The sequence below is a fragment of the Bradyrhizobium sp. AUGA SZCCT0283 genome (genome assembly GCF_018130385.1).
Lineage (GTDB): Bacteria > Pseudomonadota > Alphaproteobacteria > Rhizobiales > Xanthobacteraceae > Bradyrhizobium.
On sequence record NZ_JAFCLU010000005.1, the window covers coordinates 55098 to 168191 of the forward strand.

110 protein-coding genes and 1 pseudogene (1 of these 111 cut by a window edge) are annotated in these 113094 nt (G+C 63.5%); 57 read left to right on the forward strand and 54 right to left on the reverse strand.

Translation table 11 applies throughout. The features are described 5' to 3' along the window. Positions 1–104 precede the first annotated feature (104 nt). Both rpsR and rpsF read right to left on the reverse strand, forming a co-directional pair. Entirely contained in the window at positions 105–344 is a 240-nt protein-coding gene (gene rpsR / locus JQ624_RS09305) for a 30S ribosomal protein S18 (protein ID WP_002711478.1), read from the reverse strand. A 5-nt stretch (positions 345–349) separates the two neighbouring features. Beyond that, complete coding sequence (gene rpsF, locus JQ624_RS09310; RefSeq protein WP_212418577.1) at positions 350–823, reverse strand: 30S ribosomal protein S6; 474 nt, start codon at positions 821–823, stop codon at positions 350–352. Positions 824–1167: 344 nt separating this feature from the next. Here rpsF and JQ624_RS09315 point away from each other — a divergent pair, with 344 nt between their 5' ends. The 9 genes from JQ624_RS09315 to gmk all read left to right on the forward strand — a co-directional run bounded on the left by JQ624_RS09315 (position 1168) and on the right by gmk (position 9717). Then, complete coding sequence (locus JQ624_RS09315) at positions 1168–1887, forward strand: TetR/AcrR family transcriptional regulator C-terminal domain-containing protein (protein ID WP_212418578.1); 720 nt, start codon at positions 1168–1170, stop codon at positions 1885–1887. Then, positions 1884–2909 (forward strand): fatty acid desaturase family protein, encoded by a 1026-nt coding sequence (locus tag JQ624_RS09320; RefSeq protein WP_212418579.1) that lies wholly within the window; start codon positions 1884–1886, stop codon positions 2907–2909. Before JQ624_RS09315 ends, JQ624_RS09320 begins: the two co-directional genes overlap by 4 nt. A gap of 105 nt (positions 2910–3014) precedes the next feature. Further along, positions 3015–3968 (forward strand): ACP S-malonyltransferase, encoded by a 954-nt coding sequence (fabD, locus tag JQ624_RS09325; RefSeq protein WP_212418580.1) that lies wholly within the window; start codon positions 3015–3017, stop codon positions 3966–3968. A 21-nt stretch (positions 3969–3989) separates the two neighbouring features. After that, positions 3990–4727 (forward strand): 3-oxoacyl-[acyl-carrier-protein] reductase, encoded by a 738-nt coding sequence (gene fabG / locus JQ624_RS09330; RefSeq protein WP_212418581.1) that lies wholly within the window; start codon positions 3990–3992, stop codon positions 4725–4727. Between the two features lie 305 nt (positions 4728–5032). Next, positions 5033–5272 (forward strand): acyl carrier protein, encoded by a 240-nt coding sequence (locus JQ624_RS09335; protein WP_008969609.1) that lies wholly within the window; start codon positions 5033–5035, stop codon positions 5270–5272. 97 nt (positions 5273–5369) lie between these two features. Further along, positions 5370–6635, forward strand: a complete 1266-nt coding sequence (gene fabF / locus JQ624_RS09340; protein WP_212418582.1) for a beta-ketoacyl-ACP synthase II — start codon at positions 5370–5372, stop codon at positions 6633–6635. Positions 6636–6761: 126 nt separating this feature from the next. Then, positions 6762–8045, forward strand: coding sequence for an endolytic transglycosylase MltG (gene mltG, locus JQ624_RS09345; protein ID WP_212418583.1), 1284 nt, complete (start codon positions 6762–6764; stop codon positions 8043–8045). Between the two features lie 127 nt (positions 8046–8172). Then, positions 8173–9060, forward strand: coding sequence for a YicC/YloC family endoribonuclease (locus JQ624_RS09350; RefSeq protein ID WP_212418584.1), 888 nt, complete (start codon positions 8173–8175; stop codon positions 9058–9060). A gap of 3 nt (positions 9061–9063) precedes the next feature. Further along, positions 9064–9717 carry a guanylate kinase gene (gene gmk / locus JQ624_RS09355; protein WP_212418585.1) on the forward strand — a complete coding sequence of 218 codons (654 nt, stop codon included), beginning with the start codon at positions 9064–9066 and terminating at the stop codon, positions 9715–9717. Between the two features lie 18 nt (positions 9718–9735). Here the strand turns inward: gmk and JQ624_RS09360 are convergent, their stop codons facing one another. The 3 genes from JQ624_RS09360 to JQ624_RS09370 form a co-directional block, all read right to left on the reverse strand. Continuing rightward, on the reverse strand, positions 9736–10875 hold the full coding sequence (locus JQ624_RS09360) for a hypothetical protein (protein ID WP_212418586.1): 1140 nt from the start codon (positions 10873–10875) through the stop codon (positions 9736–9738). 1178 nt (positions 10876–12053) lie between these two features. Continuing rightward, positions 12054–12896: a nucleoside phosphorylase gene (locus JQ624_RS09365; protein WP_212418587.1), complete on the reverse strand. Its 843-nt coding sequence runs from the start codon at positions 12894–12896 to the stop codon at positions 12054–12056. A gap of 18 nt (positions 12897–12914) precedes the next feature. Then, positions 12915–13583, reverse strand: coding sequence for a metalloregulator ArsR/SmtB family transcription factor (locus tag JQ624_RS09370; protein ID WP_212418588.1), 669 nt, complete (start codon positions 13581–13583; stop codon positions 12915–12917). Positions 13584–13658: 75 nt separating this feature from the next. Here JQ624_RS09370 and JQ624_RS09375 point away from each other — a divergent pair, with 75 nt between their 5' ends. Genes JQ624_RS09375 through JQ624_RS09395 form a run of 5 tightly spaced genes read left to right on the forward strand, consistent with a single transcriptional unit; the run spans position 13659 to position 17627 of the window. Continuing rightward, on the forward strand, positions 13659–14399 hold the full coding sequence (locus JQ624_RS09375) for an MBL fold metallo-hydrolase (RefSeq protein ID WP_212418589.1): 741 nt from the start codon (positions 13659–13661) through the stop codon (positions 14397–14399). Positions 14400–14402: 3 nt separating this feature from the next. Further along, positions 14403–15695 (forward strand): MFS transporter, encoded by a 1293-nt coding sequence (locus JQ624_RS09380; protein WP_212418590.1) that lies wholly within the window; start codon positions 14403–14405, stop codon positions 15693–15695. 31 nt (positions 15696–15726) lie between these two features. Continuing rightward, entirely contained in the window at positions 15727–16080 is a 354-nt protein-coding gene (locus JQ624_RS09385) for an SHOCT domain-containing protein (protein ID WP_212418591.1), read from the forward strand. Between the two features lie 49 nt (positions 16081–16129). Continuing rightward, positions 16130–16483 carry a DsrE/DsrF/TusD sulfur relay family protein gene (locus tag JQ624_RS09390; RefSeq protein WP_212418592.1) on the forward strand — a complete coding sequence of 118 codons (354 nt, stop codon included), beginning with the start codon at positions 16130–16132 and terminating at the stop codon, positions 16481–16483. A 19-nt stretch (positions 16484–16502) separates the two neighbouring features. Next, on the forward strand, positions 16503–17627 hold the full coding sequence (locus JQ624_RS09395; RefSeq protein ID WP_212418593.1) for a cysteine desulfurase family protein: 1125 nt from the start codon (positions 16503–16505) through the stop codon (positions 17625–17627). On the opposite strand, the gene JQ624_RS09400 is transcribed toward JQ624_RS09395, so the two are convergent. Further along, complete coding sequence (locus tag JQ624_RS09400; RefSeq protein WP_212418594.1) at positions 17588–18280, reverse strand: class I SAM-dependent methyltransferase; 693 nt, start codon at positions 18278–18280, stop codon at positions 17588–17590. The two genes, JQ624_RS09395 and JQ624_RS09400, sit on opposite strands and share 40 nt — an antisense overlap. 220 nt (positions 18281–18500) lie before the next feature. Between JQ624_RS09400 and JQ624_RS39295 the strand changes: the two genes are divergently transcribed. The 3 genes from JQ624_RS39295 to JQ624_RS09410 all read left to right on the forward strand — a co-directional run bounded on the left by JQ624_RS39295 (position 18501) and on the right by JQ624_RS09410 (position 21799). Beyond that, positions 18501–18623 (forward strand): hypothetical protein, encoded by a 123-nt coding sequence (locus tag JQ624_RS39295; protein ID WP_283816907.1) that lies wholly within the window; start codon positions 18501–18503, stop codon positions 18621–18623. Positions 18624–19778: 1155 nt separating this feature from the next. Then, the gene (locus JQ624_RS09405) at positions 19779–20246 is read left to right on the forward strand and encodes a hypothetical protein (RefSeq protein ID WP_212418595.1); all 468 of its coding nucleotides are present in this window, start codon (positions 19779–19781) and stop codon (positions 20244–20246) included. Positions 20247–20605: 359 nt separating this feature from the next. Beyond that, on the forward strand, positions 20606–21799 hold the full coding sequence (locus JQ624_RS09410) for a M20/M25/M40 family metallo-hydrolase (RefSeq protein WP_212418596.1): 1194 nt from the start codon (positions 20606–20608) through the stop codon (positions 21797–21799). Positions 21800–21927: 128 nt separating this feature from the next. On the opposite strand, the gene JQ624_RS09415 is transcribed toward JQ624_RS09410, so the two are convergent. From JQ624_RS09415 to lptF, 7 genes are all read right to left on the reverse strand, one after another. Continuing rightward, the gene (locus JQ624_RS09415; protein ID WP_212418597.1) at positions 21928–22986 is read right to left on the reverse strand and encodes an alcohol dehydrogenase; all 1059 of its coding nucleotides are present in this window, start codon (positions 22984–22986) and stop codon (positions 21928–21930) included. Between the two features lie 29 nt (positions 22987–23015). Next, positions 23016–23882 carry a 16S rRNA (adenine(1518)-N(6)/adenine(1519)-N(6))-dimethyltransferase RsmA gene (gene rsmA / locus JQ624_RS09420; protein ID WP_212418598.1) on the reverse strand — a complete coding sequence of 289 codons (867 nt, stop codon included), beginning with the start codon at positions 23880–23882 and terminating at the stop codon, positions 23016–23018. After that, positions 23879–24913: a 4-hydroxythreonine-4-phosphate dehydrogenase PdxA gene (gene pdxA, locus JQ624_RS09425; RefSeq protein ID WP_212418599.1), complete on the reverse strand. Its 1035-nt coding sequence runs from the start codon at positions 24911–24913 to the stop codon at positions 23879–23881. Before pdxA ends, rsmA begins: the two co-directional genes overlap by 4 nt. Before the next feature lie 13 nt (positions 24914–24926). Then, entirely contained in the window at positions 24927–25880 is a 954-nt protein-coding gene (locus JQ624_RS09430) for a SurA N-terminal domain-containing protein (protein WP_212418787.1), read from the reverse strand. A gap of 72 nt (positions 25881–25952) precedes the next feature. Then, positions 25953–28349: an LPS-assembly protein LptD gene (locus JQ624_RS09435; RefSeq protein WP_249129649.1), complete on the reverse strand. Its 2397-nt coding sequence runs from the start codon at positions 28347–28349 to the stop codon at positions 25953–25955. A 98-nt stretch (positions 28350–28447) separates the two neighbouring features. Then, on the reverse strand, positions 28448–29545 hold the full coding sequence (gene lptG, locus JQ624_RS09440) for an LPS export ABC transporter permease LptG (RefSeq protein WP_212418600.1): 1098 nt from the start codon (positions 29543–29545) through the stop codon (positions 28448–28450). Next, complete coding sequence (gene lptF / locus JQ624_RS09445; protein WP_212418601.1) at positions 29542–30711, reverse strand: LPS export ABC transporter permease LptF; 1170 nt, start codon at positions 30709–30711, stop codon at positions 29542–29544. The genes lptG and lptF overlap by 4 nt, the downstream gene beginning before the upstream one ends. Positions 30712–31060: 349 nt before the next feature. Between lptF and JQ624_RS09450 the strand changes: the two genes are divergently transcribed. The 3 genes from JQ624_RS09450 to JQ624_RS09460 all read left to right on the forward strand — a co-directional run bounded on the left by JQ624_RS09450 (position 31061) and on the right by JQ624_RS09460 (position 33736). After that, positions 31061–32563: a leucyl aminopeptidase gene (locus JQ624_RS09450; RefSeq protein WP_212418602.1), complete on the forward strand. Its 1503-nt coding sequence runs from the start codon at positions 31061–31063 to the stop codon at positions 32561–32563. A 15-nt stretch (positions 32564–32578) separates the two neighbouring features. Then, a complete protein-coding gene (locus JQ624_RS09455) occupies positions 32579–33031 on the forward strand; it encodes a DNA polymerase III subunit chi (protein WP_212418603.1) in 453 nt (150 codons plus the stop codon). 168 nt (positions 33032–33199) lie between these two features. Further along, on the forward strand, positions 33200–33736 hold the full coding sequence (locus JQ624_RS09460; RefSeq protein WP_312014401.1) for a hypothetical protein: 537 nt from the start codon (positions 33200–33202) through the stop codon (positions 33734–33736). 122 nt (positions 33737–33858) lie between these two features. Here JQ624_RS09460 and JQ624_RS09465 read toward each other — a convergent pair whose 3' ends face one another. The 3 genes from JQ624_RS09465 to JQ624_RS09475 all read right to left on the reverse strand — a co-directional run bounded on the left by JQ624_RS09465 (position 33859) and on the right by JQ624_RS09475 (position 36446). Further along, on the reverse strand, positions 33859–35733 hold the full coding sequence (locus JQ624_RS09465) for an ABC-F family ATP-binding cassette domain-containing protein (protein WP_212418604.1): 1875 nt from the start codon (positions 35731–35733) through the stop codon (positions 33859–33861). Positions 35734–35805: 72 nt separating this feature from the next. Further along, on the reverse strand, positions 35806–35979 hold the full coding sequence (locus tag JQ624_RS09470; protein ID WP_212418605.1) for a hypothetical protein: 174 nt from the start codon (positions 35977–35979) through the stop codon (positions 35806–35808). Positions 35980–36188: 209 nt separating this feature from the next. Further along, complete coding sequence (locus JQ624_RS09475) at positions 36189–36446, reverse strand: sulfur globule protein precursor (RefSeq protein WP_212418606.1); 258 nt, start codon at positions 36444–36446, stop codon at positions 36189–36191. Between the two features lie 323 nt (positions 36447–36769). Between JQ624_RS09475 and ndk the strand changes: the two genes are divergently transcribed. From ndk to JQ624_RS09520, 9 genes are all read left to right on the forward strand, one after another. After that, positions 36770–37192: a nucleoside-diphosphate kinase gene (gene ndk / locus JQ624_RS09480; RefSeq protein ID WP_108519317.1), complete on the forward strand. Its 423-nt coding sequence runs from the start codon at positions 36770–36772 to the stop codon at positions 37190–37192. Positions 37193–37254: 62 nt separating this feature from the next. Continuing rightward, the gene (locus JQ624_RS09485) at positions 37255–38091 is read left to right on the forward strand and encodes a TerC family protein (protein WP_212418607.1); all 837 of its coding nucleotides are present in this window, start codon (positions 37255–37257) and stop codon (positions 38089–38091) included. Between the two features lie 319 nt (positions 38092–38410). Beyond that, the gene (locus JQ624_RS09490; RefSeq protein ID WP_212418608.1) at positions 38411–38641 is read left to right on the forward strand and encodes a DUF6894 family protein; all 231 of its coding nucleotides are present in this window, start codon (positions 38411–38413) and stop codon (positions 38639–38641) included. A 128-nt stretch (positions 38642–38769) separates the two neighbouring features. After that, positions 38770–39741 carry a Crp/Fnr family transcriptional regulator gene (locus JQ624_RS09495; protein ID WP_212418609.1) on the forward strand — a complete coding sequence of 324 codons (972 nt, stop codon included), beginning with the start codon at positions 38770–38772 and terminating at the stop codon, positions 39739–39741. A gap of 246 nt (positions 39742–39987) precedes the next feature. After that, on the forward strand, positions 39988–40203 hold the full coding sequence (locus JQ624_RS09500; RefSeq protein WP_212418790.1) for a hypothetical protein: 216 nt from the start codon (positions 39988–39990) through the stop codon (positions 40201–40203). A 75-nt stretch (positions 40204–40278) separates the two neighbouring features. Next, positions 40279–42627 (forward strand): xanthine dehydrogenase family protein molybdopterin-binding subunit, encoded by a 2349-nt coding sequence (locus JQ624_RS09505; protein WP_212418610.1) that lies wholly within the window; start codon positions 40279–40281, stop codon positions 42625–42627. Positions 42628–42864: 237 nt separating this feature from the next. After that, entirely contained in the window at positions 42865–43179 is a 315-nt protein-coding gene (locus JQ624_RS09510; protein ID WP_212418611.1) for a helix-turn-helix transcriptional regulator, read from the forward strand. Positions 43180–43181: 2 nt separating this feature from the next. Further along, entirely contained in the window at positions 43182–43646 is a 465-nt protein-coding gene (locus JQ624_RS09515; protein WP_212418612.1) for an SRPBCC family protein, read from the forward strand. Between the two features lie 42 nt (positions 43647–43688). After that, positions 43689–44105, forward strand: coding sequence for a GFA family protein (locus JQ624_RS09520; protein ID WP_212418791.1), 417 nt, complete (start codon positions 43689–43691; stop codon positions 44103–44105). 36 nt (positions 44106–44141) lie between these two features. On the opposite strand, the gene JQ624_RS09525 is transcribed toward JQ624_RS09520, so the two are convergent. After that, complete coding sequence (locus JQ624_RS09525) at positions 44142–45098, reverse strand: LysR family transcriptional regulator (protein ID WP_212418613.1); 957 nt, start codon at positions 45096–45098, stop codon at positions 44142–44144. 123 nt (positions 45099–45221) lie between these two features. Here JQ624_RS09525 and JQ624_RS09530 point away from each other — a divergent pair, with 123 nt between their 5' ends. From JQ624_RS09530 to JQ624_RS09540, 3 genes are all read left to right on the forward strand, one after another. Further along, positions 45222–46178: a hydroxymethylglutaryl-CoA lyase gene (locus tag JQ624_RS09530; protein ID WP_212418614.1), complete on the forward strand. Its 957-nt coding sequence runs from the start codon at positions 45222–45224 to the stop codon at positions 46176–46178. After that, complete coding sequence (locus JQ624_RS09535) at positions 46175–47392, forward strand: CaiB/BaiF CoA-transferase family protein (RefSeq protein WP_212418615.1); 1218 nt, start codon at positions 46175–46177, stop codon at positions 47390–47392. The genes JQ624_RS09530 and JQ624_RS09535 overlap by 4 nt, the downstream gene beginning before the upstream one ends. 79 nt (positions 47393–47471) lie before the next feature. Further along, complete coding sequence (locus tag JQ624_RS09540; RefSeq protein WP_212418616.1) at positions 47472–48467, forward strand: tripartite tricarboxylate transporter substrate binding protein; 996 nt, start codon at positions 47472–47474, stop codon at positions 48465–48467. Between the two features lie 22 nt (positions 48468–48489). Here JQ624_RS09540 and JQ624_RS09545 read toward each other — a convergent pair whose 3' ends face one another. The 5 genes from JQ624_RS09545 to JQ624_RS09565 are packed head-to-tail and all read right to left on the reverse strand — an operon-like array spanning position 48490 to position 50445. Beyond that, the gene (locus JQ624_RS09545; protein WP_212418617.1) at positions 48490–48936 is read right to left on the reverse strand and encodes a DUF1801 domain-containing protein; all 447 of its coding nucleotides are present in this window, start codon (positions 48934–48936) and stop codon (positions 48490–48492) included. 17 nt (positions 48937–48953) lie between these two features. Next, a complete protein-coding gene (locus tag JQ624_RS09550; protein ID WP_212418618.1) occupies positions 48954–49418 on the reverse strand; it encodes a DUF1801 domain-containing protein in 465 nt (154 codons plus the stop codon). Positions 49419–49422: 4 nt separating this feature from the next. After that, complete coding sequence (locus tag JQ624_RS09555) at positions 49423–49650, reverse strand: hypothetical protein (protein WP_212418619.1); 228 nt, start codon at positions 49648–49650, stop codon at positions 49423–49425. Positions 49651–49693: 43 nt separating this feature from the next. Further along, positions 49694–50125, reverse strand: a complete 432-nt coding sequence (locus JQ624_RS09560; protein WP_212418620.1) for an SRPBCC domain-containing protein — start codon at positions 50123–50125, stop codon at positions 49694–49696. Continuing rightward, a complete protein-coding gene (locus JQ624_RS09565; protein WP_212418621.1) occupies positions 50122–50445 on the reverse strand; it encodes a helix-turn-helix transcriptional regulator in 324 nt (107 codons plus the stop codon). Before JQ624_RS09565 ends, JQ624_RS09560 begins: the two co-directional genes overlap by 4 nt. Before the next feature lie 327 nt (positions 50446–50772). Here JQ624_RS09565 and JQ624_RS09570 point away from each other — a divergent pair, with 327 nt between their 5' ends. Continuing rightward, positions 50773–51408 carry a trans-aconitate 2-methyltransferase gene (locus tag JQ624_RS09570; protein WP_212418622.1) on the forward strand — a complete coding sequence of 212 codons (636 nt, stop codon included), beginning with the start codon at positions 50773–50775 and terminating at the stop codon, positions 51406–51408. Positions 51409–51432: 24 nt separating this feature from the next. On the opposite strand, the gene JQ624_RS09575 is transcribed toward JQ624_RS09570, so the two are convergent. Together JQ624_RS09575 and JQ624_RS09580 are read right to left on the reverse strand one after the other, a co-directional pair. Next, positions 51433–51837, reverse strand: coding sequence for a four-helix bundle copper-binding protein (locus tag JQ624_RS09575; protein ID WP_212418623.1), 405 nt, complete (start codon positions 51835–51837; stop codon positions 51433–51435). Between the two features lie 211 nt (positions 51838–52048). Further along, positions 52049–52285: a hypothetical protein gene (locus JQ624_RS09580; RefSeq protein WP_212418624.1), complete on the reverse strand. Its 237-nt coding sequence runs from the start codon at positions 52283–52285 to the stop codon at positions 52049–52051. Here JQ624_RS09580 and JQ624_RS09585 point away from each other — a divergent pair. The 7 genes and pseudogenes from JQ624_RS09585 to JQ624_RS09615 all read left to right on the forward strand — a co-directional run bounded on the left by JQ624_RS09585 (position 52284) and on the right by JQ624_RS09615 (position 60334). Then, on the forward strand, positions 52284–52439 hold the full coding sequence (locus tag JQ624_RS09585) for a hypothetical protein (RefSeq protein ID WP_212418625.1): 156 nt from the start codon (positions 52284–52286) through the stop codon (positions 52437–52439). The two genes, JQ624_RS09580 and JQ624_RS09585, sit on opposite strands and share 2 nt — an antisense overlap. A gap of 76 nt (positions 52440–52515) precedes the next feature. Next, entirely contained in the window at positions 52516–53748 is a 1233-nt protein-coding gene (locus JQ624_RS09590) for an efflux RND transporter periplasmic adaptor subunit (protein WP_212418626.1), read from the forward strand. Continuing rightward, on the forward strand, positions 53745–56936 hold the full coding sequence (locus JQ624_RS09595; protein WP_212418627.1) for an efflux RND transporter permease subunit: 3192 nt from the start codon (positions 53745–53747) through the stop codon (positions 56934–56936). Before JQ624_RS09590 ends, JQ624_RS09595 begins: the two co-directional genes overlap by 4 nt. 105 nt (positions 56937–57041) lie before the next feature. Beyond that, positions 57042–57653 carry a class I SAM-dependent methyltransferase gene (locus JQ624_RS09600; RefSeq protein WP_212418628.1) on the forward strand — a complete coding sequence of 204 codons (612 nt, stop codon included), beginning with the start codon at positions 57042–57044 and terminating at the stop codon, positions 57651–57653. A 24-nt stretch (positions 57654–57677) separates the two neighbouring features. Continuing rightward, positions 57678–57851: pseudogene (locus JQ624_RS09605) on the forward strand (efflux RND transporter permease subunit); the annotation flags it as partial. Positions 57852–58038: 187 nt separating this feature from the next. After that, a complete protein-coding gene (locus JQ624_RS09610; RefSeq protein ID WP_283816908.1) occupies positions 58039–59361 on the forward strand; it encodes an NAD(P)/FAD-dependent oxidoreductase in 1323 nt (440 codons plus the stop codon). Positions 59362–59380: 19 nt separating this feature from the next. Beyond that, on the forward strand, positions 59381–60334 hold the full coding sequence (locus JQ624_RS09615; RefSeq protein ID WP_212418631.1) for an alpha/beta fold hydrolase: 954 nt from the start codon (positions 59381–59383) through the stop codon (positions 60332–60334). Between the two features lie 277 nt (positions 60335–60611). On the opposite strand, the gene JQ624_RS09620 is transcribed toward JQ624_RS09615, so the two are convergent. The 4 genes from JQ624_RS09620 to JQ624_RS09635 all read right to left on the reverse strand — a co-directional run bounded on the left by JQ624_RS09620 (position 60612) and on the right by JQ624_RS09635 (position 64955). Next, entirely contained in the window at positions 60612–61703 is a 1092-nt protein-coding gene (locus JQ624_RS09620; RefSeq protein WP_212418632.1) for an ABC transporter ATP-binding protein, read from the reverse strand. A gap of 76 nt (positions 61704–61779) precedes the next feature. Then, on the reverse strand, positions 61780–62631 hold the full coding sequence (locus JQ624_RS09625; RefSeq protein WP_212418633.1) for a carbohydrate ABC transporter permease: 852 nt from the start codon (positions 62629–62631) through the stop codon (positions 61780–61782). A 3-nt stretch (positions 62632–62634) separates the two neighbouring features. After that, entirely contained in the window at positions 62635–63570 is a 936-nt protein-coding gene (locus tag JQ624_RS09630) for a carbohydrate ABC transporter permease (protein WP_212418634.1), read from the reverse strand. Positions 63571–63638: 68 nt separating this feature from the next. After that, entirely contained in the window at positions 63639–64955 is a 1317-nt protein-coding gene (locus tag JQ624_RS09635; protein WP_212418635.1) for an ABC transporter substrate-binding protein, read from the reverse strand. Between the two features lie 890 nt (positions 64956–65845). On the opposite strand from JQ624_RS09635, the gene JQ624_RS09640 reads away from it, so the two are divergent. Together JQ624_RS09640 and JQ624_RS09645 are read left to right on the forward strand one after the other, a co-directional pair. Continuing rightward, positions 65846–66916 (forward strand): medium chain dehydrogenase/reductase family protein, encoded by a 1071-nt coding sequence (locus JQ624_RS09640; RefSeq protein ID WP_212418636.1) that lies wholly within the window; start codon positions 65846–65848, stop codon positions 66914–66916. Positions 66917–66982: 66 nt separating this feature from the next. Beyond that, entirely contained in the window at positions 66983–68173 is a 1191-nt protein-coding gene (locus JQ624_RS09645; RefSeq protein WP_212418637.1) for a serine hydrolase domain-containing protein, read from the forward strand. Between the two features lie 75 nt (positions 68174–68248). Here the strand turns inward: JQ624_RS09645 and ppx are convergent, their stop codons facing one another. The 4 genes from ppx to JQ624_RS09665 all read right to left on the reverse strand — a co-directional run bounded on the left by ppx (position 68249) and on the right by JQ624_RS09665 (position 73469). Then, the gene (ppx, locus tag JQ624_RS09650; RefSeq protein ID WP_212418638.1) at positions 68249–69751 is read right to left on the reverse strand and encodes an exopolyphosphatase; all 1503 of its coding nucleotides are present in this window, start codon (positions 69749–69751) and stop codon (positions 68249–68251) included. A 12-nt stretch (positions 69752–69763) separates the two neighbouring features. Then, positions 69764–71962, reverse strand: a complete 2199-nt coding sequence (locus JQ624_RS09655; RefSeq protein ID WP_212418639.1) for an RNA degradosome polyphosphate kinase — start codon at positions 71960–71962, stop codon at positions 69764–69766. Between the two features lie 149 nt (positions 71963–72111). Continuing rightward, a complete protein-coding gene (locus tag JQ624_RS09660) occupies positions 72112–72789 on the reverse strand; it encodes a chromosomal replication initiator DnaA (protein WP_212418640.1) in 678 nt (225 codons plus the stop codon). Positions 72790–72926: 137 nt separating this feature from the next. Next, complete coding sequence (locus tag JQ624_RS09665; RefSeq protein ID WP_212418641.1) at positions 72927–73469, reverse strand: CDP-alcohol phosphatidyltransferase family protein; 543 nt, start codon at positions 73467–73469, stop codon at positions 72927–72929. A gap of 149 nt (positions 73470–73618) precedes the next feature. Between JQ624_RS09665 and purM the strand changes: the two genes are divergently transcribed. The 4 genes from purM to JQ624_RS09685 all read left to right on the forward strand — a co-directional run bounded on the left by purM (position 73619) and on the right by JQ624_RS09685 (position 77529). Further along, a complete protein-coding gene (gene purM, locus JQ624_RS09670) occupies positions 73619–74704 on the forward strand; it encodes a phosphoribosylformylglycinamidine cyclo-ligase (protein ID WP_212418642.1) in 1086 nt (361 codons plus the stop codon). Beyond that, complete coding sequence (gene purN / locus JQ624_RS09675) at positions 74701–75354, forward strand: phosphoribosylglycinamide formyltransferase (RefSeq protein WP_212418643.1); 654 nt, start codon at positions 74701–74703, stop codon at positions 75352–75354. Before purM ends, purN begins: the two co-directional genes overlap by 4 nt. 64 nt (positions 75355–75418) lie before the next feature. After that, positions 75419–76150 (forward strand): glutathione S-transferase family protein, encoded by a 732-nt coding sequence (locus tag JQ624_RS09680; RefSeq protein WP_212418644.1) that lies wholly within the window; start codon positions 75419–75421, stop codon positions 76148–76150. A 239-nt stretch (positions 76151–76389) separates the two neighbouring features. After that, positions 76390–77529 carry an autotransporter outer membrane beta-barrel domain-containing protein gene (locus tag JQ624_RS09685; RefSeq protein WP_212418645.1) on the forward strand — a complete coding sequence of 380 codons (1140 nt, stop codon included), beginning with the start codon at positions 76390–76392 and terminating at the stop codon, positions 77527–77529. Between the two features lie 168 nt (positions 77530–77697). On the opposite strand, the gene rnd is transcribed toward JQ624_RS09685, so the two are convergent. The 4 genes from rnd to JQ624_RS09705 all read right to left on the reverse strand — a co-directional run bounded on the left by rnd (position 77698) and on the right by JQ624_RS09705 (position 81679). Then, a complete protein-coding gene (gene rnd, locus JQ624_RS09690; protein WP_212418646.1) occupies positions 77698–78846 on the reverse strand; it encodes a ribonuclease D in 1149 nt (382 codons plus the stop codon). 170 nt (positions 78847–79016) lie between these two features. Next, on the reverse strand, positions 79017–79442 hold the full coding sequence (locus JQ624_RS09695) for a hypothetical protein (RefSeq protein ID WP_212418647.1): 426 nt from the start codon (positions 79440–79442) through the stop codon (positions 79017–79019). Between the two features lie 9 nt (positions 79443–79451). Further along, positions 79452–79706: a type II toxin-antitoxin system prevent-host-death family antitoxin gene (locus JQ624_RS09700; protein WP_212418648.1), complete on the reverse strand. Its 255-nt coding sequence runs from the start codon at positions 79704–79706 to the stop codon at positions 79452–79454. Positions 79707–80206: 500 nt separating this feature from the next. After that, positions 80207–81679 (reverse strand): YdiU family protein, encoded by a 1473-nt coding sequence (locus JQ624_RS09705; RefSeq protein WP_212418649.1) that lies wholly within the window; start codon positions 81677–81679, stop codon positions 80207–80209. Positions 81680–81870: 191 nt separating this feature from the next. On the opposite strand from JQ624_RS09705, the gene aspS reads away from it, so the two are divergent. Next, complete coding sequence (aspS, locus tag JQ624_RS09710; RefSeq protein WP_212418650.1) at positions 81871–83646, forward strand: aspartate--tRNA ligase; 1776 nt, start codon at positions 81871–81873, stop codon at positions 83644–83646. Positions 83647–83659: 13 nt separating this feature from the next. Here aspS and JQ624_RS09715 read toward each other — a convergent pair whose 3' ends face one another. After that, entirely contained in the window at positions 83660–85636 is a 1977-nt protein-coding gene (locus JQ624_RS09715) for a hypothetical protein (RefSeq protein WP_212418651.1), read from the reverse strand. A 259-nt stretch (positions 85637–85895) separates the two neighbouring features. Here JQ624_RS09715 and JQ624_RS09720 point away from each other — a divergent pair, with 259 nt between their 5' ends. Then, entirely contained in the window at positions 85896–88205 is a 2310-nt protein-coding gene (locus JQ624_RS09720) for an NADP-dependent malic enzyme (protein ID WP_212418652.1), read from the forward strand. A 259-nt stretch (positions 88206–88464) separates the two neighbouring features. After that, positions 88465–88917, forward strand: coding sequence for a DoxX family protein (locus JQ624_RS09725; RefSeq protein WP_212418653.1), 453 nt, complete (start codon positions 88465–88467; stop codon positions 88915–88917). Between the two features lie 4 nt (positions 88918–88921). Here the strand turns inward: JQ624_RS09725 and JQ624_RS09730 are convergent, their stop codons facing one another. From JQ624_RS09730 to JQ624_RS09770, 9 genes are all read right to left on the reverse strand, one after another. Continuing rightward, positions 88922–90340 (reverse strand): TRAP transporter large permease subunit, encoded by a 1419-nt coding sequence (locus JQ624_RS09730; protein WP_212418654.1) that lies wholly within the window; start codon positions 90338–90340, stop codon positions 88922–88924. After that, positions 90337–90930 (reverse strand): TRAP transporter small permease subunit, encoded by a 594-nt coding sequence (locus tag JQ624_RS09735; RefSeq protein ID WP_212418655.1) that lies wholly within the window; start codon positions 90928–90930, stop codon positions 90337–90339. Before JQ624_RS09735 ends, JQ624_RS09730 begins: the two co-directional genes overlap by 4 nt. Positions 90931–91012: 82 nt before the next feature. Continuing rightward, positions 91013–92089, reverse strand: a complete 1077-nt coding sequence (locus JQ624_RS09740) for a TRAP transporter substrate-binding protein (protein ID WP_212418656.1) — start codon at positions 92087–92089, stop codon at positions 91013–91015. 174 nt (positions 92090–92263) lie between these two features. Beyond that, complete coding sequence (locus JQ624_RS09745) at positions 92264–92773, reverse strand: dihydrofolate reductase (RefSeq protein ID WP_212418792.1); 510 nt, start codon at positions 92771–92773, stop codon at positions 92264–92266. 62 nt (positions 92774–92835) lie between these two features. Next, positions 92836–93783: a polysaccharide deacetylase family protein gene (locus JQ624_RS09750; RefSeq protein WP_212418657.1), complete on the reverse strand. Its 948-nt coding sequence runs from the start codon at positions 93781–93783 to the stop codon at positions 92836–92838. 165 nt (positions 93784–93948) lie between these two features. Next, positions 93949–94521: a glutathione peroxidase gene (locus tag JQ624_RS09755; protein ID WP_212418658.1), complete on the reverse strand. Its 573-nt coding sequence runs from the start codon at positions 94519–94521 to the stop codon at positions 93949–93951. 99 nt (positions 94522–94620) lie between these two features. Next, on the reverse strand, positions 94621–97905 hold the full coding sequence (locus tag JQ624_RS39300; protein WP_212418659.1) for an autotransporter domain-containing protein: 3285 nt from the start codon (positions 97903–97905) through the stop codon (positions 94621–94623). Between the two features lie 239 nt (positions 97906–98144). Continuing rightward, positions 98145–99098, reverse strand: coding sequence for an AraC family transcriptional regulator (locus tag JQ624_RS09765; protein ID WP_212418660.1), 954 nt, complete (start codon positions 99096–99098; stop codon positions 98145–98147). Between the two features lie 92 nt (positions 99099–99190). Beyond that, complete coding sequence (locus tag JQ624_RS09770; RefSeq protein ID WP_249129622.1) at positions 99191–100957, reverse strand: L,D-transpeptidase; 1767 nt, start codon at positions 100955–100957, stop codon at positions 99191–99193. Between the two features lie 326 nt (positions 100958–101283). Between JQ624_RS09770 and JQ624_RS09775 the strand changes: the two genes are divergently transcribed. Further along, positions 101284–101832 (forward strand): CreA family protein, encoded by a 549-nt coding sequence (locus JQ624_RS09775; protein WP_212418662.1) that lies wholly within the window; start codon positions 101284–101286, stop codon positions 101830–101832. A gap of 57 nt (positions 101833–101889) precedes the next feature. On the opposite strand, the gene JQ624_RS09780 is transcribed toward JQ624_RS09775, so the two are convergent. Next, positions 101890–102135: a hypothetical protein gene (locus JQ624_RS09780; RefSeq protein WP_312014402.1), complete on the reverse strand. Its 246-nt coding sequence runs from the start codon at positions 102133–102135 to the stop codon at positions 101890–101892. A 382-nt stretch (positions 102136–102517) separates the two neighbouring features. Here JQ624_RS09780 and JQ624_RS09785 point away from each other — a divergent pair, with 382 nt between their 5' ends. From JQ624_RS09785 to JQ624_RS09800, 4 genes are all read left to right on the forward strand, one after another. Continuing rightward, positions 102518–102679, forward strand: a complete 162-nt coding sequence (locus tag JQ624_RS09785; protein WP_212418663.1) for a hypothetical protein — start codon at positions 102518–102520, stop codon at positions 102677–102679. Between the two features lie 44 nt (positions 102680–102723). Continuing rightward, positions 102724–103128: a hypothetical protein gene (locus JQ624_RS09790; protein ID WP_212418664.1), complete on the forward strand. Its 405-nt coding sequence runs from the start codon at positions 102724–102726 to the stop codon at positions 103126–103128. Between the two features lie 85 nt (positions 103129–103213). Further along, entirely contained in the window at positions 103214–104452 is a 1239-nt protein-coding gene (locus tag JQ624_RS09795) for a serine hydrolase (protein WP_212418665.1), read from the forward strand. Positions 104453–104492: 40 nt separating this feature from the next. Beyond that, positions 104493–104933: an ester cyclase gene (locus tag JQ624_RS09800; RefSeq protein WP_212418666.1), complete on the forward strand. Its 441-nt coding sequence runs from the start codon at positions 104493–104495 to the stop codon at positions 104931–104933. Between the two features lie 112 nt (positions 104934–105045). On the opposite strand, the gene JQ624_RS09805 is transcribed toward JQ624_RS09800, so the two are convergent. The 3 genes from JQ624_RS09805 to JQ624_RS09815 all read right to left on the reverse strand — a co-directional run bounded on the left by JQ624_RS09805 (position 105046) and on the right by JQ624_RS09815 (position 107059). Then, positions 105046–105297 carry a DUF6719 family protein gene (locus JQ624_RS09805; protein WP_249129628.1) on the reverse strand — a complete coding sequence of 84 codons (252 nt, stop codon included), beginning with the start codon at positions 105295–105297 and terminating at the stop codon, positions 105046–105048. A 17-nt stretch (positions 105298–105314) separates the two neighbouring features. Beyond that, the gene (locus tag JQ624_RS09810) at positions 105315–105467 is read right to left on the reverse strand and encodes a hypothetical protein (protein ID WP_212418668.1); all 153 of its coding nucleotides are present in this window, start codon (positions 105465–105467) and stop codon (positions 105315–105317) included. Positions 105468–105553: 86 nt separating this feature from the next. Next, the gene (locus JQ624_RS09815) at positions 105554–107059 is read right to left on the reverse strand and encodes a PLP-dependent aminotransferase family protein (RefSeq protein ID WP_212418669.1); all 1506 of its coding nucleotides are present in this window, start codon (positions 107057–107059) and stop codon (positions 105554–105556) included. A 79-nt stretch (positions 107060–107138) separates the two neighbouring features. On the opposite strand from JQ624_RS09815, the gene JQ624_RS09820 reads away from it, so the two are divergent. Both JQ624_RS09820 and JQ624_RS09825 read left to right on the forward strand, forming a co-directional pair. Further along, on the forward strand, positions 107139–107861 hold the full coding sequence (locus tag JQ624_RS09820; protein WP_212418794.1) for a pyridoxamine 5'-phosphate oxidase family protein: 723 nt from the start codon (positions 107139–107141) through the stop codon (positions 107859–107861). Between the two features lie 54 nt (positions 107862–107915). Continuing rightward, the gene (locus JQ624_RS09825; RefSeq protein ID WP_212418670.1) at positions 107916–109193 is read left to right on the forward strand and encodes an ArgE/DapE family deacylase; all 1278 of its coding nucleotides are present in this window, start codon (positions 107916–107918) and stop codon (positions 109191–109193) included. A 104-nt stretch (positions 109194–109297) separates the two neighbouring features. Here the strand turns inward: JQ624_RS09825 and JQ624_RS09830 are convergent, their stop codons facing one another. Then, complete coding sequence (locus tag JQ624_RS09830; protein WP_212418671.1) at positions 109298–110095, reverse strand: cobalamin-binding protein; 798 nt, start codon at positions 110093–110095, stop codon at positions 109298–109300. A 124-nt stretch (positions 110096–110219) separates the two neighbouring features. Here JQ624_RS09830 and JQ624_RS09835 point away from each other — a divergent pair, with 124 nt between their 5' ends. Next, positions 110220–110618 (forward strand): PaaI family thioesterase, encoded by a 399-nt coding sequence (locus tag JQ624_RS09835; RefSeq protein WP_212418672.1) that lies wholly within the window; start codon positions 110220–110222, stop codon positions 110616–110618. A gap of 2 nt (positions 110619–110620) precedes the next feature. Here JQ624_RS09835 and JQ624_RS09840 read toward each other — a convergent pair whose 3' ends face one another. From JQ624_RS09840 to JQ624_RS09850, 3 genes are all read right to left on the reverse strand, one after another. After that, positions 110621–111670, reverse strand: coding sequence for a phenylacetaldoxime dehydratase family protein (locus tag JQ624_RS09840; RefSeq protein WP_212418673.1), 1050 nt, complete (start codon positions 111668–111670; stop codon positions 110621–110623). A gap of 26 nt (positions 111671–111696) precedes the next feature. Continuing rightward, positions 111697–112710 (reverse strand): carbon-nitrogen hydrolase family protein, encoded by a 1014-nt coding sequence (locus JQ624_RS09845; protein ID WP_212418674.1) that lies wholly within the window; start codon positions 112708–112710, stop codon positions 111697–111699. A gap of 165 nt (positions 112711–112875) precedes the next feature. Then, on the reverse strand, positions 112876–113094 hold the 3' portion of the coding sequence (locus JQ624_RS09850) for a helix-turn-helix domain-containing protein (protein ID WP_312014403.1). 735 nt of this gene lie beyond the right edge of the window; 219 of the gene's 954 nt are visible here — the last part of the coding sequence; its start codon lies off the right edge, out of view — the gene reads right to left on this strand; the stop codon is at positions 112876–112878.

Genomic DNA, 113094 nt, shown 5'->3' on the forward strand with positions numbered 1-113094 from the left:
CGAGCGGTTAGAGGTCGTCTCGACCCCAACCATCGGCGACCGGACGACCCGGAAGCCTTATGAATAGTCAGGTCCGCGGCGCGAACGCCGCGGACCAAAGTGTCTTAGCGAATGACGTAGGGCAGCAGGCCGAGGAAGCGCGAGCGCTTGATGGCGCGCGCGAGCTCACGCTGCTTCTTGGCGGACACGGCGGTGATGCGGCTCGGCACGATCTTGCCGCGCTCGGAGACGTAACGCATCAACAGCTTGGAATCCTTGTAGTCGATCTTCGGCGCATTCGGCCCCGTGAACGGGCAGGTCTTGCGGCGACGGAAAAACGGACGGCGTGCACCAGCTTCAGCCATGATTCTTACTCCTCTTCCGTCGCTTCAACAGCGTCTTCGCGTGGACGGCGCGGACCACGGTCGCCGCGGAAGCCGCCGCCTTCACGATCGCCACGGAAGCCGCCCTCGCGGTCGCCGCGGAAGCCGCCGCCGCGATCGTCGCGCTCGCGGTCACGATCGGCCTTGCGCATCATTGCCGAGGGACCTTCCTCGTGCTCTTCGACGCGGACGGTGAGGTAGCGGATGACGTCTTCAGAGATCCGCTCCTGCCGCTCGATCTCGGTGACCGCGGAGGAGGGCGCATCGATGTTCATCAACACGAAATGCGCTTTGCGATTCTTGTTCATGCGGTAGGTGAGCGAACGCACGCCCCAGTTCTCGGTCTTGGTGACCTTGCCGCCGAGCCCTTCGACGATGCCCGTCATCTGGGTGGTCAGCTCTTCGACCTGCTGGGTGCTCGCATCCTGGCGCGCGAGAAAAACATGCTCGTAAAGAGGCATGGGTGTCCTTTCCTAGTGTTGGCGCGGTTCCCGGCGGCAAGCCCTTCGAGGCCTTCGGAAAGGACTCGGGGATAAGCTCAGAAGGCGGAAGCACGGGACGACGGGCCGACTGGCCCTGCCACATCAACATCGCCAAAAAAAGGTGAGATTGCTGAGACCGTCCGTTCAGCTCCCGGCCGGGATCCACGGATGGCGCGGTTTATAAGGATTTTCAGCGCGCTGGCAAGGCTTCTTGCGGGGGCTTGAAGGGGGCTTTGGCCTCCCCACCGGAGGCCACCAGCCGGGACCTGATCGGTTGACATATTTGTTTGTATATCATACAAACAAAACTACGAGAGGGAAAAATGGCTCCCAAGTCCGTCCAGACAGCTCCCAAAGCGCCAGCCGGCGACCCCAAGCACGCCGCCCGTGCGACCCGTTCGGCCGGGCGCCAGATGCGCTCGCGCCTGCTCGATGGTGCCAGCCGGCTGTTCAAGGAGCGTGGACTCGCCGGAACCTCGATTTCGGACATTGCGGCCGCCGCGGACGCCTTTCCGAGCCAGATCACCTATTACTTCCGCACCAAGGAAGCGTTGTTCGTCGAAGCTGCCTGCCGTGACGTGCTGTACGTGGCGCGTGCGGCCGAGCACGCCGCCTTGCAGGCCCATACGCCGCGGGACTACACTCGCGCATTGGTCGAGACCGTCACGGCGACGGATTCGGTCGCCTTCTTTACCGAAGCGCTCACGCTCACCCGCCGCCGCCCGGATCTCGCGCCGCTGGTGGAGCGCACCATCGAGCGGCTACACGGCGAGGGGATGCGCGCCTATGCCGGCCAGATCGAACGACACGGCTGGAAGACCCTACGCGATCCGGACGCCAGTTCGCGCCGGTTCTGGGCGCTCGCGATCGGCGTGATGGTCGAGGGCCATGCCATGGGTCGTTCGGCGGAAGAAATGTGCAGCGAGATGCTGCGCGTGCTGGGCGACCAGGCGACGACAAGGACCAGCGGCGACAATACGCGGCTACGTCTCGTCGGCGATGCATCCGATTCAGATTCACCCGACGGGGAGGGATCGTCATGACCGCGCTTCGCATGCGTGCCCGCGACTTCCTGAACGAGGATCAATTGATCGCCGTGCGCCAGCGTGTGACGTGGAAAGGTATAGCCCTCATCGCGCATGCGTGGGCGCTGATATTGGGATCGATCGCGCTGGTGGCGTGGTGGCCCAACCCGCTGACCTTTCTGCTGGCGGTGGGCATCATCGGCTCGCGCCAGCTCGGGCTCGCGATTTTGATGCATGACGGCGCACATGGTTGTCTGTCGGCGGACGAGAAGGTCAATCTGGCGCTCAGCCAGTGGTTCTGCGCCTATCCGATCTTCGCCGAGACCCGCGCCTATCGCCGCTATCATCTGCAGCATCACGCACGCACGCAGCAGGAAGACGATCCGGATCTGATTCTTTCAGCGCCGTTTCCAATCACCGGAATGAGCTATCGCCGCAAGTTCGTGCGCGATATCACGGGCCAGACCGGCTACCAGCAGCGCAAGGCGCAGTTTCTGAATGCGCTCGGGCCAAAGGAATGGCCGCTCGCGCAGCGCGCCGCGCATTTCTGGGAAAAACTTGGTCCGCAGTGTGCCGTCAATGCCGTGCTGTTTGCAGGTCTTGCGGCTGCCGGCGTGTGGTGGGCCTATCCGCTGCTATGGCTGTTGCCGCTGCTCACCTGGCAGATGGTCATCACGCGCATTCGCAACATCGCCGAACATGCGGTAGTTCCGGACTCGGCCGATCCGTTGCGCAATACCCGCACCACGCACGCGAACTTCCTGGAGCGGCTGTTCGTCGCGCCGTACTACGTCAACTATCACCTTGAGCATCATCTGTTATTCTACGTGCCCTGTTACAACCTGCCGCGTGTCCACCGCATTCTCAGCGAAAGTCGGTACGCGGACCGGATGGAGGTGCAGCCCAATTACGCCGCCGTGCTGCGCCTGGCGACCGCCAAGCCGGATCACGAGGATCGCCCGGGTAAACTGGTAAGCAGCGTGCGTCGGGCGCGAGCCGGCGCCGAGGTCGGCCGAGATCAGACATCAGGCGGCTTCTAGAGGCCCATCAGAGGTTCAAGCCGGGGCGGCTGCGATTCCGCACCGCGGCTTGACATCCCGGCCTCGGTCAGTGTCTTACGGCCCCATTCGAATGAGGGAGCGCCGATGACGGCTGCATTTACGTTTCCGGGGCAGGGTTCCCAGGCGGTCGGCATGGGCAAAGCCCTGGCGGAAGCCTTTCCGGCCGCGCGGGCGGTATTCGACGAGGTCGATTCGGCGCTCGGCGAGAAGCTGACCGCCATCATCTGGGACGGCCCGGCCGAAACCCTCCAGCTCACCGAAAATGCCCAGCCGGCCCTGATGGCGGTCTCGATCGCCACGCTGCGCGTGCTGGAGACCGAGGCGGGCTTTTCCGTCGGGCGGGATGCGGCCTTCGTCGCCGGCCATTCGCTCGGCGAATACTCCGCACTGGCCGCGGCCGGCAGCCTCAGCGTCAGCGATACCGCGCGCCTGCTGCGGACCCGCGGCCTTGCGATGCAAAAGGCGGTGCCGGTCGGCGCCGGGGCCATGGCGGCACTGCTTGGGCTTGATTATGAGGCCGCGATGGCCGTCGCCGACGAAGCCGCGCAGGGGCAGGTCTGCCAGGCCGCCAACGACAATGGCGGGGGACAGGTGGTCGTGTCCGGCGACAAGGCCGCCGTCGAGCGCGCGCTCGAAATCGCCAAGGCCAAGGGCGCCAAGCGCGCGATGCTGCTGCCGGTGTCCGCACCGTTCCATTGCAAGCTGATGCAGCCCGCGGCCGATGCGATGGCGGAGGCGCTGGCCGGTGTGACGATCAAGGCGCCTGCCTCGCCGGTGGTGTCAAACGTGCTGGCTGCGCCGATCACCGATCCCGACGAGATTCGCCGCCGCCTGATCGAGCAGGTCACCGGCACGGTGCGCTGGCGCGAGTCGGTGGCTTACATGGCAGCGCATGGCGTCACGCGGTTCTTTGAAATCGGCGCCGGCAAGGTGCTGAGCGGGCTGGTCAAGCGCATCGCCGACGGCGCGGTCGGCGTGTCGATCGGGGGACCCAACGATATTGCGGCGGCCAAGGACGCTTTGGCGGCTTCGGCCTAAAGCTCCCGGAAGGAGACATTGATGTTCGATTTGACGGGCAGGACGGCGCTGGTGACTGGCGCGACCGGCGGCATTGGCGGGGCGATCGCGCAGGCGTTGCATGGGCAGGGCGCGACGGTGGCGATTTCCGGAACGCGCCGCGAGGTGCTGGATTCGTTTGCCGCCAAGCTTGGCGAGCGCGTCCATGTGCTGCCGTGCAATCTCTCCGACAGCGCAGAAGTCGAGGCGCTGGTGCCGGCGGCCGAAGCCGCCATGGGCCAGGTCGACATCCTGATCGCCAATGCCGGCATCACGCGCGACAACCTTTTCGTGCAGTTGCGTGACGAGGATTGGGACGACGTCATCAAGGTCAATCTGACCGCAACCTTCCGTCTCGCCCGCGCCGCGACCAAACTGATGATGCGCAAGCGCTTCGGCCGGATCATTGCGATCACCTCGATCGTCGGTGTGACCGGCAACCCCGGCCAGGCCAACTACACCGCGTCGAAGGCCGGAATCATCGGCCTGATCAAGACGCTGGGTGCGGAATACGCCAAGCGCAACGTGACCGCCAATTGCATCGCGCCGGGGTTCATCAAGACGCCGATGACGGACGCGCTCAACGACAAGCAGCGCGAGACCATCCTGGCCAAGGTTCCTGCGGCGCGGCTGGGGACGCCCGAGGACATCGCCGCGGCGGCTGTTTATCTCGCCTCGAACGAGGCGGCCTACGTCACCGGCCAGACGATTCACGTCAACGGCGGAATGGCCATGTTTTGAGCCAGTTATCGCCCCGATCGGTGCGGCCAAGGGCTCGTTTCCCGGGGCGGGTGAGGCTTGTAGTCAAGGCTTGGGAAGTATGATAACCGAACCCCCGACGGATGGGCAAACAAGGCCATTGCAGGAATTTGAAACCCTGTATATTGGCGTGGCGACGCCTGCCGTTCGCCGGGGCTTTGTCGGCTACCACCGGGCCGAATCAAGACTATGCGCGATAGCGAAGGAAGTTTAACGACCACGATAGCTCGTAGCGTCTCTATAGCGTCTTGGGGTCGGGTCCAATGGAACAAGCACGAGGTTGAACGATGAGTGAGATTGGCGAGCGGGTTAAGAAGATTGTGGTCGAACACCTCGGTGTTGAACCCGATAAGGTTGTCGACAACGCAAGTTTCATTGACGACCTCGGCGCCGACAGTCTCGACACCGTCGAGCTTGTGATGGCATTTGAAGAAGAGTTCGGTTGCGAAATCCCCGATGACGCCGCCGAGACGATTTTGACCGTCGGCGACGCTACGAAGTTTCTCGAGAAGAACGCGAAAAGCTGACGTCCCGGACGGGTAGAGACAGAGCCGGACGGGCCGTCGTTGAACGGTCCCCCGGTTTCTTGTTTTTGGGCCGGCATTTCGGGCTGGAGTTCTTGATATGAGGCGGGTCGTCGTCACGGGGCTGGGCATGGTTACGCCGCTCGGCTGCGGCGTTGACACAACGTGGACGCGTATCCTCAACGGCCAGAGCGGCGCCAGGAAGATCGATACATTCGAAGTCGCCGATCTTGCGAGCCGGATCGCTTGCGTGATTCCGCGCGGTGACGGCAGCGACGGCACTTTCAATCCCGACCAGTGGATGGAGCCAAAGGACCAGCGCAAGGTCGACGACTTCATCATCTTTGCGATGGCCGCGGCGCGCCAGGCGCTGGACGACGCCAACTGGCATCCCTCCACCGAAGAAGACAAATGCGCGACCGGTACCCTGATCGGCTCGGGGATCGGCGGCCTGTCCGGCATCGCCGATACGGCGCTGCTGCTCAAGGAACGCGGGCCGCGGAAAGTATCGCCGTTCTTCATCCCGGGGCGCCTGATCAACCTCGCTTCCGGCTATGTCTCGATCGAGCACGGCCTCAAGGGCCCCAACCATTCGGTGGTGACCGCCTGTTCGACCGGCGCGCATGCGATCGGCGATGGTGCCCGGCTCATTGCGCTCGGCGACGCCGACGTGATGGTCGCGGGTGGAACGGAATCGCCGATCTGCCGGCTGGCAATGGCGGGCTTTTGCGCCGCGCGCGCGCTTTCGACCGCCTACAACGAGGAACCGCAAAGAGCCTCGCGACCCTACGACAAGGACCGCGATGGATTCGTCATGGGCGAAGGTGCCGGCATCGTGGTGCTCGAGGAATATCAGCACGCGAAAAAGCGCGGTGCCAAGATCTATGCGGAAGTGGTGGGCTATGGCCTGTCGGGCGATGCCTATCACATCACCTCGCCAGCGCCGGATGGTGATGGCGGCTTCCGCAGCATGAGCGCGGCGATCAAGCGCGCCGGCATTGCGGTATCCGATATCGACTACATCAACGCCCACGGGACCTCGACGCAGATCGGCGACGAGATCGAACTCGGTGCGGTGGAACGGCTACTCGGCAACGCCGCCTCCAAGGTGTCGATGTCATCGACGAAATCGTCGACCGGGCACCTGCTCGGTGCCGCCGGTGCGATCGAAGCCATTTTCAGTATCCTTGCGATTCGCGACAATGTCGCTCCGCCCACTATCAATCTGGAAAATCCGTCGGTGGAAACGGCAATCGATCTGGTGCCGCAAACGGCGCGCAAGCGCGAGATTAACGTCGCGCTGTCGAATTCCTTCGGTTTCGGGGGGACCAACGCCTCCGTGATCGTGCAGCGCGTGCTCGACTAGCAAGTGTTTAGAACTACTCCACCGTTTTGCCGCATTCGGCGATGACTTCTACATACGGGCGTATGCTATCGGCTAGGCAGGGGATTGCCGGGCCGCGATTGAACCGACAGGATTCAGGTTGCATCGATGAGTGAGAGGCCGCCCATTTCACCACGGAGCCCGCGCGCTGCGTTGGAGCCCGAGCAGGTGCCGCCGCCGCCGAAGCGGTCGGAGCGCGCCCGCAATCCTTTCGTGGTGGTCGGCAATGCCATCATCACTATCCTGATCATTCTGATGATCGGGGCGGGAACGGTGTACTATTACGGCAGGCAAATGCTGGAGACCCCGGGCCCGCTGCAGGAAGACAAGATCGTCAACATTCCCGCGCGTGCCGGCAAGCGCGACATCGCCGACGCGCTGCTGCGTGAGGGCGTGATCAACGTCAATCCCTGGGTATTCATCGGCGGTGTGTTTGCGCTCAAGGCGAGTTCCGACCTGAAGCCCGGCGAATATTCCTTCCAAAAGAAATCCAGCCTGCGCGATGTCATCGCCACCATCGTCGAGGGCAAGGTGGTGCAGCACGCTGTTACTATTCCCGAAGGCCTGACGTCCGAACAGATCGTGGCGCGGCTTACCGACAACGACATCTTCTCGGGCTCAGTGCGGGAAATGCCGCGCGAAGGCACGCTGCTGCCGGAAACCTACAAATTCCCGCGTGGCACCACGCGCGAGCAGGTGATCCAGCGCATGCAGCAGACCCAGAAGCGGGTGCTCGCGGAGATCTGGGAGCGCCGCAATCCGGATGTTCTGGTCAAGTCGCCGGAGCAACTCATCACGCTGGCCTCGATCATCGAGAAGGAAACCGGCCGGGCCGATGAGCGCAGCCGCGTGGCCGCCGTGTTCACCAATCGCCTGCGGCAGAGGATCAAGCTGCAGTCCGATCCGACCATCATCTACGGTCTGGTCGGCGGCAAGGGAACGCTGGGACGGCCGATCAAGCGCTCCGAGATCACGCAGCCTTCGCCCTACAACACCTATGTCATCGAAGGTCTGCCGCCCGGGCCGATCGCCAATCCGGGCCGCGCCTCGCTCGAAGCAGCGGCCAACCCGGCGCGTACGCGCGACCTGTTCTTCGTGGCCGATGGGACCGGCGGGCACGCCTTTACCGAGACCTACGACCAGCACCAGAAGAACGTCGCCAAGCTGCGGGCGCTCGAAAAGCAGATTCAGAACGATACCGTCGAACCGTCCGAGGATGCGCCGCCGCCGACGGCGGCCGGAGCACCGGCCGATACCAATCCAACCGCGACCACGCCGCGACCGGCGGCGCCGGCGAAAAAGCCACCCGCCCGTCCTGCGGCACCTGCGGCGGCGCCGGCCCGCCAGGGCGCCGCGCAGTCGACCGCGACGCCGCCGGTGGTTCAGCGCTGACGTCCGGCCGGTTGAATAGGCGTTCCGTCCACAGCCGGAACGTAATTCCACTTTGGCGGAAATCGGCTTAAGGTCCCGCCGTTCCTTTCGAGTCTCGAAATCCCTGTCTTTCGGAGAGTGTTACGCGATGGCGCTATCGAGCATGACCGGTTTTGCCCGGAGCCACGGCGCCAGCGGCCCCTATACGTTCGAATGGGAACTGAAGTCCGTCAACGCCAAGGGTTTTGACCTGCGCTTGCGCCTGCCGCCCGGCTGGGACGAGCTGGAGGCCTTTGCCAAGAAACGCGCCGGCGAGGTGCTGTCGCGGGGGACAGTGTACGCCAACCTCAACGTCAAGCGCGCCAACGCGGTCTCGGCCATACGCATCAATGAAGACGTGCTCGCCTCGATCGTGAAGGTCGCGGGCGTGCTCGCCGGCAAGATCGACGCGGTGGCGCCGAGCATCGACGGGCTGCTCGGCATCAAGGGCGTCATCGAGGTCGTCGAACCCGAAAGCGACGACGCGGAAGACAAGGCGGCGAGGGATGCGGCTGCCGCCGCCTTCGAACAGGCGCTCGCCCAGTTGATCGAGATGCGCCGCCGCGAAGGCGTGACGCTCGGGCAAATTCTGATCCAGCGCATGGATGAAATCGAGAGACTGGCGAAGAGGGCCGAGGCCGCGCCCGGCCGCAAGCCCGAGGCGATCAGGGCGCGCCTGGCCGAGCAGGTGGCGGCCCTGCTGGAGACTTCCGAACGCTTCGATCCCGACAGGCTCAATCAGGAAGCGATCATGATCGCGACCAAGGCCGACATCCGCGAAGAGCTCGACCGCATCGCCTCGCACGTCGCGCAGGCCCGCGAGATGATCGGCAAGGGCGGACCGGTCGGGCGGCGGCTCGACTTCCTTGCCCAGGAATTCAACCGCGAGGTCAACACCTGCTGCTCCAAATCGAATGATCTGGAATTGACCCAGACCGGGCTCGAGATGAAGAACGTGGTCGAGCAATTCCGCGAGCAGGTCCAGAACCTGGAGTAACCGATGACGGCTGGAGGTTTCGACGGGGTTGAACGGCGAGGGCTGATGTTCGTGCTGTCGTCGCCTTCCGGCGCGGGCAAGACCACGCTGTCGCGCATGCTGCTTGAGCGCGAGCCGGGCCTGAAGATGTCAGTTTCGGCGACGACACGCTCGATGCGACCGGGCGAGGTCGAGGGCCGCGACTATTTCTTCGTCGACAAGCCAAAATTCGAGACGATGGTGGAGCAGGGCGAACTGCTCGAATGGGCGACTGTATTCGACAATCTCTACGGTACGCCGCGGGCGCCGGTCGAAGCAGCATTGTCCGCGGGACAGGATGTTTTGTTCGACATCGATTGGCAGGGCACCCAGCAGCTGCATCAGAAGGCAAGCGTCGATGTGGTCCGGGTCTTCATCCTGCCGCCATCGGCCGCCGATCTCGAGAAACGGCTGCACACGCGGGCGCAGGATTCCGACGAGGTGATTCGCGGGCGCATGAGCCGCGCCACCCATGAACTCAGTCACTGGGCAGAATACGACTATATCGTCGTCAACCACAACGTCGATGACGCGTTCGCCGAAGTGCAGTCGATCCTCAAGGCCGAGCGGCTCAAGCGCGAGCGCCGCACCGGCCTCACCGAGTTCGTTCGCAAGCTGCAGCGCCAGCTGGAAAAATAGCCGCCGCGTCCGGTTCGGTCAGGTCTGCGCGCTGCGGGCGAGCCGGGCCAGCATTTCCGTAACCTGCAGCTCCCGCTCCCGATCCTGGGGCACGCGATCCTGGGGGACGTGTCGCCGTTCCTGGGGCGGACGTGGCCGCTCTTGGGGCACGCGCGTCCGCTCTTGAGGCACGCGCGTCCGCTCTTGGGGTACGCGCGTCGTCCGCTCCTGCGGCACACGTGTCCGGTCCTGGGGCACGCGCGGATTGTGCACGCCGCCGGTGCGCCGCAGCCCGGCGTCCTCGTCGTGGAACATCGGTTGCGGCGAACGCCGCTTTGTCTTTGCGGAATCCCACATCGCGCGCCGCTTGCGGCGCATCGCGCGGCGCGCCCGCATGCGGCCGATCCTGACGATCGCGCTTACCGTGAGACCGGCCAGCGCGAGCGCGGCGGCCATCACCAGAAGCAACTTCTGCAGCGATGCGGTCGGCTTTGCCGTCGCCGCATCCGCTGGGGCGGGCGCAACCTGATCTGCCGCGGGCTGCTGCACTTCCTCGGCCGGTGCCGGCTGGCCTGCGGGCGGGTTGGCGGCGGCGACCTGGAGATCGGCTGGATTGGTTAGAGCGCGCGTGGTGGGAGCGTCATTCCATCGCATCGACGACAGCGGCGCTGGCGCCAGCACGTTCGGCATCGCTGCGCGCGGGTTGTTCTGCACGGCCGGTGCGGGGATCGCCGCAGCCGTTCGCTCGACTTTGGCGGGCGAATTTGGCTCGGCGCGGGGTTGCTGGGAGATCCATTCGGCACGCGCGTCGGCGATCGACTTGCGTGTGATGGTTCGTTGTTGTGGCGGCGACGGCTCTTCTGCTGTCGAGGCTGGCGCCGGGGCCGAAGCTGGCGGCGCGGCGCGCGCGAACTTGTCGTCGGCCGTGTCGCTCTCCTCCCGGAGATACCAGCATTGACGTTTGGTGACGCGGTCGATGCGATAGTACCAATGGTTGCCCGAGGGAGTCGCGCCCTTCGGCGCGGACAGGCAACTGTCCGCGGCGGCCTGGGGCGCTTGCGTCGGGGCTTCCACTGCTGTTGTTACCTGGGCCCGGAGATCCGTCATGGTGGCCAGGTTGGCTCCTGCCACAACCCCGGCCAGGAGCGCCGGGGCGAATTTCACGGAACGGTTCGACATGCACATCCCCGGCAACGCAACGCAACACGACTCTTGACGCCCCCCAATCTGGTCAGAGACTTGGGTGGCAATGAGCCGCAATTCCGGAAGGGATGGGGTATAATTGGGGCCAGTGCGCTGCCTCACATGAGGCGGCCTAAGCCTCTCGAAAAACCGGTGTTTTTCCCACTGTTTGGAGGCGGTCCAGCGTCCGGAGCAGCCGTCCGATCGCACGAATGAACCAGAGCCGCTGCGGCCCCGAGAAACGGCCGGAACCGGCTCAAACCCAAGACGGATCCGCCCCTCGTCGTGGCGCCGTTTGGGCTGGCCTGGCCGGAGCTCAACTCGCCCGAATTCTTGCGCGCAGCGCTTCGCGGGCCGGATAGCGATTTTTCGTCGTTCCCGATGCTGCCCGCCGGCGCTGCCAGATTTGCGCAGGGTAATGCCGGTGCTCCGATACGCGTAAGTGTTTTCGATAGATGCGGCCGGCGGCTGGATACGACAGTGCGATCTCGCGGCGCGGGGTGCGCCCGAAGTGATGCGATCTGCGATGCCCTCATGAAACAGAGGGCGCAGGGAAAGCCGGGTGCCCATCACACCCGCAGTCGTGCGCAAGAATGCACACGGCGGACCGCAGGTGCGCCGGAACACCCGGCCTTCCCTGCGCAGTGGTTTATCGGCTTATGCCGCGCTCTCCCCGGAGCCGAATTCCTCTGGCCTCCGTCGCTGACGGATTGGCGATTGATCGAAGGCCCGGTCGGGCCCGACAATCTCCATCAGCTTGACACCAGCAACGGGTGCCAGGACCACACGGTTTTGCCGTCCGCAGCTTCCTCGAGCCATACGCCTCGACCGGCCCGCATGCTGCCGGAAGAAGTTTCGACTGAAGCGTTTAAGCGCCGTTCGTCTGCGCGAGTAGCGCCCGCTCACGGAAGACCCGCCCTGCGAACGCACCCCGCGCCTGACGCTGCCGCGTCCACCGCAACCCGTCCCAACGTTCGTGACGATGGCCAACGCCCCTCTCTCGGGACAGGATAGCGGGAGTTGTAGGTTTGATTTGGGTGGCGCGTTAAGCGAAAAATTTTGAGCGGGTGCGAAATATGTTTCTTGCCAGGAGGGGCAAATCAGTGATTGGGGCCGTTGGAGAAAATCGCGAGAATTGGAAACGGCTATTAAGTGCCACCGTAATTTTTCAGTAGTCAACCAAAGTCCCGTCTTCGACGTGACGCAGACCACGCTCGGGTTGCAGCTGCAACGACCGCGAGCGTGGCCGTGGTTCCGTCTGCCTCACCCTTCTCGAAGTCTCCTTCAGTCTGAGCCATCGCATTTGTCACATGCGCAAAACAGATGACTGATCGGCGAGCCGCATTCGCGAAGGCATAGAGGGCCGCAGCCTCCATCTCGACGGCAAGCGCACCCAAGTCCCGCGCTGACGCAATTGCGGCTTCGGTCTCGCGATATGGCGCGTCGGTCGTCCAGGTCGGGCCACGGTGAACCGAGATGCCCGTGAGTCCGAGGAGCTCCCGTTCAGCGTCAGTGAGCAGCACTGAATCCGGTGCCTCAGCGAATGTTGCTGGCGGCAGATAGTGATGGCTCGTTCCCTCGTCGCGCACGGCGCGGTCAATCAGGATGAAGTATGGCGTCGGACCGATCGGAGTGATTTGTCCGGCTGAGGTGACGCTGACGATCAGCCGACAGCCCGACGCAAAGAGCTGTTCAGCCACGAGGACAGCGAACGGGGCGCCGACCGCGCAGCCCACGATACCGACTTCTCCGACGTCGTCGAGATCGAAGGCAAGGAGTTCCGTGTGGTAGCACGCCCATCCTTCGTGAGTGCGCCCGTTTCCTTTCCTCTTGATGTGGCGTACGACGTCGCCGTCCGGATCGAGCACGCAGATTTCGGGTACGGCGACGAGAGGCAATCCCTTCTGGCGGCGCGCTTCCCGCAGCAAAGCTTCCGGCCGAAATACGGAGGGGGCTTTGTGGTCCTTGCTGACGACTAACGGCCAAGCGATGTCCGCACGATCAGTTTTCTCGTCCATCGCGATTATCCGCTTATCTCAAGCGACGGCTTCGAATGGCAGGCCGGCGGCCTTCCATTCGGGGTATCCGTCCTCCAGCCGGCGGACGCGATAGCCTCGCGCCCTGAGCGCTGCGACGGCCTCGAACGAAAGCACGCAATAGGGCCCACGGCAGTAGGCGATCACCTCACGGCTTTTCGGAAGTTCACCCAAGCGACGTTCCAGTTCGGCGAGCGGGATGTTGAGAGCCCCCGGGAGATGACCAAGTGCGAACTCGTCTTCGGGACGAACATCGAGCACCGTGACGAGATCGTCGCGCAGTCTAGTGACCAGATCGTCTCGCGACACTGGTTCGAGCGCGTCGCGCGCCTGAAAGTAATCGGTCACGACGCGGCCGATCTCGGCAATATTGCGTTCGCCGACGCGACCCAGGGCTTTGATCAGCGCGACCACTTCGGTATCGCCGGCCAAGCGATAGAGAACGTGTTTGCCACGGCGCTCGGTCTCGACGAGGCGTGCCCGCCTGAGGATCTGCAGGTGGCGGGAAGTGTTGGCAAACGTCAGATGCGCACGGGCGGATAGCTCCTCGACGCTGCGCACGCCTTGCGCCAGGTGCTCCAAGAGTTCCAGCCGGTGCGCATGCCCAAGGGCCTGAGCCACCTCGGCCAGGTTCCGGTAGATCGCCTGTTTCGGTCCGGTGCTTGACACGACAATTCCTCAGTATATCATTCAGCAGATCGATTGAATGTTATTGTACCTGCTCTCGAACAGGAGTGCAAGCCCATGATTCTCCGTCAATTCTTGCATAATGATCCGGTCGGCATCTCCTATCTCTTTGGCTGCGGTGGCAAGGCTGCGGGCGCGGTGGTCGATCCCGTCGGCGATATCCATCCCTATCTGCAGGCTGCCGACAACGCCGGCATGCGAATTCACTTCGTCATCGACACGCATGTCCATGCCGACCATCTCTCGGCGGGCCGGGCGCTGGCTGACGCGGCAGGGGCCGCGTACGTGCTCTCGGCGGAGACAGGCGTATCGTTTCCTTTCAAGGGAGTGCGGGATGGGGAAGTCCTTCCGCTCGGCAACGTCTCGGCGACGGTGCTGCACACGCCGGGGCACACGCCCGAGCACATCTGCATTCTCGTGACAGACCGGACGCGAGCCGACGAACCTTGGTTCGTCTTCACCGGCCATACCCTTATGGTCGGCGATCTCGGCCGCACTGAACTCGCCGTCAGCGCCGAAGAGGGTGCAACGCAACTGTTCCGCAGCGTGGACAGATTGAAGAAGCTTCCAGATTACGTCGAGGTGCTGCCGGGGGCATATGCGGGCTCCGTCTGCGGTCGCAGGCTGAGCGGTAAGCCATGGTCCACAATCGGCTTCGAGAAGCGACACAACCAGGCGTTCATGATCGAGGACGAAGCTGAATTTGTGCGCTTCATGGTCGCCGAGATTCCGCCTGCGCCGCCGGAAGCTGCGAAGATCAGGGCCGTGAATTCAGGCGTCACGGCCGTCGCGGCCTGACCCATGAGCGAAGCGGTATCCCCTCTAGAGTCCGCCAACCCGGTCAGGCTGGGGCTCAAGGAAAATTGGCCGCAGTTCGCGTTGCTCGTCCTGATCAATGCCTTCGTCGGCGGCATGGTCGGAATTGAGCGAACCGTCGTGCCGCTGATCGGTGCCGAAGAGTTCAAGATAGGCTCGACGACTGTTGTCGTATCCTTCATCATCAGCTTCGGCGTAGTGAAGGCGTTCGCCAACCTGATCTCCGGCCAACTTGCCGACGCCTGGGGACGCAAGCGTGTCCTCGTCCTCGGGTGGCTCGTCGGCCTGCCAGTGCCGTTCATGATCATGTGGGCACCAAGCTGGAACTGGATCATCGCGGCGAACGCCCTTCTCGGCATCAACCAGGGCCTTGCCTGGTCGATGACCGTGATCATGAAGATCGACCTCGTGGGGCCGAAGTCGCGCGGGCTTGCAGTCGGGCTCAACGAGTTCGCCGGCTATCTCGCCGTGGGCGTCACGGCATTCCTCACTGGTTATCTCGCCTCTCGATACGGTCTTCGACCGGCTCCGATCTATCTCGGTGTTGCCTACGCGATTCTCGGCGCCGCGCTCTCGATCCTGCTGGTGCACGACACGCGCGATCACGTCCGGTTGGAGACCGCGGGGCATGCACGACAAGCAGCTCCGATCGGTTTCCGGGAGATCTTCCTTCTCACCTCATTCAAGGATCGGAATCTGTTCGCCGCTTCGCAGGCCGGCCTCGTCAATAACCTCAATGACGGAATGAGCTGGGGGATCTTCCCGCTGTTCTTCGCGTCGTTTGGCCTTGCAGTCGAACGCATCGGCCTGCTGAAGGCAGTCTATCCGGCGACCTGGGGCATCTTGCAGATCGCAACAGGTCCCCTGTCCGATCGGTGGGGCCGCAAGGGCCTGATCGTGGCCGGCATGTGGGTGCAGGCCGCCGGCCTGTTCCTGACCGGGGCAACAAGTCATTTCGAGTGGTGGCTCGTCGGCAGCCTACTCCTCGGTGTTGGCACGGCTATGGTTTACCCGAGCCTGATCGCCGCCGTCTCCGATGCATCGCATCCGAGCTGGCGCGCACGCTCGCTCAGCGTCTACCGCTTCTGGCGGGATCTCGGTTATGCGATCGGAGCACTGTCGGCCGGCATCATCGCAGACAGATTCGGGCTTTCAGCCGCGATCAGTTCGATCGCCGCTTTGACGTTTATTTCTGGCGTCGTCGTAGCGGTCTTCATGCGCGAACGGGCGGCGGGTTCCGTTGACCTCGCGCAAAACGCGAACCGACCGGCGGAGTAGAGTTAGGCTTCTTTGATGATGGAGCAAGCCCATGCAGAAAGTCTTGGTCCAAATGGTCGCTGCTCTCTCCCTTCTACCCGGCGCAGTATGGGCGCAGGCACCCTCGGACGCAGAGCGGTACGGTTGGGGTCCGCACATGATGGGGTGGGGCGGAGGATGGTACGCCACGATCTTCGGTCCGTTGCTCATGATCCTCTTTCTCGCGGTCTTGGTTGCCGTTGTCGTCATCCTCGTTCGCTGGCTGGGTGGGCCTTGGCAAGGGGCAATGCCGCCGCACCAATTCCCGCCCGTTCGCACACCGCTCGATATTCTCAAGGAGCGTTTTGCGCGCGGCGAAATCGACAAGGCGGAATTCGAGGACCGGCGGCGCGTTCTCGGCGAGTAGCTCGGCTCGCCGGCCCCAAGCGCTCGCTTAGTTGGAAAGGGGAACGGCCATGCAAGTCCTGCTAATACTGAACGACCCGCCCTACGGCACCGAGCGGTGCTACAACGGCCTGCGCCTCGCCCTCGCTCTCGCCAAGGGCAATCCTGCGATCATGGTGACGGTGTTTTTGATGGCCGACGCGGTAGTAGCCGCGAAGTCGGGTCAGAAGACTCCGGATGGCTACTACAATGTAGAACGCATGCTGAAGGGCGTCCTCGCGGGAAAAGGACAAATCCTGCTTTGCGGCACCTGCATGGATGCCCGCGGCCTCGCTGATGCCGAGGTTTTGAGTGGCGTGAGACGTAGCAGTATGGCCGAACTCGCGACGATCACCGTCTCAGCCGAGAAGGTGTTGGTGTTCTGAACTGCCCCGAGGAACTGGCATGCCGCCGATTTATCTCGACTATAACGCGAGCACGCCTATCGATCCGGCGGTGGCAGCAGCAATGCGGGCGTTCCTGGAGGTGGCCTTCGGCAATCCGTCCAGCGGCCATTGGGCCAGCACCCCGGCGAAAGCGGCTCTGGAGAAAGCCCGTGGACAAGTTGCCTCGCTGCTAGGCTCCGCGCCGGAGGAAATCGTGTTCACCAGCGGCGGAAGTGAAGCGAACAACTTGGCTATTAAGGGCACGTTCTTCGCGCTGAAGCACAAAGGGACGCCGCACATCATCACCACTGAGGTCGAGCATCCCGCTGTTCTTGCCCCCTGCGAGTTCCTCAAGCAGCTGGGCGGGTTTGTCACTTACCTTCCGGTGGACCGGACAGGCCGCGTCGATCCAGAAGACGTGCGCCGCGCTGTGACCCCGCAGACTATCCTGATCAGCGTCATGCACGCCAACAACGAGGTCGGCACCATCCAGCCGATCAACGAAATCGGCACGATCGCGCGGGAGCATGGAATCCGCTTTCATACGGACGCAGCGCAGTCGGTTGGAAAGATCCCAACCAAAGTCGACGAGCTCCGCGTCGATCTGCTCACGATTGCTGGCCACAAGCTCTACGCTCCGAAAGGTGTTGGTGCGCTCTATGTGAGAGGCGGTGTCGAGCTGGAGCCATTAATTCACGGCGCCGGCCATGAGCTGGGCCGGCGCGCCGGAACCGAGAGCGCACTGCTCGCTGCCGGGCTCGGCACGGCTTGCGCGCTGGCCGCAGACCTTGCACCGATGGAGCGTGTCCGGGCTCTGCGTGATCGCTTCTGGGAGGCGCTGCAAGAACGATTCGGCGATCGCGTCGTGCTCAATGGCCACGTCACACAGCGGTTGCCCAACACGCTCAACGTGTCGTTCGTCGGCAAGGTCGGCGCGGATATACTGGGGCAATTGAACGGTATTGCAGCATCGACGGGTTCGGCGTGCCATTCGGGGCGGATCGAACTCTCGCCCGTTCTTGCCGCCATGAGCATACCCGAGAGAATTGGAATGGGGGCGATCCGTTTCAGTTTGGGAAGGGGCACCACGGCGGACGAGATCGATCAAGTGATCGCACGACTCGCCAGGATCGCATCGGCCTGATCGGTTGTGTGCGATACTTCGGATGCCGTCCGAGGCGGTCGTTTCTCTGCCAACAGGAGGACAGGCTCGTTCGCGTAGTCGGCACCAGCATGGACGTCCAGCGCCGCGCGTTCCAGCGCTGCCGTCACGTCGGCGAGCGCGGGAAAGCGGTAGATCTCCGGCGGGAATGATGCAACGGCCGCCAAGTCGGCTTTGGTCCGGAACAACAATCCCAAACGGCCACCCGGCTTTAGCACGCGGGCGATCTCGCGCAGGGACACGTCGAGATCTTTCCAGAAATAAAGCACGTGAACGCACACAATCTTGTCGAAGGCGTCATCGGGGAAGGGCAGCGATTCCACGGTCGCACGGACCACCTCGACGCGAGCGGCCTCGATGAGCGCTCTGTTGCGCTGTATTGCGATCTCGACCATCAACTCAGAGGGATCCACGCCAACGACGTGTCCCGTCGCAGCACGGGCGGCCAGTTCGGTCAGGCTGTGCCCGTGTCCGCATCCGAGGTCGAGGATTTGATCGCTTCGATCGATGCCGAGCGCATCCATCGCCCGCAGATTCTGGCTCCGGGTTTCACGAGCCATGATGAAGGCAATTATCCGGCCCACCAATCCCCGCGCATTTCGGGCGTGTTCGGCGATAAAGCGGGGGCGGCGCATGTTCAGCCTTCTGATGACATCAATATCTGGCCTGCAGTGTGCCTTATGGCCAAGCGGCTGGCTCGCCGAAAATGAAGGGCGGCTGGCCGTTTCCGAAAATGTAGCGGCAAATCAGTGCGTTGGTCGGCTTTCGGGAATTACGGAATTACGGTGACAGTGCTGGCACCGTAATTCCGAGGTCGCTGCACACGATTTGCTGATGCCCTATGGAGACGTAGTGATGGCTTTGTCCATCGTGTTGCGGATCAAGCGCACGCTGGATGGTGTCGAGATCGACACGATCATCTCGGATGTTGAGGCGCGTAAGGCGTCTGCGCTGGAGCGTCAGCGCCGGGCCGACTGACGCAAGCGCGAGCTGGCCGCGAGCCGTTTTCGCGCGAAATGTGATTACCTCGATGACACGGTTGCCACATCCAGCCCTGGTCAGGTACCGTAATTATCGACGCTTGTGATCGGAAGGCGCGGCGGAAGTACCCGGCCTGATGATCTCGAATGACCCCGACGTGCAATATCGTCGGGGTCATTCACCGTAGTTTTTCGGAATAGTGTTCATGGCGAACGATCTTACCCGGCACGGCGAGGCGCAAGGCTTTATGAAGATAGCCTATGCCGATTTCGCGCGACCAATGGGCCCCTGATCGCTCTGGAGCCCTGTTATTGCGGCTGGTTTACACGGCCGGCGACCGCTGTTCGCAATCTGGCGCGCGACTTCGCGCATCATCGTATCCAGCGCGTAGACAACAAAAGAAATAGCGCCCGATTACCCCGGTACTTGGCCGCTGGTCGGGTGCTCTCAAACCCGCCCATAATCGTGGCCCCGTAGCGGTCACAGATCCGCCATTCCCACTTGATCGAGCTTCGCTTGGTAATCAACACTTCCAACACGGCTGCGCCCCGCCATCCCAGTTGCGTACCATCAAGATACCAATGGGCTTTGAGGGTGTCGGTTCGCTTTTAGACTCTCAGATGTAGTTTGATGAAAGTGAGTGTTTAAAACAGTGTTTGAAATGCAGCGTCTAGCGATGTCTTAGTTTGGCAGGTTTAGTTCAGGCGGTGAGCTGGCTCAGTTGATCTGCGCGATGTTGTGATGGTGTATCTACTGTGATGCGGATCAAGCGCACGCAAAGCCGCAGGCGTTGGCTGCATAACGGCCAAGGCAGAGATTGTCGCCCGCACAGATCGCGTGATGACAGTAGAGGCCGATCTGGTTGATGCGCAGGGGGTGACGGTTGCCAAGGCGACAGCGGAGCTGCGCGTTGTCGAGAGGAAGTAGGAGCTATCGGCCTCGGTTCGCTTTCGCTACTCCGTCCTTGCTGCAGCGATAGTTGATCGACCTTTCCAATCAATATCATTGGTCAGCGCTGTCATGTTGCAGTAGCGAAGCTGGATGCAACGCCTATCGACGCACTCGGCTGACGCCGGTACGATGCGCTTGAATTGAAGCGGCGGGAACTCTTTCGGACTGCAGCAAGAAACGAGAACTCACGAGGGGGCGGCAATGGTGCGGGTGCGGCATGCGGTGCTGGCGGCGGCGATGATGGCGGCGATGGGCAAGCCCGTCGCGGCGGAAGTGCTCGACGCCACCTATCGCGGCACGATGGTGTGCGACAAGCTGCCGTTTACCAGCCAGCAGACGCGCGAGGCCATCGAGGTCACGATTTCCGGTGGGGCCGTGCGCTACAATCACGTGGTGCGGTTGCGCAACGCCGCCGTCGAAGCCACGGCCGAGCAGGGCACGGGCGTGATCGACGGCCAGAAAATCAATCTTCAGGGCACCTGGAAAACCGGCAGCCGACAGTACGAGGCGAAATACAGCGGCAGCTTCGTGCGGCGCAGCGCCACGCTCAAGGGCACGCAGACCTGGACCGACGACGGCAAGACCGCAATCCGTGCCTGCGCGGGCGCGATCAAGCGGCCGTTCAAGCCATTCCTGCCGCGCGACAAGAAGTCGGCGGCTGCGCGGTGAGCTCGTAGGGCGGATTGGAGCCGAAGGCATAGTCCGCCGCCTGGTTGCAACAAACTATGTGCAATACGACACCGATGCCGGCGACAACTTCATGAGCGCGCGCCTTGGTCGAAACGGCGGATTACGCTATCGCCAATCCGTCCGCGCTCAATAGACACATCGCGCCTTCGCGAGCATCACAGGCAAGTCAAGTGCACTGTCACCGTAATTTCATGGAGGCCAGACGAGTTCTGGCCGGCGAACGTCAAGGGACCTGGTCTGCGCTTGGCCCCAAATTGCCCTCAGCGGGGCTTTGAGGAGCCTTGCGAAACAAGGCGCCGCGAAGGATGCTACAAGCTGCGCTCATCAAGGGACCCGTCATGCCTGTCGACGTCAAATCCGCCACTGACCGCCTCATGCGCTTCCTCGCCGTCGAGGGCGTGACCGGAAAGGAGGCAGCGATAGGGCGCGAACTCATCGCGGCGCTGGAAGAAAGCGGCGTGCCGGCGGATGCGATCCGCCTCGACGACGCCAACACGCGCATTCCTGTGCCGACGGAGACCGGCAACCTCATTGTCGATCTGCCCGGCCGCGGCGCGATGCACAACCAGCCGCGGATCATGTTCATGACGCACATGGACACCGTGCCGCTGTGCGCCGGAGCGAAGCCGAAGCTAACGGGGCGCAAGATCGTCAATGAGGCGAAGACCGCGCTCGGCGGCGACAACCGCGCCGGCTGCGGCGTTCTCGTCACGCTGGCGGCCGAGCTTGCGAAGCAGAAGCTTGATCATCCGCCGATCACGCTTCTGTTCTGCGTGCGGGAGGAGAGCGGGCTATGGGGTGCGCGCCACGTCAAGACGGCTGACCTCGGCTCTCCGGTCATGGCCTTCAACTACGACGGCGGCTCTGCCTCCAATGTCACCATCGGCGCCGTCGGCGCGGATCGCTGGCAGGTCGAGATTTTCGGCCGCGCCTCGCATGCCGGCGTCGCACCGGAGCGCGGCATCAGTTCGACCATGATCCTCGCGCTCGCGCTCGCCGACGTGAAGGCCGGTGGCTGGTTCGGCAAGGTGGTGAAAGGCAAACGGCAGGGCACGAGCAATGTCGGCCCCGTCACCGGCGGCGACGGCCGGCCGGCCGGAGACGCCACCAACGTCGTCACCGACTATGTGCACGTGCGCGGCGAAAGCCGCAGCCACGACAGCAAGTTCTTCAAGGAGATCACCAAGGCCTACAAGGCGGCATTCGAAAAGGCCGCCAAGCGCGTGAAAAACAGCGATGGCAAGTCGGGCCGCGTCAAGTTCAAGGCCGAGACCGACTATTATCCGTTCCGCATGAAGGAGAGCCTGCCCGTGGTCAAGCGCGCGGTCGCGGCTGTGTCCGGCATCGGCGGAGCGCCGAACATCCGCACCGCAAATGGTGGGTTAGATGCAAACTGGATGGTCCGCCACGGTGTTCCGACCGTGACCTTCGGCGCAGGGCAGAACGAGCCGCACACGATCGACGAGTGGATCAATCTCGACGAGTACGACCGGGCGTGTGCGCTCGCGGTACAGCTCGCAACGATGCGATGAGCCTCAGGACGGCAAAATCACGCTGCACCAGTCTCATTTCATCTTGCCCTGCACACATCCATGATCATGCGCGCCGACAAGTCAAAGGCGCGGCACGATTGTCATTGCAACGATGCGAGCGCGCTGCCTCAGTTCTTGAGCACGATCCGCCCGACGACCTTTCCGGCGCGCAATTCGTCGATCCATTTCTGGACGTCGGCCATCGGCTCTTCCTTCATCGGCGTCGGCTTGATCTTGCCGGCGCGGGCGAGCGCCATCAATTCCTTGGCTTCGGCCAGCGTGCCAACCATAAAACCTTCGATGGTCATGCGCTTGTAGACCCACTGCACCATCGGCAGGCTGAAATTGCCGCCCATCAGGCCGGAGACCACGATCTTGCCGCCGCGCGCCACCACGGAGACCGCAAAGGCCATGGATTTCTCGTTGCCGGCAAAATCAACGACGCCGTCGAAGCCGCCCTCGGTCTCCTTGAGGATGCGCCGGACGATCTCGGGCTCGGCCGGATCGTAGGCGACCGCCGCGCCGTTCTGCAGCGCGGTCTCGCGCGCGGCGGGGCTGAGATCGGCGACCGTAACGTTCTGCGTGAACATCGCCTGCGCGAACGAAAGCCCCATCATGCCGACGCCGCCGAGCCCGATCAGCAGCAAATTGCGCTGCCGCGGACGGTCGACCAGCCGCTTCAGCGCGCCATAGGCGGTCACGCCCGAGCACATCAGCGTCGCCGCCTGGTTGACCGGCAGCGGATCGTAGTCCAGCAGATATTTGGCGTCGGGCACCAGTACGTGGGTGGCAAAGCCGCCATCGATGGACACGCCGAGGAAGCGCTGCTTGACGCAGAGGTTCTCGTCGCCATTGGCGCAGTCGCGGCACTGGCCGCAGCCGATCCAGGGGAATACCGCCTGCTTCTTTCCGATCAGCTCCTTCGAAGCATCGGGACCCACTTCCTCGACAACGCCCGCGATCTCGTGGCCGAGCGTGAACGGCAGCGTCATGCCGCGCGTGGTGTCGAGCTTCTTGCCGCCGCCGAGATCGGCATAGCCGTCCTGGATGTGCAGGTCGGAATGGCACAGCCCGCAGCGTTCGATACGGACGAGGACTTCACGGCCTTGCGGCTTCGGCGTGTCGACAATGGTTTCGCACAACGGCGCATCGAACTTGACCAGCGACTGGCGACGCATCAGCGCCATGGCAATATCTCCCTTGAGCAGACGTTTCTTCAGAGCGGTTGGGTTTTTGTGTTTCGTATATCGGTCAATTCGCGGGCCATGGCAACAAAGCCGGAAACCGGAATGGTCTCCGCCCGCCGGGTGGCGTCGACTCCGGCGGCCTCGGCCAGCCGCGCCGGATCGACCGACAGCGATTTGAGACTTTGCCGCAGCATTTTGCGGCGCTGGCCGAAGGCTGCGGCGGCCACCTGTTCGAGGGCGCGGCGGTCGCACGGCGCAGGCGCGCTGCGCGGCACCAGCCGCACCACCGAGGAGGTCACCTTGGGCTGCGGCACGAAAGCGGCCGGGGAAATGTCGAACAGGATCTTGGTCTCGGCGCGCCAGTTGGCGAGCACCGCGAGCCGGCCATAGGCCTCGTCATTCTCGTTCGCGACGATGCGCTCGGCGACCTCGCGCTGAAACATCAGCACCATCATGTCGTACCAGGGCGGCCACGGCTCGATCGAGAGCCAGTCCACCAAAAGCGCGGTCGCGATATTGTAGGGCAGGTTGGCGACGATTTTTGCCCGTTCGCCGCCCAGCATCGGGCGGGGATCGAAGCGCTGCGCGTCGGCGTGCACGATCTCGAGCCGGCCGGGATAGCGCTTCGCGATATAATCGAGCGGGGCCAGCGCGCGCTCGTCGCGTTCGACCGCGATGACGCGTTTTGCGCCCAAGGCCAGCAGCGCGCGCGTCAGGCCGCCGGGGCCGGGGCCGACCTCGATGATGGTGGCGCCTTCGAGGGGGCCTGCGGCCCGCGCGATCCGCGCGGTGAGGTTAAGGTCGAGCAGGAAGTTCTGGCCGAGGGATTTTCGTGCAGACAGCGAGTGCTCGCGAATGACGTCGCGCAGGGGCGGCAGATCGTCGATCGCGCTCATGAAGGTTTGGTCGTCGCCATCCGCGCGGCGAGCCGCAAGGCCGCGGCGAGGCTCGACGGGTTGGCCTTGCCGGTGCCGGCGATGTCGAAGGCCGTGCCGTGGTCCGGCGAGGTGCGGATGAACGGCAGTCCGAGGGTGACGTTGACGGCGTCCTCGAACGCAATGGTCTTGATCGGGATCAGCGCCTGGTCGTGATACATGCAGATGGCGCAGTCATAGGTCTTGCGGGCCGCTGCGTGAAACATGGTATCCGCCGGCAGGGGGCCCCTGGCGTCGATGCCGTCCTTGCGCAGCGTTTCGACGGCTGGTGCTACGATGTCGATGTCTTCGCTGCCGAGCGAGCCGTCCTCGCCGGCATGCGGGTTGAGGCCCGATATCGCAAGCCGCGGCCGGGCAAGGCCGAAATGCGCCCGGAGATCCGCGACCGCAATCCGGGCGGTCGTCACGATCAGCTCGCTCGTGAGCTGGGCCAGCGCCTCGCGCAGCGAAAGGTGGATGGTGACGGGAACGACGGCGAGCGCCGGCGACCACAGCATCATCACCGGCTGCGGCGGGCGGCCGCCATCGGCGGCAAGCTCGGCGAGAAATTCGGTGTGGCCGGGATGGCGGAATCCGGCGCGGTACAGCACGCTCTTGGCGATCGGGTTGGTGACGACGGCGTCGGCTCGTCCGCGCCTGACATGGTCGACGGCGTGGCGAATGGAGGCGAGGGCGGCGGTCGCGCTGGTATCGTCGGGGTGTCCGGGGCGCGCGGTGGCGATTTCGCCCGTCGCCACCACGGGCAAGGCTTTCGCAAATGCCGTGCCGGCTTCCTCAGGCACCGCATCGGCGAGTTCGACCTGCAATCCCAGGATTTTCGCTCGCTCGGCGAAGAACGTGCGATCGCCGAGCAGATAGAACGGCGGAAGATCCAGCTCTTTGCGGCGCAGCCAGGCCGCGAGGGCGATATCGGGGCCGATGCCCGCGGGCTCGCCCGATGTCAGCGCGAGAGCCCTGGTCTTCAGAACCTCGGTCTTCAGAACCTTGGCCATCAGAATCTGGCCATCAGCGACATTCGATCATCGCGGCTTTGCGGAGGTCGGCCAGATAGGCTTTCTGTTTCGCCTCGTATTTCTGCGCGAACATCTTTTCCCGGATTTCCCGCTTCTTCGGCGTGTCGATCTTGGTCGGTTTCCGGTCGCACAATGCCACCATCTCCACGCCCTGTTTGGTGATCTCGGGCGGGGTCAGGTGACCGACCGGCGTCTTGTCCAGGAGTTCACGAAGCGGGCCGGGGATGTCGGCCGAGGTCTTGGTGACCGTCGCGCGGATCGCGGCATTCTGCATCGACTTGAAGTAGGAGTTGGCCTGCTCGCAGGTCTGGACGCGCTCGCGCAAGGATTCCGCTTCCTTGCGCCGCAGCTCGATCGCCGCAGACGCCGAACCGCGCGGCACGATCAGCACGATCGGCTGCAGGCTGTATTCGAACGCCTCGGTCTGGGTCGGTTCGCCGCTTTCCTGGGCGGCGGCGGCCACGTCCTTCTCACCGACTTGCAGGCTCTCCTTGTACCGGCCGCGTACCAGACTGCCCCAGACCATCTCGGCCTTGAGGCGGGCCTTCAGCGTTTCCGGCCGGATACCCTGCCCCTCAAGGGATTTGGTGAGCTGCTCGGGCGACAGCCGCATCCGCTGGCTCATTCCCGCATAGGCCTGATCGATATCGCTGGTGGTAGGATCGACGCCGTATCTCTTGGCTTCCCTGATCTTCAACTTTTCGCTGGTCAACTCGTCGATGATTTCCTGCCGGGGCATCTGCTTGCGCATGGTCAGGAAGTTGAGCTTGGTACGCTGCTCGATATCGAGACTGGTGATGGGTTCGCCGTTGACCATACAGGCAACCGACTGCGCCGGCAGCGGTGCAACGCCGCCGGCCAGCACGGCAAGCGCGACGGCGCAGCCGGCGGCAAGGGACCAAACATTGGACCTAGGCCGGCGAGAAAGGAGCTTGATGGTGGTCATGGCCATGTCAGACGTATCAACCAATTCGTACCGCGTTGCGCTGGGTGCTCTCCGGCACGGTCGGGCATCACGCTACTGAACGCCGTTGCTGCCGGCCGTCGAGGATGAATTCGCGATGGTCCGCAGGCCGATCTGCAGCATGAACGCGTGGCTGAGCACCGGCGGCGTCGTCCCGGCGGAGTAGCTGTAGGACGTGACGTAATTGGCCGCCAGCACGAAGCAGTCATCCACATAGCCGGCGCCAACGATGTACTGGTTCAGCTTGTTGGCTTCAAGATCCCACCGCGCCGAGCCCGACACGACCCAGTTAGACGCCACCTTGATCGACGCGCTGCCGAGCAGGCCTTCGCGCCGGGTCAGATAGCCGAGCTCCGGCTGCGCGGCATAATTGCCGTAAATCATGCTCACCGACCAGCGGTCGAACGCGGCGCGTCCTTCGGCTTCGAAGCGGTTGATGTTCTGCGTCGCCTCGTCCATGCGCGTGCGCACGCTGAACGTATAGGTCCGGTTCGGCGAATAATTGATGCGGGCGACGTAGTCGGACCGGGGGTTCTGCAGGCCGGAATTGAGCGCGGTATTGGTCGCGTCCGCCACCGCGAACGAGTTCAGGCCGAACAACTGGTAGGATTGTCCGAACAGCACGTTGACGCTGCCGCCGCGGTCGAACTGCGTGGTCGCCTGGACGCCGACATTGGCGCGGCCGCCGCCTTCGACGCGGTCGTAGCCCGAGAACTTGTCGACCGCGAACAGGTTGCTGGCGTCGAACACCATGCTCTGGGCGTCTTCGTTGGGCAGCCTGCCGGCGTAGGTCTCGTTGGGACGAGCGATGATCTGCGCAATCGGCTCGATCGTGGTGGTGCCCCAGGGCTGAACGTTGATGAAGGGGTAGCGATATTCGAGGCCGACCGTCGGCATCAGGCGGACCGCCTGGGTGTCGCCCACGGGAAGGAAGTTCGAAACGCCGGGCTGGTTCGAGATCGAGGCGTCGATGGCGTCGGCGCGCATAATCGCAAACGGCGTCCAGATCTGACCCATGGGATCGGTGTACGAGCGCCGCCACTGCGCTTCCGCCGTCAGCCGCGTATAGGTGCCGGGCATGCCGCGCAACAGGCACTGCGAGGGCAGCCGGGCCAGCGGGTCGGCCGATGCGGTCAGGCACAGGCCATTGGTGTTTGCCAGCGTCGTAATCGGGTCGAACGCCGCGGTCGTACGCGACAGGCTGGTGAAATTCGTCTTGTAGCTGACCTCACCGCCGAGGATCGGGTGGTTGAAGACGTTGGAATAGTCGATGACCGGATGAATCACCGGCACCTTGTCCTGGCTGCCGGAGAAGGACAGGTAATAGATCGTGCGCGCGTCAAAGAAGCTGCGGTTGCCGACGCCGGTCAGATAAAGCTGCGAGATGGCTTCCGTCGGAAGGCTCAGGAACGAGCCCAGCGGGTCCTTGTACTGGGCCAGCCGGTAGTCCGAGAAGAAGTAGTAGTCCGACAGCAGAACGCCGTCCCAGCCCCAAACCCATTTGTCGTTGATCGCGAACTGGCCCTTGGTGTCGAGGCCGCCGCGGAACTGGCGGTCGCCGGGTTGACCGGCATAGGCGCCCTGGTCGAGCTGATCGATGCCGTAGGCGCGGATCTGGTAGGAACCGTTGATCAGGCGCTGGCGGAATTCGCCCTGGAACAGCACGCCCTGCCGGGTGGTGAAGCGCGGATTGAAGGTCGCGTCATAATCCGGCGCGATCGCCCAGTAGAACGGGGTTTCCACGCCGTAGCCGTAGCCGGTGACCGTCGTGTAGGACGGCATCAGGAAGCCGGTCTTGCGCTTGACGGTCGGATCGGGCGTCGAAAAATACGGCAGATAGGCCATCGGCACGCCGAAGAACTCGAGCTGCGCGTTTTCGAAGTACAGCATCTTGTCGGTCTGGTCGTGGATGATGCGCGCACCCTTGACCTGCCACAGCGGCGGCTTCTTCGGATTATCCTTGCAGGGCGCGCAGGCGGTATACACGCCGTTTTCGAACACGGTGTAATTGCCGGCGGAGCGGTCGGCGCGCGTCGCCGCCATCCGCGTGGCGTCCGCGGTATCGACGCGCAGCGAATCGACGAACCCGTCACGGTAGTCGTCGCTCAGATCCATGATGTTGGCGTAGGTGACTTTGCCTTCCGCGTCGGTCAGGCGGATGTTGCCTTCCGCGTGCAGCCGCTTGGTCTTCTGGTCGTAGATGACCTTGTCGGCCTCCACGCTGGTGCCGTTGTAGAACATCTGCACGTTGCCGACCGCCGACACGCGCTGGTTGTTGTAGTCGTAATCCACCTCGACCGCTTGCACGAGCATCTTGCCGTCGTTGTTGGCAGGCCGTGGCGGCGGCTTGGGCGGCCGCGGATTGTAGGTGAAGCTTTGCGCCGAGGCCGGCACCGTCAGGGCAAGCTCGATCGAGCCCGCGAAAACGAATCCGGCGAGCAGCGCAAACATAGGGACGCCAAAGGCGGCCATGCGTGCTCGATAGCGGCGCACATCGGTGCGCCGCCTGAACGCAGGCAACCTCAACTGGCGGGCGGCGACAACGGCCACTACCCGTCCTCCTGGTACAACAAGGCCAAAAAGCCGGTGAGGCCACCCACACAGACGGGCAACCACGCCGCAGCGATCGGATGCATCAACTCAGCCTTGCTCAAATCCTCAGTAACTTTCGATAAAACGTAGAGCAGAAAGCCCGCGCCCACGCCACTCAAAACCATCTTCTGCACGCCGCCCATCCGGAAGAAACGAAGGCTGACGGAAGCTGCCAACATCACCATTGCAGCCAGCAAAAACGGCTGTGCGATGAGCTTATGGTACTGCAGACGGTAGCCTGCAGTCGCAAAACCCGAGCTTTCGGACGAGCGGATATAGCCGGGCAGTTGCCAAAAAGACACGGTTTCAGGGGTGGAGAAACTGTTGCGAACCTGGGCCGGGGTCAGGGTGGTCGAGAGGTAATAGTTGTCCTGATCAACCGGAGGTTTATCAAGGGAGTACCTGCGTACCGATTTGAAGGCCCAGCGGCCTTCCTCGAGGGCGGCTTCACGGGCTTCGATTCGCTCCTTGAACTGGAGATCGGTGTCGAACCGGAACACGGTCAGCCCCGTCAGCCGGACACCCTGCTGCTCGCTACGCGCCGCATTGATGATCGACTGGCCGTCGCTGTTGATCTGGTTGAGCCAGAAGCCGGAGGCATCCTGGATGCCGCCGCCGGGGGCCGAGCCGAACAGTTCGGCCTCCATCCGCTTGGAGAGTTCGCGCAGGTTCGCCGACATCGGGTTGTAGGCAACCGTTGCCACGATGCCGAGGATGATCGAACTTGCCAGCGCAGGCGAGATGAACTGCCAGGCGGATACGCCGGCCGCACGTGCGACCACCAGTTCGAGCCGCCGCGACAGCGCGAGGTAGCAGGTCATCGCGCCGATCAGGACGCAGAACGGCATCAGCTTTTCGAGCAATTGCGGCACCCGGTAAAGCGACGTCTGGGCCACCGTGATCGCGGATACCGACACCAGCCCGGAAGTCTTGCGGACCATTTCGATGTAGTCGACCAGCACGAGCAGCACGAAAATGCTCGCAAACACGCCCACCGCCGCGACCAGGAAGCGGCCGGCGAAGTATCGCCCGAGCGTGTTGGTGATCATGCTCATGCTGTGGCGGGCCGTCCAAAGAGCCGTGCCAGCCGCGCGTTCGACCTGTTGATGGCCTCCATCAGCGCAGCCGGCGGCTCCACCACGACGCCGCCGATGATCATCCACAGCCCGATGCCGATCGCGCCGAACAGCATCAAATACTGGACGAGAGCCATGCCCGGCGTCTTCACCGTCATCACCGAGCAGGCGAATCCCGCCATGCGCAGGCCAAACACCGCCAGGATCGATCCGCCGATCGAAAAATTGCGGCTCTGGCGCGTGGTGCGCGGCGTACCGAGGAAGGCAAAGGTCAGGACTGCGAACGCGAAGGGATAGACCGGCGCCAGGAAGCGGTCATGCAACTCGGCGCGAAACTGCCCGGACAGTTGCTTGTAAATCGGGTCGTCCTCCGAGGGCGAAACCAGCTCCCAGAGATAGCGTTCGCGAATTCCCAGTGCGACGTCGCGGCCGCGATTGGAGAATTTCGACATGTCGAAGGCATAGCGGGCGAAAGCCACCAGCGCCGGATCGCGCTTTCCCGCCTCGAAACGTTCGAGGTTGCCGTCCTCCAGCACCAAATAGGAGCCGTTCTCGTTCTTCAGTACCGTGCCATGGTCGGCGATGATGGTGACGCGCTCCTTGGGATCGCGGCGGTCGTCGACGAAGATGCCGGCGAGAACGCCGCCCGGCTGCCGTTCCCGGATGCGAATCGTCAGGTTCTGATCGAGCTGGGCGAAACGTCCGGGCTGCAGGATGTTGGTCAGCACGTCGGCCGTGATCTCGGCGTCCCATTGCTTGATCCGGCGCAGGCCGTCAGGAGCGAGAAAGGCAGCGATGAAGATGACCAGGGTCGCCACCACACAAGTGGCGAAGAAAAATGGACGGAACAGCCGGTATGGGGAAAAGCCGGCGGCATTCATCACGATGATTTCGGAATCGGTGGCGAGCTTGTTCAGCGTATGCGAGATCGCAATCATCAGCGCGATCGGCGCGATGACCAGCACCAGCGCCGGAATCACCAGGCTAGTGATGCCGAGAAAGGTGATGATGGTCTGGCCCTGGCTCGTCATCAGGTCGATGCCGCGCAACGCCTGCGTAATCCAGATCACGCCGGTGAGGCTGACCAGGACCAGCGCAAACGACGCGAGCGTTGTGCGGAAAATGTACCTGTCGATCGACCCCATCGTTACCGCACGATCCCACCTTGCGCGCCCGAAAAGCGGCTTCCGACCACCCCCTGTTTGAGGGGTCCCCTTTGGTCGGGCCGCCAACTACCAGCCGTCTACATTCTCACTACCATCCCTTTGATCCGTCAACAAAATGGCCGGGCCATGGCGTCCCCTGGATATGGTTGATAATTCACTTCATGTGGCCTTCCGGCCACTGCGGCGCTTGGCAGTGCGGGGGCTTGCGGGCCATAGTGCCGAAAACATCAGGTCCTGAGCGATTTGGGCCGTTACCGAAGAGAAACATTCCATCGTACGGGCCGATTCCGGACCCGCAAGACAGCCCTGAATTCTGGAGGATCTACCTATGTCCGACGCCGTCAAGGTCGGCTTTGTCGCTTTTTCCGCCGCAGCCCGTGGCGTTCTCGTGGTGTTTTGCGATGACACATTGAAGTTCGGCGACGCGACGCGGAGGGCGCTGGGGAAGGCGGCCGATACCGTCAAGCGGGCGGCGGCCGCGAACCAGTTCAAGGGCAAGAGCGGATCGACGCTCGATATCCCGGCGCCGGATGGAATCAAGGCGGAGCGCCTGATCGTGGTCGGTGTCGGCAAGGCGGCCGATATCAAGGAGAAGGATTTTCTCAAGTTCGGCGGGGTGACGGCGGGCAAGTTCAACGCCGCCAGTGAATCGGTCACCGTGATCGCCGAACTGCCCGAGGCGGCGATGCAGGGCGAAGCCGCCGCAGCCATCGCGTCGGGTATCCGGCTGCGCGCGTACAAGTTCGACCGCTACAAGACCAAGAAGAAAGACGACGAGAACGGCGCGCTTCGCGCCGACGTTTCGATCGCCGTCGGAGATGTTGCCGCCGCGCGAAAGGCCTTCGCGTCGGCATCCCATGTCGTGGACGGCGTGGTGATCGCGCGCGAACTCGTCAACGAGCCGCCGAACGTGCTGTACCCGGTCGAATTCGCGCGCCGCGCGAGCCAGCTCAAGAAGCTCGGCGTCGAGGTCGAGGTGCTCGACGTCAAGGCGATGACGAAGCTCGGCATGGGCGCCTTGCTCGGTGTCGCACAGGGCTCGACGCAGCCCGGCCGCACCGTGATCATGCGCTGGAACGGCGGCAAGAAGGGCGATCAGCCGGTTGCTTTCGTCGGCAAGGGCGTTTGTTTCGATACCGGCGGCATTTCCATCAAGGGCGCCGCCAGCATGGAAGACATGAAGGGCGACATGGGTGGCGCGGCCTGCGTGGTCGGGCTGATGCATGCGCTGGCTGCACGCAAGGCAAAGGTCAACGCGGTCGGCGCCATCGGCCTGGTCGAGAACATGCCTGATGGCAACGCCCAGCGCCCCGGCGATATCGTCACCTCGATGTCGGGCCAGACCATCGAAATCATCAACACCGACGCCGAAGGCCGGCTCGTGCTGGCCGATGTGCTCTGGTACGTGGCCAAGAAGTTCAAGCCCAAATTCATGGTCGATCTTGCAACGCTCACCGGCGCGATCATGGTTGCGCTCGGAACCGAATATGCCGGAATGTTCTCCAACAACGACGAACTGGCTGAACGGCTGAACAAGATCGGAACCGAAACCGGCGAACGCGTCTGGCGCATGCCGCTTGGTCCCGAATACGACAAGCAGATCGATTCGCAGTTTGCCGACATGAAAAATACCGGCGGACGCCATGGCGGTTCGATCACCGCCGCGCAGTTCCTGCAGCGTTTCGTCGACAACACGCCGTGGGCGCATCTCGACGTCGCGGGAACTGCGATGGGCGCGCCGAAAACCGACATCAACCACAGTTGGGGTTCGGGTTACGGCGTTCGCCTTTTGGACCGGCTGGTCGCGGAATATTACGAAGCCACGAAGTAATCTGGTCAAAGCCGGATGACGGAAATCCTGTTCTATCATTTGCAGGGCATGTCGCTCGAAAGCGTATTGCCGCCGCTCCTGGAAAAATCGATCGAGCGCGGCTGGCGCGTGGTCGTGCAATCGACTTCTCCGGAGCGCACCGAGGCGCTCGATGCGCATTTGTGGACCTACAGTGACGATTCGTTCCTGCCGCACGCCACGTGGCGCGCCGGCGATGCGCAGGACCAGCCCATCATTCTCTCGATCGAGGAGGGCAACCCGAACCGGGCCAATGTCAGGTTCCTGATCGACAACGCGGCGTTGCCGGTCGATTGCGACAGCTACGAGCGGGTGGTGCTGGTCTTCAACGGCGACGATGACGACGCGCTGACCGCGGCGCGCGGCATTTGGGCCGATTGCAAGGCGCGGGGGTTCGAACTGACTTATTGGCAGGCCGATGAGCGGGGCCGGTGGCAGCGGCGGCAATAGCGGCCTGGAAATTAGATCCTTGGAAATTGGCGATCCTTCAAGTTAGCGATCCCCGGGAATTAATGATAATCTGCGGTTTCTGCGCCGGAGCTTGCGGGCAGCCATGGTCGTGCCGCAAAGTGATGGTCGGACAAATGGTTACAGTTGAGGGCGGAGCCTGGGTCTAGCGTGCGACGCGGAACAATCGATCGAAAACCACTGCTGACGTTGTTGCTGCTCGGGCCCGTGCTTGCGGGCTGCTCGGGTGCGTCCGACCTTTTGTCGAAGGATGCGGACTGGTTTTCACGCACCGGACGCGTGTTCATCCGAAACGTGTCGATCGAAACGCCTCCGCTCAGCCCGGAGAAGGCTGTGACGCCGGATGAACTCGTCGCTGCGGACGGCGGCTGTCCCGGAATGGCGACGCCGGGCGCAGGTGCAAACGCGCTGGCGGACGGTGCTGCAGGCAGTCCGCCTCCCTCGACGACCGGGACGGTGGCGCTCGGTCACACCGAATGCGATGTCGTGCGCGGCATCGGTGCGCCCGACAATGTCAGCTTCTCCAGCAACCCGCGCGGCGATCGCGTGGCGGTCGTCAGCTATTCGCGTGGCCAGCGGGCCGGCATCTACACCTTCACCGCGGGACGCCTGACGTCGATCGAGCGTGCACCGGAGGCGGCGGCGCCGGCAAGGGGCGCAAAGCCGAAGAAAAAGCCGGCAGCGTAGTACGCTGGCATCGCGCGGTTTCATAGCGTTTTCGAGCGAAAGTCTGCCCAGTACCGGTTCGCGTCAAGAAAACGCGTCAAAACAGGAAGCTAGAGTCGGTTCTGAATCAATCAGATAGGGCTCTAATCCGCCGCTTCGTGAAATTCCGAACTGGCGTCCAGCCAATCTTCCTCGGCCCGCCGCAGCGCGCTTTCGGCGCCGGCGCGTGCCTTGCTGAGCTGGGCGGCCTGCTTGGGATCGCGCGTGAACAGATCCGGCAAGGCAAGCGCGGTGTCGATCTTGGCGATGATGCCGTTGATACGCTCGATTTCGGCCTCAGCCTCGGCGATCCGCTGCTTCAGCGGCGTTCGCCTTTCGCTTTTGCCGCGCTCGGGCTTTAAGCTCTCCTTGACACGCTCGCTGCCGCGCTCGCGCGAACCGCTGCGTGAGTCGCCGATCGACAACACCATTCGCCTGTAATCGTCGAGATCGCCGTCGTAAGTCGTCACCATCTGATTGGCGACGACCCACAATTGATCGGCGCAGGCTTCGATCAAATAGCGGTCGTGCGAGACCATGATGACGGCGCCGGGAAAATCGTTGATCGCTTCGGCCAGCGCCGCACGGCTGTCGATGTCCAGATGGTTAGTCGGCTCGTCGAGGATGATCATGTTCGGGCCGAAGAATGTGGCGAGCCCGAGCAACAGCCGCGCCTTCTCGCCGCCCGACAGGCTCTTGACCAGGGTATCGCCGGCCTTTCCGGAAAACCCGATCGCGCCGGTGCGGCCGCGCACCTTGGTTTCCGGCGCATCAGGCATCAACCTGCGGACGTGATCGTAGGGCGAGCCGTCGAGATTGAGCTCGTCGACCTGATGCTGCGCGAAATAGCCGACCGAGAGTTTCTCCGCCCGGGTGACCCGGCCGGAGAAAGGCTGCAGCTTGTTGGCCAACAGCTTGACCAACGTCGACTTGCCGTTGCCGTTGGAACCGAGCAGCGCGATGCGGTCGTCGGTGTCGATGCGCAGCGTGACGCGGTTGAGCACCGGCTTTTTCGGATCGTAGCCGACCGAGACGTCGTCGACGGCGATGATCGGTGGCGACAGCATTTTCTCCGGCGTCGGGAACGTGATTTCACGCACATCCTGGGTCACCAGCGCGGTGACCGGCTTCATCCGTTCCAGCATTTTCACGCGGGACTGCGCCTGGCGGGCCTTGGAAGCCTTGGCCTTGAAGCGGTCGACGAAGGCCTGCAGCCGCTTGCGCTCGTCGGCCTGGCGCTTGGCGTGCTTGGCGTCCAGCATTTCGCGCGTGGCGCGCTGTTCCTCGAACGAGGAATAGGTACCCTTGTAGACCGTCAGCTTGCCGCGATCGAGATGCAGGATCTGGTCGACCGAGGTGTCGAGCAGGTCACGGTCGTGGCTGATCACGATCACGGTGCGCGGATAATTGGCCAGATGGTCTTCCAGCCACAGCGTGCCTTCGAGGTCGAGATAGTTGGTCGGCTCGTCCAGCAGCAACAGATCGGGCGCCGAGAACAGCGTCGCCGCCAGCGCTACCCGCATGCGCCAGCCGCCGGAGAATTCCGAGCACGGCCGGGCCTGGTCGGCGGTGGAAAATCCGAGACCACTCAAAATCGCCGCCGCGCGGGCCGGCGCGGAGTGGGCGTCGATGTCGACCAGCCGCATCTGGATCTCGGCGATCCGGTGCGGATCCTCGGCGGTTTCGGCTTCACGGAGCAGCGCGTCGCGTTCCAGATCGGCCTTCAGCACGACGTTGATGAGGCTTTCCGGGCCGTCGGGCGCTTCCTGCGCGAGACTGCCGATGCGCCAGCGCGGCGGCAGGGTGATGCTGCCGGATTCGATCGGCAGGTCGCCGCGGATCGCGTGAAACAGCGTCGATTTGCCGACGCCGTTGCGGCCGACGAAGCCGACGCGCGCGCCCGGCACGATCTGCACCGTGCTGTCGTCGATCAAAAGCCGCCCGGCGATGCGGACCGAAATATCCGTCATGGAAAGCATGCGGGGTTGTCACCGGAGCGGCTGGCAAACGCAACCCATTTATTATCGGCAAAATCGGCGATCCGGCGGCCCTCAGTGCAGTTCGTCGTCGCGGCGGCGCAGTTCGTCGACGAGCTCGCGCAAACGCGGTGACAGCTCAGTATCGGGGCGCAGGCTTTGCTGCAGCCGTTCGCCGATGGCGTCGCAGATCGACAAGCATGTCTTGTGGTCGATCTGTTCGAAATCGTTGTTGATTCGGACATCCATGGGCAGTCTCTAAGAGTTCCACCTCGCAGCGCTCGCAAGGCTTGAGTGACATCGATGGGTCAAGTCCCGGCGGCGAAATTGGTTTCCGTGCATGGCCACATGCATTCGCCTCCAAGTAGCTGAATCTCGTTCGGCAATCGGGTTCCACGGCACAAAAAAAGCCCCGGCGCGGCGGCCGGGGCGTCAGTCAGGGGGAAGCTCGAATCAGCTCAATAACAGCGGTTCACCAGCCGCCAGCGCGGACCCCAGGGGGTCGGAACCAGGCGCCGCGCGTAGCAGCCGCCATATCCGCCGCCGTAATAGGCCGGGCCGCCGATGAAGACGCGGGGGCCACCCCAGCCGTGGTGATGATGATGCCAGCCGCCATGGTGCCAGCCGCCGCCCCAGGCCGAGGCCGATGTCGGCGCCAGCGCGGCAGCCCCCAGCGAAGCCGCGGCCACTGCAACGAGCGAGAGTTTGCGTAACATGATCGTCTCCTCAAAGTTTCGGCGCCAGTTGGCACCATCAGTGAGATCGGGTCCCTGACGCCCGGGGCCAGCGGAGGCGCGTGCCCTGCGTTCGATCGTCGTTAAGTCTACGGCCGCGAAGCTGAATGCAGGCGGCACGGCGGCTTCAGACAGGGTTCACCTGCGTGAAATTGCTGTAATCTTCGCCCCCCTCGGGCGCGTCCGCCGCACGAAAACACGCCAAAAAGGGGTGGCAGGCGCGTCACACGGTCGCTTGCCGTCGTGAGGTGGCGCCGATATAAGCCCCGCAACTCTCCAACCAGCGCTTTGCAAGGACGTAAACAATGGCGATTGAACGCACTTTCTCGATCATCAAACCGGACGCGACCGAGCGCAATCTGACCGGCGCCGTCAACGCGCTGATCGAGAAGGCTGGCTTACGGATCGTGGCCCAGAAGCGCATTCGCATGACCCGCGAACAGGCTGAAACCTTCTACGCCGTGCACAAGGCGCGTCCGTTCTTCGGTGAACTGGTCGACTTCATGACCTCGGGTCCGGTCGTGGTGCAGGTGCTGGAAGGCGAGGGCGCCGTACTGAAATATCGCGACGTGATGGGCGCGACCGATCCGTCGAAGGCGGCGGACGGCACGATCCGCAAGGTCCATGCGAAGTCGATCGGCGAGAACTCGGTGCACGGTTCGGATGCACCGGAGACCGCCGCGATCGAAATCGCGCAGTTCTTTTCGGGCAACGAAATCGTCGGCTGATTGATTGGACAGCGGCCAGCAATAGCCGCGCGCAACGGCTGACAAGGCCGGAGGGAAACGCTGTGAACTGGCTGTGGCAAATCTTGGATCCCGCGTCGATCTCGGCGTTCTTCACCCAGTTCCAGACCGAGATTCAGCAACCGGCCTTCTGGGTTGCGCTCGGCAAGATCATGTGGATCAACATCCTGCTATCGGGTGACAACGCGCTTGTCATCGCGATGGCGTGCCGCGGGCTGCCGCCGCGCCAGCGGTTCTGGGGCATGGTCCTTGGCGCTGGCGTCGCCGTTTTTCTGCGCATCATCTTCACCGGCATCGTCGTGACGTTGATGGCGCTGCCGTACCTCAAGCTCGTCGGCGGATTGGCGCTGCTCGTGATCGCGGCAAAGCTCTTGGTGCCCGAACCCGAGGACGAGAGCGACACGGAAGCGGCTGCGCATCTATGGGCGGCCGTGCAGATCGTGGCGATCGCCGACATCGTCATGAGCCTCGACAACGTCATCGCGGTCGCCGCGGCGGCCAACGGCAGCATTCCGCTGCTCGTGCTCGGCCTCGCCATCAGCGTTCCCCTGATCGTCGCCGGTGCCGCGCTGATCATGGCGTTGCTGACGCGCCTTCCGGCGCTGGTGTGGGCCGGCGCCGGCTTGCTCGGCTGGATCGCCGGCGAGGTGATGGCGACGGACCCCGCGGTACAACCGGCGTTGCATGCGTTCTTCAATGGTCCGGTCGGTGCAGGCCTCGATGGACTCCTCAAATCGCTCGGCATGGCGCCGCAGTTCGCCAATGGCGGGCATGGCGGCGAGGTGATTCTTGGAATCATCGGCATCATCATTGTGCTCGTCGCGGGGTCGATCTGGCGCAAGCGCAAGCTGCAGGGCGCCGAGCACTCCGCCACTGCATAGCAATCAACGCCCGGCCTGGCGGCGAGGACAGTCGTCCGCGATCGCGGGGCGCCGACGGCCCCCGAGACTTGCATGATCGGCTTGCCTGATCGTTCCGCCGTGAAATGCCAGACCCAGGCGTCTGGTGTGCCGGGATCATGCTCGACCATATCGAGGTCGTGCTCCCGCACAGGAACATTTAGCAAGGTCCTGACTTCCTTATTCTGGACGCAGTCGACCCCGGAGAATTGTCATGACGGTGAACAAGCCGGTCGGCGACAAGAAGTTCAAGGGCGTATGTGCCGAGAAGACGAGGGCCGCCACGCGGTAAGGAATCCCCATGCCGCGTTACTTTTTCAATGTCTATCACGACAGGGCTGAGCTGGACGAGGAAGTCGAAGAACTACCCGACATGCAAGCCGCGTGGCGGGAAGCAACGATGACTGCGGGGCAAATCATTCAGGACCTCGACGGCAAGCTGCGCCCCGGCAAAGACTGGCGGCTGGAGGTCACCGACGAATTTGCAAATCCGCTCTACGTCATTCATGTGAGCACCGACCGAGCCAAATGAACCTTGGCCGGTCGGGCCGTGAGATGGAAGAGCTATTTGGGGCCCTGCAAACCGGGTGACGTCAACCAGCGGTCGATGACGGCCGCGGACTCGGTTGAGACCGCCGTCTTTAACAGACGATCGCGTTCATGCCCGGGCGGCAGGCCGGCGGCCTTTTCGCGGGCGCCACGTGCAATTTGCTTGAGCCGTTCTTGAAGCGGCTGCGGCGGGCGGCTGCGATTGCGCCTTTTCTTCATGGCAGATCTCCTTGTTGGCCCCGATCCTTTCACGTTGCAGCGGAAGCCTCCTTAACCTTTGTTGGGAACCGGCATCGGTCGTCGCCGTTTCGTTCAGGTCACGGAAGTCGATCAATTGGAGGAGACGCGGGCTTGGAGCGGGAGTTGGTTTTGTCGGCCCTGTTGCGGCGGCTCAATACCGTCTCAGGGCTGGATGACGCGGACATCGCTGCAATCCGCGCGCTCCCGATCATTGTTCGCCGGTGGGAGGCCGGACGGGCGATTGTATCTGACGGCGGTTACCCGACGGAATGCTGTCTTGTTATCGAAGGGTTTTGCGTCCGCGCCAAAACGACCTTCAGCGGCCAGCGGCAAATTCTCTCGATCCATATTGCCGGGGAAATTCCCGACCTCCAGAGCCTGCATCTGCGCCGGATGGACCACGATCTCATCGCGGTGGCCGCTTCCACGCTCGGCTTTATCAGTCACGCTTCGTTGCGAAGCCTGACGCGGGCAAATCCGAATGTTGCCGAAGTGCTTTGGCGCGAGACGCTGATCGATGCCGCGATATTTCGGGAGTGGATCGTCAATGTCGGTCAGCGGCCGGCAGCGAGCCGGCTTGCCCACACCGTTGCTGAACTTCGCAGACGCCTTGCCATCACGGGCCGCGCGGCGGGCGACACGTTCGAAATGCCGCTGACACAGGAGCAAATCGGCGAGGCGCTGGGCATCACGCCGGTGCATGCGAACCGTATCATCAGGCAACTGCGCGACGACAGGATCGTCGATATCAGCAGGGGGCGCGTGGCTGTGCTCGACGAGGCGAAACTCGCGGAATTGGCGCAGTTCGACGACCGTTATCTTCACCAGAATCCATCCCTCTAAGGCGCATGCCGGAGGATGGCGCTGCGGCTTTGAGGCCTGACGGCGCAAGGCACCCGTGAGGTGAGTTTCGTATCGGGTACCGGACCTATGAACGGCAATTTTGTTCGCCTTCCTGGAACGATTTCATTTCGGGAAAATTATGCAATCTGTGTCCTGGAGATAGACACATCAAACTCCAAGCGGCTGCCGATTGCATTTCCGCTACCAAGGTGGTGCTGGCAGCCGCTCCTTTTGATCGCAACCGCCATGAAGGATTTTTCCAATGCGTCTTTCCCGCCCGAGGTGATCTCGGTGATGGAGGAGGCGCTCGATGCCGCGGTGGCGTCGCTTCCCGAGCCGGTCCATTCCAGTCACGTTCAAGCCCTTGCCGAAGCGATCCTGCGCGCGGCCCATAACGGAGAGCGCGACCCGATCGCCCTGCAAAGACTTGCATTGCTGGAATTGCGACTGGTTCAGCGCTAATCGTTGCGCGACTGGCCGGCGTGCCGACAAGGCCGCCGATTGCTTTTACCGCCGCGGGGTTCCATACAACTTCACATGACCGAACCGTTATTGGGGCGCAGCATCGACCGCCTTGAAGACGTGCGCTTCGTGCGGGGACGCGGGCGCTACGTCGCCGATCTCGTGGCGCCAAACTCGCTTCATGGCGTCGTCGTTCGCTCGCCGCATGCGCATGCGCGCATCGCAGCGATCAGCGTCGATGCGGCGCGCCAGATGCCCGGCGTTGCGGCCGTGCTCACGGGACTGGAATTGGCCGCCGACAATATCGGACCGCTGCCGTGCGCGGTAACCAGCATCCCGATGACCACGCCGCTCGTGGTGCCGCCCTGTCACGCACTGGCGCGCGACATCGTTCGCTATGTCGGCGAGCCGGTCGCCTTCGTGGTTGCGGAAAGCACCGAGGCCGCGCGCGATGGCGCCGAGGCCATCGTTGTCGACTATGCGCCGCTGCCGCCAATCGTCTCGATCGCGGATGCCGTTGTGCCGGACGCCCCGTCGATCTGGCCGGAGGCGCGGGGCAATATCGCGTTCCGGTTCAACCGGGGCGAGAGCGGCCCGGTCGAAGCTGTGATCCGTGACGCCGCCCATGTCGTGGAATGCGAGCTGGTGAACAACCGCGTCGTCGCCGCGCCGCTGGAGACGCGCGGTGCGCTGGGGGAGTTCGATGCCGCGAGCGGCCGTCTGCACCTGACCGCCTCGGCCGCCGGCGCGCACGCGATCCGCGACCTGCTCGCCGACGGTGTCTTACGTATCGGCAGGGAAAAACTTCGCGTCAGCATTCCCGACGTCGGCGGCGGCTTCGGGATGAAGAACGTGCTCTATCCGGAATGGGTGCTGGTGCTGTGGGCGGCGCGCCGCCTCGGCCGCCCGGTCATGTGGATCGGGGACCGCGGCGAGGATTTTACAGGCTCCGCCCATGGCCGCGACAGCCTCATCCGGGCCCGCCTTGCGCTCGACCGCGATGGCCGTTTCCTCGCGCTCGACACCAAAGTCCTCGCCAATCTGGGCGCCTATGTCTCGACGGTGGCGCCGGCCGTACCGACCATGGCGATGGCGAGCGCGATGGGCGGCGTCTACGACATTCCGCTGATCGCCTTCCAGACCAGCGGCGTGTTCACCAACACGACGCCGGTCGACGCCTATCGCGGCGCCGGCAAGCCCGAGGCGAATTATCTGATCGAGCGCTGCATCGATATCGCAGCCCACCAGCTCGGCATGGATGCGCTGAAGCTGCGGCGCAAGAACATCTTTCGCCGGTTTCCACATTCAAGCGCGATGGGACTTACGGTCGAGCAGGGCAGCTTTGGCCACGCGATCGATCACGCGGTCAAGGCCGCGGCAGGATTCGATGCCCGCCGGCGAAGCTCGCGCAAGCGGGGCAGGCTGCGCGGTCTGGGCTACGCCTGCTTTCTCGAAACATCGCGCGGCCAGCCCAATGAAGTGGCGGAAGTGCGCGTCGGTGACGACGGCCGGATCGATTTGATGGTCGGCACGCATTCCAACGGCCAGGGCCACGAGACCACCTTCGCCCAGATCGCGGCCGATGCGTTTGGCCTGCCGCTCGAGCGCTTCCGGTTTCGGCAGGGCGATACGGATGATCTCGACTCCGGCGGCGGGCATGGCGGGGCGCGCTCGATGCATCAGGGCGGCACCGCGCTGCTGATGGCGGCCGAAGGCGTGATCGAGAATGCGCGGCGGCTTGCCGCTCGCCTGCTGCAGGCCGGCGTGGATGCGGTTCACTACGAAGCCGGCCTATTGCGCGTGGCCGCGACCGGGCAGGAGGTCAGCCTCGAGGAGGTGGCGCGCGCCTCCTACCAGACGCCCGGCGACGATGTCGCGCCCGGCCTTGCGCACAAGGCGACGCATTTGTGCGACCGCTACACTTTCCCCAACGGCTGCCATATCGCCGAAGTCGAGATCGACCCCGAGACCGGTGAGGTCAGGCTCGACCGCTACGTGATCTTCGATGACTATGGCCGCCTGCTCGATCCGCGCCTGACGCTGGGACAAGTCCATGGCGGCGTGGCGCAGGGTATCGGCCAGGCGTTGTTCGAGCACGCGCTGTTCGATCCGGAGACCGGGCAGATCCTTTCGGGCTCGCTGATGGATTATGCGCTGCCGCGCGCGGACGATCTTCCCGCGTTCGAGGGCAGCCTGACGGGCGACTTTCCAAGCCGCGCCAACCGGCTCGGCGTGAAGGGAAGCGGGCAGGCCGGCGCCATCGCCGCACCCGCCACCATCATGAACGCCGTGATGAACGCGCTGACGCCGCTCGGCGTGCGGCATCTCGACATGCCCGCTACGCCCTCCCGCATCTGGCATGCGATCCAGGCGGCTGACGCGCGGTCGCGTCAACGCACCGACACGACGTCCGCCGATCAATAGTCCCAATGACGGGACCACAGCCAGCCAGGCTTGGAATCCATCCAAAGCCAGCCGATGATGGTTGTTGCGATGGCGCTCATGAAGGCGCGGACACAACAGCCGGTCGCGACCCGTCGCCAATCCTGATCCTCCGCCCTGATCCGCAAGCTGACGAATGGCCTGATGGCGGACCTGGTTGTTGCCGCTTGACATGCAGGTATTTACCTGCATATTGTGTTCTCGATACGAGCGAGAACGATGCAGGCCGACAAGGTTTTCAAAGCGCTGGGCGACCCGACACGTAGAAAGCTGCTTGACCTTCTTTGTGAAAAGAACGGGCAGACGCTCGGCCAGCTTTGCGAAAACCTCGACATGGCCCGGCAATCCGCCACGCAGCACCTCGAAATCCTGGAGGCGGCCAATCTGGTGAGCGCGGTCAAGCGCGGCCGGGAAAAGCTGCATTTCATCAACCCCGTGCCGCTTCACGAGGTCTACGAACGGTGGGTGCGGAAATTCGAACGACAGCGGCTCAGCCTGCTGCACGATCTGAAGAAAGAGCTCGAAGGAGAATAACAATGACCAAAGAGACGACCAGCTTTGTCTACGTGACCTATATTCGCTCGACGCCGGACAAGGTGTTCGCGGCGATTACGAAACCGGAGATCGCAAGACGTTACTGGGGCCACGAGAACGTCTCTGACTGGAATCCCGGATCGAAATGGGAGCACGTCCGCGCCAATGATGAACGGACCGTGCAACTCGTCGGCAAGGTCATTGAGGTCTCGCCGCCGACCCGTCTCGTCATCACCTGGGCGAATGCTTCGCAGGCCGCCGATCCTTCCGCCTATAGCCGGGTGACGTTCGAGATCGAGGAATACGAGGACATGGTCCGGCTGACCGTCACCCATGACGAACTCGAAGCCGGCAGCGGGATGGCGAACGGCATCAAGAAGGGGTGGCCGGTCGTCCTCGCCAGCCTGAAATCCCTGCTGGAAACCGGCCAGGGCCTCGACGTTTTCGCCAAGCCGAAATCGGCTTGATCCCTTGCCATATCAGTCCAGAGCCGGAGAATGACCATGACCATGACCAAGTCCTATGCCGGCGGATGTGCCTGCGGCGCGATCCGCTATGAGACGAGCAGCACACCCATCGTCGAGAGCCACTGCCAATGCCGCGATTGCCAACAACGAAGCGGCACGGGGCATGGATCCTATCTGGTCTTCCCCCGGCGAGCCGATGTGAGCATTACGGGTGAAGCGAAAGACTGGCGGGTCGCGGGCGACAGCGGGAACGAAAAGGTCCACGCCTTCTGCCCGACCTGCGGAACGCCGGTCTACCTGACATTCGTCGCCATGCCGGAACTGATAGCGGTTCACGCGACCAGCCTTGACGATCCAGGCCAGTTCAATCCGCAACTTGTCACGTACGGCATCCGCGGCCATGCCTGGGACGCGATGGATTCCTCGCTGCAGACATTCGAGCGAATGCCGCCTGGTTAAGTGTTGCCGGGAGATTCCAGCGCCTCTGATCGGGGCCTAGGTGTGGTCGCGCTTGCTCCTGCGGCTGTTTCCCTTCGCCGGCCAGCGCCCTTCGTCGACGGCGGCGCGGACGATCTCGGTCATCGTCTTGCGCACTTCGATGAACGCCTTGGTCTGCGGCCGGTCCGCGAGCGCAATTAGTGCAAGCGAGCGCGTCAGCGGCGGATCGATGATGCGGCGCGCGTGATATTTCTCCGCCGCCAGGTCGGCGAGGACGGTGGCGCGCGAGAGGATCGCGCATCCCAGTCCCGCCTCGAGCGCCATTCGCAATGCCGACAATGAATCGACTTCGAGCGTCTCGCTCGGCGTGATCTGATTGCGCAGAACCTGGGTCTGGATGATGGCGCGCGAGGCCGGGATCGGCGTCAGTCCAACCACGCTTCGTTGCGGAATGGCGGAGAAGGCGATCGGACCGGATGACCGGCCGATCAGGCTCGGATGCCCGACGAGATAGAGCTGTTCGTCGTGCAGCGACTCGACGTCGAGGCGGGCATCCCTCGGCGGATTATAGGCGAGCGCGAGATCGACTGTCCCTGAGAAGACGCGCTCGACCAGCGCCGGCGACAGCGCCTCGACGACCGTCAGATGGACGCCCGGGGAGTTCTTGCGCACCGCCTTCATGACATCGAGCGCAACCATCGAGAGCGCGGTATGGCTGAGGCCAATGCAGACGGGACCGGTCGCGGCCTCGTTATAGGTCCGCACGTCCTCCTCGGCCTTGCCGAGCGCCGAAAGCACGGCGCTGGCATGCTCGTAGAGCCGCCGGCCGGCCGCGGTCAGCGCGATGCCGCGTGGCCTTCGTTCGAGCAGCTTGACGCCCAGATCGGTTTCGAGGGCGGCGACGTGGTGGCTCAACGCCGACTGCGCGACGTTGAGGGTCTCGGCCGCCCGCGACAGCACGCCGGCGTCGGCGATGGCGATGAAATACCGGAGCTGCCGCAATCCGAGCGCCACTGAATTCGCTCCTGATATCTAATTATCAGAACAGAATGATCTTCATATTATATTTGTCAGATGTCTACGCCCGCGGCAAGCTGGGTTCACAACCAATAAAACCATCCGGAGGAGCGCCGGCATATGGACCTGCCGAGCAGCGTCGTCATCAGCGAGGAGGGGCCCCGCGAAGGCTTTCAGATCGAACCGGATCCGATCGCAACCGCGGACAAGATCGCGCTGATCGACGCGCTCTCCGCCTGCGGCCTCCGCCGCATCCAGATCGCCTCGTTTGTCAATCCCAAGCACGTTCCGGGCTGGGCCGATGCCGAGGCCGTCGTGCAAGGATTCGCTGCGCGTGAAGGCGTCGAATACTCCGCGGTGTGGTTCAATGAGGCCGGGATGCAGCGCGCGCTCGCATTCAAGAGTAAACTCACCCTTGCCGGATTCATTTCACTGAGCGCGTCCGAACCGTTCGCGATCAAAAACCTCAATCGCGACCGGGCCGGACAGATCGACGCGATGCGCCAATATGTGCGGGTGCATCGGGAAGCCGGCGTGCCGATTGCCAAGATCATCGTCATGGCCGCCTTTGGCTGCAATTTTGCCGGAGATATCTCGCCCGCAAAAGTTGTCGAGACGGTTGCGGATGCGCGCACCATCGCGCGCGAAGCCGGTGTCGAGGTGCAGGACGTCACGCTCGCAGACTCCATGGGCTGGGCCACGCCCAGGCGCGTCGCGGACGCCATCGGCACTGTTCGGGATCGCTTCGACGATGTGCGGATCGCCCTTCATCTCCACGACACGCGCGGGCAAGGCATCGCCTGCGCCTATGAGGGCCTGCGGCTCGGCGTCACGGCTTTCGATGCGGCGGTAGCCGGGCTCGGCGGCTGTCCGTTTGCCGGCCAGCCGGGGGCGCCGGGCAACATCGCCACCGAAGAACTCGCGCTGCTGTGCGAGGAGATGGGTATCTCGACCGGCCTGAACATCGAGGCGCTGATCGAGGCCGGGCGGCTGGCCGAGCGGATCGTCAGGCACCGGCTGCCGAGCGCCGCACTGCGATCGGGAACGCTCGCCGCATTCAGGAGACGGGCTGCATGACGACTTCCTCCAGGCCGCTCGCGGGGCTGAAGGTGCTCGATTTCGGTCACACCATCATGGGGCCGTGCGCCGGCGTCGTCTTTGCCGATCTCGGCGCCGACGTGGTGAAGATCGAGCCGGCCGACGGCGATCCGACGCGGCGGTTGCCGGGCTTTGCCGCCGGCTTCTTCGCGACCTACAACCGCAACAAGCGCTCGATCGCGATCGACCTGAAACGGCCCGAGGGACAGGCGATCGTGCATCGGCTCGTCAGGGATGCCGATGTCGTGCTGGAGAATTTCGGCCCGGGAACGATCGAACGGCTGAAATGCGGTTGGGAGGATTTGCGCAAGATCAACCCGCGCCTCGTCTATCTCTCGATGAAAGGTTTCCTGAAGGGACCGTACGAGAACCGCGGCGCGCTCGACGAGGTGGTGCAGATGCAATCCGGCCTCGCCTACATGACCGGGCCGCCGGGCCGGCCGTTGCGTGCCGGTGCACCTGTCATCGACATTCTCGGCAGCGTGTTCGGCGTGGTGGCAGCACTGGCCGCGCTTCGCGAGCGCGACGCCACCGGCATCGGGCAGAAGGTCGCCAGTTCCCTTTTCGAAAGCGCGACGTTCATGCTCGGCGCGATCGTCGTCGGCAGCGCCGTGACCGGCGCACCGTTGCCGCCGATGCCGGCCCGCAAGAACGCCTGGGGCGTGTACGACGTTTTCACCGCGTCCGATGGCGGCCAGGTCTTCATCGGCTGCACGTCGGATGGACACTGGCAACGCTTCTGCGAGACCTTCGGATTCGACGACTGGCGCGACGATCCACGGCTTGCGGGCAATTCCAATCGTTGCGAGGCGCGCGAGTGGATGCTGCCCGAACTGGAGCGGCGGATCACGAAATTGCCGCTTAATGAAATCCTCGAAAAGTGCGAGGCGGCACGGGTGGCCTATTCGCGGGTTGGACGACCTGACGAATTGTCGATCGATCCGCATCTGCTCGCCCATGGCGGCCTGCTTGCGACAGCCGTTTCCGGACTAGGCGGCGGACCGTTGGTCGGCATCCCCGCGCTTCCGGTGGAGTTCGGCGACGGCCGCGAACGCGCTGGCCTCGACCGCCAGCCGCCGAAGATCGGCGAGCACGCTGACGAAATTCTGCGGGCGGCCGGGTATTCGGAGCATGAAATTATCGAACTGCGCGCGGCGGGCGTACTGGGCGAGGCCGCGAGCCTGCCCGCATAGAAGCGAACTAGAAGAAGCGGACAAGACGAGCGGTCCAACCGCCTCGCGCAACGCAACATGGACAGGGAGGAGGCGGAGTATGATTTCCGGCAAACTGGTTCGAGCGAAAGCTCGCATCCTCGGTATGGCGACCGTGGCTCTTGCGCTGAGCGCGATCGTATTGCCTGCAAAGGCGCAACCATTTCCGTCGCGATCGATTACGATCCTGGTGGGCTATTCCGCGGGAGGGCAGGCCGACGCCCTGGCCCGGATCGTGGGCAAGCAACTTGGTGAGAACCTCAAAGTATCCGTCGTCATCGAGAACAAGACAGGGGCCAATGGCATGATCGCGGCCCAGGCGGCCGCGCGCGCCGAGCCTGACGGATACACCATCCTCATGGTGACGGATGCGATGGTCACCATCGATCCGCACCTCGCCACCAGCAACCACTTCGACCTTTCGAAGGCGATGGAGCCGGTCATCAGCGTCGCATGGGCGCCGCTGCTGCTTGCCGCGGCCAACAATGTGCCGGCGAATTCGGTCGCCGAGCTGGTCGCGCTGGGCAAGCAAAAGACGCAGAATTTGAGTTTCGGCAGCTCGGGCAGTTCGACGCCGCACCGCCTCGCCGGCGAGATGCTGCAGAAGTACGGTGACTTCACCATGACCCACATTCCCTACAAGGGAACGGCGGCCTCGGTGAACGATCTCTTGGGCGGGCAGATACCGCTGCTGTTCGGCGCACCGACAGCGGTGGAGCCGCTGGCGACGGCGGGCAAGATCAAGGTGCTCGGCGTCACATCGGAAAAGCGTTTCCCGTTGCTGCCCAACGTGCCGGCCATCAGCGAAACCTTTCCGGAGTTCAAGATCATCAGCTATATCGGGTTCATGCTCCCAAGGAACACGCCCAGGCCGGTGATCGCTGCCGTGAACAAGGAGATGAACCAGATACTTGCAACGGATTCGATGCGCGCCTGGCTGGACAAGCAGGGCATGGTCGCCGTCGGCGGTACGCCTGATGATTTCAAACGCCAGATCGAGGTCGACTATCAGGCGCGCGGTGAACTCGTCCGAGCTCTCGGCATTACCGGCGAGTGAGCGAGGGAGCGCCGTCGTCTCTTCAAGCGCCCTTTGGTTTCTTCCGGGCCGCGCGCGCCGAAACGTTCAGCGCCGCGGCCTCGCGAATGAGCGCCTTCAACGCCTTTTCATCGATCCTGTCGCCCTGATGGAAATCGATGGCGCGCCTGGTGTTGCCTTCGAGGCTTGAGTTGAAGAGGTCTGTTGGGTCGTCCAGCGCGGCGCCCCTGGCGAAGGTCATCTTCACGACGGCCTTGTAGGTCTCGCCGGTGCAGATGATGCCGTTGTGCTCCCACACCGGAACGCCCCGCCACTTCCACTCCTCGACCACGTCGGGGACGGCCTGCTTGATGATGCTCCTGATACGCGCAAGCATATCGCCGCGCCAATCGCCCAGCTCCTTGATTCTCGCATCGATATGCTGAGAGGGAGAGGCTCCTGCTTTTGCTTCGTTCGCGCCGCTCTTCTTCATACTTGTCGCTTTTTTCATGACTGTTATCGCTCCGCTCACAGTCGTTCGCCGGGCACTTGGCTGGCTTGCTTCACCCAGGCGGCGAACTGCGCTTCGTCGAGCTGGTGATCCTCGGGGATGTCGAGGTAGCGCACTTCCTTCTGTTTGGATTCGCCCGGAGGAAGAGGGCGCAGTGATGTGCCGCGGAAGAAGGCCACTTTGACGTACTTCGTGAAGCAGTGAAAGCTGAGGAACCAGCCTTGGTCTCCTTGGCCCCCGACGCCATAGAAGGGCGAGTTCCATTTGACGGCCTTGCGCACGCCGGGAACGGTACGCACGATGAGGGCGTCGAGGTGGCGTCCGACGTCGCGTTTCCAGCCCGGCATGGCCGCGATGTAGGCCTGCACGGGAGCGTCGCCGTCCCCCTTCGCGATCTGAGGATTGCCGCCTGAGAGGAGGGCAGGCTTTGCGGCGGCCTTCCTTGCTACCTTCGCCGACTTCGCGGACGTCTTGCCGGCCATGGTGTCACACCTGTCCGCTGATGCCTCGCGCGCCGCGCAACTTGGCGGCATACGGCAGCACGAACATGTACAGACCCGTGAACAGGAGCAAAAACAGCGGGAGCAGCGGCGAGTAGACGATCAAGGTCGGAGGTTCCCCCAATCCCATGGCGACGAAGTTGGCGATGACGGTCGCCGTAAAGACGATCGACAGCCAGCGGTGGATTTGCCGAACCCAGTTATTCCAATTCAATGAGACCTCCTTTGAAACGAACCAAAGCGCGACGCGGCAGATTTCAATCCGCCCGCGCCAAAACCTCCTCCAGCTTCGCGAAGAACTGCTGCCATCCGACCTTGGCGCCGCCAAAGGCCTGCTTCTGATCCGGCCGGAAGCCCGACTGCTCCATGCGCAGCAAGGTCCCCGTGCGCGTTGGCGTGAGCGTAAACGTCACCACGCTCTGCAGATTGAAGGCCGCATCCTCGTGCCTGAAATTCCAAGTATAGGACAGCGCCTTGTTCGGTTCGAGGGCGAGCACCTCGCAGTCCAGCACGCCGCCCCAGTCGCCGCGAAGATTGAAATGATGACCCACGACTGGCTTGAAGTCGTTCTTCATCAACCATTCCTCGATCAAATGCGGTTGCGTGAGCGCGCGCCAGAGTTTTTCCGGCGGATGCGGCATCTCACGTTCGACGACGACGGTGCGTGTTTCAGTCGCTGTATTGGTCATTGGTCCATCCGTTTGAGCAGATCTTCGAGATCGTCGAATTTCCTCTGCCAGAACCCTGCCATCTCGCTCGTCCAGTCGATCAGCGGGGCCAGGGCGCCGAGCTGCGCGCTGTAATGCGTCTGTCGGCCTTCGTGGCGGTCGCGCACCAGCCCGGCCTGCTTGAGAATGCCGAGATGTTTTGAGACGGCCGGTTGCGAGACCCCGGCCCGCGCCGTCAGGGCTCCCACCGTCTGCTCTCCTTCGCGGCACAGGCGCTCGAAGATTGCCCGACGGGTCGGATCGGCGAGTGTTCTGAACAGCACATCGTGGGCGTTCGGCATCTAAGATCGATAACCTATGGGTTATTGATTGACGCATAACCGCAGAGGTATGGATTAGTCAAGCGGGAAAATGTCGAGCGGCATGATGATCCTTCTCACAGGAACGGTCGGACCAACGGGCCCGTATGGTGTGGCGTGACCTTGGCCACGACGTGGCGATGGGTTCGGAGACCACGGCCGCAGTTATACTCCGCTGGTTATGCATTATCGCCTGGCCCTGCCGCCGTCTCGCGAACCAGAGCTGGGAGCGAACGCCGATGGTAAGGTCGTTGGCTCGTTGTCGAAGACGGGCGGCATAACCATCTATGGGCAGGGAGGTGAGGTCTTATGGAAGATGCCAGCCGTCAGGCCCATTGGGAGAACGTCTACACGACGAAGGGCGAGAACGAGGTCAGCTGGTTTCAGCAAAGTCCGGCGCCGTCGCTCGAATTGATCGTGCAGGCCGGCGCCACCCACGCGTCGGCGATCATCGACATTGGCGGCGGCGCTTCGCGGCTGGTCGACCATCTCGTCGAGCAGGGATTTGAGGATGTTACCGTGCTCGATCTGTCAGGCGTGGCGCTGGCTGCCGCCAAAAGCCGCCTTGAGAGCCGCCTTGGCGCCCGCGCCGAGCGCGTTAGCTGGATTGTCGCGGACGCCACGACATGGGAGCCGGTCAGGCCCTACGATATCTGGCACGACCGGGCGGCGTTCCACTTTCTCACCGACGAGAAAGACCGCGCCGCCTATATTGAGCGCCTCGGGCGGGGCCTCAAAATCGGGGGGCACGCCATCATCGCCACCTTCGCGCTCGACGGCCCCGAAAAGTGCGGCGGCCTGCCGGTCGCCGGCTATGACAGCGCGAGCCTCGGACGGACGCTCGGCGCCACGTTCAAGCTGGTCCACACGCAGCGGCACGAACACGCGACCCCGTGGGACTCCCGACAGATCTTCCAGTTCAGCGTATTCAGGCGCGAGAGCTGACTCTGATCCGCAGGCCACCGCGCGTTATTGCGCCATACCGCGGGACACCTCCTGACAGGCCTCCATGCAGCGGCGACAGCTTTCCGCACAGATGCGGCAATGTTCATGCATGGCGGCGTGCTTCTGGCATTCCTCCGCGCAAAGCCGGCAGGCGGCGGCGCATACGCTGAGCATGCGGCGCATCACTTCGTCATCGAAACCTGTCCGGCGGGTCATGATGCGGCCGGTGATGTTGCAGATGTCGGCGCAATCCAGATCCAGTCGGATACATTGGGTCAGCTCCTGCACCATGCGCTCCGACAGGCAGGCGTCGGCGCAGGAGGTGCAGGTCTGGGCGCAGGAATAACATTCCTCGATACAGCGGATCAGGGCGTCGTTGATCTGGCCCTGGACGGCCGGGTGGGTGCCAATCATTTCGCGGGCGTGCATGGCGGGCTCCTTGCTTGAGGGCCGGCCGCAAACGCGGCGGCCGCTCTTTTAAGCCGCGGCGATCGAAAATGTTCTGGTCCTCGGCAATAATGAATGCCGGCATCCTGAAGCAGACCCGCTTGATCCAACGCAATGCGGTATACTCCAACTGGATTATGTTAACGAAACCCGCGCTTTCGTGATGGAACCTGGCTTCCCATGATGGGCCGGATTATGCGAAAATTGTTCCCATGAAGCGCTCGATCCACCTTTGCCGGCTGCTGGCGGTCTTTTTGATCGCAGGCCTCGTATTTGCACCGCTCGCGGCGCGGGCGAACGCGAGTTCTGTGGCATCGATGTCGATGGCCTCCATGACCGACGACGCAGCGTCCATGTCCGACGACATGCCGTGCTGTCCGGACAAATCGCCGGTGGATTGCGCCGATTGCCCGGTGATGGCGATCTGCATGGTCAAGACGTTGCAGGCACAGCCTTCGGCAAGCGTTGCCGAAATTCAGCCGGTCACGCTCCGCATGCTGCTTCCCGTGAGCGACCCGGAAGCGGAAAGCCTTGGTCTTCTGCCGCCGCCAAAACCTCCCCGATTGCTGGTCCGTCCGGCCTGACGCCGGACGTCTCGCGGCGCGCCCAGCGCGCCTCCGTGCCGCTTCCGCGGCCGACCAGCACGTAGAGGATATCAAGATGAAGATGCCATTTTGGCGCGCCGTTGCCGGTGCGATCGCGGGCGTTGCCATGGCCGGCTTCGCCGCGCTTGCCGACGGCAACCATCAGCATGCGGCGACCGGCGCCGCGACCGCGCCGGCCGATCGCAAGGTCAAGTACTACCGTAATCCGATGGGACTGTCGGACGTTTCGGCTACCCCCAAGAAGGACTCGATGGGGATGGATTACATCCCCGTCTATGAGGGCGAGGACAGCGACGAGGGGACGGTCAAGGTCTCGCCGGGCCGGATCCAGCGCTCCGGCGTCAAGTCGGAGCCGGCCGCGATGCGCGTGATCCGCACGACCGTCCGCGCCCCCGGCACCATTCAGCTCGACGAGCGCCGCGTCTCCGTGATCGCGATGCGCTCCGAAAGCTATGTCCAGAAGGTCGCCGACGTCACCACCGGCGCGCATGTCGTCAAGGGACAGCCGCTGATGGAAATCTACAGTCCGGCGATTTCGTCGGCGGCGGCCGAATACATCTCGACGCTCAATTCCAAGGTCACCGGTGGCGACGGGCCCTATGGCAAGGGCTCGCGCCAGAGGCTGATGAATCTCGACCTGCCGGAAGCGGCCATCGCCGCCATGGAAAAGGGCCGCAACGTCCCGATCGGGATCGAATGGACGTCGCCGCGCGACGGCATCGTTCTCGAACGCAACGTGACCGAAGGCATGCGCGCCCAGCCCGGCGAGACCCTGTTCCGGATCGCCGATCACTCGGTGGTGTGGGCGATCATCGACGTCGCCGAGCGCGATCTGGGGGCGATGGCCGCGGGCCAGCGCGCCGTGGTCCGCGCGAGAAGTTTTCCCGGGCGGGAATTTTCGGGAAGAATCAACGTGATCTATCCGCAGATTACCAAGGAGACGCGAACGGCGCGGATGCGCGTCGAATTGCTCAATCCGGAACTGCTGTTGATCCACGACATGTATGTCGATGCCGAGATCGAGACCGGCAGCGCGGAATCCGTGCTCGCCATTCCCGAAAGCGCGGTGCTGGACAGCGGCAGCCGGCAGGCCGTGCTGGTGGACAAGGGAGAAGGGCGGTTCGAGCCGCGCGAAGTCAAGCTCGGCCATCGCGGCGAGGGCTATGTTGAGGTCCGCGAGGGCCTCGCCGAGGACGATCCGGTGGTGACATCAGCCAATTTCCTGATCGATGCCGAAAGCAATCTGAACGCGGCGCTGAAGGGCTTTGCCGAGGGAGCCCAGCCATGATCGCCCGCCTCATCGCGTGGTCGGCGCGCAATCTGCTGCTGGTGTTCTTCGGCACGACCTTCGCCGCCGCCGCAGGCCTCTATGCGCTTGCGCACCTGCCGCTCGACGCCATTCCGGACCTCTCGGATACGCAGGTGATCGTCTATACGGAGTATCCGGGGCAGGCGCCGCAGGTGATGGAGGACCAGGTCACCTATCCCCTGACCACGGCCATGCTCACGGTACCCCGCTCGAAGGTCGTGCGCGGCTTCTCGTTCTTCGGCGTGTCGTTCGTGTATGTCATCTTCGAGGACGGCACCGACATCTACTGGGCGCGTTCCCGGGTGCTGGAATTCCTCAACAGCGCGGCCTCGCGGCTGCCCGCCGGCGTGACGCCGACGATCGGTCCCGATGCCACCGGCGTCGGCTGGGTCTACCAATACGCCGTGATGTCCAAGGAACTGAATCTCGCTGACACCCGCGCGATCCAGGACTGGAATCTGAAATTCGCGCTGGCCAAGGCGGAGGGCGTCGCCGAGGTCGCCAGCGTCGGCGGGTTCGTGCGGCAATACAACGTCGTGCTCGATCCGCAGCGCATGCGCGATCTCGGCATCACCATGGCGAAGATGCGCGACGCGATCCGCGCCAGCAACACCGACGTCGGCGGCCGCACCGTCGAACTGTCCGAGTTCGAATACGTCATCCGCGGCAGGGGCTATCTGAGGGGAATCAACGACCTCGGCAATGTCGTGCTCAAGGCCAGTAACGGCACGCCGGTGCTGCTCAGGGACATCGCGCGCGTCGAACTGGGGCCGGACGAGCGCCGCGGCATTACCGAGCTCAACGGCGAGGGCGAGGTGGCCAGCGGCATCGTGCTGCAGCGTTTTGGTGTCAATGCGCTGGACGTGATTCAAAACGTCAAGAAACGCTTTGCGGAAATCGCTTCCAGCCTGCCGAAATCGGTCGAGATCGTGCCGGTCTATGACCGCTCCAACCTGATCAATGCGGCCATCGACACGCTCAAGAACACGTTGCTGGAGGAGTGCATCATCGTTGCATTGGTGTGCATCGTGTTCCTGCTGCACGTCCGCAGCGCGCTGGTTGCGATCCTGATGCTGCCGGTCGGCGTCCTGATGGCATTCGGCGCGATGAAGCTGTTGGGGCTCGGCTCCAACATCATGAGTCTCGGCGGCATCGCGATCGCGATCGGCGCGATGGTGGATGCGGCGATCGTCATGATCGAGAATGCCCACAAGCATCTCGAACGGGCCAAACCCGGGCAATCCCGCGTGGCGATACTGATCGAGGCGGCAGCCCAGGTCGGCCCGGCGCTGTTCTTCAGCCTGTTGATCATCACGGTATCGTTCATGCCGATCTTCACGCTGGAGGCGCAGGAGGGCCGCCTGTTCAGCCCGCTCGCCTTCACCAAGACGTTTGCGATGGCGGCGGCAGCGGTGCTTTCTGTCACGCTGGTGCCGGCGCTGATGTTGGTGTTCGTGCGCGGCAAGATCATTCCGGAGCACAGGAACCCGATCAACCGTTTCCTGATCTGGATCTACCGACCGGTCATCAAGGCGGTGATGCGCGGCAAAATAGTCGTGATCCTGATCGCGCTCGCCGTTCTGGCGGTGACGGTGTGGCCGGCCCGGCAACTCGGCACCGAGTTCATGCCCAATCTGCACGAGGGTACGCTGCTCTACATGCCGACCACGCTGCCCGGACTTTCCGTCACCAAGGCAGCCGAATTGCTGCAGATGCAGGACCGGATCATCCGGAGCTTTCCCGAAGTGGCCTCGGTGTACGGCAAGGCCGGCCGCGCGGCAACCGCGACCGATCCGGCGCCGACCGAGATGTTCGAGACCATCATCAATCTCAAACCGAAGGCCGAATGGCGGGCAGGGCTGACGCTCGAGGGCCTGACGGCCGAAATGGACAAGGCGCTGCAATTTCCGGGCGTCTCCAACGCCTGGACCCAGCCGATCAAGGCGCGCATCGACATGCTCTCGACGGGCATCCGCACCCCGATCGGCGTCAAGGTGATCGGTACTGATCTGGTCGAGATCGACCGCCTGGCCAAACAGGTCGAGCAGGTGCTGCGGACGGTGCCGGGGACGTCATCGGCCTATGCCGAGCGCGGCATCGGCGGCTACTATCTCGACATCGTGCCCGACCGCGCGGCACTGGCGCGCTACGGCATCATGATCCAGGACGTGCAGGACGTCATCGCGACCGCGCTCGGCGGGCAGACCGTGACGACCACGGTCGAAGGCCGCCAGCGTTTCAGTGTCAACATGCGCTATCCCCGCGACCTGCGCAGCGACCCCGCGTCGATCGCGCGCGAGGTTCTGGTGTCGATGCCCGCGGGCGGCGCGGTGCCGCTGGGCGAGGTGGCCAAGGTCGCGCCGGCGCGCGGGCCGACTTCGATCCGGACCGAGAACGGCCAGCTCGCGGTCTACGTCTATGTCGATATCAGGGACCGCGACATCGGCGGTTATGTGGCCGATGCCAAGCAGGCGGTGAACGCCAGCATCCAGTTTCCGCCGGGCGCCTACCTGATGTGGAGCGGCCAGTATGAGTATCTGGAGCGGGCGGCGGCGCGGCTCAAGATCGTGGTGCCGGTGACGCTCGCGATCATCCTCCTCTTGCTCTATCTCAACTTCCGCTCGCTGACGGAAACGCTGATCGTGATGCTGTCGCTGCCGTTCGCGCTGGTCGGCGGCCTCTGGCTGATGTGGTGGCTCGGCTTCAACCTGTCGGTCGCCGTCGTGGTCGGCTTCATCGCGCTGGCCGGCGTCGCCGCCGAGACCGGCGTGGTGATGCTGATCTACCTCAACCAGGCGCTGGACGAGCGGCGGGCGCGCAAGGCGGCCGAAGGCGGCGCGCTGACGCGCAACGACCTCTACGACGCCATCATGGAAGGCGCGGTCGAACGCGTGCGTCCGAAGATGATGACGGTGGTCGCCATCATGGCCGGACTGCTGCCGATCATGTGGAGCACCGGCACCGGCTCGGAGATCATGCAGCGCATCGCGGTGCCGATGATCGGCGGCATGATCTCCTCGACGCTGCTGACGCTGATCGTGATTCCGGCCGTATTTGGCATTGTCAGGGGATTTGGGCTGCCCGCCGATCCCGAACAAGGCAGGCCCGCCGCGGCGGTGGCGAAGCACCCGAAGCAAGACCAGCGCATGACGGCGCCGGTTGAATGAGATGAATCGTGCTCTACGTAACGATCGTCGGCGCGATTGAGCTACGTGAGCTTCGTCCGTCGGTCACTCCGAAAGTGACAAAATCCGGGCTGAAGGAAACGGACCATGGGCTTCTACAACGACGTCATCTTGCCGAAGGTTTGCGATCTCGCGATGCGGAACAAGCAGCTTCGGCCGTATCGCGAGCGGGTGATCGGCACGGCCGAAGGCCGCGTGCTCGAGATCGGGATCGGTTCGGGCCGGAACCTGCCCTTCTATCGGCCACAAGTAACGGAATTGCTGGCGCTGGAGCCGGCTCCGAAACTCCTGACCATGGCCCGTGAGGCTCTGCGCCCGGGCATGCAGGTCAACTTCATTGAGGCGTCAGCAGAAGCCATTCCCCTCGACGATCGCAGCGTGGATACGGTCGTGACGACCTGGACCTTGTGCAGCATTCCAGATGCCGCGATGGCGCTCACCGAAATGCGTCGCGTGCTTCGGCCGAGCGGCAAGCTCTTGTTCGTCGAGCATGGCATGGCGCCGGACAGGAATGTGCGGCGCTGGCAGGACTGGCTGACGCCGGCCTGGAAGCGCATCAGTGGCGGCTGTCATCTCAATCGCCCGATCGGCGCGATGATCGAAAGTGCCGGCTTCAGGATTGATCGGATGGAAACCGGCTATATGCCTGGACCCAAGGCGATGACGTTCATGTATGAGGGCAGCGCTCGACCGGGCTAGCGAATCGGTGGCGATAGAGCACCCGGCTCGGAGATCATGCAGCGCATCGCGGTGCCGATGATCGGCGGCATGATTTCATCGACGCTGCTGACGCTGATCGTTATTCCGGCGATCTATACGCTGCTGAAGAGAGCAGAGCTTGGAAAGGTGTCTGTGGCGAAAGCGGAGCCCGGACAAGCAGGAGCCAGTGTAATCTAGGCGCTGTTTGCAACCTGGTTGAGCTGACCGCCTGGAGGTAGGTTCCCACCACAACTTGTGATGCCTTTCACCATCGCCCCAAAAAAAATCAGATAGGCTTGGTTTACCCGAAGCCACTTGCGTGGGGCGTACGTGTCCGTTGATCCATTTTAGATCCCATTTGACATCTCCCTCCCAGGAGGAACACATGCCAGATCTTGCAAGAAGTCATGCCGTGGTTATTGGCGCCGGCATGGCCGGCCTGACGGCCGCTCAGGCGATCTCAGGGCATTTCGGGAAAGTCACGATCATCGAGCGCGACGTGCTTCCTGCCGAGGCCGTGCCACGAAGCGGCACGCCGCAGGCCCAGCACGCCCATATGCTGCTCGCGGGCGGGCTGAAGGCCCTGCAGACCCTGTTTCCGGGTTTTGAGAACGATCTTGCGGAAGCGGGCGCGGTGAATATCCGCACGGGTAAGGATATAAGGTTCGAGCGCCCCGGCTTCGATCCTTTCCCGATTCGCGATCTCGGCATCCACATTTTCTGCATGTCGCGCCCACTGCTCGAAGCCGTTACGCGGCGACGCGTTCTGCAGAGCCCGAACATCGACATTCGCGTGCACTCCCGCGTGACCGGGCTTGTCGCATCACGCGATGCAACGCGGGTCGAGGCGGTCCGCTACGATAGCGAGGATGGTCCTGTGACCCTGGAAGCCAACCTGGTTGTTGAAGCCTCCGGCCGCTGCGGCCTGACGCTGCGGCTGCTCGAAGAGCTTTCTCTGCAGAAGCCCGAAGCAACCGAGATCGGCATTGATCAGGCGTACGCGAGCACCATCGTCGAGCGACCGCCCGATCACAATGCCGACTGGCTGGGCAATATCACGCTGCCGTCCGCACCCGCCAGCAGCCGCGGAGCGTTCCTGTTTCCGATCGAGAAGCAGCGATGGCTGCTTTCCGTCGGCGGCAATCATGGCGATGCGCCGCCGGGCGACCGCGCGGGATTCATGGATTTCGTCAGGAGCCTGCGCACCCCGACCATCTATGACGCGGTCAGGGATGCCCGGCCGCTGACGGATATCGTCCGCTACCAGCTGCCTTGCAGCACGCGACGGCATTTCGAGCGCCTGGAGTCTTTCCCGGCAGGGCTGCTCGCGACAGGCGATGCCCTCTGCCGCTTCAACCCGGTCTTCGGCCAGGGCATGAGCGTGGCAGCGCAGGAAGCCGTGATCCTGGACCGGTTGCTGGCGGAAGGTGTCCCCATGGAGCGGCTGGCGCGTGACTTCTTCGCTGCCATCCAGGACACCATCGCGACGCCGTGGGGCGTTGCCGTCAGCGATTTCGTCTATCCTGCCACGCGCGGCGTTCGGCCCGCCGACCTCGCCCAGCGCCTGCAATACGGCATGGCCTTGACCAAGCTCGCCGCTGACGATCCCGAGGTGCACCGGCTGACCGTGGAAGTCTCGCAGCTGCTCAAGCCGCAGGCTGCGCTACGTGAGCCAGCGCTCGCGGCGCGCGTGATATCGCTGATATGACTGAAATGCGGGGGACGTGATGGACTTTGTCACCGTGAAGAACGGAGCGATCGAGCTCAATGTGGCGGTCAGCGGCTCGGGCCCGCTGGTCGTATGCGTACATGGATTCCCGGAGCTCTGGTACTCCTGGCGGCACCAGATGGCGCACTTCGTGGCACGGGGCTTTCGGGTGGCCGCGCTCGACGTGCGCGGCTACGGCCGAAGCTCGAAGCCAAATGAAATCTCGGCCTATACGCTACGTCATCTCGCGTCTGATGTCGTTGCCGTGATCGATCATGTGGGAGATGGCTCGGCCATTCTGTTCGGCCACGACTGGGGCGCGCCCATCGTGTGGCATACGGCACTGCTTCACCCGGAGAAGGTCAGGGCGGTGGCCGGTCTGAGCGTGCCGTTCCGTCCGCGCGGACCCGCGCCTTTCATCGAACTGGCCCGATCCCTCTACAAGGGGCGTTTCTTCTATCAGATCTACTTCCAGCAGGAGGGCGTCGCGGAGGCGGAGCTGGATGCGGACATCGCAGGCGCCCTGCGCAGGGTCTATTTTGCGCTGTCCGGGGAGGCGCCCCACAATCAATGGCTCACGCCGAAATCGCCCGAGGCAAGGCTGCTGGATGGGCTCGTTGATCCGCAGCCCTTTCCGGACTGGATGAGTGAGAGCGATCTGGCCGTCTATGTCGATGCCTTCAGGGCCGGCGGCTTTCGCGGCCCGCTCAACCGATACCGCGCGCAGACCCTCGACTTCGCTGATCTCGCCGAATTGAGCGGACGCGGCATTACCCAGCCATCGGCCTTCATCGCCGGCGAGCGCGACCCCGTGCGCGCCTTCATTCCAGGTATGGACCTTTACGCCGAGCCCGGAATCGCCTGCTCCGATTTCCGCGGCTCCACCATTATCCCGGGGATCGGACATTGGGTGCAGCAGGAGGCGCCATACGAGACCAACGCGGCGCTCGAAGCGTTCGTCCGGGGGCTGTAGTACGGACGGCGCCTCGCGCGACAAGATCGATCTCTTCGCCAATCGCAGACACCATTGGCCTGCACATCCGAAGTCCGCTTTGGGTCCCAATAACGGACTCTGGTACCGCAGTAAGTGGCAGCATCAATCATCTCGTCAGCACGCAGCAAGAAGGGGTTCGGGAACGGTCAAGCCAACTGCCTTCGCGCTCGCCAGGCGTCATTGAAGTTGGTGACAGGGAGGTCACCGGTTTGGGCGAATTCCCCCTCACCAGTGGAAAAGTGGCCAACCGTCGGCATTAGATAGCCGCCTCGGTCTGCGCGTCGAAAACGTGAAGCCTGGAACGCCGCATGGCAACGCGCAGCTTGTCGGCCACTCTCACCCTCGCGGTCGGCTCGACGCTTGCCACCATGATGCTCTCGCCGACCTTCATATCGAGCAGGATTTCCGAGCCGAGTTGCTCGACCACCTCAATCACAGCATCGAAGCACGGGTGGTCGAGATCAGCGCTACCCGCCACGGTGAGGTCCTCCGGCCGCACACCGAGTATGACCTCGCGCCCGATATGGCCGCGCAGGCGCTGCGCGATCTCGTCCGGCAGCTTGATGCGCAGGCCGGAGTTCTCGGCGATCAACGATCCGTCCGCCTCGGTCACCGTAACGGCGGCGAAATTCATGGCCGGGGAGCCGATGAAGCCGGCGACGAACTTGTTGGCTGGCTGATTATACAGCTCGAGCGGCTCCCCGACCTGCTGCACCACGCCGTCCTTCATGACGACGACCCGGTCACCCAGCGTCATCGCCTCGACTTGATCGTGGGTAACGTAGATGGCGGTGGTGCCGAGACGCAGATGCAGCTTCTTGAGCTCAACTCGCATCTGCACCCGCAGCTTGGCATCGAGGTTCGACAGCGGCTCGTCGAACAGGAACACGCGGGGGTGCCGCACGATGGCTCGGCCCAAAGCCACCCGCTGGCGCTGGCCGCCAGAGAGCTGCCGCGGCTTGCGCTTTAGCAATTCGCCGATGCCGAGGATGTCGGCCGCCTCGTGCACGCGCTTCTCAATCTCGGGCCTTTCGAATTTGCGCATCTTCAGGCCGAATGCCATGTTGTCGTATACGCTCATATGCGGGTAGAGCGCGTAGTTCTGGAACACCATGGCGATGTCGCGGTCCATGGGCGCAAGTGCGTTGATCACGTTGCCGTCGATTGAGATATCGCCGGAGCTGATCGCTTCCAGCCCGGCGATCATCCTGAGCGTCGTGGTCTTGCCGCAGCCGGACGGTCCGACGAACACCACGAACTCCTTGTCGCGGATCTGCAGATTGACGTCTTTGACAGCGTGCACGCTGTCAAAGAACTTGTTGATCCCCTTGAGGACGACCTGGCCCATTCGCTTCCACCTGCCTCCCACCGGCCTATGCGCAGTCTGCATGCGCGCTTTCGAATCCCCTTGATCCGTGGTGCTGTCAGCCCTTCACCGATCCGGTCAATCCTGCGACGTAGTGTTCGACAAAAAACGAATAGGCGATAGCAACCGGTATCGATCCAAGCAGGGCTCCAGCCATCAGCGGTCCCCAGTAGAATACATCGCCGCGGATCAGCTCCGATGTGACGCCGACCGGCACAGTCTTCTGCTCAGGCGAGGAGAGGAAGACAAGCGCATAGATGAACTCGTTCCACGACAGCGTGAAAGCGAAGATGCCGGCCGAGAGGATGCCCGGGATCGCCACAGGGATGACGATGTAGAGCATAGCCTGCCAGCGCGAGGCGCCGTCAATGCGCGCGCATTCCTCGAGCTCCTTGGGCACAGCCTTGAAGTAGCCCATCATGAGCCAGGTGCAGAACGGAATAAGAAAGGTCGGATAGGTCAGAATCAGTGCCCAGGGCGTATCACCCAGCCGATAGTTGCGGATCATCTCGGCCAGCGGAATGAACAGCAGCGTCTGGGGCACCAGATAGGTGATGAAGATGCCGGTACCCAGGCTGCCGGCAAAGGGAAAGTTCAGCCGCGATAGAGCATAACCGGCGAACACGCCGCACACGAGCGAGATAGCGGTTGACGCGAGCGCGATGAACGTCGTGTTCCACAGCCACGATGCGAACAGCGTCTCCTCGAACAGGTACCTGACATGGTCCCAGGTCGGTTTCCAGGTCCAGAACGGATTGTAGTTGATCGAATTCCAGGGCCGGTAAAGCTCGCCGTCCGGCCGCACCGAAGTGATCACCATCCAGTAGAACGGGAACAGCAGGAAAAGCAGGAACAGCGCCATGGGGACGTAGAAGAACACCCACTTTCGCCAGATTGCACCTTCGATCATGGCTCAGCGGACCTCCACGCGGCGGATGTAGAGAAGTTGGATGATGACGACCAGAAACAAGACTGGAAACATTGCGAGCGCGATGGCGGCGCCCTCGCTCAACAGGCCGGTGCCGATGGCGATCTGATAGGCGTAGGTGGCGAACAGGTGCGTTGCGTTGGCTGGTCCGCCGCCCGTCATCACATAGACGATCTGGAAGTCGGCGAACGTCTGAATCACCGAGAACAGCACCACGACCATGGTCACGGGCAGCAGCAGCGGCCAGGTGATGTGCCAGAATCGCTGCCACGGCTTGGCGCCGTCGATGGCGGCGGCCTCGTTGAGTTCGGGACTGATGGTCTGCAGGCCGGCGAGCAGGCTGATGGCGAAGAACGGCACCCCGCGCCAGATGTTAACGATGATAATCGAGATCATGGCGAGGTCGGGATCGCCCAGCCAGTTGATCCGACCGGTGATCAAGCCGAAATGGTAGAGGAGCCAATTGAGAACGCTGAACGTCGGGTCGAACATCCACTTCCAGGCGAAAGTCGAGAGCACGGTCGGGATAATGAAAGGCAGCAGGATGAAAGCACGGGTAAAAGCCTTGCCGCGGAAATTACGGTTGAGCAGCATGGCCAGCCACAGCCCGAGCGCCAGCTTGAAGACGGTGGTCACGCCCGTATAGACGAAGGTGTTGTAAACGGAGGTGCGAAAGATCCCATCATTGAAGATCTTGTAGAAGTTAGCGAGGCCGACGAAGTCGCCGGGTATACCGACGCGCGAGTTGGTGACCGACAGCAATATCCCTCGAATGAAGGGATAGGCAATGAACATGCCGAGCAGCACGATGGTCGGCACCAGCAGCACGAACGCCAGCCAGCGCTCGTCCTCGAGCAACCGCTGTCGCCGCGGAGGGGGCGCCTCTCGGAGCGTCGTGGCGGAAACCGCGCTTATCGCCATGTTCGATCCTCGTCGGTCGGAAGATTCCCTTGCTCCCCACGAAAAATGGGGAGGGGGACGGCTTAACCTCAGACGTAGACCTTCGTGAGCTCAGCCTCCGCCCACTTCACGGCATCCTCGGCGGGCATGCCTTGGACGGCCTTTGCGTACATATCAATGATGATGTACTTGGTTACGACCTCGGCTGCCTTGCGCGTAGAGGGCCCTTGGTAGCCAGCGAAGCGCCCTGTGCGCGCCGCTTGCTTGTAGGGCAGCATGATCGGGTCGTCGCCCCACAGCTTGTGCTTTTCCCAATCCGTGGTCGGGCCGACCGAGAAGCCCTTCTGGGAGACGAACCACTTGTCGTAGATGTCCTTGGAGTGAATCCAGCCAAGGAATTTCTTCGCCGCATCCTGGTTCTTCGAATAACCCATCAGGAGGTTCGAGAACGGGACGTGATAGCTGAACTGCCCGCCGGGGCCCTTGGGCAGCGCGGCGTGCAGGATGTCGTCCTTCAGTTGCCCGCCTGCCTCCGTCTTGTAGGTATCCGGCTTGCGCAGAGCCTCGATGTAGATCGAGGCGCCATTGAGCGTGGCGCTACACGTCCCGGACAGAAAAGCGCGGTTGTTGTTGGAATCGTCCCAGGCGAGCCCGCCTTCATCGTGGGCGTCCTTCCAAAAGGCCACCATGAACTTCACCGATTCGACTGTTGCCGGGCTGTTCAGCACAACCGTCTTGCCGTCTGCTTCGACCTCTTTGCCGCCCCAGGACCACAGGTAGGGGTAAGCGAAGGCAGGCGCATCGCCGAAGGTGTGACCAAGCGTTTGGCCGATGGGCCGTCCCTTTGCCTTCAGCTTCTTGCCGGCCTCACGATACTCTTCCCACGTCTGGGGAAATTTTCCATCCGTGTAGCCGATCTCGGCAAACCAGGATTTTCGGTATGCGATCTGCAGGCCAACGATGCACCACGGCACTGCGATCCATTTCTTGCCGTCATTGGCGACAGCACGGGATGTTTCGTAGAAGCCGCCCTGGCCCTTGCCGAGTTCCTCAGCGATGTCGCTGACGTCTATGACGCTCTCGCCGTAAAGTTGCCCCCAATTGTTGAGGACGCAGACGACGTCGGGGCCTGACCCCGACTGGATCGCCGAGGTGACGCGGGCCTGGATGTCGTTGGCGTTGATGGTCTCGATATTGAGTTTTATGCCGAGCGCCTTCTCGCCTTCCTTGGCGATTTCGTTGCGCAGAAGCTGATCTGACGCCGGAACGAAGTCGGTCCAGCGCAGCCAGTGGACCGTCGTGCCCTGTGCAAAAGCGGGCGCGCGACCGGTGGCCAGGATGCCTGCCATGCCGCCCACAAGCGCGGTACCGCTCTTGAGGACGTGACGTCGGGTTACTGTCGTCATGCATTCCTCCCTCGGTGTGTCTGAGCTGATGCCCTTTGGCCAGTCTTTCGCCGGCTTGGAGTCCCTTTCAGTCTATCGCGCCTCCGTGGTTCAACGCATGCGCACGCGTGCGCAATACGGTGGCTCGATGATCATTTATTGGTGTTCCACTTGCAGCGCCGTGGCGGCGAGTTCGCCGCGAAACAGGACGAATTCTTTGCAGAACAACGGCGCGATTACATCGCTCCCAGGCGTAACGGCGATACCACCGGCGGCCCGGATCGCGTCGGCGCTGCTGCCAGCGCATGAACCCTACCGTCATAACGGGTCCCTCCCGCGCAGCGACGGTCTTGCCGTGGCCAAGCGGGTTTTCCCCGTCTTATATGAAGCTCGGTACCGGAAGCTGGCGCGACGTCATTGTCGCCCGTCGCACCAGGAAATCAAGTGCTAGCTTTGACGCGCCGGCCATGGTCCCAATCGTGAACTGGCCGGCCACCAAAAGTGCGCGGCGAGATCGACTGCGTCGCCTCGAACCGCTCGATCAACCCGCGACGCATCCGATCCGCTGGATGAACGTCTGATATCTGGCACCGGGTGGACGGCCGGAATTACACACGGCCAGCGGCACCATTCCTCGGGGCCGACTTCCGCATCGGGTTATCAACGGACGTCAGGTGGCGTCCGAGCTATGTCCGTTCATCCCCGATAGCGGTCGCAGTACGACTGCTGCACGCCCACTTGGTGCCAATAGGCGGCCGCGGGCGGACTCATAGCAAACCTTTGGATCAGGAAAGCCGTGTTTACGCATTGATCCTGCTCAATGACATGAACTCTTTTCCCCGCGAGATGTCGGTCGGCACATCAGGCGGGGAGGTTCGTGGGCTGGATCATGAGCTGCGAGGAATGCGCCTATGGCGGAGCCGCGCAACCGGGTTGTTCAAGTCAGGCGCTTCGGAGGTTCCGACGGCTTGGAGGTAGTCGACGCTCCTCTTCCTATAGCCGGTCGAGGAGAGGTACGGGTTCGTGTGCTAGCGTCGAGCGTTGTGTACACTGATGTCGTGATCCGGCGCCACCTGTACCCGCAAACGATTTCCCTCCAGCCGCCGTTCGTCCTCGGCTATGACGTCGTCGGGGAAATCGATCAACTAGGGCCGGGCGTGACGAGCTTCGCGCTTGGCGACCGAGTGGCCGACATGACGGTCGTGGGGTCGAACGCCGCCTACCGCACGCTCCGGGCCGACGACTTAACCCGCGTGCCGGCGGGCGTGGACGCGGCGGAGGCGGCCACGTTGATCCTAAGCTGGACGACCGCATACCAGCTTCTTCACCGCGCGGCCCACGTGCAGCGAGGTCAGCGTGTGCTCGTGCATGGCGCGGCCGGTGCTGTCGGTCAGGCGCTGCTGACGCTTGGCAGCATGGCTGGGCTCGAGCTGTGGGGCACGGCGCGCGGCGATCATGCCGGGTTGGTGCGCGAACTCGGCGGTACGCCGATCGACTACCAGCGGGAAGACTTCACGAGCGTGCTGCCAGGCGGATTTGATATTGTCTTCGACGGAATCGGAGAGGACGGCTGTCGACGCTCTTTGGCGGCGCTCAAGCGTGGCGGCCTGCTCTGCGCTTATGGATACACGGCGGGCGTGCAGGCACACCGTAGCATGTCGGCCATTCTTACATGGACGGCACGCCTGTATCTGTTGGGGTGGTTGCCCCGCGGCAAGCGCATCTACTTCTATTCGATCAATTTGATGCGGGCGCGACATCCCGACTGGTTCCGGGAGGACCTCGAGCGGCTCTTTGGACTCCTGGCAAATCGCGTGATCCAACCACGCGTCGCCGCGCGAATCTCTTTCGATGAAGTTGCTGAGGCACACCGGCGCCTTGAGGCAGGCGGTCTCGAGGGCAAGCTCGTCCTATGCCCGGAGCTCCCGCCGCACCAAGACAGAGCGCCGCCTCAGCGCGAGCCGGACCGGACTTCAATCTAGTCCATGGCCCAGGCCAAGAGACATTAGACTTACAAAAGACATACACAGACCTGGAAGATCACGTCGATGGCAAATGCTCGACGCAGCGAAATTCACGGGCACGTCAGCAAGGGCTTTGAGGCCGTGCGGGACGCTTTCGTGGACAACTTTTCCCACAGAAGCGAGCTGGGGGCCGCGTGCTGCGTGTACCGCCACGGGGAAAGGGTCGTCGACCTGTGGGGCGGAATTCGCAATAAAGCGAGCAGCGAGCCGTGGCAGGAGGACACAATGGTCATTGTGCACTCCGCAACCAAGGGGATCGCGGCGATGACGCTCGCGCTCGCGCATTCCCGGGGCTGGCTCGATTACGAGGAACGCGTATGCACGTACTGGCCGGAGTTTGCCCAAGGAGGCAAGGAAACGATCACGGTCCGACAGCTCCTTGCCCACCAGGCCGGACTGTTTGCTTTCGATGAGCCGGTCGACAGGGACATTGTCGCGAATCTTGACCGATTGGCAGTTGTTCTGGCTCGCCAGCCCCCGGCCTGGAAGCCGGGCACCCGACAGTCCTATCACGCCATCAGCCTTGGGTTTTACGAAGGCGAATTGCTGCGCCGGATTGACCCGCTGCACCGCAGCCTCGCGCAATTCTTTCAGGAAGAGATAGCATCTCCGCTAGGGCTCGATTTCTACATTCGCCTGCCGGAGGAGATTCCAAACTCCAGGCTGGCTACAATTGAAAGTCCCACCGCACTTCAGATGCTCTTGGGTTTTCCGATCCGGCTGACATTGGCGACGCTTTATCCCTACTCAAATATGTACCGGGCGCTCATCGCGAACCCGGGCGCTGCAATATGCCGCGATGAGCAACGCGTTTATGCGCGCAACCTTGAAGTGCCATCGGGCGGAGGCGTCGGTACGGCACGAGCGATCGCGCGTGCATACAGTGTATTTGCGACCGGAGGGCAAGAATTGCAGTTGCGCCCCGAAACTCTACGGCTTTTGATGGCTCCGGCGATTCCGGCTGAGCGGGGCTTTTATGATGAGTGCCTGAAAGGCGAGATCCAATTCTCTCTTGGGTTCTGCAAGCCCGGTTCGACTTCGCCTTTCGGTCATCCCGGCTCGTTCGGACACCCCGGAGCGGGAGGCTCCTTTGGGTTCGCCGATCCACAAGCTGAAATTGGATATGCTTATGTCACCAACCGTATGGGCACAACATTGCCGTTTGATCCAAGAGATGTGGCGCTGAGAGCGGCGATGTCATCGACTGAGAGTTGAATTCCGCTCAGGGTCTTTTTCAACCGATACATTCGATGAGCGGTAGGCGCGTTTTGGACGCCGCCTTTTTCGGCCTTACTTCCGCACGATCGAACCGGCGCGCCCGAGCAGCCGCGCCAATTGCTTGAATCGGCTGCCGACGCGGTCGGCGACGAGGTCGACCATGCGGTGCTCGAACACCAGCATCAGCTTGCGGCTGCCGCTGCGGAAATGTGTCGCGGGCAACACGCCGGTGCGCGCCGCCGAGATCAGATGGGCGACGCGGAACGCCGCGCCGAGAACGCGCGCGCGCTCGTCCATGGCGGGCGGCACCAGTTCGCGGATCTGGGCCGGCGGCTCGTTTTCCTCGCTTAAGCCCGCGTAGCGATAGAACACCGACAGCGCGACGAAGGCGCGGCCCTGATGGCTGATCGAGCCGAAATTGCCGTTGGTGATGAGGCTCAGCGTTTCCTCGCCGCGGTGGTCAGGATGCACGCGCCAGCCGACATCGGACAGCAGGCAGGCGGCGTGGCGCAGGCGGCGGTCCTCGTCGGTCTCGCGCAGTTTCACGACTCGCACCAGCCGATCGGTCCAAGCCACCAGTTCCTCGGCATGACGCGCGGAGCGCGACAGCAGCCCGTTCAGGGTTTGGGCGGCGCAGATGAAGCCATCCTTGGCGCGCTCCTGCGGCGGCAGCATCTCGTAGAGCAGGCCTTCGCGGACGCCGAAGGTCGAGAACACGATCGTCTTCGGCCGGCCGACGCGAATAATGTATTCGAGCACCAGCGCGGCATAGGTCAGGAGCGGACGCCGTGCATCCGCGACCACCTCGATATCGGCAAGCATGTTGGCCGCCGCCAGCCGGCGCAGGCGCCGCGCGAAATCGAGCGCGTCGGCGGCCGGTATCGAATAGCCGTGCATCACGCGCAGCGGATAGCCGCTCTGGACGATGTGGATACGCGCCAGCGCGCGCCAGGTGCCGCCGACCGCGTAGAAGGTGCGGCCAACGCCGGCCTTGAGCTGGGCCACGCCGGACAGCTCGTTGCGAACGATACGCTCGGCGCGCTTCAAGGATTTGTGCGAGAGATCCTGTAGCGCCAGGCTTCCCAGCGGCAGCGTGACGCCGCTGTGGACCCGGTTTTTCTGCACGTCGATCAGTTCGAGCGAGCCGCCGCCGAGATCGCCGACAATGCCGTCGGGATTGTGGATGCCGGAGACGACGCCGAGCGCGGAAAGTTTTGCTTCGCGCGGTCCGGAGAGGATTTGAATCTCCGCGCCGCAGATGCGCTCGGCCTTGGCGATGAAGTCGGGACCGTTCCTGGCGTCGCGGCAGGCGGCGGTGGCGATGGCGAATACGCGTCCCACCTGCTGGATGCGACACAGCGCCCTGAATCGCCGCAGCGCCGTCAGCGCCTTGGCAACCGCGTCCTCCGCCAACAAACCGGTGGTCTGCACCTCGCGGCCGAGCCCGCACAGCGCCTTCTCGTTGAAGATGGTGACGAGGCTGCGCGCCATCGTCTCGTAGACGACGAGACGAACCGAGTTCGAACCGATATCGATGACGGCGACGCTGGAAGCGCGCTTGCGCGGTCGCTTCACGGTCGCGGTCCCTTATGAGGATTGCTGGCGCTCGTTACGGCGAGTGAGCCGGCGCGGCGAAGATTCCTTGAGCGACTTTCCACGGCCAGACAGACTCGGATTCGTCATGAAATAGTTGTGCAGATTGAACGGCTCTTCGCCTTTCGCGGCCTTCATACGCGTTGAGGACCCGTCCGGCAACAACTGCCAGCTCTGCTCGGTATCCTTCAGATTCGCGACCATGATCTGTTCGAGAACCTGCTGATGTACCGTGGGATTTTGCAATGGGCAGAGGATTTCGACGCGGCGGTCGAGGTTCCGCGGCATCATGTCGGCGGACGAGATATACACAGCCGCTTTCGGGCCGGGCAGGCCTTGCCCCATACCAAAGCAGTAGATGCGGCCGTGCTCCAGGAAGCGCCCGATGATGGATTTGACCCGGATGTTCTCGGAAAGTCCGGGAATGCCCGGCCGCAGGCAGCAGATGCCGCGCACCACCAGTTCGATCGAGACGCCGGCCTGCGAGGCCTCGTACAGCGCGTCGATGACGTCAGGGTCGACCAGCGAGTTCATCTTCATCCAGATTACGCCCGGCTTGCCATGCCTGGCGTAATTGGTCTCGCCCTTGATGTGTTCGATGATGCGCTTGCGCAGCGTCAGCGGCGACACCGCCATGCGCTCGATGTCGCTCGGCTCGGCATAGCCGGTGATGTAGTTGAACACCCGCGCCGCATCGCGGCCGATGATTGGGTCCGAGGTAAAGTATGAGAGGTCGGTGTAGATGCGCGCGGTGACCGGATGATAATTGCCGGTGCCGGTATGCACATAGGTCGTCAAATTGCCGCCCTCGCGCCGCACCACCATCGACAGCTTGGCGTGCGTCTTCAGTTCGAGGAAGCCGTAGACCACCTGCACGCCGGCGCGTTCGAGGTCGCGCGCCCAGCGGATATTGGCTTCCTCGTCGAACCGCGCCTTCAGCTCGATCAGCGCCGTCACCGATTTGCCGGCCTCGGCTGCTTCGGCAAGCGTGCGCACGATCGGGGAATTGTTCGAGGTGCGGTACAGCGTCTGCTTGATGGCGACGACATCGGGATCGCGGGCGGCCTGCTGCAAGAACTGCACGACGACGTCGAAGGATTCGTAAGGATGGTGGACGATGAGATCTTTCTGCCGGATCGCGGCGAAAATGTCGCCGCCGTGGTCGCGCACCCGCTCGGGATGGCGCGGCACATAGGGCGTGAATTCGAGGTCGGGGCGGTCGAGCCGCGTGAGCTGTGAGAGTTCGTTCATCGCCAGTACGCCGTCGACCAGAAACACCTCGTCGTCGGCGGCGGAAAGCGCCTGTTGGACGAAGGCGCGCAGCGCTTCCGGCATCTTGGCTTCCATCTCGAGCCGGATCACCGAACCTCGCCGCCGCCGCTTCAGCGCGGTCTCGAACAGGCGGACCAGATCTTCGGCCTCTTCCTCGATTTCGAGTTCGGAGTCCCTGATGATGCGGAAGGCGCCCTGGCCCTTGACGGTGTAGCCGGGGAACAGGCGGCCGATGAACAGGCCGGTAGCCTGCTCCAGCGGAATCAGGTGCACCGCGCCGTCCTTGCCCGCGGGCATGCGGATGAAGCGGTCGATCTTGCCGGGCATGCGGATCAGCGCGTTCATCGGCTTGCCGTCGGACACCCGCGCCAACTGCAGCGCGATGGTGAAGCCGAGGCTGGGGATGAACGGGAACGGGTGCGCCGGATCGATCGCCAGCGGCGTCAGCAGCGGGAAGATGTTGCGGAGGAAGTGATCCTCGAGCCAGCCGCGCTCCGTCTTGGTGAAGTCGTGGCCGTCGACCAGAATGATGCCGGCCTCCGACAGGGTGGTACGCAGATCGCGCCAGATCGCCTGCTGGTCGGATGCAAGCTCCGAAACCGTCTTGTTGATGAGGACGAGCTGCTCGGCCGGGGTCATGCCGTCGGGGCTGCGTTCGGCGATACCTTCACGGACCTGCGCCTTGATACCGGCGACGCGGACCATGAAGAACTCATCGAGGTTATTGGCGGAAATCGACAGGAACCGGACCCGCTCGAGCACGGGATGGCCGGGATTGACCGCCTCTTCGAGTACCCGGCGGTTGAAATGTAGCCAGGAAAGCTCGCGGTTAATGAAGCGCTCCGGGCTCGTGGCAATCGTGGGAGGAGCCTCGGCGCCAGGTTCTTTTTCTTTTATTTCAATAACTTGTGCCGATTCCATAAAGCTATGATCCATCTCGGGAGAGGCGCGGGGCTAATTTAGGGGGAATGCGGCCCGCAGCATGTGATACGCCGATGACGTTTCAATGACATTGATGTTCCGCCCCGAGCCGCCGTCAAGGCGGCAGGAAGCAGCACGCAGTGCTCCGATCAGGCGTTACGCAGCAGTTCCGCAGCCAGCGCCCGGGTCACCGGCCGGCCGAGCCGCAGCGCCTCGGTATCCAGGAGGTCGACCGCTTGGCGGGCGGCGGCATAGGAGCGCTCGATCCGGTTGACGAGGTAGCTCACGACCGTCTCGTCGATGCTCAATTGGCGGTCCGCGCAGAATTTGACGATCAGGCCGCGAAACAACAGGTCGTCGGGCGGCAATAGCGACACAATGGGCGCGGCGCGCAGCCGCGACCTGAGATCGCGCAGTTCGACCTCGAACGCGACCGGCGGAACGCGCCCCGTGATCAGGACGAAGGCCTCATCCTCGCGCGCCAGGTTCAGGAGGTGAAACATCGCGCGTTCGTCGAAGTCGGCCGGTCTCAGGTCTTCGACCACCAGCGCGCCGGTCGCGAGCGCGCCGGGGACGGCAGCGGGGTTAAGCGCGTGCGCCGATATCGCGCGCGCACCGGCCTGTTCGGCCCAAATCGCGGCGAGATGGCTCTTGCCGGAGCCCTCCGGTCCCACCAGCAGCATGATGCGGTTCGGCCAGTCCGGCCAGCTTTCGATTAGCGACAGCGCGGCTTCATTGGCAGGCCCTTCGAGGAAGTTGTCGCGGGTCAGGCTCTCCGCATGCGGCAGCGCAAAGGCAAGCTGACGAGGTTGAACGCGAACTGCCACGCAAATCTCCACGACCGGATCTTACAGCCTTCATAGCGTTTTCAAGCGAAGTGGGCACCGGTTCGCATAGCAGTCAAGTTTACGCAGACTGCGTAGACTTGTCTGCGGTAGAAAACGCATCAAAACAAAAAGGACGGTTAGCGCGCGTCGATCGTGCTCATGTGCCGCACCCACTCGACGAGATAGAGCGAGACGGAAACCAAAGTAAAGACCGTAACAAAACCCATCAGGATCACGTCATAGGGCGCCGGCTTGAAATTGAACCCGAGCGAAGCCAGAACCAGCGCCGCGAACGCCACCTGCGCCACCGTGTTGAGCTTCGACACCATCAGCGGTTTCATCGGGATCGGCTTGTCGAACAGCCATGACACGATCACGGCCGTGACGATCATGATGTCGCGCGACACCACGAGGATGACGAGCCAGCGCGGAACCGCGCCCCAGATGCCGAGTGCCACGAAGATCGACACCAAAAGCGCCTTGTCGGCGAGCGGGTCGAGCAGGGCGCCCAGTTCACTCGCCATGTTGAACCGCTTGGCGAGAAAGCCGTCGACGGCGTCGCTGACGCCTGCAATGACGAAGATCGCGAAGGCGATCTCCATCTGGCTGGAAACGATCGCCCAGACGATGACCGGCACCAGAATGATGCGGCCCAGCGTAATGATATTCGGAATACTCAACTCGGTCGCTTCCCGGCTCCCGGCCTAAATCCGGCCCCTGGCGGGTTCTGCCGGTTCTTATCTACATAGTATATGCGCCAAGCGCTTGCGAGCCATTGCAGGATCGCGGAATTCCTCGTAACCAGCCGTCATCATACTGGAATTTGGGCATGATCGACCGCAAGAACGGGCTCACTTACGCGGATTCGGGCGTCGATATCGATGCGGGCAACCGCCTGGTCGATCTCATCAAGCCGATGGTCCGCGCTACCGCCCGGGCGGGCGCGGACGCCGAAATCGGCGGATTCGGCGGCCTGTTCGACCTCAAGGCGGCGGGTTTCAAGGACCCGGTTCTGGTGGCGGCGACCGACGGCGTCGGCACCAAGGTCAAGATCGCGATCGAGACCGGCCTGCATGGCGGAATTGGCATCGACCTGGTGGCGATGTCGGTCAACGACCTCGTGGTGCAGGGCGCGGAACCGCTGTTCTTCCTCGACTATTTTGCCTGCGGCAAGCTCGACCCCGAGGCGGCTGCGGCCATCGTGGCCGGCGTCGCCGAGGGTTGCCGGGAAGCCGGTTGCGCCCTGATTGGCGGCGAGACCGCCGAAATGCCGGGGCTCTACAAGGACGGCGATTACGACCTCGCGGGCTTTGCGGTTGGCGCCGCCGAGCGCGGCACGCTGCTGCCGAGTGGGGATATCGCCGTGGGCGATGCGGTGATCGGATTGGCCTCGTCGGGGGTGCACTCCAACGGTTTTTCGCTGGTCCGCAAGATTGTGGAAAACTCGGGCCTCGGCTTCGATGCGCCGGCGCCGTTCTCGCCGGTCATGACGCTGGGCGGTGCGCTGCTGGCGCCGACCAAGCTCTATGTGAAATCCTGCCTGCGCGCGATCCGCGAGACCGGAGCCATCAAGGGACTCGCGCATATCACCGGCGGCGGCTTCACCGACAACATTCCACGCGTGCTGCCAAAACATCTCGGCGTCGGCATCGACCTGGCGCGGCTGCCAGTGCTGCCGGTGTTCAAATGGCTGGCGGCGCAGGGCGGCATCGCCGAACTCGAATTGCTGCGCACCTTCAACTGCGGCATCGGCATGATCGCCATCGTCAGGCCGGATGCGGTCGAGCAGGTGACGCAGGTGCTGACCGAAAGCGGCGAGACCGTCGCTCTGCTCGGCGAGGTGATCCCGGCCCGGCGCGACGAGGATGGCGAGCATCGCGTGATCTACAACGGCCACCTCGATCTCGCGCAATGAAGCGTCGCACAGCCATCCTGATTTCCGGGCGCGGCTCCAACATGGCCGCGCTGATCGACGCTGCGAAAGCGCCGGATTTCCCGGCCGAGATCGTCGCGGTCATCTCCAACCGGGCCGATGCGGCTGGGCTCGCGAAGGCAGCCGCGAGCGGCATCCCGACGATGGTCATCGAGAGCAAGCCGTTCGGCAAGGATCGCGCCGGCTTCGAAGCCGTCCTGCAGCGGGCGCTGGACGAGAAAAACGTCGAGCTGATCTGTCTCGGCGGGTTCATGCGGCTTTTCACCGCCGAATTCGTGCAGCGCTGGTACGGCAGGATGCTCAACATTCACCCTTCGCTGCTGCCGTCCTTTCCGGGCCTTGATCCGCACGGCCAGGCGTTGCAGGCCGGGGTGAAGATCTCGGGCGCGACCGTGCATTTCGTGATCCCCGAAACCGACGCCGGCCCGATCATCATGCAGGGTGCGGTCACGGTGACCGATGGCGACACGCCGGAGACGCTGTCGCAGCGCATCCTCGGCATCGAGCATCGCATCTACCCGGAGGCGCTGCGTTTGCTGGCGAGCGGCAAGCTTCGCCTCGAAGGCGACGTCTGCAAGGTCGCCGACAGCACTGAGCGCGACGGCACCCTGATTTCGCCGCGGACGATCTGATATTATCCGCTCGCATGCGCGAACGGGTGCGATAACCGCGCTCCGCAACATCCATCGAGGTTCCATGATCACGCTCTATGGCTCCGGGCCCAATTTCGGCCTTCCCGACGCAAGCCCGTTCGTGACAAAGGCCGAGACCTTGTTGCGGATGTCGAAACTCCCGTTCAAAAAGGCGCTGATGAGCTTTTCGAAGGCGCCCAAGGGCAAGATTCCCTACATCGAGGACGATGGCCAGTTGCTCGGCGATTCCACCCTGATCCGCTGGCACCTCGAAAAGAAATACGGCATCGATTTCGACCAGGGCCTCACCGCCGAACAGCTCGCCATTGCCTGGGCGTTCGAGAAAATGGCGGAAGACAATCTGTACTGGGCCAGCGTCTATTTCCGCTGGATGATCGATGACAATTTCCGCAAAGGGCCGGTCAATTTCTTCAAGGGCGTGCCTGCGCCGGTCCGGCCCGTCGTCGTGTCGATGATCCGCCGCCGCCTGCGCAAGACCTTGCACGGGCAGGGGATCGGCCGTCACTCCGCCGACGAGATCACCGCGATCGGAATCCGCTCGATCGATGCGATGGCGGCCTATCTCGGCGACAAGCCGTTCTTCATGGGCAACGCGCCAGTCGGTATCGACGCCACGATGTTCGCTTTCGCAGTCAGTGCGATTTGTCCACTGTTCGAATCGGACCTGCAGCGGGCGGCCGCAAGCCATGACAATTTGCGGCGTTATGTCGGCCGAATGACCGCGCGATTCTACCCGGAACTCCAGGAGATTGCGGGTTGCGAAGCGGCGGCCTGAGCCCGATTGCACCTCGGATTGCAACACGAGTTTTGGCGTTCGCAAGGCTTCGGCGGGTGCCGGCAAATCGATTGGCGCTTCCGCGAGCTGTGGCAACCGGACAACAATGGCGCGTATTCGGCAGTGCGGCGGGGGGCCAACCGATTGACCCTTCGCGCGAACTGGGGGCAAATCGCTCCGGTTGAGCGGGATTTGCGCATTTTTCGGGCCGGCGCTTCTGCCTTTTAGGAATGGATTGCATGCGCTGCTCATCGCGGCTTTCGCGGGCACGAAAAATCGGGATCGACGGTGCGCTCGCGCGGCTTGCCGCGATCGTGTTCGTCCTCATAGGCATCATGTCGGCGGCGCAGGCGCAATCGCCGACGCCGACGCCCACTCCGACACCCACGCCTTCGCCGACGCCAAGCCCGACGCCGACGGTGATCAATTCGGTGGTCGCCTCAGACGCGGCGCTGGCAGATCTTGGCAGCAATTTCCTGCAGCGGCTGGGTAACCTGCAGAGCAACGGCCTCAGCCGCCTGCAGCGGACCAATCCCGGCGGCGGCGGCGCCTCGGAGAGTACGGAAGCGCCGCGCTACCGGACCTGGTTCGAAGGCTACGGGAACTATACGAAGACGGGCGCGGTCGGCGATTTCGTCGGCGATAGCAGAAAGATCTGGGGCGGTGTCGCCGGGATCGGCGCGCGGGTGGCGCCGGGCATCAATATCGGCTTTTCCGTCGACCAGAGCCGCTCGGCGATCGATATTCCGCTCGCGCTGCAATCGGCGACGATCGACCTGACCCAGATCGGTTTTACGGCCTCTGTCGACAGTGGGCCGTGGACCTGGGCCAGCGCGGCGGTGCACGGCTTCGGCAACATCAATTCGCGCCGCGACACCGGCTTTGGCCTGGCGACCGCCGGATACAATGCGCGGCTCGACGGCGTCTTGAGCGAGATCAGCTATTACTGGACCAGGGAGCAGGGCCGCATCGTGCCCAAGGCCGCGTTCGAATATGTCCATGCGCGGACCGGGGCGTTGCAGGAGATCGGCGGCCTCGATCCCGTGACGGCGACCGGCGCCACCGTGCAGCGCGGGCGGCTGCTGATCGGCGCGGAGATCGGCCATTACTGGATCTTCGACGGCAAGATCTTCGACCTGTCGGGCTACGGCAAGTTCGTCGACAATGTCGTGCAGAATTTTTCCGACATTACCGTCAGCCAGGGCGTGCAGAGTATTACGTTCCAGGGTATCGGCGAGAGCCGGTACGGCGCCGATGCCGGCGCCTCGGCATCGCTGAGCCTTACCAACACCGCGCGGCTGTACGTCAATTACGACGCCAAATTACGCGCTGCGATGCAGTCGCATCAGGGCACGCTGGGGCTGGAGTTGAAGTGGTAAGAGCTGAATGCAGGTTCCTGCTTCAGCCGCGCCGGTCCAAGACCCGTCATCCTGAGGTGCGAGCGTAGCGAGCCTCGAAGGATGAGCGGCCCGTGGCCGTCGCCCTTCGAGGGCCACGCTGCGCGCGGCCACCTCAGGGTGACGGATCACTTGGTTCGCAAGCTGAGATCAGGCCCGCTCGACCCTGACGACGCGGCCTTTTTCGATCGCAAGCGCCAGCCTGCCGTGTTTCAGCGCCAGCGCTGCTTCGCCGAACAATTCGCGGCGCCAGCCATGGAGCGCGGCGACATCGGCCTGGTCGTCGGCGGCGATCTGGTCGAGATCGTCGACGGTGGCGATCACCTTGCTGGCGACGGCGTGGCGTTCCGACGTCATCCGCAGCAGCACCTTCAGGAGTTCGACGGTCGCAGCGCCATTGGAATTGCCGCGCGGCTTTTCGATCTTCGGCAGCGTGTGGGGATCGCGGGCGAGGCCGCGCTGCACGGCGGCGATGATATCGGTGCCCCATTTGGAGCGGTCAAAGCCCTTCGGCAGCGAGCGCAGGCCGGCGAGGCGCTCCAGTGAGGTCGGGGCATGGGTGGCGATGTCGCCGACCGCATCGTCCTTCAGCACGCGCGAGCGCGGCACGTCGCGGCTTTGCGCTTCCTGCTCGCGCCAGGCCGCGACTTCCATCAGCACCGCGAGCTCCTTCGGCTTGCGCACGCGCGTCTTGAGCCGCTCCCAGGCGCGCTCGGGGTGGAAATCGTAGGTCCTGGGCGAGGTCAGGACTTCCATCTCCTCACTGACCCAATCGCTGCGGCCGCGCTTCTTCAGGTCGGCGTCGAGCGCTGCAAAGACGTCGCGCAGATGGGTGACGTCGGAGACGGCGTAGTGCATCTGCTCGGGCGTCAGTGGCCGGCGCGACCAGTCGGTGAAGCGGTGGGTCTTGTCCGGCCGGTGACCGGTGACGCGCTCGACGAGCTGGTCATAGGCGATGCTGTCGCCATAACCGAGCACCATGGCGGCGACCTGCGTATCGAAGATCGGGTGCGGAATGGTGCCGGACTGGTGCCAGACGATCTCGATGTCCTGGCGGGCGGCGTGAAACACCTTCAGCACGGCCTCGTTGCCCATCAGCTCAAAGAACGGCTTGAGGTCGATGCCGGGCGCCAGCGTGTCGACCACGACAGCTTCGTCCGCGCTCGCCATCTGAACGACGCATAGCAGGGGGTAGTAGGTCGTCTCCCGCAGGAACTCGGTGTCGACGGTGATGACCTTGTGCTGGGCGAGCCGGGAGCAGGCGGCGGCGAGGTCGGAAGTGGTGGTAATCAGATCCATGAACAATCCATGACGCGTCGGACAGGCGTTCTGCCGAAAACGCTGATATGTCAAGGGTGTTGGGTCGGATTTGAGCCCTGCATTTGAGCCTGAGCACGGCTTTTTTGCGTCCGTCTGGCGGCCGTTGGGTTCACGCTTGCCTGCGATCTGTCATTCTTTTCGAATTCGGATCAGCGCTGCACTGCCCGGCCCTTGTGCTGTCGCGCAAGTTCGAGAAACTTGGCCTTGATCTGCGCGAACAAGCCCGGCGGGATGAAGCCATAGCTGAACACTCCCGGCCTTCCGGGCAGGGGCGACAGGCCGGCGTTCGGCCATTCGTCAACGTTGTATTCGGAAACGATGATCCAGCTCGGCGCCTCGTCGAGGCCCAAGGCCTGCTTGACCTTCGCCGGGATTTCGATGCCGACCGTATCGGCGTCTGGCGGCGAATGCGTGATCGGCAACAGCACGACAAAACGCGGCTTCGTCAGACTATCACTCGCAGCAACGAGGCAAGCCGGGCGGTCCTTTCCTTGATCGCGTCCGGCGGCTGTCTCGTGAGACCAGAGGTAATCGTAGCGGACAATGAGCCCCGGCTTCGGATCGGGAAGCGCCACGCTGCCGCTTTACTTCATGAGCTGGTCGAGCTCGGCGTGTTCGGAGCCCATTTCGGCCCGCGCCACGGCATCGACGACCACGGACGTTGCATCAGCCGTTCGATGGGTGCGCTTGGCGGCGGCCGTGAGCCAATCATATTGCTCGGCCGACATCAGCACGAATTCGCGCCGGCCGTGCCGCGTGATCTCCACAGGCTCGCGCTGAGCCTGATGCTGGAATTCACCGAACTTGCGCTGGAATTCCAAGGCAGTGGTTTGGACCATTGCGATATCCCTCTTCGAAACCTCACGATTTCAATTATACGTATAATACATATATTTGAGGGCGGCAAAGCAAATCTATATCGCCACGGCGAATTGGGCTCGCCGAGGATTTGTACGATGTCAGTGAATTCCAGGCGTTACTCGTACCGCACGCGCCGCGACCGTCGACGGCCCGACGGGATCGCAAGCACGGCGAGACAGAGCCCAATCATCACCATTCCCATGAATTCGAAGGCAAAGGCGTCCACGGCAATTCTCCCCAGTAAACCGTTAGAATTGTGGGGAGCGCGTTGAGGGTTTCTTAATTTATGGAACCGGGAGTGGCGTGCATGCGCGGATGGTGGACGCGCACTTAACGAGTTCGGTTAACGGGCAATAGTCGTCATGCTTTGCGATGAGCGCCGTCATTGCGAGGAGCGAAGCGACGAAGCAATCCATTCTTTCTGCGGCGGGATGGATTGCTTCGCTTCGCTCGCAATGACGTGGAAAAGGTCAGCGCCTCACGTCCCGCAGAACGTCTGCAGCACGCGCTGCTCGGGCAACGGTGGATCGGCATAGGCCGCATACGCCGGCTGATCCTCGAATGGCTTCGACAGCACCGTCAGCAATTCCTCGAACGGCGCGTAGTCGTTGTTCACGGCCGCCGCGATCACCGCTTCGACGCGGTGGTTGCGCGGGATGAACGCCGGATTGACGGCGCGCATCGCGGCCTGCCGCTCGGCTGCGGATTGCGGCTCGTCCGCGAGGCGCTTGCGCCATCGTACAGCCCATTCGTCGAAGGCGGCGGGATCGGTGAATTGCGCTCTAACGCTGTCGTCGTCGGCATCCACAGCGGTGTCACTCAGGCGGCGGAAGGTGAGGGTGAAGTCGGCCTGGTTCTTCGCCATCGCGTCGAGCAGATCCTGCACCAGCGCCTCGTCACCGTCGCGAGAGGTGGACAGTCCGATCTTCTTGCGCAGTCCGGCCTGATAGGCGGCGGTGAATTTTTCGGCGAATTCGCCGAGGATGAATTGCGCCTGTTCGATCGCCTTGTCCTTGTCGTCGGAGAACAGCGGCAGCAGGCATTCGGCGAGCCGCGTCAGGTTCCACAGCGCGATGCGGGGCTGGTTGGCGTAGGCGTAGCGGCCCATTTCATCGATCGAGGAGAACACCTGTGCGGGGTTATATTCGTCCATGAAGGCGCAGGGGCCGTAATCGATGGTCTCGCCCGATATGGACGTGTTGTCGGTGTTCATCACGCCGTGGATGAAGCCGACCAGAAGCCAGCGCGCGACGAGGTCCGCCTGGCGGGCGACGACGCCTTCGAGCAGCGCGTGATAGGGGCGCTCGACCTTGGTGATATCCGGATAGTGCCTTGCAATGACGTGGTCGGCGAGCTGGCGCACGCCGTCGGTGTCGCCGCGCGCAGCGAAGAACTGGAAGGTGCCGACGCGGATGTGGCTTGCGGCCACGCGCGTGAGCACGGCGCCCGGCAGCATGGTCTCGCGCATCACGTTCTCGCCTGACGTCACGGCGGCGAGCGAGCGGGTGGTGGGGATGCCGAGCGCAAACATCGCCTCGCTGACGATGTATTCGCGCAGGACCGGACCCAACGCGGCGCGGCCATCGCCCCGGCGCGAGAACGGGGTCGGGCCGGATCCCTTGAGCTGGATGTCGCGGCGGACGCCGTCCTTATCGATGACTTCGCCGAGCAGGATGGCCCGGCCATCGCCGAGCTGGGGTACGAACTGGCCGAACTGATGGCCGGCATAGGCCATCGCGATCGGGTCGGCACCATCGGGCAGGCGTTTTCCGGCGAGGATTTCGGCCCCTTCCGGGCTCTCCAGCACGTCAGGATCAAGCCCGAGATGGACGGCCAGGGCCCGGTTCAGCTTGACCAGCCGGGGAGCGGCGACGGGGGTAGGGGCCACGCGGGCGAAAAAGTTCGCCGGCAGCGCCGAATAGGTGTTCTGGAACGGGAAATGGACGGTCATGACCCAAAGATAGGCGCGGGCACGGAATAGGCAAACGGTTCGGGGTGGTGGGGTCGGAAATCTCGCGTTTCGGGCCCAAAACAGGCTCCGCCATTGGTTGCCGCCCCTCGCTGCGTCGGGTAAACCCTCCCGCAATTCGCGCGGCCTTTGGCCCCGATTCTGACCTCCGACATCTGTTTCTTGGGAATTCCATGCATCGCTACCGGTCACATACATGCGGCGCGCTCCGCGACAGCGACATCGGCCAGACCGCCCGTCTTTCCGGCTGGTGCCATCGCATCCGCGACCATGGCGGCGTGCTGTTCATCGATCTGCGCGACCATTACGGCATCACGCAATGCGTGGCCGACCCGGACTCGCCCGCGTTCAAGGAAGTCGAAAAGTTCCGCTCGGAATGGGTGGTGCGGATCGACGGTAAGGTGCGCCGCCGCCCCGAGGGCACCGACAATCCGGAACTGCCGACCGGGGCGGTCGAAGTCTATGTCAGCGAGATCGAGGTGCTCGGGCCTGCGGCCGAACTGCCGCTGCCGGTGTTCGGCGAACAGGAATATCCTGAAGACATCCGGCTTAAGTACCGCTTCCTCGACCTCCGTCGCGAGAAGCTGCACCAGAACATCATGACCCGCGGCGCCATCGTAGATTCGATGCGCAAGCGGATGAAGGAGCAGGGCTTCTTCGAGTTCCAGACCCCGATCCTGACGGCGTCCTCGCCGGAGGGCGCGCGGGATTTTCTGGTGCCGTCGCGGATCCATCCCGGAAAATTCTACGCGCTGCCGCAGGCCCCGCAGCAGTACAAGCAGCTCCTGATGATGAGTGGCTTCGACCGCTACTTCCAGATCGCGCCATGCTTCCGCGACGAGGATCCGCGCGCCGACCGATTGCCGGGCGAGTTTTATCAGCTCGACGTCGAGATGAGCTTTGTCACGCAAGAAGATGTTTTTGCGGCGATGGAGCCTGTCATATCAGGCGTGTTCGAGGATTTCGCCAAGGGCAAGCCGGTGACAAAAGGCTGGCCGCGGATCCCGTTCGCCGAAGCCCTGAAGAAATACGGCAGTGACAAGCCGGACCTGCGCAACCCGATTCAGATGCAGGACGTCTCCGAACATTTCCGCGGCTCCGGCTTCAAGGTGTTCGCGCGGATGCTGGAAGATCCCAAGAACCAGGTGTGGGCGATCCCGGGCGTAGGCGGCGGCTCACGCGCGTTCTGCGACCGCATGAATTCGTGGGCGCAAGGCGAAGGCCAGCCCGGCCTCGGCTACATCATGTGGCGCGAGGGCGGCGAGGGCGCTGGTCCCCTGGCCAACAACATCGGCGCGGAGCGGACGGCGGCGATCCGTGCGCAGTTGGGCTTGAAGGAGGGCGATGCGGCGTTCTTCGTCGCCGGCGATCCGGAAAAATTCTGGAAGTTTTCAGGCCTGGCCCGCACCAAGGTGGCCGAGGAATTGAACCTGATCGACAAGGATCGGTTCGAACTCGCCTGGATCGTCGACTTCCCGATGTACGAGTACAACGAGGAAGACAAGAAGGTCGATTTCTCGCACAACCCGTTCTCGATGCCGCAGGGCGGCCTCAAGGCGTTGCAGACGCAGGATCCGCTGACCATCAAGGCGTTCCAGTACGACATCACCTGCAACGGCTACGAGATCGCCTCCGGCGGCATCCGCAACCACCGCCCCGAGGCGATGGTGAAGGCGTTCGAGATCGCGGGCTATGGCGAGAAGGACGTCGTCGAGCGTTTCGGCGGCATGTATCGCGCGTTCCAGTACGGCGCGCCGCCGCATGGCGGCATGGCGGCCGGCGTCGACCGCATCGTGATGCTGCTCTGCGGCACCACGAACCTGCGCGAAATCTCGCTGTTCCCGATGAACCAGCAGGCCGTGGACCTGCTGATGGGCGCGCCGTCGGAAGTCACGACCAAGCAGCTCCGCGAACTCCACATCCGGCTCAATTTGCCGGACAAGACATAGGGCTCGGGCTAGCTCACAGCCCCGTCGAAGCCTCGATCCGGAATTGCGCCAGCGCGATCAATGGGTCGGTCTTCAACATCTGGACAAGCTGCATCGCCGGCACTTTGGCGCGCGGCGTCAGCTTGATGTTCAGCGTTTGCCCCGGGGTCTCGAAGAAGCTGACCAGCGCGCCTCTGATCGCCTCCATTGCGGGCGCAAGCGTCTCGGTTGTACTGGTGTCCCTGATGCTCTGAGCGATCGCTTGCCGCGCGGCCTCGCGGTTCACGTTCTGGGCGCGGGCATACTGGGTGACCGCGAGATCGACGCCGCCCAGATCGCGCACCGTGAACTCGATCGTGCCGGCCTCGATCTGCGCTGCCGCTCCGATCGCCTGGGCCGCGTTGGCTGAAAATGCCTGCCGCGGCACATTGGCAAGCGCGACCCGCGCGGATGCCTTCAGCAGCCCGCCGATCTCGAGCTTCGGGACGTCGACAACGAAGCTGCGGGCCGCCTCGGCCCATTCCCCGCCGATATCAGCATCTGCCGACAGCGTATCCAGCCCGGCCGCGATGAGCGGTTTCATGGCAGGATCGGTCGCATCGACCGGCGTGGTCATTTTCGCGGTCAGGCGCGCCTTGCTCGGAATGGGGCCGACAAATTGTCCCCAGTTCAGGTCGAAGCTGTCGAGGTTGACGAACTTGCCGGTGTTCTTGAAGGGGGCCGTGACGCCCTTGATCTCGACACCCTGGATGAGCGGAAACAGCCCCGCGATCAGTTCAGGGGTGGGCGGTTGCGCCGGATTCGCGAACTGCGCCGACATTCGCATGAAGTTGGCGATATCCAGCGACTTGAGCGCGAAGCGTCCGAGCTTGATGGGCCCTTTCGGCGTGCCTGTATCAAGCCCTTCGAATGCAAACTCACCGATCTTGCCGTCTTCCAGGTTGAACCTGATCGCCTGGAGCTTGAACGGGCCTTGCGGTGTTTCGGCCGACAGGCCGCGCATCTCAGCCGTTCCGATCCGCATGCCCTCGTAAAGCGCGGCCATCTTGTCGATCATTTCACGCGTCTGAGCAGGCGTGGGAGATGTAGCCCCGGCCGCCGGTATCATCGCAAGCAACGTCGGCAGTTGCAGCCGTGACGGTCGCGCGCCAACGCCATCGATGGTCATCTGGTCGATGCGCATGCGCAGGCCCAGCGCTGAAGTGACGGTGTAGGGACCGGCCGATGTTTTGCCGTAGAAGCTGTAATAGCGGTCGTCATTGGCGTTCTGCGGATCGAGGATCGCGGCAGCCGCGTTAGCATCGAAATCGCGGGAGTTGAGATTGGCGATCTCGCCGGTCATCTTGTCGGCCTTGCCGGCTTGTTGCGTGTTGACCGTAAAGTTAGCTCGCTCGACCTGCATGGCGGCAATTTTGCCGCCCTTGATGTCCTTTAGGGCCATGCCCGAATAAGCGAAATCGCCCGACAGGGCGGCACCGAAGTTGACAGTCCCCGTAATGCTCGGGACCGAAACCGATGTCGCCGAGATGGCGGCGAATTGCTCGAGCGCGGATTGATACATTTCGATGGCGGATGCCGGAGCCGACGGCCGCCGCAGGACCGCGGGGCCGGAATAATCCTTCATCACGACCCGTGGCATCTTGTAGGAAAGGCTCCCGCCTGCCGGACCGGCAATGTTGGCGCTGATTTCGATGTCTGACGTTTCGATGCTGTCGGCCGCGAATCGGCCTGCGTCCGGCTGGCCGACCCCCGAGGCTGTGACGCTGGCGATCTTCATGCTCAGTGGCGGTTGCGATGCGGATTCGGTCGCAATATCGGCGATCTTGAGCGTCCGGCTCTTCAGGTCGAACGACACCTTGCCGTGGCTTGCCTTGCCGCCGCCCGCGCGAATCTGCTCGAACGCGGCCTCGACTTCACTCGTGATCCGGTGCTGCGTATAAAGCTCGAAGCCGAAGAAGCCGCCCGCCGCGATCACGACCACGGCGGCCAGGCCCATCAGTGTCTTTACCATCAGTTGTGCTCCGGTCGCCGACACTGCGGAGGCCAATTTGCCATATTGTCGGTCAAGGGAATGGGGTAGGGAGACGATTATGCTACCGGATTTGCCGGTTTCCGTCGATCAGCCCCTGTTGACGGCGGCGTTTTCGGATGTTGCATCCAAGTGGCCGCCCGTGCTTCACATCCGGCTCAATCTGCCGCAAAACTAACGGTTCGAATGAAGACCGGCCTCGGCTCGTAATTCGGGGTCGAGAAAGCCCGTGGGGGAGTGTATGTCGTCCTATTCTGAAGATCTCCGCTCCGCGGCGCTTGCGTATCACCGGCTGCCGCGCCCGGGTAAACTCGAGATCCAGGCTACCAAGCCGCTCGCCAACCAGCGCGACCTCGCGCTGGCCTATTCGCCCGGGGTCGCTGCGGCCTGCACCGAAATCGCCAACAATCCGGCCGAAGCGGCGTCGCTGACTTCCCGGGCGAATCTGGTCGCCGTGGTCTCCAACGGTACCGCGGTGTTGGGGCTTGGCAATATCGGCCCGCTGGCCTCCAAGCCCGTCATGGAAGGCAAGGCGGTCCTGTTCAAGAAATTCGCCGGGATCGACGTCTTCGACATCGAAATCGCTGCCGACACCATCGAGCGCGTGGTCGAGACGGTGGCGGCGCTGGAGCCGACCTTCGGCGGCATCAATCTCGAGGACATCAAGGGACCGGAGTGTTTTGAGATCGAGGCGCAGCTCAAGGAGCGCATGAAGATCCCGGTGTTCCACGACGACCAGCATGGCACGGCCATCATCGTCGGCGCCGCCATCACCAATGCGCTGCTGCTGAACGGCAAGAAGCTATCAGATGTGAAGATCGTCTGCTCGGGCGCCGGAGCTGCCGCGATCGCGTGCCTGAATCTTCTGGTCTCGCTCGGCGCGCAGCGCAAGAACATCTGGGTCTGCGACATCGACGGCGTGGTGCACGAGGGCCGCAACACGCTGATGGACCGCTGGAAGGCGGTCTATGCGCAGAAGACCAGTGCCCGCGTGCTGGCGGACGTGATCGGCGGCGCGGATATTTTCTTGGGGTTGTCCGCGCCCAATGTGCTGACATCAGACATGGTCAAGTCGATGGCGGATCAGCCGCTGGTGATGGCGCTGGCCAATCCGAATCCGGAAATCATGCCGGACGAGGCGCGCAAGGCGCGCCCCGACGCCATGATCTGTACCGGGCGCTCCGACTTCCCGAACCAGGTCAACAACGTCCTGTGTTTCCCGTTCATCTTCCGCGGCGCGCTCGACGTCGGCGCCACCAGCATCAATGAGGAAATGAAACATGCAGCCGTCGACGCCATCGCGCAGCTCGCGCGCGATCCGCCGTCGGACGCGGTGGCCCGTGGGTTTGACAGCGGCGAGACGCAAGGCTTCGGTCCGGGCTCGCTGATCCCGAGCCCGTTCGATCCGCGGCTGATCCTGCGCATCGCGCCGGCGGTGGCGAAAGCCGCGATGGAATCCGGCGTAGCGACGCGGCCGATCAAGAATTTCGACGAATATACCGCGCTCCTGGAACGCTTTGCGTTCCGCTCCGGCCTTGTCATGAAGCCGGTGTTCGCCAAGGCAAAGACGCAGCCGGTGCGCGTGATCTATGCCGAGGGCGAGGACGAGCGCGTGCTGCGCGCGACGCAGGTCGTGCTTGAGGAAAAACTGGCGCGACCGATTCTGGTCGGACGCCCCTCCGTCGTCGAGGCAAGGCTCAAGCGGTTCGGCCTCTCAATCAAGGCCGGGCAGGATTTTGATCTCGTCAACCCCGAAGACGATCCGCGCTATCGCTCCTATGTGCAGACTTATATCGACGTGGCTGGAAGGCGCGGCGTCACGCCCGAGGCCGCGCGCACCGTGGTCCGCACCAACAACACCGTGATCGCAGCCCTTGCGGTGGTCCGCGGCGAGGCCGATGCCATGATCTGCGGCGTCGAAGGCCGCTATATGAGCCATCTGCGCCATGTCCGGGAGATCGTCGGCTTCCTGCCCGGCGTCAGCGATTTCGCGGCGCTGTCGATGATGATCACCAGCAAGGGTTCCTATTTCATCGCGGATACGCAGGTGCGGCCGAATCCGAGCGCCGAGGAACTCGCGGAGGTGGCCTCGCTGGCGGCAACCCATGTGCAGCGGTTCAACATGAAGCCGCGCGTCGCCTTCGTGTCACATTCCGACTTCGGCAGTTACGACACCGACTCTTCGCGCAAGATGCGCCGCGCCACCGCGCTTCTGAAGGAGAAGCATCCGGAGATCGAGGCCGACGGCGAGATGCAGGGCGATACCGCACTCTTGGCCGCGGCCCGCAAGCTGGTGCTGCCGCATTCCAACCTGGAAGGCGATGCCAACATCCTGATCATGCCGAATCTCGACACCGCCAACGTCGCCTACCAGATGATCAAGACGCTGGCGGATGCGCTGCCGGTCGGGCCGATCCTGATCGGGCCGGCGCGTCCGGCGCATATCCTCACCCCGGGGGTGACGGCGCGCGGCGTGCTCAACATGACGGCGGTCGCCGCTGTCGAAGCCCAGGAGCGCGCTGGCCGTCAGCAGCCGACCTTGTTTGGATAGAGCAGGGTTCTGATTGAATCAGGACCCCGCCATAGTCTTTTGTTTTTGACGCGTTTTCTCTGCGCGAATGTATCCGCGCTCGAAAATGCCATGGCCAAAAAAGGGCCTTGGTTCTGCTTCTATCAGAAGGTCTGGTTAGGCCCGCGCGGGCTCCTGCGCGGATGGTTTCGATTTGAGCGTTTGAAAAGCGGAGACGAAACGCCCATAATCGTTTCGCGCCGCCTGCTACCTTTGCATGCCATTCAGTGAGGCCGATCCCATGCCAGCGTTAGTTACCTTCGGGCGAGTCCTGTTCGCCGTCCTCTTCATGTACACGGGAGCGACCAAGCTCTTCGCGATTCAGCAGACGGCGGACTTCATCGCATCCAAGGTGGCCATTCCGGCACTGCTTGCGCCCTATACCTCGCAGCTTGAAACCATGACGGGCATGCCGATGCCGCAATTGCTGGCGCTCGGCGTCGGTGGCTTCGAGATCCTCGCCGGCCTGATGATTGCGGTCAATTTCGGCGCGCGCTTCTTCGCGATCCTGCTGATCTTCTTCGTGATCGTCACCACCTTCTACTTCCACGATTTCTGGAACCAGCCGGCGCCCGAAAATGCCAAGACGCTGATCGACGCCTTGAAGAACCTGTCGCTCATCGGCGCGCTGTTCATGATCGCAGGCTACGGCCGCGGGCCGCGGCCGAATGAACCGGCCTACGGGGACGTCTGAACAGTCAGAAATTCCGGATCGCAACGCGCGAGCCGTCGAGTACCGCGGCGGCGTTCTGCAGCGGCGCGACGTATTCGATTTGCGCGCTACGTTCCGCCACCCTGCGCGCCTGCAGCCATTGCGGGAACCACATCGCGATTGCCGGGAAGATCAGCACCAGCGCCACGCAAGCGACCTGCAGCACCATGAAGTCGGCCATGCCGCGGTAGATCAGCCTCAGGTTCCATTCCTTGACGACCTGCTTGAGATAATAGGCCGACATGGCGACCGGCGGCGACAGGAAGGCGGTTTGCAGCACGACCGCGACGATGCAGCCGAACCAGACCATGTCGTAGCCGAGGCCCTTGGCCACCGGCGCCAGCATCGGCAGGAAGATGAAGACGATGGCCGGCCATTCGAATGGCCAGCCGAGCAGGAAGATCAGGGTCAGGAGCAGTGACATCGTGCCCCAAGGCGGCAGCGGCGAAGCGAGCAGGGCGTTGGTCATCCACGTCGCCGTGCCGAGCCATGCGAAGACGGCGCCGAACACGTTGGAGGCCACCGCGAGCAGCAGCACCATGCTGGTCGTCGCCAGTGTGGCATAGCAGGCATCCAGCAGGCCGCGCCATGTGAAGCGGCCGTAGGCCATGACAAGGAGGATGGCCCCCAATGCGCCGAACGCCGCCGCCTCCGCGGCCGTGGTGATTCCGGCGAGGATGGCGCCGAGCGTCACGATCGTCAGCACGGTCACCGGCACGAGGCCGACCAGGCATTCCCACAGCACGATCCGCATCGAATCTGGCCGCTCCTCGACCGGTACCGGCGGGCCGAGCTTGGGATTGAAGTGGCAGCGGACCAGCGTGTAGGCAATGAACATCGCGGACAGCAGGAAGCCCGGGCCGAAGGCTGCCGCATAAAGATCGATGATCGAGATATCGAGCACGGGCGCCATCACCACCAGCATCACCGACGGTGGAATCAGGATGCCGAGCGTGCCGCCGGCGGCGATGGCGCCAGCCGACATCCGTACATCATAGCCCGAGCGGATCATCATCGGCCCGGCCATGATGCCCAGCAGCGCGACCGTCGCGCCGACGGTTCCGGCGGCGATCCCGAACAGTGTCGCCGTGAGAATGACGACCACGTAGAGTGCGCCCTTGAGCGGCGCGAACAGATCGCGGAATGCCTTGAACAGCCGTTCCATGAGTCCGGCCTGATCGCAGATGAATCCCATCAGAACGAACATCGGCACCGCGACGAGTTCGTCCTGCTTCATCAGGCCGATCGTCTGCAGGTAGGCGAGGTTGAAGACGCGCTCTCCCATGCCGGCATAGCCGAACATCAGCGCCAGGAAGAGCAGCGTGAAGCTGATCGGCAGGCCGATGAAGATCGCTCCCAGCATCACGAGGAGCATGGCAAGTCCGAGGAGCTCGAGTCCGGTCATATCTCGATCTTTTCCTTGTGTGCGAACTCACGCCCGAACCGGACCTGGTACCAGCACTTCATCACCTCGGACACGCCCTGGATCATGAGCAGAATGGCCGACAGCGGGATCGTGGCACGGAATGGCCACATGATCGCGCGCCATACGCTTTCCTGCGATCGTTCGCCGGTCTCGTAGGAATGCCAGGCGTCGTCCCAGCTGATCAGCATGAAAATGATCATGGCTGGATAGAAAAGGAACAGGTAGGAGATCAGGTCGACGATGCCCTTTGTCCGCTCCGAGTAATTCTCCCAATAGATGTCGGTGCGAACGTGCGCTCCCTTCAAGAGCGCGTATCCGGCTCCCAGCATGAAGGCCGCGCCGTTGACCATGAAGCTCGATTCATAGACCCAAATGGTCGGCGCGCCGAACCCGTAGCGCATGACGACTTCGTAGGAGATCGTCACGACCAGAAACAACATCGACATGGCTATCAGCTTGCCGCTGACGTCCGTAAAGCGGTCGATCACGCGAATGATCGCGTAGAACGCGCGCGGGAATTCGCCGCCCGGATGGCCCGGGACCGAAGCACTTGTTGTGTTCGACGACATGATCGCTCCTCTTCAGGCAGTGCAGTGCTGGCGTCCGGCAGGTGCGGACGCCAGCAGCTCCGCTACATGCGGCAAAGAGAGATCACTTCTTGGTCAGGTAGATCTTGTTCTTCCAGTAGTACTCGCCGGCAAAGTTGTACGGCGGAAACCACGACAGCTTGAAGGGAACGATCTGTTCGGCATAGGCCTTCTGGCTGTCGATAACCTTCCGGTAGAAGGGATTCTTCGCCGCATGCTCGGCCTGGATCTTCTCCCACTCGTCGAGGAAGTTCTTCAGGATCTCGTCGGGCGTGCGATGCATCTGCACGCCCATCTTGATCAGGTCCTGGCAAGCCTGCGCCGTCTCGCGATTGAAGGCGAAGTTGCGCGTCGTCGTGGCATAGACGCTCGCCACCTTGATGATTTCCTGCAGGTCCGGCGTGAGCTTCTTCCAGACGTCGCCGTTGATCATCAACTGGCCGCCGGTGACGGGTTCATGCATGCCCGGCGTGTAGTAATGCTTGGCCACCTGGTGAAGGCCGAGCTTCTTGTCTTCCTCGCAGTTGATCCATTCGGCGCCCTCGATCACGCCGCGCTCCATCGCCGGCACGATCTCGCCGCCGGGAATGGTGACGACCGATACGCCGAGCCTGCCGTAGGTTTCAGCACCGATGCCGTAGATCCGGTACTTCATGCCCTTGAGGTCGGCGAGGCTGTTGATCTCCTTCTTGAACCAGCCCATCCCTTGCGGATAGTCGGTCGGGATCGGGAAGCCGACGACGTTGAGCTTGAGGACGTCGCGGTAGAACTCCTCGAGCAGCTTCATGCCGCCGCCGTCATAGTACCAGGCCCAGTAATCCGAGCCGTCCATGCCGTACAGCGGTCCGTGCGACATCGGTATCGTCGCGGTGTTGCGGCCGAGGATGTAGCCGAACGGTCCCATGCCGACATCGAGAACGTTCTTGGAGGTGGCGTCGAACACCTCGAACGGCGGCACGATCGCTCCCGCCGGAAGCGTCTCAATCTTGAGACGTCCGGCCGTCATCTTTTCGACGGTCTCCGCCCACAGCTTGAAGATGAGATGGAAGTTCGAGGATGCGGGGTGGGTCGACTGACCCTTCAGCACTAGCGGCTTTTCAGCGCTTTGAGCGTGAACCGGCTGTGCAAAGATGGTGACCATTCCAAGAGTCACCGCTGCAACCATAGTTGAAGCGTACCTCAACATGTTGTGGTCCTCCCGATGATGATGTGTTTCTTTTTTTCTTTTAAAGGTGGAACCGCCTTCGCGTGCTGTCAAGCGATCTCTGGCCGAGGCTGACTTACGGCGAGGCGGATTGTACGAAAGGATGACGCTCTAAGCGCTGCGCCGCCACGGCGTGACGGTGACATCGTGCACTGCATCAAGCGTCTGCACGTCGCCGGCACGTAGTCCTTGCGCGGCGAGGATTTGCTGCGGCGTACGGGCAGGGACACCGGGAAAGCAGGGCTGGCCGCCGGGCAGGCGGACATGTGGCGCGACCGAGAGCCAGAACACGTCGTAGCGGTCCATGAACATGCCGAACACGGCAGGGCCGCCGATGATCGCTACAGCGCCGTCATGCACGCCTGCATGCGCGCAGGCAGCTTCGAAGGTCGCGCCCGCGGGATTCCACAGCGTGGCGTTCGGATTGGACGGATCGGGCGCAATCGCTTCGACCTTCCGCGTCAGGATGACGCGCCTGCGCCGCGGCGAGTTCGGCTGGTCCTCGTAGGAGTTGCGGCCGTGCAGGATCAGGTCGGCGCGGTCGAGGGCGGCGGTGAAGAACGCCTTGTCGCCCTCGAACTTCAATTCGTCGGGCATGACGTTGCGCGCGTCGGCCAGCATGCCGTCCGCGGAGACGATGACGTAGCCTTCGATGCGCAGCGCCACTTGTGCGTCGCGCCGCGTTATTCCGAGATCGTCTGCACGACGCTGGAAACCGGACGTGAACTCACGGTCGGCAGTTTGAGATCCTTGACGATGTCCTCGTCATACTGCGCGATGGTCTGCACCGGCGTCTTGGCGCGCATCGCAACTACCTTGTAGCCGCCGGCCTTTAGCTTCTTCAGGAGCTCGGGCAGGGCTTCGGCGGTGTGCTTCTGGAAGTCGTGCATCAGGATGATGCCCTTGCCGTTCTTCTCGACCTTGCGCATCACGTTGTCGATGATCGTCTGCGCCTTGCTCGCCTTGAAGTCGAAGGAATCGAGGTCGCAGGAGAAGATCCCGATGTTGCGGGTACCGAGATAGGTCACCATCTCCGGCGGGTGCTGCAGCGCCGGGAAACGGAAGAACGGCGCCGGCGACTTGCCGCCCAGCGCCCATTTCACGGCGCTGAATCCCTTTTCGATTTCATCCTTGCGCTGCTGCTCGTTCAGCTTCTTGTTGACGAGGGCGGCATGCGACCAGGTGTGCGACCCGATGGAATGGCCGGCCGCCATCACCTGCTTGAGGATTTCGGGATAGTAGGTGGCGTGCTTGCCGATCGGGAAGAAGATGCCGGTGGTGCATTCTTCCGCCAGCGTCTTCAGGACCGAAGGCGTATTCACCGGCCATGGACCGTCGTCGAAGGTCAGCACCACTTCCTTGTCGCGCAGGAAATCGAGCTCCTTGAAATGCTCGAAGCCGAAACCGGGACCGCCTGTGGTGTCGATCTCGACGGTGCGGCCGATACCGAGCGCGTTGGGATTGTTGCAGGGCGGGCGGGTAGGCGCGGGGGCCGCCGCCGGTGCAGGGGCCGGTGCTGCCGCAGCCTGCGGCGCGGCCGCGCCCTTGGCGGGTGGTGTCTGCGACCACGCCGCGCTTGATGCCAACAGCGAAACCGCGCCTGCAAAGATCAACCCTGCCGCAATACGCATCTTGTTTTCCTTAAATTCGAATCCCGCTCCCGGTCGCAGCCTTGCCGTCGTCCGGTCTGCCTCCTGCCCCTGATGCATACTACCCTAGTTGCAGCGGGTGCGCCAACGCAACGGCTGTCGTTACGCCCAGCCGATTTGTCAACGGGCAGGTTGAATTCAGGAAATTCAGGAAGCGGCCAGCGCCCGCGCGATGGCGGTTTTCACCCGTGTATCCACGGGGTCGACCGACTCGGGGAACACGTCGGCGATATAGCCGTCGCGGCCGATCAGGTATTTGTGGAAGTTCCAGCGTGGAACATCCTTCGGCCGCGCTTCCGCTGCCCATTTGTAGAACGGATGCGCGTTCGGTCCCTTGACGACGGTCTTCGCGGCGATCGGAAAGGCGACGTGGTGGTTCTGCGCGGTTGCGGTGATTTCGGCCGCGCCGCCCGGCTCCTGGCCGCCGAAATCATTGGAGGGGACGCCGATGATCATCAGGCCGCGGTCGTGAAACTCGGTCCACAATTGCTGCAGTCCGCCATATTGCGGGGTGAAGCCGCAGAGCGAAGCGGTGTTGACGATCAGGATCGGCCGGCCGGCAAATTCGGAAAGCCTGATATCGCCGCCGGCCAGTCCGGGAAACGAAAACGCATAAGCCGTGATCCGGCTCATGCCGGCCTGGGCCAGGGCTTGCCGGCTCGCGATCGCGCCTGGGAGGGCGGCGAGCGTCGCCATCATTACGGTTCTGCGGTCAATCATGAAAGCCTCGGCGTTATCAGGCCGAAGTATAGCGCAAGCGATGATCCGTTGCCGCTCAACAAGCCGTTATGGCGGACCTGGAGGAGACTTTTGCGATCTCTAGAACCGGACCGCGAGGTTGCCTTTGATGCTCTGGTCGGCGGCGTGGTTTCCGAACTGTCCGCCGTAGGAAATGCCGAGCGTCGTGTTTTTTGCGATGGCGACATCCAACCCGGCATCGAGCAGCAGGGCATCCCTGGCGATCGGCACGCCCGCGACGGTGAAGGGGGAGCCGCCGGCAAGGGCGAAGTGCGACAACGGCGTCGTGTCACCGAAGGCGCGGCGCCAGCCGAGCATGCTGCGCGCGCTCAGGTCCATGCTGTTACCCAACATGAAGTCGGTCGAGGCGCGAAGCCCCAGCGTGGTGAAGGTGACGCCGGTGCTGGCGCCCGCGCTGCGCAGCGCCGCTGCGCCGCCGGTTTCGGCGAAGCCATTGGTGTCGAGGTTCACGTGCGCGAGGTTGGCGAACGGCTCGAAGCCGAAACCGCCGGCGCGGATGCCGTAGCCCAGTTCACCGAAGAGTTGCGCGGTGCCGGCCCGGTAGTCCGCCTTCAGGCTGTCGCTGAAGCCGGCAAACGCGACGGAGCGGGCGGTCGAGATATCATGCCAAGTGTAGGCCGCGCCGGTCCGGAGGCCGAGATCGCCCCACTGTGTGCCGGCATAGAGGCCGAGATGGTAGTTGTCGCTGGCGCCCGAGGAGGCGCGCTCATTCACATTGAAGCTGGTGCGGCTGTAGCCGGCCATCATGCCCAACCGCCAGGTGTCGAAGACCGGCGCGTCGCCGCCGACGAGGAAGCCGCCGGTCGAACGGTTGAGGCGGGCCGCGTTGCCGTCGCTGTTCGTATGGCCCCAGCTGCCAAAACCCTGTGCCCATAGTGCGAAGTGTTCGGTGGTTGCTGGCGCGGCCGGGCTCGCACCCGTCCCCGGATCGAGCGACGCGTAGGCCATGGCCGGCGCGTGCGATGCGCCGACGGTGCCGAAGGCGGCGCGGATGCGGTTCGTGGCGGCATCGCGCACGAAGCGGCTGTCCTCGATCAGCGTGGTCTTTACCGAGGCACGCGTTTCTCCCGACACCTGGTCGAAGGCGTTGCGCGCCGCCACATCGGTCGTGAGCGCGAGGACGGCGTCGTAGAGCGGGTTGCCCGCAAAGAGCGAATTGCCGCCCGACAGGCTCTGCACGCCCTGGGCCGCGGCCTTCTGGTTGCGGGTCAAGCCCGCGTCGGCGAAGTCGCGCAGGCGCAGCACGTCGAGATAGGCATTGTTGGCATCGTAGGCATCGGTGATGCCGACGAAGGCCGAAACGAAACCTGTCGTCGTAACGGAGCCGAAGGTCCCGGCGAGGCCGCCGGTCGTGGTCGCGATCGTATAGCGTCCGGTCCTCGCGCCTTGCGCCGAGACGTCGAGCGTCGCGCCCGTGATATTCGCCGCACCCGATACGGCCACGCGATCGGATGCACCCGATCCATCAATGTCCACGGCGAAATGCGAGCCGGCCGGCATCGCAAGATTGCCCTGCACCGAGAGTGTGCCGATGCCGCCATTGCCTGGCGACAGCGTGCCGCCGGCATTGAGCGTGGTGGTGCCGACAGTGCCGGTGCCGGCGAGGGTGGCGCCGCTGGCGACGGTGACGGCGGAATTGGCGAGCGATCCATTGACCGCCAGCAGGCCGGCGTCGACCGTCGTCGTGCCGGTGAAGGCGGAAGAATTGCCGGTCAGGTTGAGCGCGCCCGGGCCTGCCTTGTGAAAGCTGCCCGCGCCCGACAGCGCGCCGGCATAGGTCGCATTGGCAGCCTGGCCGAAGGTCAATGACGCCCCCGCATTGATCGCCGCATTGCCGCCGAAGCGTTCGCCCGCCGACACCAGCCCGCCGGCCGCGATCGTCCAGTCGGACGCGGACAGGCCGGTCAACGTCAGCGTGCCCGTGCCGGCCTTGGTCAGCGCGCCGTTTCCGGAGATCGTGCCGCCATAGGTGCCGTCAAAGTTCTGATCGAAAATGACGCGGCGGCTGCCCGCGCCGCCGGCGAAGGTCAGATTTCCGGCGAGGCTGTTGGTGTCGCCCTTCAGCGTGCCTGCGGTCACCGACCAGTTCTGATTACCAGTGCCGAACAGCGTCCAAATGCTCATGCCGGTTTTTTCGAAAGTATCGAAGCCGCGATATTGTTGCGCGGCGCCGATCTGCGACACGTTGAAGTCGGCATCAACAGAGCCTCCGAGCGCCAGGACATTGTTGGTCCCGCCGCCGGACACCACGACATTGCCCAGCACGAGGTTGGAGCCGAAGATCGGGTGTGCATTGAGTTCCAGGCGGTTGTTGCTGCCGAACAGCGAGATCGCATTGGCCCGCGTCACGCCGTCGCCGCCAAGGCCGCCGGTAATGATGCCTGAATTGATGATGGTGCTGTTGCCGCCGATCCCTCCGATGATGCCGACGCCGCCGGCGCCTCCGCTCGCGCCGGTGCCGCCCGCGCCACCGCGAACCGACATGCCACTCTCGATCGTCAGACTGCCGCCCTGCTGAAGAATGATGCCGGCGCCTCCGCCGCCACCGCCGGCATTTCCGGCGCCGCCATTGCCGCCGGCGGCGCCGCCGGCGCCGATGCCCCCGCTGCCGCCTGTGCTGCTCCCGCCGCCGGTGCCGCCAGTGCCCCCGTCGCCGCCCACAATGACGCTGTTGACGGTGAAGTTGCCGGCATTCAGCAGCCGCATTCCCGCGCCGCCGCCACCACCGCCTCCGCCGCCACCGGCGCTGGCCACGCCACCGCTGCCGCCGTTGCCGCCGAGGAGCGGGACGATCGTGGTGAAACCATTGGCTCCGGTGATCAGGCCATCGCCGCCCGCGCCGCCGCCGCCTCCGCCGCCGTTGACGCCGGCACCGCCGCTGCCGCCATTGCCGCCGGCGTCCGTGCCGGCGATCAGACCGAGACGGCCGCCGCCTCCGCCGCCGCCTCCGCCCAAACTGCCGCCGCTGCCACCGCTGCCGCCGTTCGGCGTTCCCGCGGTCCCGAACGCACCTCCGGCACCCGCACCGGCCCCGGAGCCGCTGTCGCCGGGCGTGTTGGGGATGCCGCCGGTGCCACCTGCATTGGCCAGGCCGCTGGAACCTGTTCCTCCGGTGCCGCCGCCCGCCAATTGGGCCTGCGCCGTCGTCGCTGCAAGGCCAAGCGCGAACGACAGGGTCAGGGCTGCGGCCGATACCGAACCCAGCGCGGCTCGCGCACGCCGGCGTCGCGATACGTGCGGCTGCGCCCGTGCAGGCGTGATGCTGCAACGATCGGCGATGGACGGCGCCGGGCTGCTGCCCGGCTTCGTTCCGGCCGCTGCCGAACCACGCGCTGTTCTCGCCATGCGTGCCCCTTCTGCCACGTGGACGGGGACACCTCGGCCACATGGTCGGTTCGATGCAGGCGAAGGCGCCCGATCGACCGGTTACGTTCCGCCCGGCAAAGCAGGAGGCACATCAGGCACGGAAAATCCGGCCCGGATGATGTGGCGCAACCTATGCAGCTGTTGCCGTGCGCTGCCTATCTCCGCAAGCGCAAGCATGTTGCACCGGGGGCAAGTCGCTGTTTTCAGAGAATCGCGGTCTATCGCCAGCGCAGACGATCGCTGCGCATTTCGGAAGGCGTCATGCCATGAAAGCGGCGGAAGGCGCGATAGAAACTCGTGACGTTGAGGAAACCGCAGGCAAAGGCGATGTCGGACACCGCCATCCCGTCATGCTCCGGGTCCATGAGCATGAGACGGGCCTTCCGGAGCCGGGCCCCGCCGAGAATTTCGCTGAAGGATTCATCGACCTCGCCGAGCAGGTGCTGGATCGTGCGGGGCGGCATGCCGAGGCGCAAGGAAAGCCGCGACAGATCGAAATCCGGCTCGGCGGAGTGGCGGGCAACCACATGGCGGATGGCGACCCTCCTGGCTTCCGCCGTCGCGATAGCGTCGGCCTGCTCGCGAACCCGGTGGCCGGCCCCGAGCCAGCCGCCGACAAGGTCAAGGAGATGGCGCGACGCGTGGGCGGCCTGGAGCGCGCTCAGCGCCGCACCCTCCTGGACCAGAAGTCGGGCATAGCCGACGAGAAGGCGGGATTCGGCGCTGGTGTGGTCGAGGCGGCGGCACGCGAAATCCTCCGGCGCCAATCCCCATTCGACGAAGGCGGCCGCAGGGATTCTGAGATTGAGCGTCGTTCCGCCCGACGGTGCCAGCGCTGCGCTGCTGGCTTCCATGACCGCGAGTGCCGACTCGCCCGGATCGACCTGCAGTTCGCGCCCGAACTGCCTGAGAAGCGTGCGCGTAGCGCCGATATTGAATCCGACATAAACATGCCCGTCGCTGTCCGGCCTGATATGCTTACGGCCGCGCAAGCCCAGAAACGACGAACTGTCCATCTCGCCGATGGTTACAAGGCCGTTGTCGACGAAGCGATGTCGGCCATAGACGCGGGTGTCCCCTTCGGCAAAGTCGACGCTCATCTCTTCGATGAGCAGGCGAAACCGTTCTGCCCAGAGCCGTGCCCGCTGAGAGGGGTCGGCGGGCTCCGGCACCTGCCGCGTATCGAATTGGGTTAGCTTGAACAATGACACTGCTTTGATCTGCGTCTTATCCCGTCTCGGCGACAGCGGCGGGTCTACGGGATCTAGCGCAGCGGCACGATGAAGTCGGTGCCTTCGCCGGTTTCGCCGCCCTGGTTGATGCCGTGATCGGACACCACGATCGAGCTGCCGGTGGTCAGGATTTCTGCGATCCGTGCCATCGCCTCGGGAGCGATGGCGATGCGGTCCAGCGCCTCGGCGGGGCTGTTCGGCGCCGGCAGCGGCTTGGCTTCGGCAGCGGCTCCGCCGGTCATCTTGCGGCGTCGGGCAGTCCGGTCTTCCTCGTCGGTCCGGGCCGCATGGCGGGCCGTGACCGGCAGCGAGACCACCGTCCAGCGCAACAGGTTGGGATCGTTCTTGTCAGCCTCGGCGGTGAACACGTGCGTACCCAGCGGCCGGTCGTTCGGCGCGATGGTGATCGGAGCATCGAACTGCGGCTTGAAGTTCTCGCGGACGTACAGCTTGGAATCCTTGCGGCTCACGAACACCGCAATCTGGCCGGGACGCCTGGGCGGGTCGGCCCTGGCAGCCTTTTCCGCGCCGGGCAGACGCGCCGCATCCTTCTTCACGTCGGGTGCAGCGGCTCCAGCCGGCGCACCGGCGACCGCCTTGACGGGCTCGGCGGGCTTTTCGGCGGCCTTGGATTCGGGAGTCTTGGCTTCGGGAGTCTTGGCTTCCTCGACCTTGGCAATCGCTGCCGTGGGAGCCTCGGCGTTCACCTCGTCGGATTTCGTTTCCGAACTGGCTTCGACTTTCGCTTCGCCAGACTTGTCCTCGGCTTTGACGCTCTCGCTCGCGGAGACTTCGGCCTTCGTAACTTCGCCGGCGGACGGCTCTGGGGCCGACGCCTCCTCGACTTTCTTGTCATCGGCCGTAACAGCGCCGGTCTCGGCCGATTTGACGTCAGCTGCCGCGGCTTCAGCCGCCGGCTCGGATTTCGGCGCGTCCGGCTTTGTTTCCGCACTCGACGTATCGCTGGCAGGTGGGACCCTCGCTGCAGACGGCGTTGCATCGGACATGGTCACGACGGCGTTGATCGCCGGCAGCGCGCTGCTGGCATCTGCGGTGTGGGTCCGTTCGCGGAGCGGCGCTGCGTGCCCGACGGTCGATCGGAGATCGAGGCTTGCTTCCGAACTCGCAGGCTTGGTCGCATGGCCTGCGTCCGCGCCCTTGTCGCTCTTCACCGCGGGCGCGTCGGTCGCCGGATCGTTGGCGATGAGGGGCTGCGGCACAACCTTCTGCGCCACCAGCAACGGGTGCGTGAAACTCGCAGGCGTGATCTGGCCGGGCGTGACGATGACGCGGGCGCCCATCCTGGTCCAGTTCCACATCTTCATGGCAAAGGCCATCGGCATGCGGATGCAGCCGTGCGACGCCGGATAGCCGGGCAACACGCCGGCATGCATCGCGACGCCCGACCAGGTGATGCGTTGCATGTAAGGCATCGGCGCGCCGCTATAGATGTTGGAGCGGTGCATCTTGTGCTTCTGGATGATGCTGAACACGCCCATCGGGGTCGAATGACCCTTCATGCCCGTCGACACCGGGCTTTCGGCGAACAACCCGTTGGCGTCGTAGACGCGGACCTTCTGCTGCTCGATCGAGACCGCGATGATCAGCGGCCCATGCGGCTTGGCGTTGGTTTCCTTGATGGCGGCCTCAGTCTTGGCGGAAGGCCGGCGGGCTTTCGGCTTGCGCGGCTGCGCCACGGGTGCCGGCCGGTAATAGCCTGGATCGGCGTCCTGCCAGTAGAACATGGTGGCGGCATCTGCCTGGGGCGCGACGATCAGGGTACCGGCCGCCGTCAACATCGCCATCTGCCAAAATTGCCGTTTGGAAATCGTTGCGCCCGCAATACCCGCACTGAAAACTCGATGCCCGCTCACGCGCTTGATCCTCAAATCCGGTTACTCGAATCTACTCTTCCGATAATTATTTGTTGTCGCAGAGGCGAAAAGCGTTCACCAGCGTAGGCCTTCTAATTCCAGCGCTTTTCGCCCCAATCGTAGCAAAAAAGCCTCACATTCCGTTAAACGGCGGGCCGGCTGGGGCGCATCGGCCGGCAGCTCCGGGCGGCGGTCTTCCTGTGCGGCTTTCCGCCACTACATAGGCGGCGAGCCCTTCAGCGGAGATATCAATGACATCCAAGGCCAAAGTTAAGTGTGACAGGAAGTGGCGAAGTCTGGCCTTGGGGGCGCTGGCGCTGGTGCTTTGGCAGGCAAGCCCGGCGTCGGCCGCTGACGAGCCCGACCTGATTTTTCGCCGCTCGACGGTGTTCAAGTGGCTGAGCCCGAACGACAAGCTCGCCACCTACGCCGTCGACGATCCCGAGGTCGAGGGGGTGGCCTGTCACTTCACGGTGCCGGAAAGGGGCGGCTTCAAGGGCTGGCTCGGCGTTGCCGAGGAGGTCTCGGACATCTCGCTGGCGTGCCGCCAGATCGGCCCCATCAAGTTCAAGCACAAGTCTGAGCAGGGTGACGACATGTTCCGGCAGCGCCGCTCGCTGTTCTTCAAGAAGATGCAGATCGTCCGCGGCTGCGACGCCAAACGCAACGTGCTGGTCTATATGGTCTATTCGGACAGGCTGATCGAGGGTTCACCCAAAAACTCGACGTCCTCGGTGCCGATCATGCCCTGGGGGGCCGCCGACGCCGCGGTTCAGAAATGCGGTGAATTCATCCAGTAAGTCCGATGCCAGCCAGGATCCGAGATCGAGATCGGATCCTCGATCAGGGCTTCGGGCTTACCGTTTGACCGGATTGGAATATTGGCGGGCCTCCAGGCCGGTTCTGGCCTTGCGTTCACGGCAACCGACCAGGTGCACGAATTTTTGCGGCGCAGAGACATTGCCGCGAAATTCGCCGCCTTGCTGTGACATCGCGCCACAAGGGCTCACAGGATGCTCGAAGGTTTTTCCCTGACGCTCCACCGGCTGGCCGGGTTTGCGGGTCGGGGTTGTATTGCCAACATCGATGTTGCCACTACCCACGACGGCTATCCTTTGTTGAGGAAGGGTCAAAACGCACAAGCGCGCGCAAAGTTGCACGGCGTTCGACTGAGTCGGCCGGTCCAGGGCGTCGGTTCATCCGGTCAGCCAATGAACGAGGCTGTCCTCGTCCATGGAAGGAGGTCCAAAGCGGCCCACCGGCCGGCTGACGGTGTTCAGCCTGATCCTTTCAAGTGGGGACGTTCCGGCTGAATTCATTGAACTTTTCCGGCTATTGTTTCGTCCGGTAGGGCCGACGAAACAATACTCCAGCGCGACGAAACCATTTTCCGTTTTTGGCGCAGATGTCCGGAAACAGCCGACGGCTATCACGCCGTCAACGAGCCGGCGGGCGCTGCCGGCCACGACAACCGGAGACAGTCAGATGCGGACCACCAGCTTCATCCTCGCCTTCGCCTTTATCCTGGCTGGTCCCTCGATGGCTGGTTCTTCCAACCAGTACCTGCCGGGCGTCGGTACCTTCGCCTATAACGGCTCGCCGGTTGCGGCCCCGGCGCCCCAGCCGATGGTCGTGGCCGCCAATTGAGCGTGGCGGACCCTTCGCAAAAAGATCGCCGACAAAGGCCCGGTATGTTGGTACGCATCTGTTCCGCTGTAATGCTGTCGCTCTTCCTTTTCAGCGGCTCGGCGCAGGCTCAGGTCCAGCTCCAGTTTCAGCCGCCGCAGACCTCGTTCCGTTCCCTGTTCAAAGTACCCGATCCGCGCGGCGAGTTCGTGCGGCTTTGCGCGCCCCATATGGTCGGCCGCTGGGCGCACCCCGAAAGCGTCTGCGGCTGCCTGCACGACTACGCCGCCGCGACCGTGGAAGATGCCGACCTGCGCGAAGCGCTGCTGCGCGGCATCAGTGAGACCGGGGTGCCGACGATCGAGACCGCATGGGTGCCGCCGTCCAAGCAAGCCGAGATCGGCCCGACCTTCACCAAGATCGCCAAGCCGACGCTGCAGTGCATGTTCGAGCCGGCGACGAACAAGTAAGGTCGGCGCGGCTTAGCTCCACATTCCCCGCAGGCTCGACACGCCGGTAACGGCCATTGTAAGCAATGACCGGTCGAAGATCTGCGTGAGCCAGCCAATGCAGCCGGGACGAATCCTGCTCTCATGCGCGGTGCTTGTCGCGCTGGGCGTGCCAGCCGGCGCTGCACCCGACGAGGAGTTGTTGGGGAAGGCGGCCGGCTATCCGGTCGGCTCGCGCGCCAACTGGTTTTATGACGAGCGCGTCCGGGTCGGATCGTTCAGTCACCTCGACAGCATTCTGCAGCACTACACGCTAAAGAAGGCAACTGCTCCACGGCCACTGCCGAAAATTTCCACCGAGCCCAAGATCGAGTATCGGTTCGAACAGCAGACCCGCACGCTCGACGACTTTCTCGACCATCAACGCGTGACCGGCTTCCTCCTCATCAGGGATGGCGAGGTGCTGACTGAGCGCTATCAATACAATCGCAATGCCGAGCATCGTTTCGTTTCGCATTCGATGGCGAAATCCATCGTCAGCATTGCCGTCGGGATGGCGCTGGCCGAAAAGAAGATCGCTTCGCTCGACGACACCATCGCCAGATACGTGCCTGATCTGGCCGGCAATCCCTATGGCGAGACGACGATACGCAACATGCTGCGGATGGCGTCCGGCGTGCCGTTTCAGGAGGTCTACGACGGCAAGGACGATCTGGCGAAATTCAACGGGATCCGCCTCACGCAGGATTCGGTCGCAGCGCTGCGCGCCTTCACGACACGCGAGGTCGAGCAAGGGACGCGCTTTCATTATGCGTCCAACCAGACCGTGGCGCTGACGCTGTTGCTGCGGGCGGTGACCGGCACCTCGGTGAGCGAATATCTGACGACGCGGCTGTGGCAGCCGATGGGCGCGGAGGCCGATGCGACCTGGATCAGGACCAAGGACGGCACCGAAAGCGGCTCGGGGAATTTCAATGCGGTCCTGCGCGACTATGGCCGTCTTGGAATCCTGCTGGCGAACGACGGCGCGTTGGGCGACCGGAAGATCGTGCCGAAGGACTATCTGCTCGACGCCACCGACTGGCACCGCCAGCCCGAGGCGTTCGCGCCGCGCAAGGCGACGCCCTATTTCGGCTATGGCTACCAGTTCTGGCTGTTTCCGGGTGAGAAGCGGCGGTTCGCGCTGCTCGGCGTCTACGGGCAGTCGATCTTCGTCGATCCCGAACTCAAGCTCGTCATGGTGATCACCGCCGCGGCGAAGAACGCCAGCGTCGGGAAAGAAAGCTTCGCGCGTGAGCGCGACGCGCTGTGGCGCGGGGTCGTCGGCCGATACGGAAGCTGGTAGGTTGGGGCTCAAACTCGAAACAGATTGCACAGGGGCAACCATGCGATTCATCCTCATCGGCGCATTCTTGTTCGTTGCTTCCCCGGTTCTGGCCGCCGATGCGGCGACGCAGGAAGCCAACAAGAAGACCGTGCTCGATTTCTACGAGGCCGGCCTCAACAGGAAGGACTTTGACGCCGCCGCGAAGTTTTTCGGGCCGCACTACATCCAGCACAATCCGACGGCGCCGGACGGCATCGAAGGCTTCAAGGCGTTCCTTGGCTTCCTGCGGGAAAAATTCCCGGACTCGCGGAGCGAGATCAAGCGCGCCTTCGCCGACGGCGACTACGTGATCCTGCATGTTCACAGCGTGCGCGAGACGGGGGCACGCGGCCGCGCCATCGTTGACATTTTCAGGCTCGAGAACGGCAAGATCGTCGAACACTGGGACGTCGTGCAGGAGATTCCGGAGAAGGCCGCGAACACCAACGGCATGTTCTAGACCAGAGCGTTTTCCAGCGAAGTGGCGACCGGTTCGCGTCAAGAAAACGCGTCAAATCAAAATCTCGAGCCCTGTTCCGATTCCATCGGAACAGGGCTCGAGGCGATCGCCGCTATCGCTTCTTGGTCCCCAGCCTCTGAATGCACTTGCGGGTGCGGAGCACGCCTGAGGTCGTCATCTGCGAGCCCTGGACTTCCTTGATCTGTCCGGCCGGGCACGAACCGTCGTCGACCATGACGCGCTGGCCGAGCCTGAGGTCGATGATGTCCTGCTCGCGCGAAACCACCTGGGCGAGGGCGGGGCTCGTGAGCAGCCACAGCACGAGGCCGGCGGGCAGGGCAAGCGACCGGGAAACCTTCGTCATCATCAATCCGGCCTCGCTCACTTGGTCTTGATCTTCAGCCCATCGGGGCCGACATTGATCTGCAGGCCCTCGGGTTCTTGCTTGGCTTTATAGAGATTGTAGCTGAGCACGCCGACCGCGACGATCAACACGCCGATAACGAGATACAGAACGTTGCGATTGCTGGGCATCCGGTGTTTCCGCCGTGATATTGAAACAGGCGTTGAGCTTAGTGACGCGGCGGCGATTCTGATAGGGCGGTGGCCGACGCGTGCAGTCAGGTCGCGGCCTTCGGCCGTTTGACCCTGCCGGTTCCGCCCTTGGCCGGCTTGCGACTTATCTGCAAGGCGGCGAGCGATGACTTCGCCAGCCGTTCGGCCGACGCGATCAGTTGCGGCAGGGGGTGGCCGGCAAAGCCGAGGACGAATCCCGGCAGCGGGCGCGTTCGAAAATAGGTTTCCGCCAGCAGCCAGCCCGCGACGCCGGCCTCCGTCTTTGCCTTGGCGGCAACCAGCGGGTCGGTCGAAGGATCGAACCGCGCGACCAGGTGCAGGCCCTGCGAGGGCACCGGCACCGATAGAAGCCCGTCCGACGCCGCCGACAAGGTCGAAGCCAGGACGTCGCGCGCTTCGCGATAGATCCCGCGCACCTTGCGCAGGTTTGCCGCGAACGCTCCGGAATTGAGCATGTCCGCTACCGCGCCTTCGAGCAGCGTGCCGGGAAAGCGGTCGAGCGCGGCGCGGGCCGTCGTCACCGGCCCGACCAGCCGCTCGGGCAGCGCGCAGTAGCCGATGCGCAATCCGGGAAACAGTGTCTTTGCAAACGTGCCCATGTAGATGACGCGCGAGAGGTGATCGATGCCGGCGAGCGACAGCAATGGCGCACCGTCATATCGAAACTCGCTGTCGTAATCGTCCTCGATCACGAAGGCGCTCGCCTCCCTTGCCCAGTCGAGCAGTTCCAGCCGCCGCGTCATCGACATCTGCACGCCGAGCGGAAACTGGTGCGACGGTGTCACATAGGCCGCGCCCGCCGACGGTGCGAGGGCCCGGCCTTTGGCCACGATCATGCCTGATGCGTCGACCGGCACAGAGACGGGGCGCAGGCCATAATGCCCGATCGCTCTTCTCGCGGCGGGATAGCCCGGATCCTCGCACCAGATCTGGTCGCCGGGCTTGAGAATCGCGCCCAGCACGATCCGCAATGCGTGCTGTGTTCCCGACGCCAGCATGATCTGGTCCGGATCGCAGCGCAGCCCGCGCGCCGACAGCAGATGATCGGCAATCGCGGCGCGCAGCTCGCGGCTGCCCCTGGGGTCGCCGTATTGCAGGTGCTCGGCACCAAAGGCGCGCATGCGCCGGCCGGCAAACGACCTGAAGCGCTGCAGCGCCCTTTCATCGATATGCGTGCAGCCGAGCGCGAACGCGCCTTGCTGCGGCGCCTCGATCGCGATTCTGGTTTTGCGCGCGTCGCCGACGCGCGCGGGAATGCGTGCGGCGACGAAGGTGCCGGAGCCGACGGTGGCGACCGCAAAGCCGTCCGCGATCAGCCGCTCATAGGCCGAGGTGACGGCGTTGCGGCGAAAGCCAGTCTGCTTTGCCAGCGTTCGCTGCGGCGGCAGCGGCTCGCCCGGTTTTGCGATTCCGCCCGTGATGGCGTGGCACAGCGCTTGGTAGAGCCGGTGCTGCGAGGAGGCATCTGGCGTCACGTGAGGCCCGTCAAGGTCGAGCGGAAGCTCGGCCTTGCGCCGCGCCGCCTGAGAATTGGTCGGAATTTTTCGCATCGAATTGGCACTATCGCAGACCAAATTCGCCGGTACAACTTCCCTCACCGTGCCAATCCCGAGAGGAGTTACCGTGACGATCGAAGGCGAGACCACCGATTCCTATCCGTTGTCGCCGCGCAACCAGGTCAAGCGCCTGTATCAGCGCGGCTGCTACGATCGTGCGACGATTCATGGCCTGCTGGACGCCTCGATGCTTTGCCACGTTTCCTACGTGATCGATGGCCAGCCCTATTGCACGCCGACCTTCTTCTGGCGGGAGGCAAGCAGGCTGTACTGGCACGGCAGCAGCGCCAGCCGCATGCTGAGGAACCAGTCCGGCGGCCAGCAGGTCTGCCTCACGGTTGCGCATCTCGACAGTCTCGTGCTGGCCCGTTGCGGCTTCAATCATTCGGCGGACTACCGCGCGGTGATGGCCTTCGGCACCGCCTACCTCGTGACCGACGAAGGCGAGAAGGAGCGCGCGCTGGTCGCCATGGTCGACCGCTTCTTTCCCGATCGGACCGCGACCTTGCGACAAAGCACGGTGCAGGAAATCAAGGCGACATCGGTAATCGCGATGGAGATCGAGCAGGCATCAGCGAAGATTCGCTCGAAGGGTGTCGCCGACGACGATGAGGACTACGCATTGCCGATCTATGCCGAGCGTATTCCGGTGCGCACCGTGCTGGGCGCGCCCGAGCCCTGTCCGCGGCTTCTCGACGGCGTCGAGCGTCCGGCGTCGCTGCGCGGCTATTCGGAAGGCCGCCTGCTCGAAGATGCATTGCGGGATGCGCATTTTGCGCATTACGCCGGCGGCTGAGATCGGGGTAGGGTGCGCTCCCGACCTCTTTGAATTCGCGACTGGAGCCGCCGCATGACGACCGATACGCAACAAAAAATCCTCGACGCCGTTGACGCCGGCTTTGATGCGCAACTGGCGACGACAAGGGATTTCGTTGCAATTCCCTCGACCCGCGGCGCCGAAGGGCCGTGCCAGGACATGATCGGCGATCTCCTGCGCCAGCGCGGCTATGAGGTCGACGACTGGCATATCGACGTCGAGGATTTGAAGGATCTGCGCGGCTTCGGCCCGATCGAGCATGATTTCTCCAGGGCACGCACGGTGGTCGGAACCTACCGGCCGTCGAACAATTCAGGCAAATCGCTGATCCTGCAGGGCCACTGCGACGTCGTTCCGGCAGGCCCCCTCGATATGTGGGAGACGCCGCCGTTCTCGCCGGTCATCAAGGACGGCAGGATGTATGGCCGCGGCGCCTGCGACATGAAGTCCGGCACCATCGGCGCGCTCTATGCGCTGGATGCGATCAAGGCCGCCGGGCTGAAGCCGACCGCGCGCATTCACTTTCAATCCGTGATCGAGGAAGAGTCCACCGGCGTCGGCGCGCTCTCGACCTTGCAGCGCGGTTACCGCGCGGACGCCTGCTTCATCCCGGAGCCGACGGGGGAGACGATGGTGCGCTCGCAGGTCGGCGTGATCTGGTTTCGCCTGAAGGTGCGCGGTTTCCCGGTGCACGTGTTCGAGGCCGGGGCCGGCGCCAACGCGATCATGGCGGCGTATCACCTGATTCATTCGCTGCAAAAGCTCGAGGCCGACTGGAACGAGCGCGCCAGGGCGGATCGGCACTTCAAGGCGGTCGCCCATCCGCTCAACTTCAACCCCGGCATCATCAAGGGCGGCGACTGGGCTTCCAGCGTGCCGGCCTGGTGCGACGTCGATTGCCGGATTGCGGTCCTGCCGGGCTGGTCGATCGCCGAATGCCAGAAGGAGATTTTGGCCTGCGTGTCGGCCGCCGCACGGGATCACAGATTCCTCTCCAACAATCCACCGCAGGTGGAATGGTCGGGCTTCTTGTCGGAGGGCTATGAACTGACCAATTCGGCGGAGCCGGAAGCCGCATTTGCAAAAGCGTTTGGCGCTGTCTACGGCGGCACGGTACCGGACCGGGCATTCACCGCGCTCACCGATACGCGGTTCTACGGGTTGAATTACAACATCCCGAGCCTGTGCTTCGGCGCGACGGGGGCGGCGATGCACGGCTTCAACGAATATGTCGAGCTGGAGTCGCTGCGGAAGTCGACCAAAGCGACGGCGCTGTTCATCGCGGAATGGTGCGGGGTGGAGAAGGCGTAGGCTTGCAGCAGGCACCGACGTCATCCTGAGGTGCGCGCTCTTGCGCGCCTCGAAGGATGGGCCGCGACAACAAATCATCCTTCGAGGCTCGCTTCGCTCGCACCTCAGGATGACGCCTGCAACTGCGGCCACAACGCGGCGACGGCCGCGTCCAGCCCATCCGTCAGCGCGGCCGGGCCGGGCTGCAAAATGATCGTCGACTTGATCTCGACGATGCGGTTGTTCTTCACCGCCGGGATATCGCTCCAGCCCGGACGCTGCCGGATTCGATCCGGCACCACCTTCTTGCCGCACCAGGAGGCGAGGATCACGTCGGGGGAGGCTTCGCGCACGACATCGGGCGAAATGATCCGGTCTTTGGCCGCCTGCTGAAGCCGCAACTTCGGTAACGCGTCCTCGCCGCCGGCGATCTCGATCAGTTCGGATACCCAGCCGATGCCGGAGATCAGTGGGTCGTCCCATTCCTCGAAATAGACTTTTGGCTTGGGCTGTGGCCGGGGCGTCGCCGCGATGCGCGCGAGACGTTCTTCAAAGCTCCGGGCCAGTTGATCGGCGCGCTCGGCCGCACCGACAATGGCGCCGAGCGTGCGGATCATCGTAAAGATGCCGGCGATGTCGCGCTGGTTGAAGACGTGGATGGCGACACCCGCGCGCACCAGATCAGCGACGATCCCGGCCTGCAGGTCGGAGAAGGCCAGCACGAGATCGGGCTCGAGTGCGAGAATTTTCGGGATGTCCGCGGAGATGAACGCGGAAACCCGCGGCTTCTCGCGGCGGACCTGCGGCGGCCGCACCGCATAGCCGGAGACGCCGACGATACGGTCCTGCTCACCGAGCAGATACAGCGTCTCGACGGTCTCTTCGGTGAGGCAAACGATCCGGCGGGGTGGGAACTGGCGCATGCCGGAGATATGCCGAATTTCGGCCCGTATGTCACGGCAGCCACTACCTCGGAGGTCATTGCCTGATTTACCGGCAACCGCCATTCTGCCCGGGAAATCATTTCGAAGAAAAGCCGGAGGACGAATGACGCCGCTCGAGAAAATCCAGTCGATGAGGATGCCGTTCGCGGAACTGAAGGGCGTGACCTTCATGGAGGCGGGATTGGACCGGGTGGTGGCCAAGATGCTGGTGCGGCCGGATCTGTGCACGCTGCGGAATACGATTCACGGCGGTGCGATCATGGCGTTAGCGGATTCGGTCGGCGCTGCCGCGACCGTCATCAATCTGCCCGCGGACGCCAAGGGTACCACCACGATCGAGAGCAAGACCAATTTCATCGGCGGCGCCAAGGAAGGGTCAACGCTGATCGCCACCGCGACCCCGGTGCATCGGGGACGCCGCACACAGGTCTGGCAGACGCGGCTGGAGACCGAGGACGGCAGGCTCGTCGCGATCGTGACCCAGACCCAGATGGTACTGTAGCTTTACGCCATCTCCACCGTCTGCACAGCGTTCAGCATCCCGGTTTGCGGATGACAATCCACATATTCGAAGAGCTGTTCGTCGGCGCGGGCGACGGTGACCTCGTGGTAGAGCCGCAGTTTTGCGGCCGGCCCGAGCGTCGATAGATATTTCATGGCGGCGCCGAATATCCTGACATGGGTCGGGTGCGATTCAGCCCAGCGTTCCAGCGCTGACAGGCTTTTCCACCAGCTCATGCCGTAGGACTTTTCGGTCGTCGTGCCATTGGCGCCGACGACGGTCATGTAACGGTTGGCGTAGCAGCCGATCGAACGTCCCTGGTCGCGCAGGAAGTCCATGCCTTCGCGGAGCACCGGCTCGACATCGCCAAGGTACATCTTGCGCTCGGCGGCTTCGGTGTCACCCCAATCCTGGCCCGAGCGGATCAGGCAGAGGTTGTCATGCGGGATGATGCGGATGCGCGCGCCGTCGCGGATCGCGCGGGCTGTGCCTGAAGGCGCCATCTCGCTGGTTTGGGACAACGGGATGCGGTCGCGCATGCCGCCCCAATAGGCGTGCTCCAAAACCTCGCCGCTCATGCCGTCGGCGAGAACGGCGACGCCTTCGGGCCTGCCGAGGGAAGAGAACAGCGTCTCATAGCCTTCGACGGAGGGGTAAAGTGCTTCGATGAAGGTGCCGAACCCGTTATTGGTCCGCTGCTCGCCGGTCCAGCGCTCACGCGCGGCTGGAAACCAGCGATCGAATGCTTGCCGGTCGTCCCAATAGGCCACCGTGACGACGTTGGTGAAACCAGCCTCGTCGACATAGCTCGCCCGGTCCCAATGCGATGGGCCATCCGCCGCTGCAAAATCCGAAGCGAGCCGGGCCAACGCCTGTACCGCGACGACCGAGGCCGCGCCGCGGGTCTGAAGGCCGAAATAGGCCATCACCACCCGCGTCACGCTTGGCTTGTGCCGCGCCACGAAGGACGGGTAGGGCGGCGCATAATCGTCGCCGACACGGCGGTGGCGCGTGCGTGGGGTTTGCAGATGCTCCGGGATCGCGGATTCCATGGACCTGCTCCTCTCGAAATGAACTGTCAGGCCTGCAGCCTGATTTCGCTCATGACCTCGGCATCGACGGGAAGCGAGAAATGCTCGACGCGGTTGGCGCGCGTGGTGTTGAGCAACAGCCGCGTGACGTCGGGCCGTGAGTAGTGCCCGGCCGGATCGGCGGCGTTCTTCGCTACCCCGATCATGCCGAGATCGATGTCGGCATACAGAATGCCTTCCTGGTCGGGCGGCAGTTTCTCGGCAAGCGAACTGCCGTCCGGCCCGTAGATCACCGCGTGGCCGCCGCCGGCATGCAGGAAGGCATGTTTTTCGGGGGAGTCGCAAAGCTCGTCGATCATCGCCTGCGAGACGACCGCGCAGGGGCCTAAGAAGAAGCACGAGCCTTCGACCGCATAGACCTTGCTGGCGGCGTTGTTGACCTCATGGCCAAGGGCATGCGCGAACGGATCGTACAGCGAAAAACTCGGCCAGGCGCCGACATGCACCTGTTCGTTCTGGGCGTACATCGCGTATTTCGACAATGGCTGCAGGTGCTCCCAGCAGCACAGCGCGCCGAGCCGACCGAGGTCGGCGCGATCGTGGACCGCGAGATCGCTGCCGTCGCCTTCGCCGAACACGGTGCGCTCGGCATGGGTCGGACGCAGCTTTCGGCGCTTGGCGATGGTCTCGCCGTCCGGGCCGATCAGCCATTGCGCGATATAGAGGCTGCCGCCGTCGCGTTCGGACAGCCCGAGCACGGCGGTCAGCTTGGCGCGCTTCACGGCGTTGCGGATCTTCTCGGCCTGCGGGCTGTTGAACGCGAGCGAATTGTCAAAATAGCGCTGCACGAAGCCGCGGCCGATCGCCCAGGCCGGCGCGCCAAGCCAGATCTGCCACGGATATCCGGGAATGAAGGTTTCGGGAAACGCGATCAGCTTCGCGCCTTGCGCGGAAGCTTCCCCGATCAGCGCGATGGTCTTGTCGACGGTTGCATCGAGATCGAGAAAAACCGGCGCCGCCTGAACCACCGCCACCTTGTATTTCTGATGAACCAGACCCATCGCACCGTTCCTTTCGCGTTGGCGACCGACAATCGCTGGGTCGCAAGCCTACAGCCATGGCAACGCGCGCCGCTTGTCTGCAGCGGAACGAAAACTTGTCTTAACGCGCAGAGGGACGCCGGATGACGGTGGCGTGGCAGGAGGGAGGAGGCCGGGTGGAAGGCGTTATTGGCGCGGCTGCTCGCGCCATTCGCGCGGCGAAACGCCGAACCGCTGCTTGAAGATGCGGCTGAAATGGGCGAGGTCGTTAAAGCCCCATGCAAAGGCGATCTCGCCGATGTGCCGGGCCTGATAGGCGGGGTCGGCAAGATCGCGCTTGCAGCGCTCGAGCCGCTGTGTCTGCACGTAGCCGCGGAACGAGGTCTGTTCGGCGGCCATCAGATC

Coding starts and splice junctions, on each gene's coding strand:
- JQ624_RS09740 (WP_212418656.1), bottom strand. CDS start 92,089: ATGGTCACCATCTTTGCACAGCCGGTTCACGCTCAAAGCGCTGAAAAG.
- JQ624_RS09835 (WP_212418672.1), top strand. CDS start 110,220: ATGACGCCGCTCGAGAAAATCCAGTCGATGAGGATGCCGTTCGCGGAA.
- JQ624_RS09365 (WP_212418587.1), bottom strand. CDS start 12,896: ATGGACGAGAAAACTGATCGTGCGGACATCGCTTGGCCGTTAGTCGTC.
- JQ624_RS09590 (WP_212418626.1), top strand. CDS start 52,516: ATGAAGATGCCATTTTGGCGCGCCGTTGCCGGTGCGATCGCGGGCGTT.
- JQ624_RS09470 (WP_212418605.1), bottom strand. CDS start 35,979: ATGGATGTCCGAATCAACAACGATTTCGAACAGATCGACCACAAGACA.
- JQ624_RS09775 (WP_212418662.1), top strand. CDS start 101,284: ATGACATCCAAGGCCAAAGTTAAGTGTGACAGGAAGTGGCGAAGTCTG.
- lptG (WP_212418600.1), bottom strand. CDS start 29,545: ATGAGCATGATCACCAACACGCTCGGGCGATACTTCGCCGGCCGCTTC.
- JQ624_RS09585 (WP_212418625.1), top strand. CDS start 52,284: ATGGTCAAGACGTTGCAGGCACAGCCTTCGGCAAGCGTTGCCGAAATT.
- JQ624_RS09335 (WP_008969609.1), top strand. CDS start 5,033: ATGAGTGAGATTGGCGAGCGGGTTAAGAAGATTGTGGTCGAACACCTC.
- JQ624_RS09600 (WP_212418628.1), top strand. CDS start 57,042: ATGGGCTTCTACAACGACGTCATCTTGCCGAAGGTTTGCGATCTCGCG.
- JQ624_RS09360 (WP_212418586.1), bottom strand. CDS start 10,875: ATGTCGAACCGTTCCGTGAAATTCGCCCCGGCGCTCCTGGCCGGGGTT.
- JQ624_RS09455 (WP_212418603.1), top strand. CDS start 32,579: ATGACGGAAATCCTGTTCTATCATTTGCAGGGCATGTCGCTCGAAAGC.
- JQ624_RS09825 (WP_212418670.1), top strand. CDS start 107,916: ATGACGACCGATACGCAACAAAAAATCCTCGACGCCGTTGACGCCGGC.
- JQ624_RS09720 (WP_212418652.1), top strand. CDS start 85,896: ATGTCGTCCTATTCTGAAGATCTCCGCTCCGCGGCGCTTGCGTATCAC.
- JQ624_RS09625 (WP_212418633.1), bottom strand. CDS start 62,631: ATGATCGAAGGTGCAATCTGGCGAAAGTGGGTGTTCTTCTACGTCCCC.
- JQ624_RS09430 (WP_212418787.1), bottom strand. CDS start 25,880: ATGACCACCATCAAGCTCCTTTCTCGCCGGCCTAGGTCCAATGTTTGG.
- JQ624_RS09580 (WP_212418624.1), bottom strand. CDS start 52,285: ATGCAGATCGCCATCACCGGGCAATCGGCGCAATCCACCGGCGATTTG.
- JQ624_RS09715 (WP_212418651.1), bottom strand. CDS start 85,636: ATGGTAAAGACACTGATGGGCCTGGCCGCCGTGGTCGTGATCGCGGCG.
- JQ624_RS09725 (WP_212418653.1), top strand. CDS start 88,465: ATGCCAGCGTTAGTTACCTTCGGGCGAGTCCTGTTCGCCGTCCTCTTC.
- JQ624_RS09680 (WP_212418644.1), top strand. CDS start 75,419: ATGATCACGCTCTATGGCTCCGGGCCCAATTTCGGCCTTCCCGACGCA.
- JQ624_RS09685 (WP_212418645.1), top strand. CDS start 76,390: ATGCGCTGCTCATCGCGGCTTTCGCGGGCACGAAAAATCGGGATCGAC.
- JQ624_RS09410 (WP_212418596.1), top strand. CDS start 20,606: ATGCCTGTCGACGTCAAATCCGCCACTGACCGCCTCATGCGCTTCCTC.
- JQ624_RS09575 (WP_212418623.1), bottom strand. CDS start 51,837: ATGCACGCCCGCGAAATGATTGGCACCCACCCGGCCGTCCAGGGCCAG.
- JQ624_RS09815 (WP_212418669.1), bottom strand. CDS start 107,059: ATGCGAAAAATTCCGACCAATTCTCAGGCGGCGCGGCGCAAGGCCGAG.
- JQ624_RS09545 (WP_212418617.1), bottom strand. CDS start 48,936: ATGAAAAAAGCGACAAGTATGAAGAAGAGCGGCGCGAACGAAGCAAAA.
- JQ624_RS09595 (WP_212418627.1), top strand. CDS start 53,745: ATGATCGCCCGCCTCATCGCGTGGTCGGCGCGCAATCTGCTGCTGGTG.
- JQ624_RS09540 (WP_212418616.1), top strand. CDS start 47,472: ATGATTTCCGGCAAACTGGTTCGAGCGAAAGCTCGCATCCTCGGTATG.
- JQ624_RS39295 (WP_283816907.1), top strand. CDS start 18,501: ATGGCTTTGTCCATCGTGTTGCGGATCAAGCGCACGCTGGATGGTGTC.
- JQ624_RS09500 (WP_212418790.1), top strand. CDS start 39,988: ATGAAGGATTTTTCCAATGCGTCTTTCCCGCCCGAGGTGATCTCGGTG.
- rsmA (WP_212418598.1), bottom strand. CDS start 23,882: ATGAGCGCGATCGACGATCTGCCGCCCCTGCGCGACGTCATTCGCGAG.
- fabD (WP_212418580.1), top strand. CDS start 3,015: ATGACGGCTGCATTTACGTTTCCGGGGCAGGGTTCCCAGGCGGTCGGC.
- JQ624_RS09770 (WP_249129622.1), bottom strand. CDS start 100,957: ATGTTGACGGCGGCCGGTACCCTGATCGTCGCGCCCCAGGCAGATGCC.
- mltG (WP_212418583.1), top strand. CDS start 6,762: ATGAGTGAGAGGCCGCCCATTTCACCACGGAGCCCGCGCGCTGCGTTG.
- rpsF (WP_212418577.1), bottom strand. CDS start 823: ATGCCTCTTTACGAGCATGTTTTTCTCGCGCGCCAGGATGCGAGCACC.
- JQ624_RS09405 (WP_212418595.1), top strand. CDS start 19,779: ATGGTGCGGGTGCGGCATGCGGTGCTGGCGGCGGCGATGATGGCGGCG.
- JQ624_RS09805 (WP_249129628.1), bottom strand. CDS start 105,297: ATGACGAAGGTTTCCCGGTCGCTTGCCCTGCCCGCCGGCCTCGTGCTG.
- JQ624_RS09320 (WP_212418579.1), top strand. CDS start 1,884: ATGACCGCGCTTCGCATGCGTGCCCGCGACTTCCTGAACGAGGATCAA.
- JQ624_RS09790 (WP_212418664.1), top strand. CDS start 102,724: ATGTTGGTACGCATCTGTTCCGCTGTAATGCTGTCGCTCTTCCTTTTC.
- JQ624_RS09810 (WP_212418668.1), bottom strand. CDS start 105,467: ATGCCCAGCAATCGCAACGTTCTGTATCTCGTTATCGGCGTGTTGATC.
- JQ624_RS09510 (WP_212418611.1), top strand. CDS start 42,865: ATGCAGGCCGACAAGGTTTTCAAAGCGCTGGGCGACCCGACACGTAGA.
- JQ624_RS09400 (WP_212418594.1), bottom strand. CDS start 18,280: ATGCGCCGCCCCCGCTTTATCGCCGAACACGCCCGAAATGCGCGGGGA.
- JQ624_RS09735 (WP_212418655.1), bottom strand. CDS start 90,930: ATGTCGTCGAACACAACAAGTGCTTCGGTCCCGGGCCATCCGGGCGGC.
- JQ624_RS09435 (WP_249129649.1), bottom strand. CDS start 28,349: ATGTTTGCGCTGCTCGCCGGATTCGTTTTCGCGGGCTCGATCGAGCTT.
- JQ624_RS09505 (WP_212418610.1), top strand. CDS start 40,279: ATGACCGAACCGTTATTGGGGCGCAGCATCGACCGCCTTGAAGACGTG.
- JQ624_RS09700 (WP_212418648.1), bottom strand. CDS start 79,706: ATGGTCCAAACCACTGCCTTGGAATTCCAGCGCAAGTTCGGTGAATTC.
- JQ624_RS09530 (WP_212418614.1), top strand. CDS start 45,222: ATGGACCTGCCGAGCAGCGTCGTCATCAGCGAGGAGGGGCCCCGCGAA.
- JQ624_RS09515 (WP_212418612.1), top strand. CDS start 43,182: ATGACCAAAGAGACGACCAGCTTTGTCTACGTGACCTATATTCGCTCG.
- JQ624_RS09655 (WP_212418639.1), bottom strand. CDS start 71,962: ATGGAATCGGCACAAGTTATTGAAATAAAAGAAAAAGAACCTGGCGCC.
- JQ624_RS09755 (WP_212418658.1), bottom strand. CDS start 94,521: ATGATTGACCGCAGAACCGTAATGATGGCGACGCTCGCCGCCCTCCCA.
- JQ624_RS09350 (WP_212418584.1), top strand. CDS start 8,173: ATGGCGCTATCGAGCATGACCGGTTTTGCCCGGAGCCACGGCGCCAGC.
- JQ624_RS09620 (WP_212418632.1), bottom strand. CDS start 61,703: ATGGGCCAGGTCGTCCTCAAGGGGATCAACAAGTTCTTTGACAGCGTG.
- purN (WP_212418643.1), top strand. CDS start 74,701: ATGAAGCGTCGCACAGCCATCCTGATTTCCGGGCGCGGCTCCAACATG.
- JQ624_RS09475 (WP_212418606.1), bottom strand. CDS start 36,446: ATGTTACGCAAACTCTCGCTCGTTGCAGTGGCCGCGGCTTCGCTGGGG.
- rpsR (WP_002711478.1), bottom strand. CDS start 344: ATGGCTGAAGCTGGTGCACGCCGTCCGTTTTTCCGTCGCCGCAAGACC.
- ndk (WP_108519317.1), top strand. CDS start 36,770: ATGGCGATTGAACGCACTTTCTCGATCATCAAACCGGACGCGACCGAG.
- JQ624_RS09610 (WP_283816908.1), top strand. CDS start 58,039: ATGCCAGATCTTGCAAGAAGTCATGCCGTGGTTATTGGCGCCGGCATG.
- JQ624_RS09730 (WP_212418654.1), bottom strand. CDS start 90,340: ATGACCGGACTCGAGCTCCTCGGACTTGCCATGCTCCTCGTGATGCTG.
- JQ624_RS09380 (WP_212418590.1), top strand. CDS start 14,403: ATGAGCGAAGCGGTATCCCCTCTAGAGTCCGCCAACCCGGTCAGGCTG.
- JQ624_RS09535 (WP_212418615.1), top strand. CDS start 46,175: ATGACGACTTCCTCCAGGCCGCTCGCGGGGCTGAAGGTGCTCGATTTC.
- JQ624_RS09375 (WP_212418589.1), top strand. CDS start 13,659: ATGATTCTCCGTCAATTCTTGCATAATGATCCGGTCGGCATCTCCTAT.
- JQ624_RS09315 (WP_212418578.1), top strand. CDS start 1,168: ATGGCTCCCAAGTCCGTCCAGACAGCTCCCAAAGCGCCAGCCGGCGAC.
- JQ624_RS09630 (WP_212418634.1), bottom strand. CDS start 63,570: ATGGCGATAAGCGCGGTTTCCGCCACGACGCTCCGAGAGGCGCCCCCT.
- JQ624_RS09640 (WP_212418636.1), top strand. CDS start 65,846: ATGGCGGAGCCGCGCAACCGGGTTGTTCAAGTCAGGCGCTTCGGAGGT.
- JQ624_RS09395 (WP_212418593.1), top strand. CDS start 16,503: ATGCCGCCGATTTATCTCGACTATAACGCGAGCACGCCTATCGATCCG.
- JQ624_RS09495 (WP_212418609.1), top strand. CDS start 38,770: ATGCCCGGGCGGCAGGCCGGCGGCCTTTTCGCGGGCGCCACGTGCAAT.
- pdxA (WP_212418599.1), bottom strand. CDS start 24,913: ATGGCCAAGGTTCTGAAGACCGAGGTTCTGAAGACCAGGGCTCTCGCG.
- rnd (WP_212418646.1), bottom strand. CDS start 78,846: ATGGATCTGATTACCACCACTTCCGACCTCGCCGCCGCCTGCTCCCGG.
- JQ624_RS09570 (WP_212418622.1), top strand. CDS start 50,773: ATGGAAGATGCCAGCCGTCAGGCCCATTGGGAGAACGTCTACACGACG.
- JQ624_RS09450 (WP_212418602.1), top strand. CDS start 31,061: ATGTCCGACGCCGTCAAGGTCGGCTTTGTCGCTTTTTCCGCCGCAGCC.
- JQ624_RS09615 (WP_212418631.1), top strand. CDS start 59,381: ATGGACTTTGTCACCGTGAAGAACGGAGCGATCGAGCTCAATGTGGCG.
- purM (WP_212418642.1), top strand. CDS start 73,619: ATGATCGACCGCAAGAACGGGCTCACTTACGCGGATTCGGGCGTCGAT.
- fabF (WP_212418582.1), top strand. CDS start 5,370: ATGAGGCGGGTCGTCGTCACGGGGCTGGGCATGGTTACGCCGCTCGGC.
- JQ624_RS09785 (WP_212418663.1), top strand. CDS start 102,518: ATGCGGACCACCAGCTTCATCCTCGCCTTCGCCTTTATCCTGGCTGGT.
- JQ624_RS09845 (WP_212418674.1), bottom strand. CDS start 112,710: ATGGGTCTGGTTCATCAGAAATACAAGGTGGCGGTGGTTCAGGCGGCG.
- JQ624_RS09645 (WP_212418637.1), top strand. CDS start 66,983: ATGGCAAATGCTCGACGCAGCGAAATTCACGGGCACGTCAGCAAGGGC.
- JQ624_RS09565 (WP_212418621.1), bottom strand. CDS start 50,445: ATGCCGAACGCCCACGATGTGCTGTTCAGAACACTCGCCGATCCGACC.
- aspS (WP_212418650.1), top strand. CDS start 81,871: ATGCATCGCTACCGGTCACATACATGCGGCGCGCTCCGCGACAGCGAC.
- JQ624_RS09745 (WP_212418792.1), bottom strand. CDS start 92,773: ATGCTGGCCGACGCGCGCAACGTCATGCCCGACGAATTGAAGTTCGAG.
- fabG (WP_212418581.1), top strand. CDS start 3,990: ATGTTCGATTTGACGGGCAGGACGGCGCTGGTGACTGGCGCGACCGGC.
- JQ624_RS09490 (WP_212418608.1), top strand. CDS start 38,411: ATGCCGCGTTACTTTTTCAATGTCTATCACGACAGGGCTGAGCTGGAC.
- gmk (WP_212418585.1), top strand. CDS start 9,064: ATGACGGCTGGAGGTTTCGACGGGGTTGAACGGCGAGGGCTGATGTTC.
- JQ624_RS09635 (WP_212418635.1), bottom strand. CDS start 64,955: ATGACGACAGTAACCCGACGTCACGTCCTCAAGAGCGGTACCGCGCTT.
- JQ624_RS09520 (WP_212418791.1), top strand. CDS start 43,689: ATGACCAAGTCCTATGCCGGCGGATGTGCCTGCGGCGCGATCCGCTAT.
- JQ624_RS09465 (WP_212418604.1), bottom strand. CDS start 35,733: ATGCTTTCCATGACGGATATTTCGGTCCGCATCGCCGGGCGGCTTTTG.
- JQ624_RS09750 (WP_212418657.1), bottom strand. CDS start 93,783: ATGCGTATTGCGGCAGGGTTGATCTTTGCAGGCGCGGTTTCGCTGTTG.
- JQ624_RS09800 (WP_212418666.1), top strand. CDS start 104,493: ATGCGATTCATCCTCATCGGCGCATTCTTGTTCGTTGCTTCCCCGGTT.
- JQ624_RS09390 (WP_212418592.1), top strand. CDS start 16,130: ATGCAAGTCCTGCTAATACTGAACGACCCGCCCTACGGCACCGAGCGG.
- JQ624_RS39300 (WP_212418659.1), bottom strand. CDS start 97,905: ATGGCGAGAACAGCGCGTGGTTCGGCAGCGGCCGGAACGAAGCCGGGC.
- JQ624_RS09385 (WP_212418591.1), top strand. CDS start 15,727: ATGCAGAAAGTCTTGGTCCAAATGGTCGCTGCTCTCTCCCTTCTACCC.
- JQ624_RS09705 (WP_212418649.1), bottom strand. CDS start 81,679: ATGACCGTCCATTTCCCGTTCCAGAACACCTATTCGGCGCTGCCGGCG.
- JQ624_RS09840 (WP_212418673.1), bottom strand. CDS start 111,670: ATGGAATCCGCGATCCCGGAGCATCTGCAAACCCCACGCACGCGCCAC.
- JQ624_RS09550 (WP_212418618.1), bottom strand. CDS start 49,418: ATGGCCGGCAAGACGTCCGCGAAGTCGGCGAAGGTAGCAAGGAAGGCC.
- JQ624_RS09415 (WP_212418597.1), bottom strand. CDS start 22,986: ATGGCGCTGATGCGTCGCCAGTCGCTGGTCAAGTTCGATGCGCCGTTG.
- JQ624_RS09560 (WP_212418620.1), bottom strand. CDS start 50,125: ATGACCAATACAGCGACTGAAACACGCACCGTCGTCGTCGAACGTGAG.
- JQ624_RS09830 (WP_212418671.1), bottom strand. CDS start 110,095: ATGCGCCAGTTCCCACCCCGCCGGATCGTTTGCCTCACCGAAGAGACC.
- lptF (WP_212418601.1), bottom strand. CDS start 30,711: ATGGGGTCGATCGACAGGTACATTTTCCGCACAACGCTCGCGTCGTTT.